This window comes from Streptomyces sp. NPDC050422 (assembly GCF_044458665.1).
In the GTDB taxonomy this organism is placed as follows: domain Bacteria; phylum Actinomycetota; class Actinomycetes; order Streptomycetales; family Streptomycetaceae; genus Streptomyces.
This window is the reverse complement of sequence record NZ_JBITIE010000019.1, coordinates 112,517-207,222: the sequence shown is the minus strand read 5'-3', so window position 1 is coordinate 207,222 and position 94,706 is coordinate 112,517. Positions and strand designations below refer to the sequence as shown.

The 94,706-nt window shown below is 70.9% G+C and carries 83 protein-coding genes and 1 pseudogene (1 of these 84 cut by a window edge); 42 read left to right on the top strand and 42 right to left on the bottom strand.

The genetic code is table 11. From position 1 onward, the window contains the following. Positions 1-242: 242 nt before the first annotated feature. Positions 243-1,634, bottom strand: coding sequence for a ricin-type beta-trefoil lectin domain protein (locus ACIBJG_RS28910; RefSeq protein WP_399311802.1), 1,392 nt, complete (start codon positions 1,632-1,634; stop codon positions 243-245). Positions 1,635-2,093: 459 nt separating this feature from the next. On the opposite strand from ACIBJG_RS28910, the gene ACIBJG_RS28905 reads away from it, so the two are divergent. Next, complete coding sequence (locus ACIBJG_RS28905; RefSeq protein WP_399311800.1) at positions 2,094-3,362, top strand: DUF6056 family protein; 1,269 nt, start codon at positions 2,094-2,096, stop codon at positions 3,360-3,362. Between the two features lie 197 nt (positions 3,363-3,559). Here the strand turns inward: ACIBJG_RS28905 and ACIBJG_RS28900 are convergent, their stop codons facing one another. The 5 genes from ACIBJG_RS28900 to ACIBJG_RS28880 all read right to left on the bottom strand — a co-directional run bounded on the left by ACIBJG_RS28900 (position 3,560) and on the right by ACIBJG_RS28880 (position 9,113). Next, positions 3,560-4,324: a response regulator transcription factor gene (locus ACIBJG_RS28900; RefSeq protein WP_399311799.1), complete on the bottom strand. Its 765-nt coding sequence runs from the start codon at positions 4,322-4,324 to the stop codon at positions 3,560-3,562. Positions 4,325-4,445: 121 nt separating this feature from the next. Further along, entirely contained in the window at positions 4,446-7,103 is a 2,658-nt protein-coding gene (locus ACIBJG_RS28895; protein ID WP_399311797.1) for an ABC transporter permease, read from the bottom strand. Further along, positions 7,100-7,813, bottom strand: coding sequence for an ABC transporter ATP-binding protein (locus ACIBJG_RS28890; protein WP_399311795.1), 714 nt, complete (start codon positions 7,811-7,813; stop codon positions 7,100-7,102). Before ACIBJG_RS28890 ends, ACIBJG_RS28895 begins: the two co-directional genes overlap by 4 nt. Beyond that, positions 7,810-8,508 carry an ABC transporter ATP-binding protein gene (locus ACIBJG_RS28885; RefSeq protein WP_399311792.1) on the bottom strand — a complete coding sequence of 233 codons (699 nt, stop codon included), beginning with the start codon at positions 8,506-8,508 and terminating at the stop codon, positions 7,810-7,812. The genes ACIBJG_RS28890 and ACIBJG_RS28885 overlap by 4 nt, the downstream gene beginning before the upstream one ends. Next, positions 8,508-9,113 carry a hypothetical protein gene (locus ACIBJG_RS28880; protein ID WP_399311790.1) on the bottom strand — a complete coding sequence of 202 codons (606 nt, stop codon included), beginning with the start codon at positions 9,111-9,113 and terminating at the stop codon, positions 8,508-8,510. Before ACIBJG_RS28880 ends, ACIBJG_RS28885 begins: the two co-directional genes overlap by 1 nt. Positions 9,114-9,271: 158 nt before the next feature. Between ACIBJG_RS28880 and ACIBJG_RS28875 the strand changes: the two genes are divergently transcribed. The 3 genes and pseudogenes from ACIBJG_RS28875 to ACIBJG_RS28865 all read left to right on the top strand — a co-directional run. Beyond that, on the top strand, positions 9,272-10,564 hold the full coding sequence (locus tag ACIBJG_RS28875; protein ID WP_399311789.1) for a histidine kinase dimerization/phospho-acceptor domain-containing protein: 1,293 nt from the start codon (positions 9,272-9,274) through the stop codon (positions 10,562-10,564). Between the two features lie 702 nt (positions 10,565-11,266). Beyond that, on the top strand, positions 11,267-12,931 hold the full coding sequence (locus ACIBJG_RS28870) for a hypothetical protein (protein ID WP_399311787.1): 1,665 nt from the start codon (positions 11,267-11,269) through the stop codon (positions 12,929-12,931). Positions 12,932-13,015: 84 nt separating this feature from the next. Continuing rightward, positions 13,016-13,254: pseudogene (locus tag ACIBJG_RS28865) on the top strand (phosphatidylglycerol lysyltransferase domain-containing protein); the annotation flags it as partial. An 876-nt stretch (positions 13,255-14,130) separates the two neighbouring features. Here the strand turns inward: ACIBJG_RS28865 and ACIBJG_RS28860 are convergent. Together ACIBJG_RS28860 and ACIBJG_RS28855 are read right to left on the bottom strand one after the other, a co-directional pair. Next, positions 14,131-14,892 carry a maleylpyruvate isomerase family mycothiol-dependent enzyme gene (locus ACIBJG_RS28860; RefSeq protein WP_399311786.1) on the bottom strand — a complete coding sequence of 254 codons (762 nt, stop codon included), beginning with the start codon at positions 14,890-14,892 and terminating at the stop codon, positions 14,131-14,133. Positions 14,893-15,373: 481 nt separating this feature from the next. Continuing rightward, positions 15,374-16,075: a 2-phosphosulfolactate phosphatase gene (locus ACIBJG_RS28855; protein WP_399311785.1), complete on the bottom strand. Its 702-nt coding sequence runs from the start codon at positions 16,073-16,075 to the stop codon at positions 15,374-15,376. A 138-nt stretch (positions 16,076-16,213) separates the two neighbouring features. Between ACIBJG_RS28855 and ACIBJG_RS28850 the strand changes: the two genes are divergently transcribed. Next, the gene (locus ACIBJG_RS28850) at positions 16,214-16,648 is read left to right on the top strand and encodes a VOC family protein (RefSeq protein WP_399311783.1); all 435 of its coding nucleotides are present in this window, start codon (positions 16,214-16,216) and stop codon (positions 16,646-16,648) included. A gap of 188 nt (positions 16,649-16,836) precedes the next feature. On the opposite strand, the gene ACIBJG_RS28845 is transcribed toward ACIBJG_RS28850, so the two are convergent. Beyond that, the gene (locus ACIBJG_RS28845; protein WP_399311782.1) at positions 16,837-17,880 is read right to left on the bottom strand and encodes a serine hydrolase domain-containing protein; all 1,044 of its coding nucleotides are present in this window, start codon (positions 17,878-17,880) and stop codon (positions 16,837-16,839) included. Further along, the gene (locus ACIBJG_RS28840; protein ID WP_399311780.1) at positions 17,877-18,797 is read right to left on the bottom strand and encodes an IclR family transcriptional regulator; all 921 of its coding nucleotides are present in this window, start codon (positions 18,795-18,797) and stop codon (positions 17,877-17,879) included. The genes ACIBJG_RS28845 and ACIBJG_RS28840 overlap by 4 nt, the downstream gene beginning before the upstream one ends. A 54-nt stretch (positions 18,798-18,851) precedes the next feature. On the opposite strand from ACIBJG_RS28840, the gene ACIBJG_RS28835 reads away from it, so the two are divergent. The 5 genes from ACIBJG_RS28835 to ACIBJG_RS28815 are packed head-to-tail and all read left to right on the top strand — an operon-like array spanning position 18,852 to position 23,950. Further along, positions 18,852-20,426 carry an ABC transporter substrate-binding protein gene (locus tag ACIBJG_RS28835; protein ID WP_399311778.1) on the top strand — a complete coding sequence of 525 codons (1,575 nt, stop codon included), beginning with the start codon at positions 18,852-18,854 and terminating at the stop codon, positions 20,424-20,426. Beyond that, on the top strand, positions 20,426-21,406 hold the full coding sequence (locus tag ACIBJG_RS28830; protein ID WP_399311776.1) for an ABC transporter permease: 981 nt from the start codon (positions 20,426-20,428) through the stop codon (positions 21,404-21,406). Before ACIBJG_RS28835 ends, ACIBJG_RS28830 begins: the two co-directional genes overlap by 1 nt. Further along, entirely contained in the window at positions 21,403-22,311 is a 909-nt protein-coding gene (locus ACIBJG_RS28825) for an ABC transporter permease (RefSeq protein ID WP_399311774.1), read from the top strand. Before ACIBJG_RS28830 ends, ACIBJG_RS28825 begins: the two co-directional genes overlap by 4 nt. Next, entirely contained in the window at positions 22,308-23,135 is an 828-nt protein-coding gene (locus ACIBJG_RS28820; RefSeq protein WP_399311773.1) for an ATP-binding cassette domain-containing protein, read from the top strand. The genes ACIBJG_RS28825 and ACIBJG_RS28820 overlap by 4 nt, the downstream gene beginning before the upstream one ends. Beyond that, on the top strand, positions 23,132-23,950 hold the full coding sequence (locus ACIBJG_RS28815) for an ATP-binding cassette domain-containing protein (protein WP_399311772.1): 819 nt from the start codon (positions 23,132-23,134) through the stop codon (positions 23,948-23,950). Before ACIBJG_RS28820 ends, ACIBJG_RS28815 begins: the two co-directional genes overlap by 4 nt. 14 nt (positions 23,951-23,964) lie before the next feature. Here the strand turns inward: ACIBJG_RS28815 and ACIBJG_RS28810 are convergent, their stop codons facing one another. Then, positions 23,965-24,927, bottom strand: a complete 963-nt coding sequence (locus ACIBJG_RS28810; protein WP_399311771.1) for an ROK family protein — start codon at positions 24,925-24,927, stop codon at positions 23,965-23,967. Positions 24,928-24,968: 41 nt separating this feature from the next. On the opposite strand from ACIBJG_RS28810, the gene ACIBJG_RS28805 reads away from it, so the two are divergent. Genes ACIBJG_RS28805 through ACIBJG_RS28795 form a run of 3 tightly spaced genes read left to right on the top strand, consistent with a single transcriptional unit; the run spans position 24,969 to position 27,339 of the window. Next, positions 24,969-25,778 carry a creatininase family protein gene (locus ACIBJG_RS28805; protein ID WP_399311769.1) on the top strand — a complete coding sequence of 270 codons (810 nt, stop codon included), beginning with the start codon at positions 24,969-24,971 and terminating at the stop codon, positions 25,776-25,778. A gap of 32 nt (positions 25,779-25,810) precedes the next feature. Then, positions 25,811-26,938: a mandelate racemase/muconate lactonizing enzyme family protein gene (locus tag ACIBJG_RS28800; RefSeq protein ID WP_399311767.1), complete on the top strand. Its 1,128-nt coding sequence runs from the start codon at positions 25,811-25,813 to the stop codon at positions 26,936-26,938. Beyond that, a complete protein-coding gene (locus ACIBJG_RS28795; RefSeq protein WP_399311766.1) occupies positions 26,935-27,339 on the top strand; it encodes a RidA family protein in 405 nt (134 codons plus the stop codon). Before ACIBJG_RS28800 ends, ACIBJG_RS28795 begins: the two co-directional genes overlap by 4 nt. 58 nt (positions 27,340-27,397) lie before the next feature. Here the strand turns inward: ACIBJG_RS28795 and ACIBJG_RS28790 are convergent, their stop codons facing one another. Both ACIBJG_RS28790 and ACIBJG_RS28785 read right to left on the bottom strand, forming a co-directional pair. Further along, positions 27,398-27,946 (bottom strand): LURP-one-related/scramblase family protein, encoded by a 549-nt coding sequence (locus ACIBJG_RS28790; RefSeq protein ID WP_399311763.1) that lies wholly within the window; start codon positions 27,944-27,946, stop codon positions 27,398-27,400. A gap of 124 nt (positions 27,947-28,070) precedes the next feature. After that, entirely contained in the window at positions 28,071-29,597 is a 1,527-nt protein-coding gene (locus tag ACIBJG_RS28785; protein WP_399311761.1) for an alpha/beta fold hydrolase, read from the bottom strand. A gap of 94 nt (positions 29,598-29,691) precedes the next feature. On the opposite strand from ACIBJG_RS28785, the gene ACIBJG_RS28780 reads away from it, so the two are divergent. Further along, positions 29,692-30,642: a MerR family transcriptional regulator gene (locus tag ACIBJG_RS28780; protein ID WP_399311759.1), complete on the top strand. Its 951-nt coding sequence runs from the start codon at positions 29,692-29,694 to the stop codon at positions 30,640-30,642. Between the two features lie 35 nt (positions 30,643-30,677). On the opposite strand, the gene ACIBJG_RS28775 is transcribed toward ACIBJG_RS28780, so the two are convergent. From ACIBJG_RS28775 to ACIBJG_RS28735, 9 genes are all read right to left on the bottom strand, one after another. Then, complete coding sequence (locus tag ACIBJG_RS28775; protein WP_399311757.1) at positions 30,678-31,235, bottom strand: GNAT family N-acetyltransferase; 558 nt, start codon at positions 31,233-31,235, stop codon at positions 30,678-30,680. A gap of 56 nt (positions 31,236-31,291) precedes the next feature. After that, positions 31,292-31,531 carry a DUF1049 domain-containing protein gene (locus ACIBJG_RS28770; protein WP_399311755.1) on the bottom strand — a complete coding sequence of 80 codons (240 nt, stop codon included), beginning with the start codon at positions 31,529-31,531 and terminating at the stop codon, positions 31,292-31,294. A 123-nt stretch (positions 31,532-31,654) separates the two neighbouring features. Continuing rightward, positions 31,655-33,430 (bottom strand): CocE/NonD family hydrolase, encoded by a 1,776-nt coding sequence (locus tag ACIBJG_RS28765; protein ID WP_399311813.1) that lies wholly within the window; start codon positions 33,428-33,430, stop codon positions 31,655-31,657. Between the two features lie 226 nt (positions 33,431-33,656). Next, positions 33,657-34,601, bottom strand: coding sequence for an LD-carboxypeptidase (locus tag ACIBJG_RS28760; RefSeq protein WP_399311753.1), 945 nt, complete (start codon positions 34,599-34,601; stop codon positions 33,657-33,659). Then, entirely contained in the window at positions 34,598-36,586 is a 1,989-nt protein-coding gene (locus tag ACIBJG_RS28755; protein WP_399311751.1) for a prolyl oligopeptidase family serine peptidase, read from the bottom strand. Before ACIBJG_RS28755 ends, ACIBJG_RS28760 begins: the two co-directional genes overlap by 4 nt. 20 nt (positions 36,587-36,606) lie before the next feature. After that, the gene (locus tag ACIBJG_RS28750; protein WP_399311749.1) at positions 36,607-37,950 is read right to left on the bottom strand and encodes a M20/M25/M40 family metallo-hydrolase; all 1,344 of its coding nucleotides are present in this window, start codon (positions 37,948-37,950) and stop codon (positions 36,607-36,609) included. Further along, complete coding sequence (locus tag ACIBJG_RS28745) at positions 37,943-38,776, bottom strand: M55 family metallopeptidase (RefSeq protein ID WP_399311747.1); 834 nt, start codon at positions 38,774-38,776, stop codon at positions 37,943-37,945. Before ACIBJG_RS28745 ends, ACIBJG_RS28750 begins: the two co-directional genes overlap by 8 nt. 107 nt (positions 38,777-38,883) lie before the next feature. After that, positions 38,884-39,810, bottom strand: a complete 927-nt coding sequence (locus ACIBJG_RS28740; RefSeq protein WP_399311745.1) for a ketopantoate reductase family protein — start codon at positions 39,808-39,810, stop codon at positions 38,884-38,886. 55 nt (positions 39,811-39,865) lie between these two features. Continuing rightward, positions 39,866-40,843 carry a zinc-binding alcohol dehydrogenase family protein gene (locus tag ACIBJG_RS28735; RefSeq protein WP_399311743.1) on the bottom strand — a complete coding sequence of 326 codons (978 nt, stop codon included), beginning with the start codon at positions 40,841-40,843 and terminating at the stop codon, positions 39,866-39,868. A 104-nt stretch (positions 40,844-40,947) separates the two neighbouring features. Here ACIBJG_RS28735 and ACIBJG_RS28730 point away from each other — a divergent pair, with 104 nt between their 5' ends. Further along, a complete protein-coding gene (locus ACIBJG_RS28730; RefSeq protein ID WP_399311741.1) occupies positions 40,948-41,289 on the top strand; it encodes an ArsR/SmtB family transcription factor in 342 nt (113 codons plus the stop codon). Between the two features lie 82 nt (positions 41,290-41,371). Here the strand turns inward: ACIBJG_RS28730 and ACIBJG_RS28725 are convergent, their stop codons facing one another. Next, positions 41,372-42,373 (bottom strand): aldo/keto reductase, encoded by a 1,002-nt coding sequence (locus tag ACIBJG_RS28725; RefSeq protein ID WP_399311739.1) that lies wholly within the window; start codon positions 42,371-42,373, stop codon positions 41,372-41,374. 138 nt (positions 42,374-42,511) lie between these two features. Here ACIBJG_RS28725 and ACIBJG_RS28720 point away from each other — a divergent pair, with 138 nt between their 5' ends. Continuing rightward, a complete protein-coding gene (locus tag ACIBJG_RS28720; protein WP_399311737.1) occupies positions 42,512-43,402 on the top strand; it encodes a LysR family transcriptional regulator in 891 nt (296 codons plus the stop codon). A gap of 10 nt (positions 43,403-43,412) precedes the next feature. Here ACIBJG_RS28720 and ACIBJG_RS28715 read toward each other — a convergent pair whose 3' ends face one another. Next, positions 43,413-44,429 (bottom strand): chitinase, encoded by a 1,017-nt coding sequence (locus tag ACIBJG_RS28715; protein WP_399311735.1) that lies wholly within the window; start codon positions 44,427-44,429, stop codon positions 43,413-43,415. 306 nt (positions 44,430-44,735) lie between these two features. Here ACIBJG_RS28715 and ACIBJG_RS28710 point away from each other — a divergent pair, with 306 nt between their 5' ends. Genes ACIBJG_RS28710 through ACIBJG_RS28700 form a run of 3 tightly spaced genes read left to right on the top strand, consistent with a single transcriptional unit; the run spans position 44,736 to position 48,363 of the window. Beyond that, positions 44,736-45,071 carry a hypothetical protein gene (locus tag ACIBJG_RS28710; protein WP_399311733.1) on the top strand — a complete coding sequence of 112 codons (336 nt, stop codon included), beginning with the start codon at positions 44,736-44,738 and terminating at the stop codon, positions 45,069-45,071. Next, positions 45,068-47,272, top strand: coding sequence for a bifunctional polysaccharide deacetylase/glycosyltransferase family 2 protein (locus tag ACIBJG_RS28705; RefSeq protein ID WP_399311732.1), 2,205 nt, complete (start codon positions 45,068-45,070; stop codon positions 47,270-47,272). Before ACIBJG_RS28710 ends, ACIBJG_RS28705 begins: the two co-directional genes overlap by 4 nt. Next, positions 47,272-48,363: an acyltransferase gene (locus tag ACIBJG_RS28700; protein WP_399311729.1), complete on the top strand. Its 1,092-nt coding sequence runs from the start codon at positions 47,272-47,274 to the stop codon at positions 48,361-48,363. The genes ACIBJG_RS28705 and ACIBJG_RS28700 overlap by 1 nt, the downstream gene beginning before the upstream one ends. Positions 48,364-48,418: 55 nt before the next feature. Here ACIBJG_RS28700 and ACIBJG_RS28695 read toward each other — a convergent pair whose 3' ends face one another. The 4 genes from ACIBJG_RS28695 to ACIBJG_RS28680 all read right to left on the bottom strand — a co-directional run bounded on the left by ACIBJG_RS28695 (position 48,419) and on the right by ACIBJG_RS28680 (position 54,930). Further along, positions 48,419-49,138, bottom strand: coding sequence for a class I SAM-dependent methyltransferase (locus tag ACIBJG_RS28695; protein WP_399311728.1), 720 nt, complete (start codon positions 49,136-49,138; stop codon positions 48,419-48,421). Between the two features lie 114 nt (positions 49,139-49,252). Beyond that, the gene (locus tag ACIBJG_RS28690) at positions 49,253-51,700 is read right to left on the bottom strand and encodes a SpoIIE family protein phosphatase (protein WP_399311726.1); all 2,448 of its coding nucleotides are present in this window, start codon (positions 51,698-51,700) and stop codon (positions 49,253-49,255) included. Positions 51,701-51,838: 138 nt separating this feature from the next. Beyond that, complete coding sequence (locus tag ACIBJG_RS28685; protein WP_399311724.1) at positions 51,839-54,298, bottom strand: MFS transporter; 2,460 nt, start codon at positions 54,296-54,298, stop codon at positions 51,839-51,841. Positions 54,299-54,486: 188 nt separating this feature from the next. Continuing rightward, on the bottom strand, positions 54,487-54,930 hold the full coding sequence (locus tag ACIBJG_RS28680; RefSeq protein ID WP_352121118.1) for an SRPBCC family protein: 444 nt from the start codon (positions 54,928-54,930) through the stop codon (positions 54,487-54,489). A gap of 149 nt (positions 54,931-55,079) precedes the next feature. Between ACIBJG_RS28680 and ACIBJG_RS28675 the strand changes: the two genes are divergently transcribed. The 3 genes from ACIBJG_RS28675 (at position 55,080) to ACIBJG_RS28665 (ending at position 58,456) form a co-directional block, all read left to right on the top strand. Next, positions 55,080-56,129, top strand: coding sequence for an Rv2578c family radical SAM protein (locus ACIBJG_RS28675; protein ID WP_399311722.1), 1,050 nt, complete (start codon positions 55,080-55,082; stop codon positions 56,127-56,129). A 124-nt stretch (positions 56,130-56,253) separates the two neighbouring features. Beyond that, a complete protein-coding gene (locus tag ACIBJG_RS28670) occupies positions 56,254-57,846 on the top strand; it encodes an alpha/beta hydrolase (protein ID WP_399311720.1) in 1,593 nt (530 codons plus the stop codon). Positions 57,847-57,892: 46 nt separating this feature from the next. Continuing rightward, positions 57,893-58,456: a GNAT family N-acetyltransferase gene (locus ACIBJG_RS28665; RefSeq protein ID WP_399311719.1), complete on the top strand. Its 564-nt coding sequence runs from the start codon at positions 57,893-57,895 to the stop codon at positions 58,454-58,456. On the opposite strand, the gene ACIBJG_RS28660 is transcribed toward ACIBJG_RS28665, so the two are convergent. Further along, positions 58,434-59,006 carry an adenylosuccinate lyase gene (locus ACIBJG_RS28660; RefSeq protein WP_399311717.1) on the bottom strand — a complete coding sequence of 191 codons (573 nt, stop codon included), beginning with the start codon at positions 59,004-59,006 and terminating at the stop codon, positions 58,434-58,436. The two genes, ACIBJG_RS28665 and ACIBJG_RS28660, sit on opposite strands and share 23 nt — an antisense overlap. Positions 59,007-59,376: 370 nt before the next feature. Here ACIBJG_RS28660 and ACIBJG_RS28655 point away from each other — a divergent pair, with 370 nt between their 5' ends. The 10 genes from ACIBJG_RS28655 to pssA all read left to right on the top strand — a co-directional run bounded on the left by ACIBJG_RS28655 (position 59,377) and on the right by pssA (position 71,253). Further along, entirely contained in the window at positions 59,377-61,158 is a 1,782-nt protein-coding gene (locus ACIBJG_RS28655; protein WP_399311715.1) for a 3-hydroxyacyl-CoA dehydrogenase family protein, read from the top strand. 262 nt (positions 61,159-61,420) lie between these two features. Continuing rightward, the gene (locus ACIBJG_RS28650) at positions 61,421-62,236 is read left to right on the top strand and encodes a TetR family transcriptional regulator (RefSeq protein ID WP_399311714.1); all 816 of its coding nucleotides are present in this window, start codon (positions 61,421-61,423) and stop codon (positions 62,234-62,236) included. Between the two features lie 55 nt (positions 62,237-62,291). After that, positions 62,292-63,101, top strand: coding sequence for a GNAT family N-acetyltransferase (locus tag ACIBJG_RS28645; protein ID WP_399311712.1), 810 nt, complete (start codon positions 62,292-62,294; stop codon positions 63,099-63,101). Positions 63,102-63,459: 358 nt separating this feature from the next. Next, positions 63,460-64,797, top strand: coding sequence for a crotonyl-CoA carboxylase/reductase (gene ccrA / locus ACIBJG_RS28640; RefSeq protein ID WP_399311709.1), 1,338 nt, complete (start codon positions 63,460-63,462; stop codon positions 64,795-64,797). A 1-nt stretch (position 64,798) separates the two neighbouring features. Then, positions 64,799-66,811 (top strand): protein meaA, encoded by a 2,013-nt coding sequence (locus tag ACIBJG_RS28635; protein WP_399311707.1) that lies wholly within the window; start codon positions 64,799-64,801, stop codon positions 66,809-66,811. Beyond that, positions 66,808-67,833: an HpcH/HpaI aldolase/citrate lyase family protein gene (locus tag ACIBJG_RS28630; protein ID WP_399311706.1), complete on the top strand. Its 1,026-nt coding sequence runs from the start codon at positions 66,808-66,810 to the stop codon at positions 67,831-67,833. Before ACIBJG_RS28635 ends, ACIBJG_RS28630 begins: the two co-directional genes overlap by 4 nt. 2 nt (positions 67,834-67,835) lie before the next feature. Next, positions 67,836-68,375, top strand: a complete 540-nt coding sequence (locus ACIBJG_RS28625; RefSeq protein ID WP_399311704.1) for a MaoC family dehydratase — start codon at positions 67,836-67,838, stop codon at positions 68,373-68,375. Positions 68,376-68,377: 2 nt separating this feature from the next. After that, the gene (locus ACIBJG_RS28620; protein ID WP_399311702.1) at positions 68,378-69,583 is read left to right on the top strand and encodes an acyl-CoA dehydrogenase family protein; all 1,206 of its coding nucleotides are present in this window, start codon (positions 68,378-68,380) and stop codon (positions 69,581-69,583) included. A 181-nt stretch (positions 69,584-69,764) separates the two neighbouring features. After that, positions 69,765-70,412 carry a phosphatidylserine decarboxylase gene (locus ACIBJG_RS28615; protein WP_399311700.1) on the top strand — a complete coding sequence of 216 codons (648 nt, stop codon included), beginning with the start codon at positions 69,765-69,767 and terminating at the stop codon, positions 70,410-70,412. Positions 70,413-70,434: 22 nt separating this feature from the next. Then, a complete protein-coding gene (pssA, locus tag ACIBJG_RS28610; protein WP_399311811.1) occupies positions 70,435-71,253 on the top strand; it encodes a CDP-diacylglycerol--serine O-phosphatidyltransferase in 819 nt (272 codons plus the stop codon). A 97-nt stretch (positions 71,254-71,350) separates the two neighbouring features. Here the strand turns inward: pssA and ACIBJG_RS28605 are convergent, their stop codons facing one another. After that, positions 71,351-72,757: a glycoside hydrolase family 5 protein gene (locus ACIBJG_RS28605; protein ID WP_399311698.1), complete on the bottom strand. Its 1,407-nt coding sequence runs from the start codon at positions 72,755-72,757 to the stop codon at positions 71,351-71,353. Between the two features lie 371 nt (positions 72,758-73,128). Between ACIBJG_RS28605 and ACIBJG_RS28600 the strand changes: the two genes are divergently transcribed. Then, entirely contained in the window at positions 73,129-75,513 is a 2,385-nt protein-coding gene (locus ACIBJG_RS28600; RefSeq protein WP_399311696.1) for a discoidin domain-containing protein, read from the top strand. Between the two features lie 66 nt (positions 75,514-75,579). Here the strand turns inward: ACIBJG_RS28600 and ACIBJG_RS28595 are convergent, their stop codons facing one another. From ACIBJG_RS28595 to ACIBJG_RS28575, 5 genes are read right to left on the bottom strand one after another with little or no spacing between them, the layout of a single operon-like run. After that, positions 75,580-76,830 (bottom strand): ABC transporter substrate-binding protein, encoded by a 1,251-nt coding sequence (locus ACIBJG_RS28595; protein WP_399311694.1) that lies wholly within the window; start codon positions 76,828-76,830, stop codon positions 75,580-75,582. Then, positions 76,827-77,948, bottom strand: coding sequence for a branched-chain amino acid ABC transporter permease (locus tag ACIBJG_RS28590; RefSeq protein ID WP_399311692.1), 1,122 nt, complete (start codon positions 77,946-77,948; stop codon positions 76,827-76,829). Before ACIBJG_RS28590 ends, ACIBJG_RS28595 begins: the two co-directional genes overlap by 4 nt. Then, positions 77,941-78,831 (bottom strand): branched-chain amino acid ABC transporter permease, encoded by an 891-nt coding sequence (locus ACIBJG_RS28585; protein WP_399311690.1) that lies wholly within the window; start codon positions 78,829-78,831, stop codon positions 77,941-77,943. The genes ACIBJG_RS28590 and ACIBJG_RS28585 overlap by 8 nt, the downstream gene beginning before the upstream one ends. Further along, positions 78,828-79,616, bottom strand: coding sequence for an ABC transporter ATP-binding protein (locus ACIBJG_RS28580; protein ID WP_399311689.1), 789 nt, complete (start codon positions 79,614-79,616; stop codon positions 78,828-78,830). The genes ACIBJG_RS28585 and ACIBJG_RS28580 overlap by 4 nt, the downstream gene beginning before the upstream one ends. Next, positions 79,613-80,410 carry an ABC transporter ATP-binding protein gene (locus ACIBJG_RS28575; RefSeq protein WP_399311687.1) on the bottom strand — a complete coding sequence of 266 codons (798 nt, stop codon included), beginning with the start codon at positions 80,408-80,410 and terminating at the stop codon, positions 79,613-79,615. Before ACIBJG_RS28575 ends, ACIBJG_RS28580 begins: the two co-directional genes overlap by 4 nt. Before the next feature lie 342 nt (positions 80,411-80,752). On the opposite strand from ACIBJG_RS28575, the gene ACIBJG_RS28570 reads away from it, so the two are divergent. After that, positions 80,753-81,478, top strand: coding sequence for a PucR family transcriptional regulator (locus tag ACIBJG_RS28570; RefSeq protein ID WP_399311685.1), 726 nt, complete (start codon positions 80,753-80,755; stop codon positions 81,476-81,478). Positions 81,479-81,535: 57 nt separating this feature from the next. Here ACIBJG_RS28570 and ACIBJG_RS28565 read toward each other — a convergent pair whose 3' ends face one another. Next, positions 81,536-82,651 carry a glycerate kinase gene (locus ACIBJG_RS28565; RefSeq protein ID WP_399311683.1) on the bottom strand — a complete coding sequence of 372 codons (1,116 nt, stop codon included), beginning with the start codon at positions 82,649-82,651 and terminating at the stop codon, positions 81,536-81,538. A gap of 130 nt (positions 82,652-82,781) precedes the next feature. On the opposite strand from ACIBJG_RS28565, the gene ACIBJG_RS28560 reads away from it, so the two are divergent. From ACIBJG_RS28560 to ACIBJG_RS28550, 3 genes are all read left to right on the top strand, one after another. After that, positions 82,782-83,273 (top strand): NUDIX domain-containing protein, encoded by a 492-nt coding sequence (locus ACIBJG_RS28560; RefSeq protein WP_399311681.1) that lies wholly within the window; start codon positions 82,782-82,784, stop codon positions 83,271-83,273. 292 nt (positions 83,274-83,565) lie between these two features. Next, positions 83,566-84,315, top strand: a complete 750-nt coding sequence (locus ACIBJG_RS28555; RefSeq protein WP_399311679.1) for an SIR2 family NAD-dependent protein deacylase — start codon at positions 83,566-83,568, stop codon at positions 84,313-84,315. A 329-nt stretch (positions 84,316-84,644) separates the two neighbouring features. After that, positions 84,645-85,229, top strand: a complete 585-nt coding sequence (locus tag ACIBJG_RS28550; RefSeq protein ID WP_399311677.1) for a TMEM165/GDT1 family protein — start codon at positions 84,645-84,647, stop codon at positions 85,227-85,229. A 60-nt stretch (positions 85,230-85,289) separates the two neighbouring features. On the opposite strand, the gene ACIBJG_RS28545 is transcribed toward ACIBJG_RS28550, so the two are convergent. Beyond that, positions 85,290-85,844, bottom strand: coding sequence for a methylated-DNA--[protein]-cysteine S-methyltransferase (locus ACIBJG_RS28545; protein ID WP_399311675.1), 555 nt, complete (start codon positions 85,842-85,844; stop codon positions 85,290-85,292). After that, a complete protein-coding gene (locus ACIBJG_RS28540) occupies positions 85,841-87,328 on the bottom strand; it encodes an AlkA N-terminal domain-containing protein (RefSeq protein WP_399311673.1) in 1,488 nt (495 codons plus the stop codon). The genes ACIBJG_RS28545 and ACIBJG_RS28540 overlap by 4 nt, the downstream gene beginning before the upstream one ends. A 229-nt stretch (positions 87,329-87,557) precedes the next feature. Between ACIBJG_RS28540 and ACIBJG_RS28535 the strand changes: the two genes are divergently transcribed. After that, positions 87,558-87,875 (top strand): UBP-type zinc finger domain-containing protein, encoded by a 318-nt coding sequence (locus ACIBJG_RS28535; RefSeq protein ID WP_399311672.1) that lies wholly within the window; start codon positions 87,558-87,560, stop codon positions 87,873-87,875. 63 nt (positions 87,876-87,938) lie between these two features. Here the strand turns inward: ACIBJG_RS28535 and ACIBJG_RS28530 are convergent, their stop codons facing one another. Beyond that, a complete protein-coding gene (locus ACIBJG_RS28530; RefSeq protein ID WP_399311670.1) occupies positions 87,939-88,901 on the bottom strand; it encodes a zinc-binding dehydrogenase in 963 nt (320 codons plus the stop codon). Positions 88,902-89,085: 184 nt separating this feature from the next. On the opposite strand from ACIBJG_RS28530, the gene ACIBJG_RS28525 reads away from it, so the two are divergent. Then, entirely contained in the window at positions 89,086-89,700 is a 615-nt protein-coding gene (locus ACIBJG_RS28525; RefSeq protein ID WP_399311668.1) for a TetR/AcrR family transcriptional regulator, read from the top strand. Between the two features lie 204 nt (positions 89,701-89,904). Here the strand turns inward: ACIBJG_RS28525 and ACIBJG_RS28520 are convergent, their stop codons facing one another. Both ACIBJG_RS28520 and ACIBJG_RS28515 read right to left on the bottom strand, forming a co-directional pair. Next, positions 89,905-90,444, bottom strand: a complete 540-nt coding sequence (locus ACIBJG_RS28520; protein WP_399311667.1) for an O-acetyl-ADP-ribose deacetylase — start codon at positions 90,442-90,444, stop codon at positions 89,905-89,907. A gap of 56 nt (positions 90,445-90,500) precedes the next feature. Then, on the bottom strand, positions 90,501-91,934 hold the full coding sequence (locus ACIBJG_RS28515) for a phytoene desaturase family protein (RefSeq protein WP_399311665.1): 1,434 nt from the start codon (positions 91,932-91,934) through the stop codon (positions 90,501-90,503). 186 nt (positions 91,935-92,120) lie between these two features. Here ACIBJG_RS28515 and ACIBJG_RS28510 point away from each other — a divergent pair, with 186 nt between their 5' ends. Further along, positions 92,121-92,900 (top strand): nucleotidyltransferase domain-containing protein, encoded by a 780-nt coding sequence (locus ACIBJG_RS28510; protein ID WP_399311809.1) that lies wholly within the window; start codon positions 92,121-92,123, stop codon positions 92,898-92,900. Between the two features lie 35 nt (positions 92,901-92,935). After that, positions 92,936-93,331 (top strand): VOC family protein, encoded by a 396-nt coding sequence (locus ACIBJG_RS28505; protein ID WP_399311664.1) that lies wholly within the window; start codon positions 92,936-92,938, stop codon positions 93,329-93,331. Positions 93,332-93,337: 6 nt separating this feature from the next. Here ACIBJG_RS28505 and ACIBJG_RS28500 read toward each other — a convergent pair whose 3' ends face one another. Then, a complete protein-coding gene (locus ACIBJG_RS28500) occupies positions 93,338-93,769 on the bottom strand; it encodes a MarR family winged helix-turn-helix transcriptional regulator (RefSeq protein WP_399311662.1) in 432 nt (143 codons plus the stop codon). Between the two features lie 90 nt (positions 93,770-93,859). Here ACIBJG_RS28500 and ACIBJG_RS28495 point away from each other — a divergent pair, with 90 nt between their 5' ends. Continuing rightward, positions 93,860-94,706, top strand: partial view of an SDR family NAD(P)-dependent oxidoreductase gene (locus ACIBJG_RS28495; protein ID WP_399311660.1) — the 5' portion only. 8 nt of this gene lie beyond the right edge of the window; 847 of the gene's 855 nt are visible here — the first part of the coding sequence; the start codon lies at positions 93,860-93,862; its stop codon lies off the right edge, out of view.

The window sequence follows — 94,706 nt, the reverse complement described above, 5'->3', positions numbered from 1 at the left end:
CAGGGGGCCGAAGTCCTGCCGTACGTACCGGCGTCAGTGGGGCACATGCGCGACCCCTTCGGCAACCACGGCCGCACGCTGTGGCCCGGCACCTGCGTGGCCGACTACTACCACCTGAAGCGGATCACCCAGGCGACGGGCTGAACCGGCTCCGCCCCAACGCCCCGTGCGGCCCGGTATTCCACCGGCCCGTGACTGCGACGGACAGCCGGCAGGTGTACGGGCTCGTACGGCCCACCGAGTTATACCGTCGTGTGCCAGATCAGCTCAGGTCGTAGAGGAGCACACGGCCGCAGGACCAGTCGCGGACTTCTGGCTGCCAAGTCGTCCTGGAACAGGCACTGTCCGCCGGATTCGATCCGCCCGGACTTGTCCATCCGCCACTTCTGCCGGGGGCTGCGGGAGCACGCCGAAAGGACGGCCCGTCGCACGGCAGCGGTCAGGCAGAGCCGGCCGGACGCTGATTCGATGGTTCCGGCGTGGATGTGCCAGTCCTGGCCGGATGTGCCGTCGCAGGCGGAGGTGCTCACGCCCGCCCTCTTGTGGGAGGCCGGCGAGCTCCCCGCCGAGCTCAGACAGCGTTCGTGGCGCCCTGCCTGATTCGCCAGCCCCATCGCCGACACGATCCGGCCGGGCTGCGCCACCCGGGGCTTGAGGGAGTACTCACGGCGCACCCATTGCTGGTACTTCCCGCTCATGTAGTGCCCGGCCGGGCACGGTCTGGACTCGCAGCCCGCACCCCTGCGATAGGACTGGAAGATCGCGTCCTTCTGGCGGCCCCGGATCGGGCCGAGGTTCTCGGGAAGACGGGACACGTCGTAACCGAGGTACCCCCGTACCTCCGTCGTGATACCGCCCGGCAAGCGGAACGCGACCCGTCGGAAGTACCGGCCGGCCACTCCGTGGTCGCTGTGGTCGGCGCCCTGCGTATACGTGTGTCCGAAGGCCGCGTTGTCGTAGTCCAGGGTGAGGATCCGCTTGATGCCGTCCTGTTCGGCGAGAACGGTGAGTGTGTCGATGAGTTGCTGCTCCGTGTAGCTGCGCGTGCCATCCACGGGCCGCATGGTGCGGATCTCGCCGCGGAAGAGCTTCAGCAGGCTCTGGTGGGAGTACGTCGCGGTTCCACTGCCGTCCGGAGTGCCGTCGGGGAGCCGGAGGAAGGAGAGCCGTACGCCGGTCTTCCCCTTCAGTGTGTAGGAGGCGATGGTGCGGCCACTCACCTGGAGGTCACTCCTCGTCCAGCGGTCCGGGACACCTGCCATTTCGGCGTACGCGGTTCGTACGCCTTCTTCCCTGCTCTGTACGTAGTCGCCCCCGTTGTACCGCCGGCCGGCATCCCCGGCGGTCAGGTAGACCGTGCTGAACGCGCACCGGGGGCCCACGGCTTGCTGGATCTCCGGATTGATGAACAGCAGATCGTCGTCCTCATGTGCCACGCCGACCATCGTGGGCTCACAGACGCGGGCGCTGCCCCGGCCCTCCGGGCCGTCGAGCAGCGCTGCGGCACGGTCATGGGACACCCCGGCCGGACGGTAGAACAGAGGGAGGAGGAGAAGGCCCACCGCCAGGGACGGTGCGCCCCAGCGCAGCAGACCCGAACGACTCCGGACGTTCTTCGCACGTGGCACGCGCATTCCGGCCCTCCATAGCCTTGCCCGCCGGCACTCCATAGCGGTCATACGCACCGCCACGTGTTCGATGATCCATACCTGTTCGCCTTTCGATCAGGCGCCGGGCCGAGCCGTCACCCGCCTGCTCGGTAAGTGTGCCGTTCGCGTTGTTGTGAACGCTGAGTTGAGCGTGTGCGAAGTACTCGATCCGGACTTTTGGGGTAAAGCGGACGCGAAGGCATCACGTGGTGCCGTGGGCATCGGAACGCCGATGACCGATCGAGGATGGATTGGGTAGTGGGAGAAGCAGAGCAGCCGGCCCTTTCAAAGGCCCCCGGCCCCTGGACGGTGCCGTGGGTATACGCATGGTGCGTCCTCCCGCTGGGCCTCCTCGCACTCGCCGCGTCGTACGCTCGCTGGGTGCGGCCGAGCGGCGATGAATGGTGCTTCCTGCCAGTCATCCGTGAACACGGGCTTCCCGGCATGGTCGACAGGTTCTACGTTCACGACAACGGCCGGGTCATGAACGGTGTTCTGGTCTGGCTCTACGGGAGATTCGGCGTAGCGGGGCACCAATGGTTCGCTCCTCTCAGCACCGTGTTCGTCGGGGGAATCCTGTGGGCCGTGACCGCGCTGGCCCTGCGCAGAGCAGCCATGACTGTGCCGCGCGGGGTTCCGCTTCTTGTGGCGTCCATGGTGACGGTGCTCTTCCTGCTGGGGTCGCCCAACACGTACAAGACCCTTTACTGGCCCGCCGCGTCCGTCTCGCACACGCTGCCCCCGGTCCTTGCCTGCGGTGCGGTGATTCCGTTCCTTCTCGCCCGTTCACGACGCGGCAGGGCTTTCGCCCTGGCCGTCGGCCTGGTGATCGGACTCTGCATCGGCACGATGTCTGAGCAGACCACGGTCGTTGTGCTGGTAGTCCTGCTCGCCTGTCTCGCCCTGACCTTCCGGACATCCGGCAGTCCGGCGCGCCGCAGACTGCGCCTGTGGTTCGCCGTGGGCCTGGCAGGAACACTCGCCGGCGCGCTGGTCCTTCTCACGTCGCCGGGCTCGCGACAGCGACGAGCTCGCTTCGGCGCCGGTGAGGGCACCTCGCTGATCTCCACGGAATCGCTGTCCGGGGCCGCGCGCGGCTTCGCGCACATCATGATCGACACACTCTCCACATGGCAGTACCTGGGCGGGATCGCAGCCGGAGTCCTGCTGGGCCTCGTGATGAAGGGCCCCGGCGGGTCCCCTGCGAGCCCACCGCGGCGCCCGGTCCTGCTGGTGTGCGCGGGCGTCGTCACCTTCCTCGTCAGCGGCTATCTCGCCACGCTTGTCGCCTACCCGGTCTTCCATACAGGTGTGGTCGCCTCCACCCGGCTGTGGAACGACTTCCTGTTCCTGTACGTCGTTCTGCTGACCGGCCTCGGGATGCTTCTCGGGCAGTCCCTCCAAGAGGTTTCTGCTCACCGGGCCGTCATGGGATGGGCCGCCGGAGTGATGTGCGCCGTCACATGTATCGGCCTGACACCGCCACTGGTCCACCTGGGGAGCCAGATGCGCGTGAGGGCGCACGACTGGGAGCGGCAGGACGCGTGGATCCGCGCCGAGGTGGCGCAAGGCGCGCGGGTCGTCCCCTACACGCCGACTCCGATCGCGGTGATGACCGAGCCGTTCAACAACGGGAAGCGAAGCTGGGTGACGACTTGCGTAGCCCGCTACTACGACGTGAAGCGCGTGGACTACTCACCCGTGCTGCCGTGACCGGTCGGTCGCAGGGGCCGCGAGGTGGCACCTTCGGCGCGACGCGGTCAGTGGGCCGCCCCGTTGCGGATCCCGGTAGGTTCGGGAGCGGCAGGGGCTGTTGTCTCAGGTGCCCCAGCTCGGTGTCGTGCGGTTGCGCCGCACTTCGAGACCTCTGCGTTGTGAAGTGACCAGCTGAACCGTGCCCCGCACGTCCGTCACCTGTCCGGGTCTGCCTGGGATGCCTGCCGGGGCGTGGCCGATTCGAGCCGGTAGCCGTGGCCACGCAGTGTGGTGATCGCGGGCAGGTCCAGGGGCCGGGGCGCGGCGTCGGCGGCCTCGCCCAGTCGGCGGCGCAGCGAGGCCAGGGTGACGTCGAGGGTTTTCGTGGACCCGAACCAGTTCTCGTCCCAGACCTGAGCCATCAAGGCTTCGCGGGAGACGGCGGTTCCAGCTTGGCGGGAGAGTACGGCGAGTAGCTCGAATTCCTTGGGCCGCAGCGTGACTTCGTCGTTTGCGACAAGGCAGCGGCGAGCCGAGGTGTCAACCGTCAGGTCACCGATGTGAATCGGTCCTTCCTCTCGTCTTGAGGCGGGTGGGCGGCGACGCAGTTGAGCGCGGAGCCGGGCCAGCAGCACGGTCAGGGTGAACGGCTTGACGAGATAGTCGTCGGCTCCGGCGTCGAGGCCGGCGACGATGTCGATCTCGTCGCTGCGGGCTGTGAGGATGACGATGAGCAGGTCAGGGAGTTCAGCGCGCAAGGTACGTGCGATGTCGATGCCGTCGACATCGGGCAGGCCGAGGTCGAGCAGCACGACGTTCTGGGGGGTGGCACGGGCTTCGGCCAGTGCGTTCGCCCCCGTACGGCACCAGGTCGTGTGGTAGCCGTGGCCGCGCAGTCCGGCATCCAGGTGCCGTCCAATCGTGTTGTCGTCCTCGACGATCAGGACGTGGGTCACCTCGGGCGTCGCGGGCACTCGCATGTACCGAAGCGTAGGGGCTGCCGGCGGTGGGGGTGGGGGGCACGCCTGGTCGTGGACGGGAGAGACCGGGGCGGGCGTCTCCGGCGGACAGCCACGCCCGCCCCGGCCGTTGGGGTGGTCCTCACAGTTCGCGCAGCTCCTCGACAGCCGGGCGGGAGGAGCCACGGGCGGCGTTCACGGCCGCTGCGGCGATCGCCGTAACAGCGGTTCCGAGAGTGAGGGCGAGGTAGGCCCAAGGGACGGCGATCACGGACGGGGGTGGATCGAAGACGCCGGTGAGGACCTTGATCAGCATCAGGGACAGGGACCAGCCGATGAGCGCGCCGCCGGCCAGGCCGCCGAATGTCATGACCATCGCTTCGCTGAGGACCAGTCCGCGCAGCTGGCGTCGGGTGGCCCCGAGGACGGTGGCGATGGCGAAGGTCCGCCGGCGTTCGGCAAGTCCCAGGGCCAGGACGATGCCGCCGGAGGCGGCGGCCAGCAGGACCGCGAAGCCCAGCTCGATGCGGGTGAGTCCGGCCAGGTCGACCGAGGTGAGGCTGGAGCCGACCGTGGAGCGGGTCTGGGTGACATCGGTGACGGTCGCGGAGGTACCCACCTGCCGGCGCAACTGGGTGGCAACGCTCTTTTGATGGGAGCCGCCGGTGTCGACGAGGAACGCACCCACCGCGTTGCTGCCGGTGGTCTTGGCGACGTAGCCGGCGTTGGCGACGAAGAAACTGTCCTTGGGTGCGGTGGGGAACTCCTTGACGATGCCCGCGTAGTGGAAGGGCACGGTGCGCAGCGCCTTGGTGCGTGTGTCCTGCAGGCGCAGGTTCACCGTGTCGCCCAGGGTGAGCTGGAAGTCCTTGACCGTCTCTTCGCTGACCAGGAGGGAGTCGGGTCGGGCCGCGAGCTTGTTCATGAGGCTCTTGGCGGTGCCGCCGGCGAAGTAGGCGTCCTGCAGCGAGGTGGCGGAGGTGATGGTGGAGGGCTGGACCCCGTACAGGTCCTGCAGGTCGGCGCCGACGTAGGCGAAGCGGTGCTGGAGGGGCTCGACGTGCTTGACGCCGGCCACCTTCAGAGCGGAGCCGGCGCCCGGGCCGACGCTGACGCCCGGAGACTGGGTGACGGTGACGTCGGCACCGTTGCTCAGCTTTGCGTCGACCTCGGCCTGCTGCTTGTAGGTGGCGTTGAAGGTGGCGGTGGAGGCGGCGAAGGAGAGGGCAAGCGCAAGGAGCACGATCGCACGAGCCAGCGGGCGGCGCTGGCGGGACATGCTCGCCGCCGTGGTGCCGGCCAGGGTGCCGGTCAGGGGTCGGGCAAGACGAGCCAGCGGCCTGCGTCCGTGGGCCAGGACCAGGATGGCCAGGCGCCACAGCAGCAGAGCGGCCCCGATCCAGAGCAGCGCCGGCCCGAGGAAGGCCCAGTACGACACCGAGATACTCGCCACGCCCTCCGGAGCCAGCACGAGGGCGTACTGGTTGCCGCTGGAGGCCCGGAAAACCAGGAGAGATACAGCGAGCAGGATGAAGTCCACGCCGAAGCGCATCCACCACGGGGAGCGGGCGCGCCCGACGACCTTGCGGGCAGCGGCGACGGTGCCGGTGCGCAGGTCGCGCAGCGCCGGCACCAGAACTGCGGCGGCGGCCACGGCCAGCCCCAGGATCAGGGCGAGGGCGAACCAGACCACCGCTGAGCTGGTGCTCGCGCCGAACGAGGCGGTACCGAACGCGGCTCGCCCGGCGAGAGCGGCGATGCCCACTCCGAGCAGGCCGCCAGCCACACCGACCACGCCCGCCTCCGCGCTGGCCATGGTGGCGACCTGGCGGGGCCGCAGCCCGCGGGTGCGCAACAGGGCCTGCTCACGGCGCCGCCGGTCGGCACCTGCACCGGCCACGGCTACGGTCAGCAGTGCGGCGAGAACTGCGCCGGGTACGCCCAGGAACAGGAACAGGATCTGTGCGTACAGGGCGTCCTTGCGGGCGGCGTCCAGTGCGGCGCCGAGGTTGTCGCCGACGACCGCTCCACCGGAGGTGCGAGCCTCCAGGTTGCGTGCGGCGGCGGTGACAGAGGTGAAGGCGGCAGCAGGGTCGGCGGGCAGGGGGGCGTTGCGGGCGATGTGGATCTGGGTGGTGACGGCGGCCGGATCAATTTTCCTGACCGGCGCGGTCAGCGTGCTGAACGTGGCCGCAGGCAGCAGGATGACGTTGTCCGGCGGGGCCGCCGGCTGGGACTGAGGCGGGGCACCGACCTTTTGGAACAGCGAGTCGGCCTGTGGCAGGTCGACCACTCCGGCCACCTTCACCTTCACCGGCTTCGTGCCTGGCAGAGTGACAGTAACTGTGTCACCTTCGGCGACGTGCAGGTTCGCCGCGGTCTGCTGGGCGATCAGGACCCCTGAGGTGGCACCGGTCAGCTGACGGATCTCTCTGGGGAACGTCGTCCGGTAGGTGTCGGGCAGTCCAAGGACGACACCGGGGCCGGTGCTCTGGGTGCTGCCCGCGCTGGTGGCCTGGAAGCCGGTGCTGGAGGCGAACCCGACGCTCTGGGCGCTCTGGACGCCGGGCGCGGTTCTTACGGTGTTCTGGACCGTACTGGGGTCTGCGCCGGGCTGGATCTGCACCTGCCAGTCCACCGATACGGAGTTCACCGCGCGGGCGGTCATGGTCGATTTCGACGCGGTCAGGAAGGAGCCGAGGGACGCTACGAGGGCGACAGCGAGGGCGATGCCGAACGCGGTGGCGATCAGCCGTCCGGTGCGCCGACGGAGCAGTCCGCTGATCCAGGTGATGATCATGACGGGTCTCCCTGGGGTGGTGCATCCGCCGATGGCCGGTGTGGCTCGGTTGCGGGGTGCAGGCGGCCCTCGTGCATAACCCACCGCTCGTTCAGGCGCTGGGCGACGGTCGGATCGTGGGTGGTGACCACCAAGGCGGCGCCGATCTCGTCGGCGGTCGCCAGGAGCACGTCGATGATGTGCTGGCCGGTGGCGCGGTCCAGTTGTCCGGTGGGTTCATCCGCCAGGACCAGGCGTGGGCGCAGGGCCAGCACGCGGGCGATAGCTACGCGTTGGGCCTGGCCACCTGACAGCTCCTCGGGCAGCTTGCCGGCCAGGTCGTCGGCTGCGACCAGGATCAGGGAGTCCAGGGACCGGCGGTGGGCCTGTTCCTCCGGGATGCCGGCCAGGACCAGGGGCAGCGCGGCGTTCTCCGCCACAGTCAGGGCCGGGATCAGACTGGGCCCCTGGAAGACGACGCCCACCTGCCCCGCTATCGGGCCTTCGGACAGACCGGGCCAGGTCACCTCGCCGGCGGTGGGCTTTTCGAGGGCAGCCATCAGGTGCAGCAGAGTGGACTTGCCGGAGCCGGAGGGCCCGGTGATCGCGATCCGGTCACCGACGCGGACCTGGCAGGTCGCACCGTGCACCGCGACGACCGCGGCCGGCCCCCGGCCGTACGTGCGGGCGGCGTCCTGACAACGGACGAGCACCTCTGGCTGAGTAATCAAGACCCGATCCTCCCGTCACGCAAAGTGACAACACGGTCGGCGATCTTGACGGCTTCGGGGCTGTGGGTGACGAGCAGCACCCCACCGCCTGCCTGCGCACGATCGCGGAGCAGGGCCAGAATGCGCTGCTCGGTGATGCCGTCCAGTTCCCCGGTCGGCTCATCCGCGAGGAGGATGTCAGGGTCGTTGGCCAGCGCGACGGCCAGCCCCGCGCGGGCGAGTTCACCACCGGCCAGCTCCTGGGGCAGGGCGTGTGCACGGTGCCCGAGTCCGACCTGCTCCAGCAGCTCCGCGATGGACTGCGCGCTTGCACGGGGGGCGGCGGTGCGCGCGAGGCGGATGTTGGCGGTGATGTCGAGGTGGGCGATGAGGTTCCCGGTCTGCAGCAGGACGCCGATCCGGTGAGCTCGGATCCGGGCCCGTTCGGCCTCCGGCCGATGGCTGATCCGCTCCCCGGCGACGCGGACGGTGCCGCCGTCGGGTTCGTCCAGCCCGGCCAGGCAGGCCAGCAGGGTGGATTTACCTGACCCGGACGGTCCGATGACCGCGACGCTCTCGCCGCGCCGCACCTCAAGGGCGACTCCGCGCAGCGCCAGGGTTTCCTCCTCGCCGGCCCGGTAGAACCGGTAGAGGTCTCGCGCCATGAGCGCGTCCGCGTCCGTGGACGGCTGGGCGTGTGTGCTGGCGGTGGACATCATTGCCACCGGAAGGAGTCGGTGACGGTGCGCCAGGGGTCCACGTTGTCGGCGCCCACCGGCCCGGACAGCGTCAGGTCGACCTGCTGGCCGCTCTTGAAGAAGGAGTACCGCTCGAAGGCGCTGGGCGCGACCTTGCCGGTGACCGGATCGGGGGTGCTGTTGCCCCGGTAAGTAAGCAGGACGGCCTGCCCGCCGGGGCGAGAGACGACGGTGACCTTCCCCATCTGGAACTTGGGCAGCTGTCGCTGCAGAACGGGCACCACGGCGGACTTCACCGACTGGGGCGTGGGCTTGGTGGCGGCCTTGCCGGAGGTGATCTCGATCCGGTTCAGCTTGTCCGTGAAGGTGACCGTGCTGCCCTTGGTAGTGCGGGCCCAGCCTTCGGGCACCTTGACAGTGAATCCACCCCCGGCCGGTTGGTAGGCGACATACGCCTGGTTGTCCGGGATATCCCCGGCGGGATTGGACTCCGTCGGCGCCGCCTGGATGGTCGCGCTGCCGCTGGGCGGCGCGGAACCGCTGCCGCTGCCGCTGCCGCATCCTGTCACCACCCCGCCGGTCAGGACGAGGGCGGTAAGGGAAAGGACGAGTGTGCGTCGCATGAGCATGGTGCCCTTCACATGTGAGCGGACGGCTTTGCCTGCGACGTTAGGCAACAACCGGTTAACGTTCTGCCCGAGCACGGTTAGACGACGGCAAAAGCACACGTTCGAGATCTGCCGGAGCCCTCCAGTAGGCCCAACGCCCTCATGCTGAGCGCATGAGACAGCGTGTGGTCCGCGTAGCCCTGGTGGCCGCCTCGGTGGCCCTTGTCCTGTTGGCCGTTCCGCTCGCCGTGGTGATCCGGGCATCCTTCCTCGCCGATGAACGCGGTGAACTGGAGCGTGACGCCATGGCCACCGCCATCCGTGTGAGCCCCGACTTCACCGCCGGCGACCCCGTCGAACTGCCCCCGGGGCAATCCGAAGGACGAATCGGCCTCTACGACACGGCCCTGCGACTGCGTGCGGGCACAGGCCCGGGCACGGCCGATGCCGCCACCCGCCGCGCGTTTGCCGGAACCGTGGTGCTGCAGAGCGCCGGCGGCGAGCTCGTCTCTGCCGTTCCCGTCTCGCAAAATGAGCGCGTCATCGGCGTGGTCCGCGCGGCCGTCCCCACCCGCAGCGTGTGGAACCGGACCCTGGCGGCCTGGGCTGCTCTGCTGGCCACGGCCCTGATCGCACTCGGCGCCGCCATCCTCGTCGCCCGCCGCCAGGCCCGCGCCCTCACTGCCCCTCTGGAAGCCCTCTCCCACACGTCGCGGGCCGTCGCTGCTGGAGACCTGAGTGCCCGAGCAGCGACCTGCGCGATCCCCGAGATCGATCAAGTAGCCACCGCGCACAACCTGATGGTCCACCAGCTGACCCAGATACTGCAGCACGAGCGCGACTTCACGGCCAATGCCTCCCATCAGCTGCGCACCCCCCTGACCGGGCTGCAACTGGGACTGGACGCAGCCCTGACCACCCCCGGTACGGACCTGCGAGCCGCCGTCGAAGAAGCCCTCGATCACACGCGGCACCTGAACAACACCATCGACGAGATCCTCCAACTGGCCCGAGCCGAACCGGTCAACAAGGCGCGTGCCTCATCCTGGCCTGTCGGCGAAGTCCTGCAACGCGCCGAGCGACGCTGGCACGGGCCCCTCGCCAAGGGCGGCCGCCGTCTCACCATCGCCTTCGATCCGGCAGTGGCCGCCCTGTCCGTCCCCGGACGCACCACCGACCAGATCCTTGACATCCTGCTCGACAACGCCAACCGACACGGCAACGGAACCGTCACGGTGAGCCTGCGCGACCTCGGTTCCGCGCTGGCACTCGACGTCGCCGACGAGGGCACGCCCACCCTCGACGCGAAGGCCGTCTTCGCACGCGGCGCGACCACCGGCCCCGGCTCGGGCATCGGGCTCGCTCTGGCGCGGGAGCTGGCAGTGGCTGCCGGGGCTCGCATCACGCTGAGCGGGACCGCGCCAACCCGGTTCACACTGCTGCTCCCGCAGTCCGGGAACGCGTGACACGGTTGGGCACAAGCTTCTGGAGGCCGCCCCAGCCTTTCAGCGACGCTGCGCCGTCCATGCAGTTGCCTCCACCCTCAACCCAGCAGCCTGGACCAACGACCACCGCCTCCTGACCCAACTGCTTTATGTCGACCGCGCCAACCTGTCCAATCAGTTGCAAGACGGCCATCTCCTTTTGGACCTGCACCGGGTCGGCGTCACCCCGATGCCCGGATCACCTGCCCGCATCCTGCAACAGCTCAAAGGCCGCCTGCCTCTCCACGGAGACCACCCAACAGATCCACCTTGACAGCTATTCAGCTGTCGTCGGCGGTGTCAGCCTGTCGAGCGCAGGTAGGACCGGCATCTCTGGTCCCGGCGCAACGTGAAGAAGCAGGAACCCACCGAGACGGCCGCCCGGGCCGTGGCAGGAATCCCCCGCCCTCCTCCAGAGCGGGGAGCGGAAGAGCAAAGGTCCCGACCGCACCGAGAATTGCCAGATCGGTGCCTATGCCACCCCGCGTTCTCGCTCTGATCGACCGTGAGCACTCAGGCCGTCTTCAACATGTTCCCCGACGCGACCGTGGCGCCGACGCACGCCCCGGCTTCGCCACTAGCCTCGTGTCGGTGCACATCAGAAGCAAGGCGTCAGGACGCGAACCGGCGCTCGATCACAGGCTCGAGTCAGGTTCCGGGCGCCCTCCAGGCACCAGCCCCACGGTGGAGAACGCTACCGCCGAGTACGGGAGTGGAAGGGCCGGCAGCGAGGCCGACCACCTGGGCGAGCCCCGCAACCCGGCCGCGCCCGATCCCTCCATCTCCAAATGGCGCGTCCCTCTCGCCGCAACCGCGGTCGCAACCCCCCTCTACGTTCTATGGGCGGCGCTTCTCGCTACTGGAGGAGGCGATCTCGCGGCTCAACTTGCGTGGGCCGGGTTCATGGCGCGCCACCCGGGATCCGCTTACAACCTGTCGTGGCACGGCGGCATGCACATCTTCAACTACAGCGTCCTCGCCCCGGTGGCCATGGCGACGTTCGGTGTCAGGACAGTGTCCGTGGCCGCCGGGCTCGCCGGGACGTGGACTCTAGCAACCCTTCTGGTCCGGGCGAAGGTCCGAGGCACGCTATGGTCCGCGCTACTGGCAGCGCTGGCTGTGTGGTGCAACGTGGCCTCCGGACGGACCACGTTCGCGCTGGGCGCGGCCTTCGGGCTGCTGGCGCTTCTCGCACTCCACATCCCGCACAGACGTGTGGCCACTGTGACGTGCGCGGTGCTGGCCGCTCTCAGCACATGTACAAGTCCGGTCGCCGGAGCCTTCCTCGCTGTGGCCGGTGCTGCGTATCTGCTGGACCGGCAGTGGGCGAAGGCGGCCTCACTCATCGCTCCACCGATCCTGCTGACCGGCGCGGTCACACTTCTGTTCCCTTTCTATGGCGAACAACCCATGCCCAGGGACAAGCTGTGGATTCCACTGACCCTCTGCGCTGCCCTGTGGTGGGCCGCGCCTCGCGGCTGGCGCCTCGTGCGCTACAGCGCCGTCGCCTACGCCGTCGCCGTCCTTGTGACGTACTCCCTCGCGTCACCGATGGGCGCGAACGTGGACCGGCTGGCCATACTCACAGGACCCCCTGTTCTACTTGCGACGTTGCTGGCCCGCCTCCCGGTCCGTGCACCGCGTCACGCCCTCCCCCACGCCGTACTGGCGGCCGTGCTGGCCACCTGCACAGGCTGGATGATCAGCAACACATACGACGATGTGGCTGCCTCCCGCCCCTTGCCGTCATGGGCCACACACACCGACGGTGTGATCGCCGCGCTCGACCAACTGCACGCGGACCGCTTTCGCGTCGAGGTCGTCCCCGCCCATAACCATCGCGAGGCATACCTTCTCGCCCCGCACGTCAATCTGGCACGCGGCTGGAACCGTCAGCTCGACGTCGAGCGTGGCCACCTCTTCTACGACGGCACATTCAGCGCCGCAAGGTACCGCGCATGGCTGGATCGTTGGGCGGTGGGTCTGATCGTCCTGCCTGCCGGCCACCCCGACGGCGCCGGCCTCGAAGAAGCCAACCTCGTCAAGAAGCCACCCGGCTGGCTCAAGCCCGTATGGCGAGACGACGGCTGGGCCATCTACCGCCTGCAGAAACCCGAACCACTAGTGTCCGCCCCGGCGACTGTCCTCCGTACAGACGAAGCGAGCCTGGTCGTACACATGCCCTCACCAGGGTCGACAATCGTAAAAATCGCCTACTCTCCTTGGCTCAACGCACCAGGGGCATGTATCGAACGCGTTGGTGCCTGGACTCGGCTCACGGTCCCCGAACCAGGGGACTATCGACTCGGCTCGGCCTATCGCCTCCCGAGATGGAACGGCTGCAGCTGAACATGGGGGCGGTGCGAACGCTCCGGGGCCCGACAACCAAGGCCCCTCCGACAACTTGGAGTCGTACCGCGAACGGCCTACTGAGTGGTCAGCGGGGTCTCGCTGCTTCCGGCAATCCGACCGGCGGCCCCAGAGGCATGGCCGGGAGCGATCGACCGCTGGCCGGCCCGCGCACACGACGGGACACCCTCCGTAATCGGGGCGGCTGAAGAAGGTGGCACCGTCTACGCCCCCACGGCCTCAACGCCCTGGAGTTGGGCGACGAGGCAATCGTCGACACTGACCGGCCTCGATCTGATCTCCCGGCAGGGCGAGCGATGCGAATCTCCCGGCCGGTGTCGTGACGGCGCCACCCCGGGAGATTCGGCGTGCTGTCGCCAAACGGGGTCGGCCCGGACGCAGCCGTTCCAGCTTCTCCCGCGGGGTGCCAATGCGACAGTGACGCGCGGCCACCTGGACGCACATCACCTGATCAGCGATCATCGGCGGGGCTTCGGACGACTGCCAGCGGACCGGTGGAACGGTGCCACAGTGTCACCAGGCAGACAGGCTGACCCTGCGGCTGCCGTATCTCGGCAGCCTCATCCCTGCGGGTCAAGAACCAGCGCCTGGCTTCCGTCGGCTACGTGTGTGCGTTCTCCGCATTGACCGCCTCATCCGGCGCCAAGGCCCACTATGACCGGCGACGCAACGACGGAGACCGCCACACCCCGCCCAGCACAACCTCTTCAACCGCATGATCGGCTGCCTCCACCACTGCCTCACCCAACGCATCCACTACGACGAAGCGACCGCCTTCCCCGCATCAGCGAACCAACAACTCCCCGCACACTTCATGCCCGGAGCCGGGCGACGGGGTCGCAGCCATGGATTCGCGGCTCGACCAAGACCACGGTCAGTAAAGTCCCTGAGAAGTCCCTGGCGATACCCGGCATACCCGATCTTCTCGCTGAACAGCAGGTCAGAGCCCTGGCTGCCCGTCGCTGTCTGATGTAGATCAACTTCATGGGGCGGCGGGGGCCGGGGGCTGAGTGACTGCGGGGCCAACGCTGCCGCAGAGGCGTTGACCAGGGATTTTTCATCGTTGAAGTCCCTGCGATGTCGCAGACCGCGAGTCTCCTGAATCTCTGTCTTCCTTGTCTCTTCACACAGACGATGCAGGACACATCCGGTCAGAGCCACTGGGCGGTATTGACTGGCTACTCCTCGGGCTCCCAGGCGATCAGCTGCTCGAGCACCTGCTGGTCGCCCTGGATCTTCAGGTCGCTCAGCGTGAGGCGGCCCCAGACGAAGAGGAGCAGCTGCTCGGCCGTGCCCGTCGCCGAAGCGGAGGCGGGTGCGGCGTCGTCCGTGAGGGGCGCGGGCCAGGCGCCGGTACCGTCCAGCGCGAGGAGCCAGGAGTGTCCCTCGGTGGCGTGGTAGTGGATGGTGGCGGCCTCGTGCGGCCAGGCCTCCGGGGTGGAGTTGCAGGTGTCGAGGAACTCGGCCACGCCGTCGATCGCGACGTCCGCCGGCATCGGCTGCACGGTGCCTGCGGCGAGCTGGGCGTCGTAGGTGTGCACCAGCAGCTCGTGCACCCGGCGCCGGGCAACGCCCCGGGCATTCGCCGGCGACACGCCGGCGCTCCACCACGTCCAGCACTCGCGCTCCGGGCCGGCCTCGCGCAGCGCACTCAGCAGCAGCTCGTTCGCCTCGGCGTACCAGGCCAGCAGCGCCTCGTGCTCGCGCGGCACCTCCGCGGCACCCTTGGCCGGGGGAGCCTCGGCCGGGCCCGCGGCGACGATCGCGGCCCACCAGCGCTGGCCCGTACCCAGGTGCTGCACCAGATCGAACAACGTCCACTCGGGGCAGGATGGCACCGGCGCGTCAAGGCTGGGCGCGGCGGCAACCGCACTCCGGAACGCGGCCGACCGCTCGTCCATCAGTTGCAGCAGGGCGGAATACTCAAGACTCTCTGTCATATCGCTTGCCTATCACCCCAGCTCAGCCGACTGCACCGTGTTTTCCAGGCCGTCAGCTGCGGGAGTTGAGGCACCGAGATCCTCGAGGACTCCGGCGTCATCGCAGTTGCGCTGCCTGAGTACGCCAACGACGCGCAGGCGTCCGATGGTGTTCGGCCCCGGAGGGCCGGGCGACTCCGGCGTGGACGCCGTGGTCACCGGGATCAGCCGGTTCAGTCCCGAAATCCGCCGCAGGTTCGACATCGTCAGCTTCGACCCTCGTGGCGTGGGCCGAAGCAACCCGGTGACCTGCTCCGGCGATCTGCTCGCCCGGCGTCCCTCACCACTCCTCAGGACTGCACGTCCGGACAACTCGTGCCGCGTGGTGGCACTGCCAGGCCCGTCAGGTAGCCGTTGACGGCGCGCTCCATGCAGGGGCCGCGGGTGGCCGGCCTCCGGACGACGCCGACAGCAGCCCCGACGGAGTACGGACTCGCCCTCGTCAGACCGGGGCCTCGCCCGTCGGTGAAGGCCACACATGTGGCCGCAGGACCATGAGCGAGCCCTCCGAGGTCGCCACCATGGCAAAGGGGAACCGGTCGAGCTCGACACAGAGGGCCACGTCATCAGGGTGGACTCCTTGACGCACACCCTCCGCCAGCTCGGTCGCGGCGCGCGACGTGGCAGCGCGGCGGAGGGAGTCAGCAGCATCGGTCACGGTTCCGGCGGCCCTCCCGGCGATGTACTGAGCGCACGCCAGGTCCTCATCGGCCCGACCGTCCTCGCCCGTGACGACGAACGTCACGCTGTCACTGCCGCGTGCCCGCAGGAGCCGAGCCGTTGCCTCCGCGACCACGAAGCCGGCGCACAGCACCAGGTGCGCGTCCTTCACCGCGAGCGCGCCGACCGTCCCTGCCGTGGTCTTCTGCACAACGGTCCGGCCGCCGAGGTCCATGGTCCGCAGCAGGCCCGGCGAGTTGACGGCGTCGAACCCGGGCGCGGGCGGACCGTCCTTGATCGCCACCCAGTCCGGGTGGCGTTCCTTGAGCGCCAGGGCCTCGTCGAGCGATTCGGCGAGAACGATTCGCTCCGCACCCTGGGCGAAGGCCCAGGCAGCGACGGTGAACGCGCGCATGACGTCCACCACCACCGCCACGGGAGGGACTTCGGCCAGATCGGCGATGCCGAGGAAACGAGTATTCATTCCGGTCATGATCGCGCACGACCGCCCGGGGACGCCCGGCGCGTGACGCGCATCACGCGATGAGTCGCGGCCGGCCATGCCTCCGGCCCGGGTGCGTGGCCGTGGAGTCGACGGAAGTCCCGCCGCTATGGTGGGCCGATGACGTCGATCAAGCAGTTCCAAGTCACCTTCGACTGCGCCGAACCTGAGCGCGTCGCCCGCTTCTGGTGCGAGGTGCTGGGGTATGTCGTATCGCCGCCGCCGGAGGGGTTCGACACGTGGGAGGCCTACAAGGACTCCCTGCCGCCCGGTCAGCAGCTGACAGGGTTCGCCTGCGCCGATCCCACGGGTGTGGGCCCGCGCATGTACTTCCAGCGCGTCCCCGAGGGCAAGGTCGTCAAGAACCGGGTGCACCTCGACGTACGGGTCGGCACCGGGCTCGTGGGCGAGGAGCGCCTCGCCGCACTGGAGTCCGAGTGCGCACGGCTGCTCCCGCTCGGCGCGGTACGCGGGCAACTGCTGCTTGCCGACGACGAGAACGAGTCGTGCCTCAACATGCAGGACGTCGAGGGCAACGAGTTCTGTCTCGACTGACCGGCAGGACCACCCGCCGCCCGGACCGGGTCAACCGGCGCGAGCAGCAGGTCTTGTGACGCTTCGTCAGGCAACGGCGGTTCCCTCGAGCTGGACCATCCGGCCGGGGATCGCCAGTCGCTTCACCCCTAGCCTCGTGGGCGCTCAGCACAGCAAGCGTCTCGGCAGCGAAATCGCGGGTGGCCCGCTCAGGCCCCGATCGTGTGGAAGTCCCGCCGCAGCTCAGCGAATCCGCGTTCCTCGCGGCTGGGATGGACGCGGTTCGTGAGCAGGATCGCGTAGCGGCCGGCCTCCGGGTCGATCCACAGGCTCGTGCCGGTGAAGCCCGTGTGCCCGTACGACGCCGGACCGAAGCTGTCGCCCACCGGCGAACCGGCCGGGTCCTGCCCCTGCCAGGCCAGTGCGCGGCGCAGGTTGAGGTGGTCCGTGCGCGGAGCGGTCATGACGGTCAGGGTGCCCGGCCTCAGAAGCGGCGGGCCACCGCCGAGCAGGCTGCACGCAAGCCGTTCCAGGTCCGCGAGGGTGGCGAAGAGGCCCGCGTGCCCGGCGACGCCGCCGAGCACCACCGCGTTCTCGTCGTGCACCTCGCCGACGACGGTCCGGCCGCGCCAGGGGCAGGCTTCGGTGGCCACCGCGCGGGCGCGGCCCGCGGGCCCCGGCCGGAAACCGGTGTCGGTCAGGCCGAGGGGGGCGCTGACGAGGTCGTTCATCAGGTCGTCCAGGCCCTGGCCGGTGGCCTGTTCGGCGATGAGGCCGAGCAGGATGAAGCCCTGGGAGGAGTACGTGACCTGGGTTCCGGGCTCGGCATTGCGCGGCAGTGGACCGAGCGCCGTGAGCAGCGACTCGCGGGTGGGGTGGTCACGGTAGAGCGGGACACCGCCCGGCAGTCCGGAGGTGTGGTCGAGGAGTTGGGCGACCGTACGACCGGCATGCGGGCTGTCGGAGTAGCGAGCCAGGTGGTGCCCGACGGTGTCGTCGAGGCGGAGGACGCCCCGGTCGACGAGGGCCATGACGACCAGGCCGACGATCGGCTTGGTCACGGATGCGAGGTCCCAGAGGTCCTGGCCGTCAAGAGCCGGTCCGTCGAGCGCGCGGGTACCGGTCCAGCCGCGATCGTACGGCCCAGCGGCGTCGCCCAGCGACCAGGCGGCGCCCGAGTAGAGGCCCCGCGCCCGGCCGTCGTCCAGGAGCCCGCGGCGGGCGGCGGCGGGGGATCCGTCGTCGGCGCTCACCGCGTCTCCCTCGCCTCTTCGCGTCCGTTCACAGGCATCCTGGCGCCGTTGTCGCCGCCCGCGGGGCGCTCCGGGACCAGCCCCAGCCGTACGCCGGGCTGCGCGGCCAGGCTCGCCGACACCGCGGCGGCGGCGGAGTGCACCATCGGCCCGTACAGCCGCGCGGCCGCTTCGTCGAGCGTGAAGGCGAGCCCGGTCAGCACCAGGGCACCGACCGCGCGGCCCGTCGCGTCGCGCACCGGGGCGGCGAGCGCGCGCCGGTCGAACCAGGCGTCGCTGCCGTCGAAGGCGTAGCCGTCACTGGTCGCCGAGGCCAGGGCCTCACGGGTCGTGTCGTCGGCGGGTGCTCCGTCGGGGCCGGCCGACAGGAGTTCGCACTCCTCGGCCGGCAGAGCGGCCAGCAGGGCGAGGCCCGCCGCTCCTGCGGTCACGTGTTCGCGGGAGCCGGGGGGCAGGGCGAGCCCGAGTCCTTGCGCCGGCGCGCGCACGTCGAGATGAATGACGGTGCGGTCGTCACGCACCGCGTACGAGGCGAACAGGCCGGTGCGTACGCGGAGTTCGTCCAGAACCGGGCCGACCCGGCGCAGCACGGCGTCGTCGGCGAGCGCGCCCGCAGCGAGCCCGAGGAGCCGAGGCCCCGGCCGGTAGCTGCCGCCGGTGGCCGCTTCGGCGTAACCCGACGCGGCAAGGGCGCGCAGCAGGCGGTGCACGGTGGGTTTGGCGAGTCCCGTCCGGCGGGCGAGGTCCGCAAGGCGGTGCGGCGCACCCGGGCCGGCGAGGGCCGCCAGCACTTCCATCGCTTTGTCGACCGGGCCGGGCGCGGGCGGAGCAGCGTCCGGACTCGGGCCTTCGGACACGGCGGCTGACGCGGCGGCGGGAGGCCGCTGCTGCGGACGACTGTTGACCGGTTTCCCCATGTGGCCTACCTTACCCGAACTGCATTCCATTCACCGGAACGAGCGTGTTGTCCAATGGAACGAATATGTGAAGGGGGAGGCGGCCCGCGCGTCGGGTACTCCCGCCGTTCGGCGCTGCGCCTGAGCGGTCTCGCGGTGCCCGCCCTCGTCGCCCCGGCCCTGCTCGCCGGATGCGGAGCGCCGTCCGCGGCCTCCGCCGGCAACGTGCTGCGGGTCTCCCAGACCGGGGACCCCAAGACGATGGACCCGCACAAACAGGGCGACATGACGTCGATGAACGCCCTGATCAACATGTTCGACACGCTCACCACGCGGGGCCGCGACAACTCCCTCCAGCCACGGATCGCCGTCTCCTGGAAGGCCGTCGGGCCGAAGGTGTGGCGGTTCGAGCTGCGCCGCGGCGTCACCTTCCACAACGGCGAGCCGTGCGACGCGGAGGCGGTCCGGTTCAGCATCGAGCGGCTGCTCGACCCTGCCACCAAGTCACCCATCGTGGAGCTGCGTTACGTCGAGCGCGTCACCGTGGCCGACCGGTACACGGTGGATGTGCACACCTCGGTGCACGATCCGATCCTGCCCGCCAAACTCTCCCTGTTCGGCGGCGTCGTCGTACCCCCGCGCTACCTGGCGAAGGTCGGCGACGAGGGCTTCGCCGCACACCCTGTGGGTACCGGCCCGTTCACGTTCCGGCGCTGGCAGCGCGACCACGAACTGCGCCTCGCCGCCTACGACCACCACTGGCAGGGCCGCCCGCACGTCGACGAGCTCGTCTTCGTGCCCGCCCCCAACTCGTCGTCCGCACTGGCCGCACTGCAGAGCGGCGGCGTCGACATCGTGGCGGGCATGACCCCGGACGCCGCCCAGCAGCTGGCCGGATACCCGGGCGTGCGGATCGACCATCACACCGGCATCCGTACCTCGTACCTGTCGCTCGACACCCTGGCCGAGGGGCCGTTGCGCGACCGGCGCGTGCGGCAGGCGCTCAACCACGCAGTCGACGTGCCCCTGCTCATCAAGGCGGTGCTCGGCGGCAACGCCACCGAGGTCCCGGCGATGATCCCGCGCGGCGCGTTCGGCTTCGACACGTCCGTGAAGCCGTACGAGCGTTCGCTCGCGAAGGCCCGCGCGCTGCTCGCCGAGGCCGGACATCCCGACGGCATCAGCACCTCGATCACCGCCTCCAACCTGGACGCGAACGTCGCCGAGGCCATCTCGGGCCTGCTGGCCCGCGCCGGTATCCGCGCCAAGGTGAACCTGCTCGACCCGGGCACGTACTCCCAGCGCCTGACCTCCTCCAACCACGGCGCTCTCGGCCCGATGTACCTGGCCGCGTCCACCGTCTGGACCATGGATGGCGAGAGCATGCTCCAGTCGAACGTGCGCAGCGACCGGCGGCAGAGCCGCTGGCACAACAAGCGCGCCGACCAACTCGTGGACCGCGAGGAGCTGTCCGTGGATCCGGCCGTGCGCCGCCGCGCCTTCTCCGAACTTCAGCAACTGATCAAGGACGAGGCGCCGTTCGTGCCCCTCTACCAGATCGACAACATCTATGTGCACAACACCCGGCCGAGCTGGACGCCCGGCGCCGCAGGGGTGCTGGACATGGCGAGCGCGAAGGTGGCCGTGTGATGAGCCAGACCCTGACCGCGCCCGGTGTGCGGGTCACCGGGCCCAGTCGCGCGTGGACCGTGCTGCGGCCCGCCGTCTCCCGCCTGGGCACCGCGCTGCTGGTGCTGCTGTGCACCGCGACCGTCGCGTTCTTCCTGGTGCGCCTGTCCGGCGACCCGGTGAAGGTGATGCTGCCGCCCGACGCCACCGCCCAGCAGGAGAACGTGCTCCGGCACAGCCTCGGCCTGGACCGGCCGCTCGTCACGCAGTATCTGGACTATCTGTGGGGCCTCCCGCGCTTCGACTTCGGCAACTCCCTCTTCTACAACCAGCCGGTCCGCGCGGTTCTCGCCGACCGCATCCCGGCCACCCTGCTCCTCGCGGCGGGCGCCCTCGTGGTGACGCTGGTGATCGCTCTGCCCGCCGGCACCATCGCGGCGATGCGGCGCGGCAAGGCCGCGGACCGCGGTGTCATCACGGCCGTCCTGATCGGCCAGTCGACTCCCGCGTTCTGGGTGGGCATCCTGCTCATCCTCGTGTTCGCGGTCGGTCTGCACGCGCTCCCCGCCTCCGGATACGGCACGTTCGCGCATCTGGTGCTGCCGTCGATCACGCTGGCCGTCTACTCGGTCGCCGTCGTCGCGCGGCTGCTGCGCTCCTCGCTGATCGACGTGCTCGGCTCCGACCACATCCGTACGGCCCGCGCCCGCGGCCTCGGCCCGGTGCGCACGGTGCTGCGGCACGGGCTGCGCAACGCGTCGCTGCCCGTGGTGACCGTCGTCGGCCTGGAGGTCGGCAGCCTGCTCGGCGGCGCGATCCTCACCGAGCAGGTCTTCTCCTGGCCGGGTGTCGGCCAGCTGACCGTGCAGGCCATCGCCAACCGCGATTTCCCCCTGGTACAGGGCACCGTGCTGCTGTTCGCCGCCACGTTCGTCGTGGTGAACCTGCTCGTGGACCTGTCCTACGGCCTCCTCGACCCGAGGGTGAGGAACTCCCGATGACCACCACCACCGCCCCCGCGGCCACCGCCGCAGCCCCGGCTCCTGCCTCGGCCGCGCCGTCCGTGCTGCGCTCGCTGCTGCGCAACCGGCTCGCCGCCGTCGCGCTCCTCTTCCTCCTCCTGATCGTCGTGTGCGCCCTCTTCGCGCCCCTGATCGCTCCCGCCGACCCGGGCGCCCAGAACCTGCTGGGCCGGCTCCGGCCCCCCGCCTGGCAGTCCGGCGGCAGCGCGGACCACCTCCTCGGCACCGATCAGCTCGGCCGCGACCTGCTCGCCAGGGTCATCTACGGCACCCGGGTCTCGCTGCTCGTCGGGGCCGGAGCGGCCCTGCTGGCCGGGGTCATCGGGACCGTCGCGGGCCTCGCCTCCGGCTACCTCGGCGGCTGGACCGACCGCGTCGTCATGCGCGTCGCGGACGTCCAGCTGGCTTTCCCCGCGATCCTGCTGGCGCTCGCCGTCGTCGGCTTCGTCGGCTCGGGCCTCGGCTACGTCATCCTGGTGATCGGCATCACCGGCTGGGTGTCGTACGCCCGCGTGGTGCGCTCCGAAGTGCTGTCGCTGCGCACCCGCGACTTCATCACCGAGGCCCGCGCGATCGGCGTCGGCGACCGGGCGATCATGCGCCGGCACCTGCTGCCCAACGTCATGGCACCGCTGGCCACGATCGGCACCCTGCACATCGCGTCGGCCATCGTCGCCGAGGCCTCGCTGAGCTACCTGGGCCTCGGCGTTCCGAAGGAGACGGTGACCTGGGGCGGGATGCTCTCGGACGGGCAGCTCTACCTCGGCACGTCCTGGTGGATCGCCGTCTTCCCCGGCATCGCGCTCATGTTCACCTCGCTGTCCATCAACATCCTGGGCGACGCGCTGCGCGACGTCGCGGACCCGAAGGCGTACCGCCGATGACCGACTCCGCACAGACCCCGCCGACCACACCCGTCCTCGAATTCCGGGACCTGCGCGTCGACTTCGCGCTCGCCTCCTCGACCGTGCACGCGGTACGCGGGGTGAGCTTCGCGGTGAACGCCGGCGAGACCCTCGCCGTCGTCGGCGAGTCCGGCAGCGGCAAGTCGGCCACCGCACTGTCCGCACTGCGTCTCAACCCCGAACCGCCGTGCGTGTACGCCGGAGGGCAGGTGCTGCTCGACGGCAAGGACGTACTCGCCCTGCGCGAGAAGGAGTTGCGCAAAGTCCGCGGGGCACGGATCTCCATGGTCTTCCAGGACCCGATGACCAGCCTCGACCCCTTGCAGCGGGTGGGCGACCAGGTGTCCGAGGTGCTGCGGCTGCACGGCGACCACACCCGCGCCGAGGCCCGCCGGGCGGCGCTGACCGCACTGGACGAGGTCGGCATCCCCGACCCTGAACGGCGCTACGGCCAGTACCCGCACGAACTCTCCGGCGGTCTGCGCCAGCGCGTCATGATCGCCTCCGCGCTCGTGGCCCGCCCCAGCGTCCTCATCGCCGACGAGCCCACCACGGCGCTCGACGTGACCGTGCAGCGGCAGATCCTGGAGCTGCTCGTGAGCCTCCAGCGACGCCACGGCATGGCCGTCCTGCTGATCACCCACGACCTGGGCGTCGTCGCCGAGACCGCCGACCGGGTCGTCGTCATGCGGCACGGCGAGGTCGTCGAGACCGGCGACGTGCAGCAGGTGTTCACCCGCCCCACCGCTCCGTACACCCGCGATCTGCTGGCCGCCACTCCCCGACTGGAGCCCGTCGCATGACCACGAACCCGCTGCTGGAATTCGACGGACTGCGCAAGGAGTTCCCCGGCCGCCCGCCGAGCGTCGCCGTCGACGACGTCTCCCTCACCGTCCGGGAGGGCGAGACCTTCGCCCTGGTCGGCGAGTCCGGCTGCGGCAAGACCACGCTGACGCGGCTGCTGCTGCGGCTGCTCGAACCCACCGCGGGCAGCGTGCGGTTCGACGGCACGGACCTGCTGGCGCTGAACGGCGCCGCGCTGAAGCCGCTGCGCCGGCAGATGCAGGTCGTGCTCCAGGACCCGTACTCCAGCATGAATCCGCGGATGCGGATCGCCGACATCGTCGGGGAGCCGCTCGTCACCCACGAGGAGTGGGCGCGTGGGCGGCGCGGCCGGGCCAGGGTGCGCGACCGGGCCGGCGAGCTCCTGGACTCCGTCGGCCTGGACGCGAGCATCCTGGACCGGTATCCGCACGAATTCTCCGGCGGTCAGCGCCAGCGCATCTCCATCGCGCGGGCTCTGGCGCTGGAACCGCGGCTGGTCGTGCTCGACGAGCCGACGAGCGCGCTCGACGTGTCCGTGCAGGCCCGCGTCCTCGACCTGCTCGCCGAACTCCAGGACCGCCTCGGGCTGACCTACTTCTTCATCTCGCACAACCTGGCGGTCGTCCGCCAGATCGCCGACCGGGTGGCCGTGATGCGCCAGGGCCGCATCGTCGAGTCCGGCACCGCCGACCAGGTGTTCACCGCGCCCGAGGACGCGTACACCCGGCGGCTCCTGGACGCCGTACCGGTCCCCGACCCCGGGCGCCGGATCCTGGGGAGCGTTCCGGCATGAGCTCCGGAAAAGCTCTAGGACCGGGGCCCCGACAGGACCAGGCCCGCCGCCCCGAGCAGGGCGCCGGTGTCCGCGGCCTCGCCGAGCACCACGGTGGGGACCTCACCCCCGCCGAGCACATCGGCGCGCAGCCGGGACTCGACCAGGGCCCGGAACGGCTCACCGCCGTCGAGCGCCTCGCCGTGCAGCACGAACAGTCCGCAGGCGAAGAGCTGCTGGACGGTGGCCAGGCCGAGCACCAGGTTCTCCGCGTACCGCGCGACGAGATCCGCGGCGGCCGGGGCGCCGGACGCCGTCAGGGCCGCCAGGGTGCCCGCCCCGGGAGCGAACCCCTGCTCGGCGGCGCGCTCGCACAGCCAGCGGGTCGTCGCCACGGTCTTCCAGCAGCCGCGCCGTCCGCAGGTGCAGAGCTCACCGCTCGCGGTGACCGTCATATGGGCGCCGCTGCGGCCGCCGGCGGGGGCCAGCACCTCGCCCTCGTACTGGATGCCGACGCCGAGGACCTCACCGGTCGCGACGGAGGCGAACGAGCGCCGGCCGCGCCCCGCGCCGAACCAGCGGTCGCCGAGCACCTGAACCCGTGCCCGGTGCTCGATCCGCACCGGAACGCCGGTCAGCTCCGCGAGCCGGCACGCCACCGGGTAGCCGCGCAGCGCCGGGGCGTCGTTCACCTCGATGATCCGGCCCGCCGCCGGGTCCACCACACCGGCGGCGGCCACGCCCACGCCGAGCAGGTCCTGCCCCGCGAACACGGCGGCCGCCTCCCGCAGCGCCGCGTCGACGACGGCCGGGTCCGCGCTGCCCGCGTCGAAGCGGGCCTCCGTCCGCTCGCGGACGGCTCCGGCGCGGGTGAGCAGCGCGGTGCGCACGAGCCCGGGCAGCACTTCGGCGGCGCCCAGCACACCGACGTCCCGACCGGCCGGCTCCTCCGGCTGCGGATCGGGCACCAACCGCAAAGGAATACGTTCATGCGCCATGCGCCGACTCTGTCATGCCTCCGGACCGGGGAGACAGTGGCATGACCCACCGCAATCTGACCGAGGCCACCTGGCGCGAGACGCGGGCGGCGGGGGCCGACTCGATCGCCGTCCTGCCGATCGGTTCGCAGGAGCAGCACGCCGAGCACCTGCCCATGGGCACGGACACGATGCTCGCCGACGCCATCGTCTCCCGGGCTCTGGCCCTGCTCGACGAGCGGGCCGCCGCGGGAGAGGACGTGCCCGGTCTCGTACGCCTGCCGACGCTGCCGTACGGGCACAGCCCGCACCATCTGTTCGCGGCGGCGCTGACCCTGTCCGCGCCGGTCCTCGGCCTGGTCCTGGACGAGCTCCTCGACTCGTTGGCCGCCTGCGGCTACCGCCGGGTGCTCGTCGTCAACGGACACGGCGGCAACGACGAGATCATGCGCCTCGCGGTCAAGCGGTTCGCGCTGCGCGCCGACGTGACGGCTGCCGCCTGCTCGTACTGGACGCTGACGGACACCGGTGAGCCCGAGGCGGACGCGGATACCCCGGACGAACAGCACGCCGAGCTGGTGCCCGGGCACGCCGGCTGGTTCGAGACGTCGCTGATGCTGGCCGCGCATCCGGCGCTGGTACGGACCGAGCGGGCCCGGCACGCGCCGGTCGAGCCGCCTCCCCTGTTCGACAAGCCGCCCTACCCCGGGCTGACCGTGGAGCGGCACGGCGAGTGGGAGCGGGTGGGCGGCGCCACCGACGACGCGGCCGGGGCCGACGCCGCGCACGGCGAGCGCCTGCTCGACCGGCGCGCCCGCGGCCTGGCCCGCGCGGTCCTCGCCTTCGACGCCGCGTCGCGCCCCCTCGCCTGATCCTGCCGCCCCTCACACGTAAGGAACCGTCCATGAAGATCACCGAGGTCGACGTCCACGTCGTCAATCTGCCCCTGGTCAACCCGTTCACCAGCTCGTTCGAGACGAAGACCGGAGAGACGCGCACCGTCGTGCGCATCAGGACGGACACGGGCGTGGAGGGCTGGGGCGAGACGATGTGGGGCCGCCCGGTCGCCGCGATCGTCCGCGACCTCGCCGAGGACCTGATCGGCACCAGCCCGTTCGCCCTGGAGTCCTTCCACCGCCGCCACCACATGGTGCCGTTCTTCTACGGCTACCTGGGTTACGCCGCGCTGGCCGCGATCGACGTGGCCTGCTGGGACGCCATGGGCAAGGCCACCGGGCAGTCGGTGACCGACCTGCTGGGCGGACCGGTCCGCGGCGAGGTGCCGCTGACCGCGCTGATCACCCGGGCCGACGCACCCGGCGCCGCCGCGGGCGACCTGCCGCGGGCACTGGCCGAGCACACCGAGCGGGTGGTGGCCGAGGGCGGGTTCACGGCCGTGAAACTCAAGGGAACCAAGGACGTCCAGGGCGATGTCGCGATCCTGCAGGCGGTACGCGCCGCACTGCCCGAGGTGAACCTGCGCGTCGACCCGAACGCCGCCTGGTCGGTGCCGGACTCGATCCGGGCAGGCATCGCGCTGGAGGAGCTGGACCTGGAGTACCTGGAGGACCCGTGCGTCGGGATCGAGGGGATGAGCCAGGTCCGTCAGAAGGTGCGCATCCCGCTGTGCACCAACATGTGCGTGGTCCGCTTCGAGGACTTCGCGCCCGCGATGCGCCTCAACGCGGTCGACGTGATCCACGGTGACGTCTACAAGTGGGGCGGCATCGCTCCGACGAAGGCACTGGCCGCACACTGCGAGACGTTCGGCCTCGGCATGAACCTGCACAGCGGCGGCGAACTGGGCATCGCGACGGCCGCACATCTCGCGGTCGTCGCCAGCACCCCGGTGCTGTCGCGCGCCATCGACTCCATGTACTACCTGCACGCGGACGACATCATAGAGCCGCTCACGCTGGAGAACGGCAGCCTGCGGGTGCCGGACGGTCCGGGGCTAGGCGTCACCGTCGACGAGGCGAAGCTCCGCCACTACGCCGAGGTCAACGCACGCGAGGGAGACCTGACCAAGTGACGACCGACAGCCTCCGCACCGGCCGCCGGGCCGTCACCACGGCCGGTGCCCCCGCCCCGATCGGCGGGTACAGCCAGGGCATCGCGGCGGGCCCGTACCTGTTCACCTCCGGGTTCGGCCCGCAGGACCCGGTCACGGGCTCGCTGGGCGACACCATCGAGGAACAGACCCGCCAGGTCCTCGCGAACGTGAGCGCCCTCCTCGCCACGGACGGGCTGACGCTCGACGACGTGGTGAAGGCGACCGTCCATCTCCAGGACGTGCACCGTGACTTCGCCGGCTTCGACCGGATCTACCGGGAACACTTCGGCGACCCGCGTCCGGCACGCACCACGGTCGGCTCCGAACTGATGGGCATCCTCGTGGAGATCGACGTCGTGGCCCTGCGCCGGAACCCCTGATCCGGGACACGCGCGTGCGGGCCGGACCGTCGTCGGACGGTCCGGCCCGCAGCGCCCGTCAGTCCCCGGGGTGGGCCATCGCGTCGATGGCGACCGCCGCCGCCAGGACGGTGGCGGGGTCGGCACCCGGCCCGACGTCGAGGCCGTAGGTGTCCCGGAGGCGGAACCACTTCTTCGACACCTCGGCCACCTTGTAGCCGTCGCGCTCGATCGTGTATTCGTGGTCGAGGATGTTCCCGACCACGCGCAGGTCCTCGCCTTCCTCCTGCTTGATCCGCCACCGGTCGCGCAGCGGTCCGATGATGGCCTTCTTGACGATGGCCACCCGCTGACCTTCGGCGTCCTCGATCGCCATCGAGTCCTTGATCCTCAGCGGCCGGCTCTGCACCGTCGCGACGCGCCGCCCGTCGCGGTCCTCGATGTGGTAGGTCCGGCGGGCCCGCAGTGCCTTGCCGTTGACCTTGTACTGATGGTCGCCGGACTCGTCGTCGATCCAGTAGTCGTCGCCGATGGAGATCATCTTCTGCTTCATCCGGAAACGGGTCACGCCCTCGCCGTGGTCGAACGCGCGATTGGCGTGACGGCGGTCCTTGCGCTCCTGGAACATCGCACGTCCTTCCCGCCGTCTGTCGAGGGGAGCGGGCCGGGTTCCGTGACGGCAGTCCCACCTTTCCTATCCCGCTCGCGGCGGGCCCGCACCTTCTGGGAAGCGCCTCGGGCCGACCGGTGTCTCAGGCCGACAGGTGCTCCAGCACCGAGCGCATCGCCCGGCGCACCGCCTCGCGCGACTCCTCCGTCAGGTCGAGGGTCTCGAAGGCGTGGCGGCCGTTCGGTACGTCGACCACCTCGACGTCCGCCCCGCACTTCGCGGACGCCTCCAGGAACTCCTCGACGGTGGCGGCGATCCCCGGCGACTCGCGCCCCACCCGTGTGATCACGACGGGCAGCGTGCCCGCGCCCGCCACCGCGTCCGCCGGACGGTACCGGCCGTCCACCGGTCCCCAGGCGGGGAGCGGGACCAGGACCGGATAGGAGGCCGCCAGGCAGCGCAACCAGGCCGGCGGCTGCCTCAGCCAGTCCGCCGCCATCAGGCCGCCGCCCGAGAAGAACCACAGCGCGATCCGGTCCGCGTCCACCCGCGGATCGGCCCGGACCAGCTCCACGGCGGCTGCCACGTCGGCTGCGGCGCGTGGATAGTCGGCCATGTCGTGCAGCCGGTGGTCGAGGGTCACACCGACCACCCCTTCCGCGGCCGCGTACCGCGCGTATCCCTGCGGGGTCGGCCAGTCACGCGGCGTCGGCAGCACGCCGTCGGGCACCGGCCCGCCGTGCACGACCACCAGCGCCGGGAGGGGGCCCTCGGCGTCCGGAACGTAGAGATCCACGTTTCCGTTCCGTTCGCGCGGGAGTTCCGGCACGTCCAGCAGGAACGGCCGCAGGTGCGCGGGCGGCTCCGCCGAACCGGGAGCCACCAGGTGGTGTCCTTCGTCCGCGGCGGCCCGCAGCAGGACATCGGCCAGTTCGGCCGGGAGGGACAGCATCGGCCAGTGCCCGGTGGGAAGTTCGAAGAACGACACCCGGGGATCGGCCAGCGGCAGGAGAACGGGGTCGCCGAAGTCCACCCGCTGCTGGACCAACTCGATACTGGAGCCGTTGGCTTGGCACAGCACCCCGGTGACGGGCAGCCCGGCCGCCTCGCCGGTCAGCCGCAGCGGCTGGAGCAGGGTGCGCACCGGCTGGGGCGAGGCAAGGGCGGTGAGCCGGTCCAGCGCCGCTTCGGGGATGCCGGCGGTGCTGCCCCAGCGCTGCCACTCGTCGCGGCCAGGCGGGGCCAGGCCCGGGTCGGCGCCCTCCGCACCGGCACGCTCGATCACCTCCGCGCGCGCGGACGGGTCCGCGACTGCGGCCAGGGCGGGCATCCCGTCCTGGCCCGGCCCCGTGTCCAGGCAGACGATCCGGCCGATGCGCCCGGCGCGGCGGTCGGCGGCGCCCAGCACCGGGTAGGTGCCGTAGTCGTGGCCGACCAGGACGATCTCCTGGTCCGGGCCGGCCTGCGCGCTCACCGAGTCGACCAGCGCGAGCACGTCCTCGATGTGCGTCTCCAGGTCGATCCCGTCCGTCACGGCGCCTCGCGGCCCGCCGAGACCGGTGAGGGCCGCCGTGTGCACCCCGGCACCCGCCGTGGCCAGGCAGGCAGCGGTGTCCTCCCATACGTGCGCGCCGGTGAACATGCCCGGCACCAGGATGAACTCGGTCATGGTCCTCTCCTCCGTGATCGTTGTCGACGGACCGGACACGATCGCCCGGCCGCCCTCGCCGGTACCGTAGAAGCTCCCTCAGAGGGAGGTTCAAGTGTTCACCTCGCACGACGGCCTGTGCAGCATCGGCGAGCTCGCCGAGAGCGCGGGCGTCACCGTCAAGGCCGTCCGCTTCTACTCCGACAACGGTCTGCTGCCGGAGGCGTCCCGCAGCGTGGGCGGGCATCGCCGTTACGGCCCCGACGCCGTCGGCCGGCTGCGGCTGCTCCGCTCCCTGCGCACCCTCGGGCTGCCGGTGCGCGAGGTGCGCCGCGTACTCGGCGAGGAGGAGGACGCGGCGGGCAGCGTGCTGGAGGGCGCCGTCGCAGGTCAGTTGCGCGAGCTCGGCTCGCAGCTCACCGCGCTGCGGTGGCGGGAGGCGGGGTTGCGGCTGGTGCTGGAGTGCCCGCCCGAGGAGCGGGCCGACCGGTTGCGCCTGGTCGGGGCGGTAGCCACCCCGCCGAACACCGGTGCACTGGCGCGGTTCTGGCGTGCCTGGCTGCCGCCGCGGATGCCGGCCCGGGCGACGGCCGCGTTCCTGGAGGTGGCGGTACCCCAGCCTCCCGACGACCCCGAGCCGGCCCAGGTGCTCGCCTTCGCGCGGCTGTACGCCCTCGTGACCCGCCCGTGCACGGGTGCCGAGCGGCCCCAGCCCGAGGCCCACCATGGCTCGGGGGCCCGTGCGTCCGCCGCTCTGTACGCGGGGCTCGCGCAGGCGTACGAGCTGGCCGGGACACAGCTGCGCCGGGGCGCCGGGCCGCGCCCCGGCGAGGAGCTGGACAGCTTCGTGGACGCGTACGCGAGCGCGTACGGCAGTCGGGACACCCCGGCGTTCCGCCGCCTGCTCGCCGGTCAGCTCGCCGCCGACCCGCGGATCGACCGCTACTGGGAACTGACGGCCGACGTGATCACCGCACCGGGCAGCCCTCTGGAGCCGACCCCCGGGTCCGCGCACGACTGGCTGTTCACCGCGCTGGACGAGCAGACCGCCGCGGCAACGGGCTGAGGCGTGCGGCGGCGCCACGGCACCGGCGCCCGGCGTCAGCGCGTCTGTGCCGTGATCGCCCACCGCTCGTGGTCGCGCCAGGCTCCGTCGATGAACAGGAAGTCGGGCGAAAAGCCCTCCAGCCGGAATCCCGCTCTGCGCACCAGGGCGATCGAGCCCGTGTTGCCGGGCTGGATGTTGGCCTCCAGGCGGTGCAGACCGAGCGGTCCGAAGGCGTGCCCGAGGACGAGGCCGAGCCCCTCGCTCATCAGGCCGCGTCCGGTCGCGTGGGCGAAGCCGCCGTAGCCGATCGCGCCGCAGCGGAATCCGCCCATGACGATGTTGTTGATGTTGATGAACCCGGCGATCGCACCGTCGGCCGGGCTCCCGGCCTCGCCGTGCCGCTCGCACACCAGGAACCCGGACCTCGTCGGGTCCTCGATGAGCGCCCCCGCGTAAGCGGCGTACGCGTCCGGCTCGGCGGGCGGGAACAGCCAGGGCCGGTGCTGCTCCCGGCTCTCCCGGGCACGGGCGGTGAACTCGTCCGCGTCGGCGTGCGTGAAGGGGCGGATCGCCGTGCGCGGACCCTGGGCCAGGTAGGTGGTGTCGGACATCGGGCCAGCGTAGATCGTCGCCGCCCGGCCCGTCGGGGCCGGGCGGCGAAGAGCGCCTACTTCGTGCGCCTGCGGAAGACGTAGGCCCCGCAGGCCATACCGGCCAGGAACATCACGATCAGCCACACGTACAGCGGCATGGTCACCAGCGGGACGATGAGGCGGACCTGGACCTCTTCGGTGTTCTCCGCGATGAACACGATTGACAGGACCGCGATGATGATGACGAGGATGCGGGCCGGTGTGAACGCGCCCGTGCTGCCTTTGCTGCCGCTCGACACATCCTTCGGACTCATGAAGCGGCCCCTTCCTGGGTCTGATGCGCCACCGCCCCCGGAGCACCAGGATGGCTCCATCCGGGTGCCGGGGGGCGGTGCTGTACGGCCATTCGAGTGACGGCCGTGACCCCTGCTACCGCATCACTTCCCCGTGCCGCCGACCACGGGCAGCTCCAGCACTCCGGTGTCCCCGGGCGCGCTGACGACCGTGACGGGCTTGATGCCGCGGTTCCCGAAGTACGCGCTGTCGCTGCCCGCGATCACGAATTCCAGCCGGTGCCCGGCCTCGTACCGATGCACGATCCCCGGCAACTGAACGGTGAAGGGGCGGGTCACGTCGGGCACCCGGACCGGCGAGACGAGCCGGTTGACCAGCGTCCTGGTGCCGTCCGGCGCCACGTCGTACACCTTGGCGAACAGGACGAGCTTGTCGGAGGCGTCCCCGCTGTTCTGTACGCGCTCCGTCTTCGGCGAGACGACCTTCAGTGTGGCCTTCGGGGCCCCGACCACGTCGACCGCGGAGGCGAGCGGGGCGCTGGTCCAGCCGAGGTAGGTGCCCTTGGTGTCGTACGGCTTCGGGTCGGGCAGGCCGACGAGGCCGGCGAGCGAGCTCTCCGAGTGGCTGGTGGGGATCAGCCAGTTGGTGTACTGGCGGCTGCCGCGTGCGACCTTGGAGCGGTTGTCGACGAGCTTGCCGTCGCCGGAGAGGTACATCGTTCGCGTGAGACCGGGGACGGTGTCCGCGGTGCCGTACCCACTCTGCCAGTCGCGGTAGTAGGCGAACTCCGGTCCGGTGTCCGTCGTCTGCTCTTGGCGGAGGTAGCGGTCGAACCAGGCGAGGATGCGCCCGCCGACATAGCTGCTCTCCAGATTGCCCTGGCCCAGGTCGAGTTCGCCGTCCACCTGGCCGCCGCTGTGGCCCCAGGCCTGCCAGATCATCTTGGCCGTGGTGCCCTGCGCCTTGAGCGTCCGGTACGTGGCCGTGGCTTCGTTGAGGTTGAACAGGCTGTCGGCCTGCCCCTGGATCAGGAGGGTGGGCGCCTTGACGCGGTTCAGGTACGAGACCGGCGAGACGCTGCGCGCGTAGTCGAGCATGGCGGCGGTCCTGTCGGCCGGGTAGCGGCCGGAGTTGAGCAGCCGGATGGTGTCGCAGGCCTGCGCGGCGAAGTGGAGACAGTTCAGGCTGTTGAAGCGGGACGGGTCGAGGCCGGGGCTGAGGATCGTCTGCCCCTCCCCCATCAGGTAGAAGCCGTTGGTCCACTGCCATTTGAAGACGCCGACGGTGTCGGAGGAGACGCCCCCGGCCGCGCCGGTGTTGTTGGGCGCGAGCGCGTAGCCGAGGTCGTTCCAGGTGATGAGCGGGACGAGGGCGTCGACGCGGGGGTCGACAGCCGCGGTGGCCATCTGGACGGCTCCGCCGTACGAGCCGCCGATCATGCCGACCGTGGGGTCTCCGGGTCCGTCCTGGGTGACGAAGTCGGCCTCGGTGCCGTCGTCGGCGGCGCGTGTTCCGCCGAGGAAGTCGACGAGCGCGGCCGCCGCCCTGCCGTCCGTCTCCGGGTCGTCGAGCGTGATGAGGCAGCCGGACTTGCCGAAGCCCAGGCCGGAGTAGACGAGTCCGGCGTAGCCGCGCGAGGCGAACGCCTTGCCGATGCCGTCGGTCGAGCCGTCCGACTTGCTGCCGCCGAAGCCGTTGGTGGCGAGGACGGCGGGCACCGGGTGCTGGGCGTCGGCCCCGGCCGGACGGTAGAGGTCGGCGTCCACGGTGCAGGAGCGGCCGCCCGCGGACACGGTGAACTTCAGTGGGGTGACGGTGTATTCGGGCACGGCGGCCGTTCCCGCCTGCGCGGTACCGGCGAGCGCGAGGGGGGCGGCGAGCGCGGCCCCGGCGACGAACGCGAGTGGTTTACGGGACAGAGACTTCGACGACTTCGACGACTTCGACCGGGACCGGAAGCGGGAACCGGAGACAGCACGCGACACGAGGACCTCCACACCGAGGACACCTTACCGACCGGTAAGTTTTGGGCCGCGCCCATGCTGTGACACAGGTCACAGCCCTGTCAACGCCCAGGACGGCGATTCCTGAAGGTTGTTCAGCTTCTTCGCACAACGGCCCCGTTCGGGGCAGCCGCCCGCGCCCTCAGACCAGCGCGGGCACCTCGACCGTGAGCGTGGCCGGACCACCGTCCGCCGGGGCGTCCAGCACGGCCGGGACCCCGAGGGGAATCGTCAGCCCGGTGGGGCCGTGCCCGAAGCCGAGCTCCTCCACGACCGGGACGCCCAGCGGGCCGAGCCGGTCGGCGAGCACCGCCCGGACCTTCTCGTACGGTCCGCAGCCCGCCCAGGAACCGCAGACCACCCCAGCCAGCCCGTCGAGCGCCCCGGCCCTCAGCAGATGGGTGAGGATGCGGTCGATGCTGTACGGGTCCTCGGTGGTGTCCTCGATGACCAGCAGTCCGCCGCGGGCCGAGGTACGGGCGTACGGGGTGGCGAGGTCGGCGGCGAGCAGGCTCACACAGCCGCCGTACGTGATGCCCCGGGCCCGTCCCGGCACCAGAGCCCGCGCGTCGTCGAGCCCCAGCGTCATCACCGTCTCGGGCTCGAACAGGGTGGCACGCAGCGACTCCTGGGTCCGCGGGTCCTTCAGGAAGGCCTCCGTGCCCACCATCGGGCCGTGCAGGGTGGCGAGCCCCGCCCGCAGGGCGAACGCCTCGTGGAGCACGGTGATGTCGCTGTAGCCGACGAAGACCTTCGGCCCGGCGGCCCGCATGGCCGCCCAGTCCACCGGATCGACCATGCGGTGGACCCCGTACCCGCCGCGCGCGCAGATCACCGCGTCGACGGACGGATCGCACCACGCGTCCTGGAGGTCCCGGGCCCTCATCTCGTCCGTACCGGCGAGGTACTCCAACTCCGGGTGCACGTCCAGCACGTGCGGCATCACCACCGGGTCGAGCCCCCAGCCGCGCAGGACGTCGAGGCCGGGCTCCAGCCGGTCGACGGGCACCGGGCCGCTCGGGGAGACGACGGCGACCCTGGCGCCCGCGCGCAGCCGGGCGGGGCGGGTCAGGGGGGCGAGGGTCACTTCTTCAGCTCCAGGCGGGGTACGTCGGTCCGGTCGATGCCGAAGGTCTGGGCGTACAGGGAGAGTTCGGCCTCCAGGGCGCTGATCATGGTCTCGGCGCGCCGGAATCCGTGCCCCTCGCCCGGGTAGGTGAGGTAGGCGTGCGGGATGCCGCGCCCCTGGACCGCCGCCAGGAAGCGCTCGCACTGCACGGGCGGGCAGATCGGGTCGTCCTCCCCCTGGAGGAGCAGGAAGGGGGTGGTGAGGCCGTCGGTGCGGCTGATCGGGGACCGTTCGCGGTAGCGGTCGGGGACCTCGGCGAGCGGACCGACCAGCGACTCCAGGTACTGCGACTCGAAGTCGTGGGTCTCGTCGGTGCCCCAGCCGGTCAGGTCCAGGATGGGGTAGATGATCGTGCCGCAGGCGTAGACGTCGGTCCCGGTCAGCGAGGCGGCGGTGGTCCATCCGCCGGCGCTGCCGCCGCGGACGGCGAGCCGGCGGGGGTCGGCCGTCCCCTCGGCGGCGAGCGCCCCGGCGACGGCGGCGCAGTCCTCCACGTCGACGATGCCCCACTGCTCCCGCAGCCGGTTGCGGTAGGCCCGGCCGTAGCCGGTGGAGCCGCCGTAGTTGACCTCGGCGACACCGATGCCGCGCGAGGTGAAGTAGGCGATCTCCAGGTCGAGCACGAGGGCCGCGTGGCCGGTCGGGCCACCGTGCGCCCACACCACGTAGGGCGGCAGCTCGTCGGCCGGGCCCGTCCGGTCGGGGCTGTGCGGCGGGTAGACCTGGGCGTGGATCTCCCGGCCGCCGGGGCCGGTGAACGTGCGGACGACGGGCACGGGGTAGTACGACGGGTCGACCGCGTCCTCGTGCGGTGCGCCGATGATCCGGGTGTGCCCGGTCGCCGTGTCCAGCTCCACGATCTCGTACGCGCTGCGCGGGCTCGCCGCGATGCCGATGACGCGGCTGCCCTGCACGGCCAGGGTCTCGGCCCATTCGGTCCAGGGCCCCGCGATGTCGACGAGGTCGCCCGTCTCCGGGTCGAGGATGCCGAGCGTCGTGGATCCCCTGCCGTGGAGCGCGGCGATCAGTCCGTTGCCCAGCGGGCAGAACCAGTTGAGCCCGAGCTTCCACAGCGGCCCGGCGAACTCCTCCTCGCGGGGGCAGAGCGCGTCGACGGCGCCACTGTCGGGATCGCCGCGGTAGAGGTTCCACCACCCGCTGCGGTCGCTGGCGAACAGCAGCTGTCCGCCGGCCGTCCACCGGATCTGCGGAACGGATTCCTCCGGGCCGCCCACGAAACTCCGGACGTCGTGGAACGTGCCGTCCTCGCCGATGCCGGCGTGCATCACCTCGGTCCCGTCCCACGGCATCCGCGGGTGGTCCCAGGCGATCCAGGCCGCGCGCCGACCGTCGGCCGAGACCTCGGGGGCGGTGACGAACCGGTGGCGGCCGTCGGAGAGTTCGCGCACCGCGGACCGGTCACCGGCTGCCGAGCCGTCCAGCGGCACGGCGGCGATCACGCGGCGCAGCTCGGTGGGCGCCTCGCCGGTGAACTCCTCCAGGACGCACCAGACCTCGCCCGCCGCGCCCCGGTCCGTGTGCAGTCGCGGATCGGCCCAGCGCAGTCCTCCGCCGATCACGGAGACGGGCGTCAGGGGCCACGGATCGCGGGGCCCGTCGGGGGCGTAGGCGTACAGCCGCTGGTCGTCGAAGTGGACGAAGACGATCAGCGGGCCGCCCTCGGCGCGTTCGGTGCCGGCCCAGGGCCTTCCGCCGTACTCGATGACGCGGCTGCGGACGTTCCACGGCGCGGGCAGTTCCGCGGTGGTGCCGTCCGCCGACCGGCGGATCAGCGCGCGCCGGCCGGCCTGGGCAGGGCGCGGCTCCGTCCACCACAACTCGTCGCCGACCGCTCCGACGTATTCGGGGCGGCCGTCGTGGGAGGCGGCCAGTGCGGCGTCGATCGGTGACGGCCAGTTTCCGTAGGCCTGCGTGGATACCATGATCAATTCCCCCGAGTGGTTCAGGCGGTGCGCAGATAGTGGTCCAGGACCCGGACGCCGAAGTGCAGTGCCTCGACGGGGACGCGCTCGTCCACGCCGTGGAAGAGGGCCTGGTAGTCGAAGCCGACGGGCAGTTTCAGCGGCGAGAAGCCGTAGCCGGTGATGCCGAGCCGGGAGAACTGCTTGGCGTCGGTGCCGCCGGACATGCTGTACGGCACGGCGTGGCCGTCCGGGTCGAACTGCTCGACGGCCGCGCGGAGTTTGGCGAACGTGGGCGAGTCGACGGGCGCCTGGAGCGGCACCTCGCGGTGGTGGAACTCCCAGTCGACCGAGGGGCCGGTAAGCCGGTCCAGCGTGGCGCGGAACTCGTCCTCACCGCCGGGGACCATCCGGCCGTCGATGTAGGCGGTGGCGTGGCCCGGGATCACGTTGACCTTGTAACCGGCTTCCAGCATCGTCGGGTTGGAGCTGTTGCGGACGGTGGGCGCGACGAGGTCGGCGGCCGGGCCGATCTTGCCGAGGAGTTCGTCCACGTCGAAGCCGGGGGCGTCGAGGTCGGGGTGGATGCCGTGCAGGGCGGCGATCTCGGTGAGTGCGGCCCGGACCGTGGGAGTGAGCCGCACCGGCCATTCGTGGTCGCCGATCCGGGCGACGGCGGCGGCGAGCGTGCTGACGGCGTTGGCGTGGTTGACCTTGGAGCCGTGCCCCGCCTTGCCGTGGGCGGTGAGCTTGAGCCATCCGGTGCCGCGTTCGCCCGCGGCGATGGGGTAGAGCGGCAGGTTCGGCCCGGCGTGGAAGGTGAAGGCGCCGGACTCGCTGATGCCTTCCGTACACCCCTCGAAGAGTGCGGCGTGCTGGTCGGCGAGGAAGCCGGAGCCGTCGTCGGCGCTGGCCTCCTCGTCCGCGGTGTACGCGATCACGATGTCGCGGCGGGGGCGGATGCCGGCCCTCGCCCAGTACCGGACGACGGCGAGGACCATCGCGTCCATGTTCTTCATGTCGATGGCGCCGCGGCCCCAGACGACTCCGTCGCGCACCTCGCCGGAGAAGGGGTGCACGGTCCAGTCGTCGGCCTCCGCGGGCACCACGTCCAGGTGACCGTGGACCAGGAGCGCATCCGCGGACGGGTCGGTGCCCGGGATCCGCGCGACCACGTTGGTGCGGCCGGGGGTGCGCTCCAGCATCGCCGGTTCGAGTCCGGCGGCGGCCAGCCGCTCGGCGACGTACTCGGCGGCAGGGCGTTCGTGGCAGTCGCCGCCGCCCCGGTTGGTGGTGTCGATGCGGATCAGTTCGGAGGTGAACGTCACCGATTCGTCGAGCGCGAGGGCGTCGACGCTGTCCTTGGGGGTGCTCGCCTCAGCCATACTGTTCCTCCACGGCGGACGACACGATGGTCGTCACCGCCTTGAACGTGCGGATTCCTTCGTACATCGTCGCGCTCGTGTAGGCGACACGCCTCTCGCCGGAGGGCGCCACGCCGGGCACGACGGTGGCCGCGGCGGCCAGGTGCTCTGCGTCGAACTCCAGCTCCACGGTGAACGGCCCGCCGTCCACCGGCGTGTACCGCCCGGCGAGCGCGGCCGCCTCCTTGGCCGCCGCACGGATGTCGGCGGCGGTACGGGCGGGGGTGCGGCAGACCGCGGCGTAGCGCGACACGTAGTCCTTGACGGCTACCGTCCGGGCGTCGGGGGCGTACCCCTCGGCGTCCACGCAGGTCAGGTCGTCGCCGGTGACGAGGACGACGGGGACGCCGTACTCCGCGGCCACATGGGCGTTGAGCAGCCCTTCGCTGGCCCTGACCCCGTTCACCCACACGCCGGTGATGGAGTTGGCCAGGTAGGTGTGGGCCAGGACACCCTCCGTACCGGCGCCCGTGTGGTAGCCGATGAAGGCCACGGCGTCGACGTCACCGTGCTGGATGCCCTCCACCATGCTCAGCGACTTGTGCCTGCCGGTGAGCATCTGGACCCGGTCGTCGAGCTGCTCCAGCAGCAGGTTGCGCATGGTCCAGTGGGCCTCGTTGACGAGCACCTCGTCGGCGCCCCCGTCGTAGAAACCGAGGGCGGCCGCGTTGACGTCCGAGGTGAAAAGGGAGCGGCACCGCTCCCACTGCGGTGTGCCGGGCAGCACATCGGCCGGCCAGGTCACGCCGGTGGCGCCTTCCATGTCGGCGCTGACGAGGATCTTCATGCGGCCACACGGTACGCGCCGATGAACGCGCAGGCCAGGGCCGCCGGGACCTCCAGAGGTCCATGCCATTGAAGGCCGCCGGCCCTGGTGCGCAGGTCGGGAGATTTTCAGCCGGCGGAAGCGGTGCGGTGTTCGTGGACGCGCAGGTTCAGCGTGACGAGGTCGAGCAGCGGCGTGTCGACGGACAGGGTGCGGGCCCGGTCCACGAGGTCACCGAAGACCTGCTCGGCCTCGGTCGGGGCACCCTGGGCCACGTCGCGGTACAACGAGGCGGTGAGCGGCGATCCGTCCGTGGTGAGCATCGCCGCCACCGCGTCGAGCTCCTTCTCCCGCACGGGGTGGCCGGCGGCGGCCGCGACGGCGGCGCACTCGGCCAGGAGGGCGGTCACGAAGCCCTGCCCGCCGGGAACGGCGCGGACGTCGCCGACCGTGCCGCGCATCAGGCAGGTCAGCCCTGCCAGGGTGCTGATGAACACCCACTTGCTCCACATCGCGGCGACGATGTCGCGGGACCGGTGCGTGTCGATGCCCGCGTCGGTGAGGAGGGCGGCGATCGCCTCCACCCGCTCGGACGTGCCGTCGTGCTGCTCGCCGATCGTCAGGCTGGCGACCGGGGCGAGACGTACGATGTCGCCTTCGGCGTTCAGTGTCGTGATGATCCTGGCGACACCTCCCAGCACCGCCTTCTCCCCGAAGCGGTCGTTGAGCCGTGCCAGGTGCGCCATTCCGTTGAGCAGGGGCACGATGGCGGTCTCCGGTCCGACGGCCGGCGCGATGTCGTCGAGCGCCCCGTCCAGGGCGGTCGCCTTCACCGAGAGCAGCACCACGTCGTACGGCCCGGACAGTCGGTCCTCGGTGACGAGCCGGGGCGTGACCGTCTCCTCCTCCCCCAGCCCGGTGATGCGCAGCCCCCGCTCACGGAGGACCGCGGCGCGGCGCGGACGGACCAGGAAGGTGACGTCCTTGCCCGCCTGCGCGAGCCGGGCGCCGAAGTAGCCACCGGTGGCTCCTGCCCCTACGACGAGAATCTTCATGTACGTGTACCTTCCGGGGTCCGTGATCAAGGTTCGGCGGGGAGGACGGGACCGCTCAAGCGTCGATACGCAGGACCAGCTTGCCGGTCGACGTACGCCCCTCCATCAGCAGGTGCGCGTCGGCGGCGTCCGCCAGCGCGAACTCGGCCGTCACCGGAAGGTCGACGTGCCCGTCGGTCACGGTACGGAAGGCACGCTCCGCGACGGTACGCAGGGTGGCGGGGTCGTTCGCGGCCAGCTCCAGGATGGAGAAGCCGGCCACCGACCTGCTGCCCGGGTAGAGCTCGTTCTGCCCGACGCTCCAGGGCTGTGCGCCGCTCGCGTTGCCGAAGGAGACCAGGCGCCCGAAGACGGCGAGCGCGTCGATGCCGCGGCGCAGCGTGTCCCCGCCGACGGGGTCGAGCACCAGGTCGACGCCCCGGCCGCCGGTGGCGCGGCGGACCTCGTCGGGGAAGGTGTCGCCGACGAACACCTCGTCGTAGCCGTGAGCGAGGGCGTACGCGGCCTTGGCGGTCGAGGACACCACGCCGTACACGGCCCCGGCGCCCGCGGCCCTGGCCAGTTGTCCGGCCACCGTGCCGATTCCTCCGGCCGCGCCCTGCACCAGCACGCTCTCTCCGGCCCGCAGTCGGCCGACCTCGTGCAGCAGGGCGTGGGCGGTCGGCAGCACGGTGGGCAGGGTGGCGCCGGTGCGCAGATCGACGCCGTCGGGGAGCGGGAAGACGGTCGCGGCCGGCGCCGCCACCACGTCGGCGTATCCGCCGCCGTCGAGGAACGCGGCGACCTCCTGCCCGGGGCTCAGCCCCTCGGTCCCCTCACCGACGGCCCGCACCCGGCCCGAGACCTCCAGGCCCGGCACGAAGGGCAGTTCGGGTACCCGGTACCCGACGGACCTGGCCTTGAGGTCGGCGAAGTTGACGCCCGCGTAGGCGACGTCGATGGTGACCTGACCGGCGCCGGGCTCGGGGGTGTCCGTCTCGACAACGGTCAGCACCTCGGGCCCGCCGTACTCCTTGAACTCGATCGCACGCATGACGGACCGCCCCCTGCGAGAAGTGTTCAACGAAAAGCGACCACTCGGAGTGTAAGATATTCATCGAACACTCAGCAAGGGGCCACGGACACGGGGAGCGCACCATGCCCAACCAGCCTGCGGGCAGCGGACATCGCGCCGCTCCGGTCCACACGGACCCCGCGGAGGTCTCCATGCTCGGAGCCCTGTCCGCACTGGCCGATCCGGTCCGCCTCCAGCTGGTGCGCGACCTGGCGGGCTCCGAGGACTGGACGCGCAGCTGCGGCAGCTTCGACGTACCCGTCGGCAAGGCCGCACTCAGCCATCACTTCGCGGTGCTGCGGGGCGCAGGCCTGGTGGAACAGCGCGACATGGGGCCGAAACGGCTCAACCGCCTGCGCCGCGAGGAGTTCGGGGCCCGCTTCCCTGGCCTGCTGGATCTGCTGCTGCGGGCGGACACCGTCTGAGACGGACCTCGCCGACAGAACCATCGACACACACGAAAGAGGCCGGCGCCCCCCGCAACGAGGGGCGCCGGCCGTCCTTCGTTCAGCGGCGCTTCGCGCCCTTCAGCAGCTTCTCGATCCTGGCGAGTTCCTTGTCGCTGAAATCAAGGTTACGGATCGCCTCGACGCTGTTCTCCAGCTGGGCGACGCTGCTCGCACCGACCACCGCCGAGGTGACCCGGCCGCCGCGCAGCACCCAGGCCAGCGCCATCTGGGCCAGCGACTGGCCGCGGTCGGAGGCCAGTTGGTCCAGCTCGCGGAGCCGGCCGACGAGTTCCGGGGTGACCGAGTCGGCCGACAGGAACGGGCTGCTGCCCGCCGCGCGTGAGCCCTCCGGGATGCCGCGGAGGTAGCGGTCCGAGAGGATGCCCTGTTCCAGCGGCGAGTACGCGATGGAGCCGACGCCCAGCTCGTCCAGGACCGTGAGCAGACCGTCCTCGACCCAGCGGTCCAGCATCGAGTAGCGCGGCTGGTGGATGAGCAACGGGGTGCCGAGGTCCTTCAGGATCCGGGCGGCCTCCCGCGTCTGCTCAGCCGAGTAGTTGGAGACGCCCACGTACAGCGCCTTGCCCTGCTGCACCGCCGAGTGGAGGGCGCCCATCGTCTCTTCGAGCGGGGTCTGAGGGTCCGGCCGGTGGGAGTAGAAGATGTCGACGTAGTCGAGGCCGAGGCGAGTGAGGCTCTGGTCCAGCGAGGAGAGGAGGTTCTTGCGCGAGCCCCACTCCCCGTACGGGCCGTCCCACATCAGGTAGCCCGCCTTGGTGGACACGATGATCTCGTCCCGGTGCCGGGCGAAGTCCGTCGCCAGCGCGCGGCCCATCGCCGTCTCGGCGGAGCCGGGCGGCGGGCCGTAGTTGTTGGCCAGGTCGAAGTGGGTGATGCCGAGGTCGAACGCCCGGCGGAGGATCTGCCCCTGGGACTCCGGCGTCCGGTCACCGCCGAAGTTGTGCCACAGACCGAGCGAGAGGGCGGGCAGCTTCAGGCCGCTGCGCCCGGTGCGCCGATAGGGCATGTCCTGGTAGCGGTCGGCGGACGGGATGTACATGCGGGCTCCACGGGAGAGATCGGTCGTTCCGGTTCACGACGAGGTACGGGTACGACGTGTGGGGTCCAGGCTCGCTCACAACGATCCAGCAGTCCAACAGGAGATTCCGCTGGGATTCAGCGCCTATATTTCTCAATCATGGAGTTGCGTCAGCTGGAACACTTCGTCGCCGTCGCGCAGGAGCAGCATTTCACCCGGGCCGCCGAGCGCGTCGCCGTGTCGCAGTCCGGCCTGTCCGCCTCCGTCCGGGCCCTGGAGCAGGAACTGCGGACCCCTCTGTTCAGCCGGACCACCCGCAGTGTGCGGCTGACCGAGGCCGGGCGCGCGCTGCTGGTGGAGGCCGAACGCACCCTGGCGGGCGCGCGGGCGGCGAAGGACGCCGTCGACGCCGTACGGGGGCTGCTGCGCGGGACCCTGTCGGTGGGCGTGGAGCAGTGCGTGGCCGGGCTGAACCTGCCGCGGCTGCTCGCCGCCTTCCACCGCGAGCACCCGCACATGGAGATCCGGCTCCGCCAGGAGGGAACGACGAACCTGGTCGACGGGGTGGCCGGCGGGCGGCTCGACATCGCCTTCGCCGCGACGGTCTCCCCCGTGGAATGGCGCGGCGAGCTGGTCCCGCTGGCCCGCGAGCCCATGGTCCTGCTGTGCGCACCCGGCCACCGGCTGGCCGCGGCGGACCGGGTCGGGTGGGACGAGCTGGCCGGTGAGGCGTTCATCGACTTCCATCCGGACTTCGGGCCGCGCCGCGCCGCCGACGAGGGGTTCGCGGCCGCACGGGTGCGCCGCACGGTGGCGCTGGAGGTCAACGACGTACACAGCCTGCTGGAGCTGGTGCGCGAGGGGCTCGGCATCGCGGTGGTGCCGCACCACTTCTCCCGCAAGCCCGAGGCGCGGTGCCTGGTGGCGGTGGAGCTCGACGGGACGGACCAGCCCTCCTACGAGAGCGTCGTGGTGCTCCCGGCAGCACGGGCGATGAGCCCGGGGGCGCGGGCGCTGATGGCGCTCGTACGGGAGGGGACCGCGCACTGAGGTATGGCGGTCAGCCGCTCAGCGCCTCGGCGAACGCCCCGGCCTCCTGCGCGACCCCACTGCAGCTGTCGCTCGCCTTCGACGTGTCCTCGTCCGTGCACGGCCGGTCCCGGAACGCCGCCCACATCGAGAGGGCGCCCACCCCCTGGCGCCTGGCGAAGGAGTGCAGGGACACCGCGTCGGCCAGGGTGAGGGTCTCCCCGGCCACGTCGTTGACGCCGATCATCACCGTGATGTGCAGCGCCCGCCAGGCCTCCGCGTCGGACAGCCCGAGGAGATCCGCGACCTGGTCATGGGCCGCCGAGGCCGCCTGCTCCGCGTAGTCGCCCATGTCGCCGTCGTCGGACGAGCTGTAGTTCATCGCCATGACGTTCACCGCGGAGACGTCGACGCCCTCGGCCACGGCGTCGTCGAGGACGGCCGTCCCGCTCGCCTCCAGGCCGTCGGGCATGACGGGCAGCGTGTACGTGACGTCCAGGTCCCGCTCCTGCTGGAGCAGGTGCAGGGCCTCGTTGCGCCGGGTGACGGACGCGTTGTCGGTGAGCGCGTCGCCTTCGATGTCGAAGTCCGCCTTGGCCGCGCCGACCGCGTCGAGCACCTCCCCGTACGCGCCGGCGAGTTCCTGTGCACTGTCGCAGGCGAGGGCCGGCTCGGTACCCGCGGCGCCGCCGAAGGAGACCCGGACGTCCGCACCGGACGCGGTGAGTGCCGCGACGCGCGCGACGACCGCAGAGTCGGTGGCCGCCGCGCTGCCGCCCCAGAGCGGGGTGCAGGCATCCCCGTCGGCGACCACGAAGGCGAGGTTGTACGTGTCGGGGGAACCTGCCGCGTCCGTGTCGGAGGCGGTGGTGGCGCTGACGTACGGGGTGTACGCCGTGGCTGTGCCGGCGGAGGCGGTGGTGGCCGGGCGGGGGGCCGACGCCGCGCCCTGGTCCGCCGCGGTGCCGGTCGCACAGCCGGCACAGGCCACCGCGAGCGCGGCGAGTCCGGCAAGGGAAGCGGTCACCCGGGACGGAGGCGTACGCATGATGTTTGCACCTGCTCTCGGTGAAAGATGTCCCGAAACCGGGGCACAGAGGGGCGGGAACACCCAGAACCTCTCACACGAATCCGTCCACCCATACACAGGAAACTCATGGCCGGAACAGGTGGAAGCGTGCGTGCGTCTGGGCAACCACCTTGAGAACCTGGCATGTTGGGTGAATCATCGAGTCCACTCCGCACGCTTCGGAGCCGCCGTTCTCAAAGCCCATCGACAGCCGGCACGCGTATCCACAGCGCCCACCCAGCAAAGCGCCAGACTTCGCACATAGCCGTTGGCCAACATACGCAAATGCACTCCGATACCCCTGTCGACACAGAACCGGCCGTACGTGGCCGACGCCGCAAACACGCGCGCAGCTCCCGGAACGGGGCACAGGACGGACCCGTCTTCGTGGACAGCTCCGGCCGTCGCGCACGGCTGCTGCGCCGGGCCGGTGCCGCACTGGGTGTCGCCTGCGTCGGATACACGGCTGTGCTGGCCCTCGCCTTCATGGGTGGCATCTCCCTGTCGCCCTCGACGCTGCTCCCCTTCGACGGCGCGACCGACGCCCAGGGCGGTCCCGGCGGCGGGCCCCCCGGAGGCGGCACCACGTACGCTCCGCCGAACACGGGCACCGCCCGATGAGCCGCACCGGACGCGGCCGACGCCAGGCGATACCGGGGCCCCGGGTGGTCATCGCCCTGCTGTTGCTCCTGGGCCTCGTCTCCGTGATGCTGCTCGACGGATATCTGCGGGCCGAGGTGGGCGACGACCAGCGCATCCGCTCCGGCGCGAGTGCGAGCGACGTGCCGGACCAGGTCCTGGACGGCGGCCCGCTGCTCAGCTTCCGGGGCGGCACCGCACGCACCCAGTCGGTGCCCGACAAGACGATCGTGCTGACCTTCGACGACGGGCCGGACCCCGAGTGGACCGGCAAGGTGCTCGACATCCTGGACGACAACGACGTCCCGGGAACGTTCTTCCTGGTGGGCTCCATGATCTCGCGCTACCCGGACGTCGTGCGCGAGATGGTCGACGACGGCAACGAGGTGGGCGTCCACACGTTCACGCACATCGACCTCTCGTACCAGAGCGCGTCCCGCGTCACGCGGGAGATCGCCCAGACGCAGTTGGCCCTGGCCGGGGCCGCCGGCATCACGACGACGCTCTTCCGCGCCCCGTACTCGTCGGCCAACGACGCCATCGACAACTACAGCTGGCCCGTCTACCAGAAGCTCGGCGCGCTGGGCTACACCAGCGTCTTCATCGACACCGACAGCGAGGACTGGCAGCAGCCGGGCGTCGACAAGATCGTCGACCTGGCGACCCCGAAGAGCGGCAAGGGTGCCTCGGTGCTCTTCCACGACTCGGGCGGCAACCGCGCGCAGACCCTCGCGGCGCTGCCCCGGTACATCAAGCAGATGAAGGCGAAGGGCTACACCTTCACCACGGTCAGCGGCGCCCAGCAGCAGGACGACGAGGCGCAGTCCGGGCAGGGCGGCGGTCCGCCGGCGACGGCATCGACGGCCGGCTCCGACCCCGAGCAGGCCGCGCACCGCAAGGCCGGCACCACCACCCTCTGGGAGGGCCGGGCCCTCGTCGCCGCCGTCGCGGTCGCCGAGTGGACCGTGCCCGGCCTCGCCGCGGCACTGACGGTCGTCGGCGTCGCCGTGCTGGGACGTTTCGGGCTGATGCTGCTCCTGGCCCGCCGCCACTACCGGCAGCGCAACAGACGCCGGTTCGTCTGGGGGCCCGCGGTCACCGGTCCGGTGAGCGTGATCGTGCCCGCGTACAACGAGAAGGAGTGCATCGCCCACACGCTCAACTCCCTGGCGTCCAGCACTCATCCGATCGAGATCGTCGTTGTCGACGACGGGTCCACCGACGGGACGGCGGAGATCGCCGAGTCGCTGGGCCTGCCCAATGTCCGGGTCGTCCGCCAGGAGAACGCCGGCAAGTCCGCCGCGCTGAACAGCGGGGTGCGGCAGGCCCGTTACGACATCGTCGTGATGATGGACGGCGACACCGTCTTCGAACCCGACACCGTGCACCGCCTCGTGCAGCCCTTCGGGGACCCGGAGGTCGGTGCGGTCGCCGGTAACGCCAAGGTCGGCAACCGCAACACGATCATCGGCGCATGGCAGCACATCGAGTACGTGATGGGCTTCAACCTCGACCGCAGGATGTACGACCTGCTGCGCTGCATGCCCACCATCCCCGGTGCGATCGGCGCCTTCCGCCGTGAGGCGGTGCTGGAGGTCGGCGGCATGAGCGAGGACACGCTCGCCGAGGACACCGACATCACGATCGCCCTGCACCGGTCCGGCCGACGCGTCGTGTACGCCGAGCACGCCCGTGCGTGGACCGAGGCCCCCGCGTCGCTCGGGCAGTTGTGGCGGCAGCGCTACCGCTGGAGCTACGGCACCATGCAGGCCCTGTGGAAGCACCGGAGGTCCGTGACGGACCGGGGGCCGTCGGGCCGCTTCGGCCGGGTCGGGATGCCCCTGGTGGTCCTCTTCCAGATCGTCACGCCTCTCTTCGCCCCACTGATCGACGTGTTCACGCTCTACGCGATGCTGTTCGTCGACTTCAAGGCGTCACTGCTGGCCTGGCTGGCGGTCCTGCTGGTTCAACTGGTGTGTGCGGCCTATGCGTTCCGCCTCGACCGGGAGAAGTACCGGTACCTGTTGATGCTGCCGCTCCAGCAACTGGCGTACCGGCAGCTGATGTACCTGGTACTCATCCACTCGTGCGTCACCGCGGCGACCGGCGGCCGGCTCCGCTGGCAGAAGCTGAAGCGCACCGGCGTGGTCGGCTCCCCCATGTCCGGTAAGGAGAACCGCTGATGGGGGGAGCGCACCGGCGCGGGGCCACCGTGTCGGACGCCTCCGCAGGGCCCGCCCCCCGGGCCGCCGGCGCCAGGGGGCGTGACCGCTGGTTCGACGTGTTGCGGGCCTTTGCCCTGGTCCGCGTCGTCACGTACCACACCTTCGAATGGCCGTGGCTGGGCCTCGTGTTCCCGTCCATGGGCGTGATGTTCGCGCTCGCCGGTTCGCTCATGGCGCGTTCGCTGGAGCGGCCGGCTCCGCAGGTGATCCGGGGGCGGCTGCGCCGCCTCCTGATCCCGCTCTGGGTGTTCGGTCTGATCCTCGGTGCGGCGATGCTGCTGCACGGCTGGGTGCCGGGCGCCGACGTCCTGTACTGGGTGCTTCCGGTCGGCGATCCGCCGGGGGACGCCTGGGGCGAACAGGCCTGGGCGGTGCTGTGGTACCTGCGGACATACCTCTGGTTCGTCCTGCTGTCCCCGGCCCTGCTGCGGCTCCTCCGGCTTGCGCCGGTGCCGGTGCTGGCCCTTTCCCTCGTCCCCGTCCTGGCACTCACCACGCTGGGCGGCGGACCGGACGGGCGCCTGGGCAGTGCGCTGAGCGATCTGTCGGTCTTCCTGTTCTGCTGGCTGCTGGGGTTCGCCCACCGCGACGGTGTCCTCGACGGGATGCGTCCCGGCCGGGTCGTCGCCGTGGCCCCGGTCCTGCTGGCGGCCGGTGGCTGGTGGGCGCTGCGCCACCGGGTCGACGGTTCGTACGACCTCGACGACATCCCGCTCGCCCAGGCCCTGTGGTCGGCGGGCTTCGTCCTGCTGCTCCTGCGGTTCCGGCCCGTCTGCGCCTGGCTCGGCCGCCGCCCCGTGGCGGCGCGGGTGGTGAGGGTCTTCAACGCCCGTGCCGTCACCGTCTATCTGTGGCACGAGGTCGCGCTGATGGTGAGCGTGCCGCTGATCGACCTGATGTGGAACGTGCCCGCCCTCGAACAGCATCTGCCGCTCGACAGCACCTGGCTCCAGTTCGGTGTCGCCTGGGTCCTGATCGCCGCGGCCGTGGTGCTCCTCGGCTGGGTCGAGGACGTCGCGGCGAGACGGAGGCCGCAGTTGCTGCCCTGACCCGACGCCACCGGCCCCGGGCGGACTCCTCGCCCGGGGCCGGGGCGCTCCCGGATCAGCGGGCGGCCAGGACGAACCACCTCGCCGGCAGGTCGATCCGGGTTCCGTCGGGCAGGTACTCGGTCTGCGGCAGTGCCGTGTCACCGCTGTCCAGGGTGGTCAGTCCGGCCGCCCGCAGCACCTGGGGCACCTCCTCCTCGGTGGCGCTCGCCGGTTTCAGCCCGTGCTCGAAGACCCGCCGCAGCTTCTCGGGCGGGCCGCCCGGCATCTGTGCGGCGTGCTGCAGCACGACCTTTGATGCCGGAGTCAGCTCGGCGACGAACGCCCGGCCCCGCTTCCCCAGCAGCGTCGCCACGGCCGCGGCGACCGCCGGCCTGGCTGCGGGTTCGCTCTGGTGGATGACCGCCCGCATGTAGACGTTCGTGTCACCGGTCCGCTCGTGCAGAGCACGCACCGCGTCGCCGTCGACAAGGTCCAGCTGGATGAACTCGGCGACGCCTTCCGGATCCGCCCGCCGGGCGTGCCCGATCGCCGCGTGCGAGAGGTCCACGCCGATCGCACGGGCGAACCGGGTGGCGAGATAGCGGGTCTGGGTGCCGTTTCCGCAGCCGAGGTCGACGACGGGCAGCGAGGCGTCCGCGTACGGCAGGAGAAGTTCGCTGTGCGGGACGGCGCTCAGCGAGGGCTCGGCGTCCCAGATCGCCTCGCCCGGTGCGTCCGAGGTGGTCGCCCAGAAGCCTTCCCACGCCTCGCGGTACTTCTGTGACACATCCATGCGCGCTCCCAAGTCCGGCCGTCCCGAGGCTTTTTGCTCAGCACCGGACTACCGCCCCTCGCCGCCCGGGGCAAGGGTGCGCACAGCATCAACTCCCTGGTGAACGCCCCTCCCTCACCAGGCGTTCGACCGGGGGCGTGGAAGGCGGGAGAGTGCCAGCTCGAACCAGACGGTCTTGCCGTGCCCCGTGGTGCTCGTGCCCCATTCCCGGGCGAGGCTGCTCACCAGGACGAGACCGCGGCCGAACTCGTCGTCCGCATCGGCGCCCAGGAGCGTGGCGGGGGCGGGCTCGTCATCGCTGACCTCGCACAGCAGGGCCCCGGTACGCACCAGGCGGAGCCCGATGTGGTGGGTACGGCCGTGCTTCACGGCGTTGGTGACGAGTTCGCTGACCATCAGCTCGGCCGCCTCCACCGCGTCCGGCAGCTCCCAGTCGAGGAGCTGGCCCCGGACGAGCCGGCGGGCCCGGGCCACCTCGCGCGGGTCCAGGGCCAGTTGCCACTCGGAGACGTCGTCGTCCGGGATGCCGTTGAGCCGGGCCATCAGCAGGGCCACGTCGTCCTTGCGGCCGCCGCTGGGGTTCAGTGCCCGGATGATCGTGTCGCAGGCGTCGTCCATCGACGCGGCAGGGTGCGCGGCGGAGGCGCAGAGCGCGGCCAGACCGGCTCCGATGTCCTGGCCGCGCACCTCGACCAGCCCGTCGGTGCAGAGCACCAGCCGGTCACCGGGCCGCACCCGCACGGTGGCGGTCTCGAAGGCGACCCCGCCGACGCCGATCGGGGCTCCGGTCGGCAGGTCGAGCAGTTCGGCCCGGCCGTCCTCGGCCCGGACCAGCACGGGCGGGATGTGCCCGGCGTTGGCGATCTGGAGCTCGGAGCGGATCGGGTCGTAGACCGCGTAGAGGCAGGTCGCGAGGTACTGCTCACCGAGCCGCTGCGCCAGGTCGTCGAGATTGCGCAGCAGTCGGGCGGGCGGCATCTCCATCGTCGCCATGGTCAGCACGGCGGTCCGCAACTGGCCCATCATCGCCGCAGAGTTGAGGCCGTGACCCATGACGTCACCGACGACGAGCGCGGTCCGGGAGCCAGGAAGCTTCACCGAGTCGAACCAGTCGCCGCCGACCCTGCCGAGCCGGGCGCCGGGCAGATAGCGGGTGGCGATGTCGCAGCCCGCCATGCGCGGTTCGATCTGCGGCAGCATGCTGTCCTGGAGCGTCTCCGCGACGTTCTCCTGGTACGTGTACATGCGGGCGTTGTCGAGGACCAGCCCGGCCCGGGCGGCGAGTTCGGCGCCGGTGGTGCGGTCCATGTCGTCGAACGGTTCGCGGCCGGGGCGGCGCATCAGCACCATGAAGCCGAGCACCACGTCACGGGCCTTGAGCGGAACGATGAGCAGGGAGCGGTGCGTGATCAGGGGGCGCAGGTCGCGCTTCTCGAACTCGCCCGAGATCCGGTTGCTCAACTCCTCGCTGACGTACGGCACGATGACCGGTTCGCCGGTGACCATGCACTGGAAGAACGGGGTGTGCTCGGGGAAGGCGATGGATTCACCGACGGGCACCGTGTCGTCCCAGCGCCCCGGTTCGTCGTTGTGCTCGACCCAGACGCGGTGCCAGATCGTCGTGACGTCCGGAGGGCCGTCCGGGAAGCCCTCACCGGCCAGGACCGCGGCGCGCAGATGCGTACCGGCGAAGTCGGTGAAACGGGGGACGGCGGCGCTGGTGACCTCGCGGATGGTCCGTTCCAGGTCGAGCGAGGTACCGATGCGTCCGCTGACCTCGTTGAGGAATTCCAGCCGCTCGCGGACGGCCGCGTATTCGAGGTCCAGCTCGGGGCGGGGGGCGGCGTGCGGGGCAGACGCGTCCCCGGGGGCGCCCTGCGGGCCGTCTGCCGCACGTCGGCCGGCGCGTCGGGGCACGCCCCAGTCGGGCGTCAGCGGAATCCGGTCGTGATGGCTGAACTCCAGTACGGGGTAGCCCAGTTCCAGCACCTGGGCAACGATCCGGGTGGCTTCCTGGACGCTCATGCTGGGCAGGATCTCGGGCAGCCGCGAGGAGAGCTCCCGGTATGCGGGGAAGTCGGTGTGCAGGGCGAACCCGGGGGCGATCGTCTCGTTGTCCCGGCCCTCGCCCGCCGCTTCGCCCTGCAGCGGTGCGGAGTCCGCGGCGAGCACCAGCAGCCGCTCGGGGCCCGGGCCGACCAGCGGATAGGCCCACCACAGCACGTCGATGCGGCCGCGGTCCGGTTCGCCGACGCGGGCCCGGCCCGCCGCCGGGTAGGCGACGGTCCCGCTGAGGGAACCATCCAGTTCGTTGCCGAACTCGGCGTACACCGTGTCCGGCAACGGGTCACCGCGCGGCCGTAACGCCCCGGTAACCGGCAGGAGTTCACCCGCGGGGCAGCCGACGGCATCGTCCCGGGAGACGCCGAAGAGTCTCCTCGCACCGGTCGACCAGTGCGAGACGAGTCCGTCCGCGTCGACGACGACCACGGCGAGCGGCACGCGGCCCGCCGCGGCGTCACGCGGCTGTGGTGTCCTCTGCGGCGGCACACCGAGGTCCATGGGTGGAAGGCTCCTTCCTCACCGCAAGGTTCTGCGGTGCGTGCGACCACGTTACGGCCCCGGGTGCGGCGTCGCGGGTCATCGGGGGAATCACCCCCAGGGGGGTGGTGCGCCGCGCGGCGGCCGGGGCGCGGATCCTCAGTCCTCGTGCCCCAGCTGGAGATCCCGTTCGGTGCGCCCGCCGCCCGCGACCTGGAGCACGGTGGCGACCGGCGGATACCCGGCGGCGATCACTGTGTACTCCCCCGTGGAGAGGTCGACGAACCGGAACGAGCCGTCGGGGCCGGTGGTCAGCGTGTCGACCACGTTCCCGGCCGCGTCCAGGAGCGTCACCCGGGCGTCCTCGACGGGCCGCCCGCCACTGGCCCGGACGATCCCGCGCAGTACGGCGCCGCCGGCCAGTTCGATGTCCTGCCGGGTCTCCCTGGCGGCCTGGACGCTGACCGGCAGCGCGGCGGGCCGGAAGGCGGGTGCGGAGGCGGCGAGGGTGTACTCCCCGGCGACCAGCTCCGTGATCACGTACCCTCCCTCGCGCCCGCTGCGGGTGGAGGAGACCACTTCGCCGCGTACGTCGGTCAGGGTGACGGCCGCGTCCCGTACGGGGACACCGTCCGCGGTCACGACGGTCCCGGCGAGCCGGCCGGCGCCGCCGAGCACCACGTCGAGTTCCACGGGCCGTTCGCCCACCGTGACGCTGACGGCCTGCGGCTGGTGGCCCCCCGCGGCGGCGATGAGGACGTACGAACCGGCCCCGGGCACGCTCAGCGCGTACCGTCCCTCGTCCCCGCTGGCGCCCCTGCCGACCTGCTGGCCCTGGACGTCGATGAGGGTGAGGGCGGCGCGCGGGACCTTCGTTCCGTCGGGGTGCTGGACGCTGCCGCAGACCGGCACCCCGGAGAGGTACCCGGTGGACGGGGCGGCGGGGTCGGTGCGGGCGGAGGGGATGGTCGCGGGCTCGGCTGCGGTTTCGGGGCTGTGGTGGGACACCAGCGGTTTCTCCTTGAGGAAGAAGGCGAAGAACAGGCCGAGCACGAGGACCGGCACGAGGTAGAGGAAGATCCGGGGCATCGCGTCGGCGTACGCCTGGATGTAGGCGTCCCGCAGCGCGGGCTCCATCGCGTGGACAAGTTGGGGCGTGATCGACTCCGGGTCGGGCAGACCGGTCCCGGAGGGCAGCCGCACGGCGAGCGCGTCGGCCAGCCGTCCGGCGAAGAGCGTGCCGAACACGGCAGCGCCCACGCTGCCGCCGATCTGCCGGAAGTAGTTGTTGGCACTGGTCGCGGTGCCGAGGTCGGCGGGGCGCACGGAGTTCTGCACGGCGAGGACCAGCACCGGCATGATCAGCCCGATGCCGAGGCCGAGGACCGCCTGCGCGATGCTGTACTCGAACCGCGGGGTGTCGGTTTCCAGCCGGGACAGCAGCCACATGCCCACCGCCGAGATCGCGCTGCCCGCGATCGGGTAGACGCGGTAGCGGCCGGTACGGGAGATCAGCTGGCCTGAGATGACGGAGGCACCGACGATGCCGCCCATCATCGGGAGCATCAGCAGCCCGGACTCGGTGGCGGTGGCCCCGTCGACCATCTGCAGGAACGTCGGCAGGTAGCTGGCGGCGCCGAACAGCGCCACCCCGACGACCGCGCCGACCAGGGCGGTGACGTTGAAGATCGAGTCGCGGAACAGTCGCAGCGGGATGATCGGTTCGGGTGCGCGGTGCTCGACGGCGAGGAACAGCAGAGTCGTTCCGGCAGCTCCGGCGGCCAGCCCCAGGATGGTGCGTGACCCCCAGGCGTACTCCGTACCGCCCCAACTCGTCAGCAGGACGAGGCAGGTGGAGGCGGCGGCCAGCAGCACGGCGCCGAGGATGTCGAGACGCGGCCGGACCGTGGGCTTGGGCAGCTTCAGTACGACGGTGATGACGACGAAGGTCACCAGGCCGAACGGGACGTTGATGTAGAAGCACCAGCGCCAGGAGGCGTGGTCGGTGAAGAATCCGCCGAGCAACGGGCCGGCCACGGAGGCGAGTCCGTAGGCCGCGCCGATGAGCCCCATGAACCGGCCGCGCTCCCGGGGCGGTACGACGTCCGCGATGATGGCCTGGACGCCGATCATCAGGCCGCCGCCGCCGATGCCCTGAAGGGCCCGGAAGGCGATCAGTTCGTCCATGGTGCGCGACCAGCCGGCCAGCGCGGAACCGACGACGAAGACGACGATCGCGAACTGGAAGACGCTCTTGCGGCCGAAGAGGTCGCCGAGCTTCCCGTAGATCGGGAGACCGATGGTCGAGGCGAGCAGATAGGCGGTGACCGCCCAGGACATCTTCTCCAGGCCGTGCAGCTCGCCGACGATCTTCGGGAGAGCGGTGGCGACGATCATCTGGTCGAGCGCCGCGAGCAGGAGCGTGAGCATCAGCCCGACGAAGACGAGCCGGATGCGGCGGGGGTCAACGGCCCCGTCACCGGCGGCGGCCGGGGCGGCGGGCTCCGTCGCAGCGGGCGGTGGAGGCGGCGGAGGCGGCAGCGGCACAGCCGTGGGAACGGTCTCGGCGCCCCCCGTACCGCCGGGCTCGTCCTTCACCAGAGTGATCCCACCCACCACGTGCCGCTCCCCTCGTCGCACTGCCGCCGCCCATTTCTCGCATTGCGCGACAAGCGAGGGCAAACGCGACGAGGGGGCGCTGACGGCGCACTCAGGGGGCTTATCCCCCGGTGGGAGGCACTACGGCGCACAACCGACGGGCCGAAAAAACCACCCGAACCGGTGAGGCCGGGCAGCTCGCCCGGAGACTACTTCTCCACCTCGGCGGCGAGGTTCTGCAGCAGTTCGTCGTAGATGCGGCCAAGTCCCTTGGGCGCAAAGGTCTTCTCGAAGAATCCGCCGATGCCGCCGGCGCCGTTCCACACGGTGGAGACGACGGCCTTGGACTTCCCCTCACCGGCCGGGGTGACGGTCCAGGTCGTGACCATCGAGGAGTTGCGGTCCTTCTCCACGAGCTGCCCGTCGGTCGGCTCGGTGACCTCCAGCAGGCAGTCGCGCACCCGCTTGCTGGTTGCCTGGAGCTTCCAGTGGACGAGGGTGCCTTCTCCGTCGCCGCCCTCCCGCACCTCGTACTCGCTGAAGTGACCCGGCAGCACCTTGCCGCGGACGTCCTTATAGTCGGCCAGCGCGTCGAACACCGTCTCCGCGTCCGCCGCGATGATCCGCTCTGTCGTGGCCTCGACCTGCGCCATGGCTGTTCCTCCAGCACTCGGTTGTTCGGGGGTGTGCTGAGCCAACCACCTCGGCAGCCCCGCTCAAAATCCGGTCCCGGACGAAGGGGAGAAAACGATCAAGGGAACAAGTGTTCTATTCTCGGACCAGTGCTACCGAGGAGGCGTCCATGCGCTGGGACAATCTGGCTGATAACCCTGCCAACACCACCACAACGGGTAACGGCGCGCTCTTCGCCGCGGACGCGGTGACGACGCGCACCTTCGACACCCCGGAGTTCCGAGGCATCACCTTCCACGAGATACGGGCCCGCTCGATCGTGAACCGGGTTCCCGGTGCCTCCCGGATGCCGTTCGAATGGACCGTCAATCCCTACCGAGGCTGCACCCACGCCTGCGTCTACTGTTTCGCCCGCAAGACCCACAGTTATCTGGACCTCGACACCGGGCTCGGATTCGACTCGCAGATCGTGGTGAAGATCAACGCCCCGGAGCTGGTACGCCGGGAGCTCGCCTCTCCGCGCTGGCACGGCGCGCACATCGCGATGGGCACCAACGTCGACTGCTACCAGCGGGCCGAGGGCCGCTACCGGCTCATGCCCGGCATCCTCACCGCCCTGCGCGACCAGGCGAACCCCTTCTCCATCCTCACGAAGGGGACGCTGATCCTGCGCGACCTGGAGGTGCTGCGCCAGGCCGCCGAGGTCACCGAGGTCGGCGTCTCGGTCTCCGTGGGCTTCACCGACCCCGAACTGTGGCGGACCGTGGAGCCCGGCACCCCCTCCCCGGAACGACGCCTCGACGTCCTGCGCACACTCAGCGAGCACGGCATCGACTGCGGGGTACTGATGGCGCCCGTCATCCCGTACCTCGGCGACCGGCCGGACCAGCTGCGGGCGACGGTCCGCGCGATCGCCGCCGCCGGCGCGACATCGGTCACCCCCCTCGTCCTCCATCTGCGCCCGGGCGCCCGGGAATGGTTCATGGAGTGGCTCGGCCGGCACCACCCGCACCTGGTCCGGCGTTACGAGCGGCTGTACGCGGACGGTGCGTACGCGCCCACGTGGTACCAGCGCCGCATCACCCGGCTCGTGCACGAGCTGGCGACGGAATACGGCATCGGCCCCTCGCACCGCGGGGCCCCGCGCGCCTTCCCCGAGCGCGGCGAGCCACCGACCCCGCCGCCCGGTTCCGGGCCCACCCAGCTCACCCTGCTCTGACCGGCGCCCCTGACGGCAAACGGGTCATCTCTCACCGGAACAGGTCCTCCCGGCCCCGAATACGGGGAGCATCCGGCGGGGGCTGCGCCGCGCGCAGCCGTGTTCCCCCACCACGGGAGGCCATATGACGAACCGTTCAGGGATTCTGTTCGCCGTCGGGGCGACGGTCGCCGGTCTGGTGACCGCCGCGCCCGCACCGGCGAGCGCCGACAGCGGCGCGCAGCGCGCCGCGTCACTCAAGTGGACCGACTGCGCCACCCAGTCGTCCCCGACGCTCCAGTGCGCGACGGTGCGCTCCCCGCTCGACCATGACGACCCGTCGGGCCGCAAGGTCACCCTCGCCCTGACCCGGGTTCCGCACACGGCGAAGACGTTCCAGGGGCCGCTGCTGGTCAATCCGGGCGGCCCCGGCGGCAGCGGTCTGTCCATGGCCGGTTTCGTCGCCGCCTCACTGCCGAAGGCGGTGGCCGCCCAGTACGACGTGATCGGGTTCGATCCGCGCGGGGTCGGTAGGAGCCGGCCGGCCTTGGACTGCGTACCGAAGTACTTCGACCCGGTACGGCCCGACCCGGTGCCGCACTCCGTCCGGGACGAACAGGTCAACCGCGACCGCGCCCGCGACTTCGCGGCCTCCTGCGGGAAGAAGTACCCGGACCTGCTCCCGTACATGGACACGGTGAGCGCGGCCAAGGACCTCGATGTGATCCGTGCCGCGACCGGCTCACGGCAGCTCAACTACCTCGGCTACTCCTACGGCACCTACCTGGGCTCGGTGTACGCCAAGCTGTTCCCGGACCGCGTCCGGCGCCTGGTCCTCGATTCCAACGTGGACCCGGACGGGGTCTGGTACGACGACAACATCAGCCAGGACTACGCGTTCGACACCCGCCACAAGGCGTTCGCCGCCTGGGTGGCGAAGTACGACACCACGTACAAGCTCGGCAGTGACCCGGCGAAGGTCGAGGCGGCCTGGCACCGGATGCGGGACGCGGTCAGGAAGCACCCCGCGGGCAAGAAGGTCGGAGCGGGCGAGCTGGACGACACGTTCCTGCCGGGCGGCTACTACAACGGCTACTGGCCGGCGCTGGCCGGGGCGTTCGCCGCCTATGTGAACGGCAAGGACGAGAAGGCCCTGGTCAAGGCGTACGAGCGCTTCGCCGCGGTCGACTCGGAGGGCGACAACGGGTACTCGGTCTACTCGGCCGTGCAGTGCCGCGACGCGCAGTGGCCGGACGACTGGAACGTCTGGCGCAGCGACAGCCGACGGGTCCACGCCAAGGCGCCGTTCATGACCTGGGGCAACACCTGGTACAACGCCCCGTGCGCCGACTGGCCGGTGGAGCCGCTGAATCCGGTACGGGTCTCCAACCGCGAGCTGCCGCCGGTGCTGCTCTTCCAGGCGACGGACGACGCGGCCACACCGTACGAGGGCGGCGTCACCCTGCACCGCAAGCTGAAGGGCTCCAGCCTGGTCGTCGAGGAGGGCGGCGGCAACCACGGCGTCACGCTGAGCGGCAACGCCTGCCTGGACCGGTACCTGGCGGACTATCTGGCCAAGGGCACGGTGCCGCGCGGGAAGGGCGGCGACGTGGACGCGGTCTGCGCGAAGACTCCCGATCCGAAGCCGGCGGCCGCCAAGTCCGCCCGCCCGGCATCCCGTACGGACGCGAACGACCGGGGCAGCACGCTGCACGGGCTGCTCGGGTTCCGGGGCTGACAGAAGGGCGTTGCCGCAGTTCGGGGGCGTACGCGAGAATGGCCGGATGACGTCTCGGCCCGTACCCGCGCACGCCCCCGCACCACTGATCCGGGACATGACCGTCGACGACTGCGAAGCCGTCGCGAGGGTCCGGGTGCAGGGCTGGCAGAGCGCCTACGCCGGGCTGATGCCCCAGGCGCATCTGGACGCGATGGACATCGCCGAGGACGCGGAGCGCCGCCGCGGCTTCTTCACCGAGGCCGGCGCCGTCGTCAACGTGGTCGCCGAACGGACCGGCTCCGGGGTCGTGGGCTGGGCCGCGTACGGGCCGTACCGCGAGGACGGAAAGCGGCTCGCGCGCGGCGAGTTGTACGCGATCTACGTGCTGCCGGAGCAGACCGGGACCGGGGTGGGCCGGGCTCTGATGGCGGAGGTGCTCGCGCGCGCCGCCGCGGCCGGTCACCCCTGCCTCGCGCTCTGGGTGCTGAAGGACAACGCACCGGCCCGGCGCTTCTACGAACGTGCGGGCTTTCGCGCCGACGGCGCCGAGGAACCCTTCGACGTGGACGGTGTCGCGGTGGCCGAGGTGCGCTACGTACGCCCCCTCAGCCCGCCGGAAGCCGGCTGAGCGCGTCCTCGGCCGCCGGGCCGAGACGAGGGTGCGGCAGGGCCGCCTCCAGGACCGGGCGGGCCTGCGCGTCGCCGAGCTGCCCGAGGCCCTCGACGCAGGCCAGCGCCACCCGCCAGTGCGGTTCGTCGGGCCCCAGCAGCCGGGACAGGGTGCTCATCAGCGCGGGCGCGGACTCGGGTGCCCGCAGTTCGGTGAGCAGCCGGACCGGGTGGAGGGCGTAGGCGGTGCGCAGGGTGTTGGTGGCGAGCGCGGCGGCCGCGCGGGGGGTGCGGGGGTCGCCGAGGCGGGCCAGGGCGTGGGCCGCGCCGACGCAGCGCTCCGGGTCGCGGTGGTTGAGCAGTAGCACCAGCGTCTCGAAGGCCCGGCGGTCGCCGCCGCAGCCGAGCCGGAACGCGGCGATCTCGCGTGCCCAGAGCGGGCGTTCGCGCGCGATGAGCACCTCGGCCAGTTCCTCGTCGTCATCGGTGGCCAGCAGCCTGCGGTAGGCCGCCGACTCCCCCGCCTCGTCCGCCAGCCGGTGCGTCAGTGACCGGAACTCCTCGTCCATGACGTTCAGCGTATCGGTGGGCACACAGCGTGGCGGCGGGGGCGGCGGATGTGAGGGGGGCCACAACGAACGAGGGCTGGCGCGCTCATTACCCGTCGGTTAACCTCATGTGAGCGGGACACCCCCGTCGGCTCCGGTGGCCTGGTGACGCAGCCACCTGGAGTGTTTGTCGGTTCGGCAGCGTTTGCGCGACGTGACTCGGGACAGAGTCCGTCACCCCTTCCCGTCCCGGCGTGCGGTTCGCGCCCGGGACCTGAGCACCACGACAGGCAATTCCCGCACGCCATGCGCCGGTCGGGCCCTTCGGCCCCTCTCATCGGCCGCGCGCTCCGTGCGTCCCTCAGTCGTCACTCATCCCTGGAGTCCCGTGATGGACATCCCGTTCAGCACCATTGCCGTCGTCGGCCTCGGCACCATGGGCACCGGCATCGCCGAGGTCCTGGCCCGCGCCGGCCGCGAGGTCATCGGTATCGACGTCGACGACGCGGCAGCCCGCCAGGCCGTCGCCTCCCTGGAGACCTCCACCGCCCGCGCCGTGCAGCGCGAGCGGATCACGGAGCAGGAGCGGCGCGACGCCCTCGCCCGGTTCCGCACCTTCTCCGACCTCCAGGCCGCGGCCGAGGCGGAGCTGGTCATCGAGGTCGTGCCGGAGACGTACGAGATCAAGCAGCAGCTCTTCCGCGAGCTCGACGCGATCGTCTCGCCCACCGCGATCCTCGCGACGGGCACGAACGCCCTGTCCGTGACCCGCCTCGCCGCGGAGTCGCAGCACCCGGAGCGCGTCCTCGGCCTGCACTTCTTCAATCCCGCTCCGGTGATGAAGCTGGTCGAGGTGGTCTCCTCGGTGCTGACCGCGCCGCCGGCCGTCGAGGCCGTCACCGCGCTCGCCCGGGAACTGGGCAAGGAGCCGGTCGCGGTCGGCGACCGGCCGGGGTTCGTCGCCGACGGCCTGCTGTTCGGCTACCTCAACCAGGCCGCCGCCATGTACGAGGCGAACTACGCCTCCCGCGAGGACATCGACGCGGCGATGAAGCTGGGCTGCGGTCTGCCGATGGGCCCGCTCGCGCTGCTGGACCTGATCGGCATCGACACCGCCCGTACCGTCCTGGAGGCGATGTACTCCGCCTCGCACGACCGGCTGCACGCCCCGGCGCCCGTCCTCGGCCAGCTCGGTGCGGCCGGGCTGACCGGCCGCAAGTCGGGCCGCGGCTTCTACACGTACGCGGAGCCCGGCAGCCAGACCGTGGTGCCGGACGCGCTGACGCCGGCCGCGGACGCCGGGGCGGGTGCGGGCCGCCCGGTGCGTTCGGTGGGGGTCGCGGGCTCCGGGACGATGGCTTCGGGCATCGTGGAGGTCTTCGCGAAGGCCGGTTACGACGTGGTGCTCGCCGCGCGCAGCCAGGAGAAGGCGGACATCGCCAAGGGCCGGATCGCGAAATCGCTCGAGCGGTCGGTCGCCAAGGGGCGGCTGACGGCCGGGGCGCGGGACGAGACGCTCGCCCGGATCACCGCGGCGGGGTCGCTGGACTCCTTCGAAGGGGTGGACCTGGCCGTCGAGGCCGTCGCCGAGGACCTGCTGGTCAAGCAGCAGCTTTTCGCCACGCTGGACAAGGTGTGCAGGCCGGGTGCGGTGCTCGCCACCACCACCTCGTCGCTGCCCGTCGTGTCGATCGCCCGGGCCACCTCGCGGCCGGAGGACGTCATCGGGATGCACTTCTTCAACCCGGCGCCCGCGATGAAGCTGGTCGAGGTCGTCCGTACGGTGCTCACCGCCGACGATGTGCACGCCACGGTCCGTGAGGTCTGCGGGAAGGTGCGCAAGCACCCGGTGGACTGCGGGGACCGGGCCGGGTTCATCGTCAACGCGCTGCTGTTCCCCTACCTCAACAACGCGATCAAGATGGTCGAGGAGCACTACGCGACCCTCGACGACATCGACGCCGCGATGAAGCTGGGCGGCGGCTACCCGATGGGGCCCTTCGAGCTTCTGGACGTCGTCGGACTCGATGTCTCGCTCGCCATCGAGAAGGTGCTGCACGGCGAGTTCCGCGACCCGGGCCTCGCGCCGGCTCCGCTCCTGGAGCACCTGGTGGCCGCCGGCTGCCTCGGCCGCAAGACGGGGCGCGGCTTCCGCGAATATGCCCGCCGCTGAGCCGTCCGGGCCGGGCGCCCGCTGGGGCGGGCTGCTGGGGCCCGTCTGGAGTTCCAGCGCGGGAGAGGGAGCGGCATCCGGTGCCGTCGAATCCACGGCGGAGGAGGGAGTGATGGCGGAGTCATCGCGACCGACGACAACGCCGGAGGCGGCGGTACCGGACGCCGCGACGCCGCGGGGGAGCTCCAGACGGGCCCCAGGCCCTTCGGGCGGCCCGCCCCCACGGGCGCACTCTCCTGCACCGATGCAGTACGTTCACACCATGTCCCAGCCCGCCAGGTCCCCCCGTGTGTCCGCCGCGCCCGACGTCCCGGAGAGTGCCGCAGGCACCCGCGCCGCCGCCCAACGGCTCAAAATGCGCCGCGAACTGGCCGCGGCGGCGATGGAACTCTTCGCCACGAAGGGATACGAGGCGACGACCGTCGACGAGATCGCCGGTGCGGCGGGCGTCGCCCGGCGGACGTTCTTCCGGCACTTCCGGTCCAAGGAAGAGGCCATCTTCCCGGACCACGACGACACCCTCGTACGGGCCGAGGCGGTCCTCAACGCCGCCCCCGCCCACGAGCACCCGCTCGACACGGTCTGCCGCGGCATCAAGGAAGTCATGCGGATGTACGCGGCGAAGCCCGCGGTCTCCGTGGCCCGGTACAAGCTGACCCGGGAGGTGCCCACCCTGCGGCAGGCCGAGATCGCCTCGGTGGCCCGCTACGAGCGGCTGTTCACGCGCTATCTGCTGGGCCACTTCGACGAGCGCGACCACCAGGCCGGCAACGACGATCCACTGCTGGCGGAGGTCGCTGCCTCCGCCGTGGTCACCGCGCACAACCATGTGCTGCGCCGCTGGCTGCGCGCGGACGGCCAGGGCGACGTGGAGGCGCAGCTGGACCTCGCGTTCGCCATCGTCCGTGACACGTTCGGGACGGGGATCGGCGCCGGCCGGACCGCCGGGACCGAACCCGCGAAGCCGCCGGCCGCCTCGGTGAGCACGGAGGGCGAGGTCCTGGTGGCGGTGGCCCGTACCGACGCACCGCTGGACGAAGTGATGCGCACGATCCAGCAGGCGCTCAAGGTGCGCTGAGCGGGCACGCGGAAACCCGGTTGCCGGGGCGGTGCCCCGGTGCTGTGGTGTGCGGATGAATGATCAGACAACTGCGCACCACGAAGAACTGCTGGCCGCCTTCGACCGCGAGATGCGCGAGCACGCCCGCCCCGACGGCCCCGGTGTCCGCGTCGAGCGCACCGACGGCCTCGTACGCCAGGTAGGCGCGCCCCACGACTGGAACGGGGTCGTCTGGTCGTCGCCGGATCTGGACGCCGTACGGGCGGACGCGGCGATCGCCGCGCAGGTGGCCCACTTCACGGAGCTCGGGTACGACGAGTTCGAGTGGAAGCTGTACGCACACGACCGGCCGGCCGACCTCGGTACCCGGCTGCTGGCGGCCGGCTTCGAGCCGGAGGAGGCGGAGACCCTGCTCGTCGCGCCGGTGGCGGACCAGCCCATGACTGTACGGCTCCCGGAGGGCGTCGAACTGCGGACGGTGCGTGACGAGGCCGATGTGGACCTGATGGCGCGGGCCCATGAGCAGGCGTTCGGCTCGGACTGGTCCCGGCTGCGCCATCAGGTGCTGGCCCGGTTGAAGGACGACCCGGACCACTTCGTCGGGGTCCTGGCCATGGCGGGCGACGAGCCGGTGAGCTCGGCCCGGATGGAGCTGTACCCGGGCACGGGCTTCGCCGGGCTGTGGGGCGGCGGCACGGTCGAGGCGTGGCGCGGCAAGGGCATCTACCGGGCGCTGATCGCCTTCCGGGCGGGGATCGCGGCCGAGCGGGGCTACCGGTACCTCCAGGTCGACGCCACCGAGGACAGCCGCCCGATCCTCCAGCGCCTCGGGTTCACGGCGCTCGGCACGACGACGCCGTACGTCTACCGCCCCACCTCCTGACCACCCACGGTGGGGCACATGGCGGCAATTCGCCCGCCGTGTTGCTCATGCGTGGCACCCGGATGACAATTGAGGGAAATTACTGGCACCCAGTGCCTTGTCAGCTGTCACGGAGTGCCATACGTTGAAGTCGTCCGGGCGGCCGGCGTGCAGAGACCTCACGTACGCCGGCTGTCCCCGCAAGCCAGGTGCCTGCGCGCCCGGACGCCTGCGTCACAGGCAAACCCTTCTGCTCCACAGAGCAAGCAGCAAAAGCACCACCCGCCGAACCGACGGCACACCTCCACGCAACACCGCTCCCCCTGCACCGCAGGACCCTCAAGCGTTCCCTCAAACGCCGCACCGCCGGAGGCACACCGTGAAGGAAATCCTGGACGCGATCCAATCGCAGGACAGTACCGCCGCAGACTTCGCGGCCCTGTCCGTCCCCGAGTCGTACCGCGCGGTGACCGTACACAAGGACGAGGCCGAGATGTTCGCCGGCGTCGCCAGCCGCGACAAGGACCCGCGCAAGTCGCTCCACGTCGAGGACGTCCCGGTGCCGGAGCTCGGCCCGGGCGAGGCCCTCGTGGCGGTCATGGCCAGCTCGGTCAACTACAACTCCGTGTGGACGTCGATCTTCGAGCCGGTCTCGACCTTCGGCTTCCTGGAGCGGTACGGCAGGCTCAGCGACCTCAGCAAGCGCCACGACCTCCCGTACCACGTCATCGGCTCCGACCTGGCGGGCGTCGTCCTGCGCACCGGCCCCGGCGTCAACGCCTGGAAGCCCGGCGACGAGGTCGTCGCACACTGCCTCTCGGTCGAGCTGGAGTCCTCGGACGGCCACAACGACACGATGCTCGACCCCGAGCAGCGCATCTGGGGCTTCGAGACCAACTTCGGCGGCCTGGCGGAGATCGCACTGGTCAAGTCCAACCAGCTGATGCCGAAGCCGGACCACCTCAGCTGGGAGGAGGCGGCGGCTCCCGGGCTGGTCAACTCCACGGCGTACCGCCAGCTCGTCTCCCGTAACGGTGCCGGCATGAAGCAGGGCGACAACGTCCTCATCTGGGGCGCGAGCGGCGGACTCGGCTCCTACGCCACGCAGTTCGCCCTGGCCGGCGGCGCCAACCCGATCTGTGTCGTCTCCAGCGACCAGAAGGCGGAGATCTGCCGGAAGATGGGCGCCGAGGCGATCATCGACCGCAACGCCGAGGGCTACAAGTTCTGGAAGGACGAGCACAACCAGGACCCGCGTGAGTGGAAGCGGTTCGGCAAGCGCATCCGTGAACTGACCGGCGGCGAGGACGTGGACATCGTCTTCGAGCACCCGGGCCGCGAGACGTTCGGCGCGAGTGTGTACGTGACCCGCAAGGGCGGCACGATCGTCACCTGTGCCTCGACCTCGGGCTACAACCACGAGTACGACAACCGCTACCTGTGGATGTCGCTCAAGAAGATCGTGGGCTCGCACTTCGCCAACTACCGCGAGGCGTGGGAGGCCAACCGCCTCGTCGCGAAGGGGAAGATCCACCCGACGCTGTCGAAGGTCTACTCCCTGGAGGACACCGGCCAGGCCGCGTACGACGTGCACCGCAACCTCCACCAGGGCAAGGTCGGCGTCCTGGCGCTGGCGCCCACCGAGGGCCTGGGTGTGCGCAACGGGGAGCTGCGCGAGCAGCACATCGACGCCATCAACCGATTCCGGAACGTCTGACATGAGCGGCCGTCAGAAGGACCGCCCGTGGCTCATGCGGACGTACGCCGGTCACTCGACCGCCGAGGCGTCCAACGAGCTCTACCGGCGCAACCTCGCCAAGGGCCAGACCGGTCTGTCGGTCGCCTTCGACCTGCCGACGCAGACCGGTTACGACCCCGACCACATCCTCGCCCGCGGCGAGGTCGGGCGGGTCGGCGTGCCCGTCTCGCACCTCGGCGACATGCGCCGGCTGTTCCAGGACATCCCCCTGGAACAGATGAACACCTCGATGACGATCAACGCCACCGCGATGTGGCTGCTGGCGCTCTACCAGGTCGTCGCCGAGGAGCAGGGCGCCGACCCGGACAAACTCCAGGGCACCACGCAGAACGACATCGTCAAGGAGTACCTCTCGCGGGGGACGCACGTCTTCCCGCCGGGCCCGTCGCTGCGGCTGACCACCGACATGATCACGTACACGGTCAACCGGATCCCGAAGTGGAACCCGATCAACATCTGCAGCTACCACCTGCAGGAGGCCGGGGCCACCCCGGTCCAGGAGATCGCGTACGCCATGTCCACGGCGATCGCCGTGCTCGACGCGGTCCGCGACTCCGGGCAGGTGCCCGAGGAGAAGTTCGGCGACGTGGTCGCCCGGATCTCCTTCTTCGTGAACGCGGGCGTCCGCTTCATCGAGGAGATGTGCAAGATGCGCGCTTTCGGCCGCATCTGGGACCGCGTCACCCGCGAGCGCTACGGCATCTCCGACGCCAAGCAGCGCCGCTTCCGCTACGGCGTCCAGGTCAACTCGCTCGGCCTGACCGAGGCCCAGCCGGAGAACAACGTCCAGCGCATCGTGCTGGAGATGCTGGCCGTCACCCTCTCCAAGGACGCCCGCGCCCGCGCCGTGCAGTTGCCCGCCTGGAACGAGGCCCTGGGGCTCCCCCGGCCCTGGGACCAGCAGTGGTCGCTGCGCATCCAGCAGGTGCTCGCCCATGAGAGCGATCTGCTGGAGTACGAGGACATCTTCGCCGGTTCGCATGTCATCGAGGCCAAGGTGGACGAGCTGGTCACCGACTCGCTCGCCGAGATGGACCGGATCGAGCAGATGGGCGGCGCGATGGCCGCCGTCGAGTCCGGCTATCTGAAGTCCGAGCTGGTCTCCTCGCACGCCGCCCGGCGCGCCCGGATCGAGGGCGGCGAGGAGAAGATCGTCGGCGTCAACATCTACGGGACGACCGAGCCCAACCCGCTCACCGCCGACCTCGACGCCGCGATCATGACGGTCGACCCGGCCAACGAGGCCAAGGTCGTCGCCGCGCTCCACGAGTGGCGCGACAACCGCGACGAGCCGCGCGCCACCGAGGCGCTGGCCGCCCTGAAGAAGGCCGCCGCGGGGACCGAGAACATGATGGAGGCGACCGTCGAGTGCGCCCGTGCGGGCGTCACCACCGGCGAGTGGTCCTGGGCCCTGCGCGACGTCTTCGGCGAGTTCCGCGCACCGACCGGGGTGTCCTCGGCCCCGGTCGCGGTGACGGCGGAGGCGGGCACCCCCCTCGCTCTCGTACGCGAGAAGGTCGCCCGGACCGCCGAGGACCTGGGCGCGGGCCGGCTGCGGCTGCTCGTCGGCAAGCCGGGCCTCGACGGGCACTCCAACGGGGCCGAGCAGATCGCCGTACGCGCCCGTGACGCCGGTTTCGAGGTCGTCTACCAGGGCATCCGCCTCACGCCCGAACAGATCGTCTCGGCGGCCGTCGCCGAGGACGTGCACTGCGTCGGCCTGTCGATCCTGTCCGGCTCGCACGCCGAGCTGGTGCCGGACGTACTGAACCGGCTGCGCCGCACCGGCGCCGGCGACATCCCGGTGATCGCGGGCGGGATCATTCCCCCGGCCGACGCCGAGGCCCTGATCAAGGCCGGTGTCGCCGCCGTATTCACCCCGAAGGACTTCGGCATCACGGAGATCATCGGCCGTATCGTCGACGAGATCCGGAAAGCGAACAAGCTCGACCCTCTGGAGGTCCCCGCATGACCACGCCCAGCCCGTCGCCCGCCACCACCCCGATTTCGGGCGGCTCCGCCGCGCACTCCTCGTCTCCCGTGAACCGGCTGCGCCCGCGTCGCTCCTGTCTGGCAGTGCCCGGCTCGAACCCGCGGTTCCTGGAGAAGGCCCAGGGCCTCCCGGCCGACCAGGTCTTCCTCGACCTGGAGGACGCCTGCGCTCCGCTCGCCAAGGAGGGCGCCCGGCACCACATCGTCGACGCGCTGAACAACGGCGACTGGAATGGCAAGACCCGGGTCGTGCGGGTCAACGACTGGACGACTCACTGGACGTACCGCGACGTCATCACGGTCGTCGAGGGCGCGGGCCCGAACCTCGACTGCATCATGCTGCCGAAGGTCCAGGACGCCCAGCAGGTCGTCGCGCTGGATCTGCTGCTCACCCAGATCGAGAAGACGATGGGCTTCGAGGTCGGGAGGATCGGCATCGAGGCGCAGATCGAGAACGCCAAGGGCCTCGTCAACATCGACGACATCGCCGCCGCCTCGCCCCGCCTGGAGACCCTAATCTTCGGCCCGGCCGACTTCATGGCGTCGATCAACATGAAGACCCTGGTCGTCGGTCAGCAGCCGCCCGGCTACGGCGCGGACGCGTACCACTACATCCTGATGCGCATCCTGATGGCCGCCCGCACGCACGACCTCCAGGCGATCGACGGCCCGTTCCTCCAGATCCGCGACGTGGACGCCTACCGCGAGGTCGCCGGCCGTGCCGCGGCGCTCGGCTTCGACGGCAAGTGGGTGCTGCACCCCGGCCAGGTCGACGCGGCCAACGAGGTGTTCTCCCCCTCGCAGGAGGACTACGACCACGCCGAACTCATCCTGGACGCCTACGACTGGTGCACCTCCGAGGAGGGCGGCAAGAAGGGCTCCGCGATGCTCGGCGACGAGATGATCGACGAGGCCAGCCGCAAGATGGCCCTGGTCATCGCGGGCAAGGGCCGCGCGGCCGGCATGCAGCGCACCTCCAAGTTCGAAGCTCCGGAGGCCTGATCATGCAGTTCGGACGCACGTACGAGGAATTCGAGGTCGGTGCGGTCTACAAGCACTGGCCCGGAAAGACCGTCACCGAATACGACGACCACCTCTTCTGCCTGCTGACCATGAATCACCACCCGCTGCACATGGACAGCAACTACGCGGAGAGGACGACCGACTTCGGCAAGAACGTTGTCGTGGGCAACTACATCTACTCGCTGTTGCTCGGTATGTCGGTCCCGGACGTCTCCGGAAAGGCGATCGCCAACCTGGAGGTCGAGTCGCTGAAGCACGTGGCGCCGACCTTCCACGGCGACACGCTCTACGGCGAGACCACCGTTCTGGACAAGACCCCCTCAAGGTCCAAGAGCGACCGCGGAATCGTTTATGTGGAAACCAAGGGCTACAAGCAGGACGGCACGCTCGTCTGCGTGTTCCGCCGCAAGGTCATGGTCCCCACCGAGACGTACATCAAGGAGCGGGGCGGCGAGCAGCCCGGCCGCCCGGAACTGAAACAGCCTTCGCCTTCGCCTTCGCAGAAGAACGTGGAGAAGTAACCATGACTCGACTCGCCCAGACGGCCGGTCTCAACGACGTGCAGCAGGAAATCCTCTTCACGGTCCGGGATTTCGTCGACAAGGAGATCCTTCCGGTCGCGACCCAGCTGGAACACCGTGACGAGTACCCGACCGAGATCGTCGAGGGGCTCAAGGAGCTCGGCCTCTTCGGGCTGATGATTCCCGAGGAGTACGGGGGTCTGGGTGAGTCGCTTCTCACGTACGCGCTGTGCGTGGAGGAAATCGCCCGCGGCTGGATGAGCGTGTCGGGCATCATCAACACGCACTTCATCGTGGCGTACATGCTCAAGCAGCACGGCACGCAGGAGCAGAAGGACACGTTCCTGCCCCGGATGGCACTGGGCGAGGTCCGCGGCGCCTTCTCGATGTCCGAGCCGGCACTGGGCTCCGACGTCTCGGCGATCAGCTCCAAGGGCGTCAAGGACGGCGAGGAGTACGTCCTCAACGGTCAGAAGATGTGGCTGACGAACGGCGGCACGTCCTCGCTCGTGGCGGTCCTGTGCCGGAGTGACGAAGGCCACCCCGAGGGCACGCCGCCGCACAAGTCGATGACGACCTTCCTGGTGGAGAAGGAGCCCGGATTCGGCGAGGTCCGGCCCGGCCTCACCATCCCGGGAAAGATCGACAAGATGGGCTACAAGGGCGTCGACACCACCGAACTCATCATGGACGGGCTACGCATTCCGGCCAATCGCGTGCTGGGCGGCACCACCGGCCGAGGGTTTTACCAAATGATGGACGGCGTGGAGGTGGGCCGGGTAAATGTGGCTGCCCGTGGCTGTGGCGTCGCACAGCGTGCATTCGAACTGGGCGTTTCCTACGCGCAGCAGCGTCACACCTTCGGAAAACCGATCGCCCAGCACCAGGCGATCCAGTTCAAGCTGGCCGAAATGGCCACCAAGGTCGAGGCCGCGCATGCGATGATGGTAAATGCAGCGCGCAAAAAGGACTCCGGGGAGCGAAACGACCTGGAGGCAGGGATGGCGAAGTACCTCGCCTCCGAGTACTGCAAGGAAGTCGTCGAGGACGCCTTCCGTATCCACGGCGGTTACGGCTTCTCCAAGGAGTACGAGATCGAGCGCCTCTACCGCGAGGCCCCGATGCTGCTGATCGGTGAAGGTACCGCCGAGATCCAGAAAATGATCATCGGGCGCCGACTCCTCGAGGAGTACCGTTTCCAGGGTTGATTGTCCCTTTCGAGGTGATTTAACCGCGAAGAAGATCACACCCTGTCATCCTCATCCGGTGCCTTCCAGACGTCCGACTCGGCTGCTGGCTTGCCCAGTTGCGGTCCGCAACCGATAACATCGCCGGAAAAGCCGCCGTCCCCCGTTGCCAGCGCGGCATCATCCGCTACGAAGGTCATCCATGCCCGACAGCCATACCTCTGCACCACGCGGCGGGGTCCGCCTTGCACGCGGAGCTTCGCCGTGGCTCCTGCCGACCGTCGCCACCGCCGCACTCAGCCTGTCCCGGGCCCGCAGGTCCGGGCGCTGGGCGGCGGTGGCCGTGCCCACCACCGCGCTCGCGGCGGGCATGCTGTGGTTCTTCCGCGACCCCGAGCGCGAGATCACCCAGGGGCGCGTCATCTCACCGGCCGACGGCGTGGTGCAGAGCATCATGCCGTGGAAGGACGGGCGCACCCGCGTCGCGATCTTCATGAGCCCGCTGAATGTGCACGTCAACCGCGCGCCCCTGGCCGGCACGGTGACATCGGTCGAGCACATCCCCGGTGGGTTCGTCCCGGCGTTCAACAAGGAGAGCGAGAACAACGAGCGCGTTGTCTGGCACTTCGACACCGAGCTCGGTGACATCGAGATGGTGCAGATCGCGGGTGCGGTCGCCCGCCGCATCGTCCCCTACCTCCCTCAGGGCACGAAGGTGGAGCAGGGCGAGCGCATCGGCCTGATCCGCTTCGGCTCCCGGGTCGACATCTACCTTCCGGAAGGTATCGATGTCGCGGTCGAGGTCGGCCAGGCCACCACCGCGGGGGTGACTCGCATTGACCGTGATTGATCCCGACACACAGGCCGGCTGGGTGCCGGAGGCCGAGGCCGAGGACGACGCCGAGGACATGCCGCTCTCGATGCGGCTGTCGATAGCGGACACCCTCACTCTCGGTAACGCCACGTGCGGCTTCATGGCGGTGTACTTCACCACCACGGGGATCCTCATCCCGCACCTCACGGGCAGCGACGAGAGCGGCATGGCGCGGCATTCCGCGGCCACCGCCGTGATCCTCATGCTCATGGCCGCCATCTTCGACCTGTTCGACGGACTCGTGGCCCGCAAGCTGCGTTCGTCGCCGATGGGTGCCGAGCTGGACAACCTCTCGGACCTGGTCAGCTTCGGGCTCGCTCCGGCGTACTTCGTCCTCGTGTACGGCATGGTCGCGGACGACGCACACCAGCGGGTCTCGGCGCTCGCGGCGATCGTGGTGCTGCTGGCGGTGGTGCTCAGGCTTGCGAGATTCTCCTGCGTGACCTTGAAGGACGGCATGTTCCAGGGCATGCCGAGCCCCTTCGGAGCGCTCACGGTCATCTCGATCGTGCTCCTGGAGCTGCCCTTCGTGCCGACGCTGCTCGCGATCATCGGAGTGGCGTGGCTGATGGTCAGCCGGGTCGAGTACCCGAAACCGCGGGGTGTGCTCGCGGTGGCGATGCTCGGCTGGATCGTGGCCGCGATGGGGCTGCTGGCCGCATGGGCGTTCGATGCCCCGGGCGGTCAGCTCCTGCTCCAGACCGGCTGCGCGCTCCAGGTGGTCCTGGGGGCGGTCATCCCGCTCTTCGCGACCGCCCGCCGGGTGAACACCTTCCGTGACAACCGGCGCGAGGCACGAGCGGCTCAGCTGCCGTAGTCCGCACCGCACAGCAAGGACGAGGGCCCGGATGCTCCCCAGCATCCGGGCCCTCGTGCGTGACCGCGCCACGGGCGCGCACCCGGGGCCCCGCATCTCAGCCGGAGCCGTACAGGTCCGTGAGACTGATGCCGGTGGTGCTGCCCGCGCCGCCGAGCGGAGTCTGGTGGTCCAGGCTCACGAAGGCGCCGCCCTCCTGCCACAGGGCCGGCTCCAGCAGGGCGTACTTCGCCTCGTCCCAGGTGGCCCAGTCGTAGCCGAGCAGGCCGCCGGTGTCGCCCGAATTCGGGTTGAGGCACCAGAACGTCTGGCTGATCCGGTTCTCCACGCTGACGTCACGCAGCGCGGTCATCCACTTCTCGTTGGGCCCGTCGTCCAGGTAGCCGCCCCACTCGCCGATCAGCAGGGGCGCCGCGCCGCTCTTGTGGAGGTAGAGCCAGTTCGGGTCCCAGACGTCCCGCTCCAGCGTCGTACGGCTCCACTCGCCCTGGAACCAGGGCTGAGCGAAGACGAGCAGTCCGTAGTCGTGCGGGGAGTAGACGAGCTGGTCCTGCTGGGCCCCGAGGTCGACGGGGTGCTCCGCCGCGCCGCGCAGATTGCCGCCCCACCAGTCGTTGTAGTAGTCCGCCGGGTCGGTGGAGGACCAGTCCGTTCCGTCCCGCGGGTAGACCTCGATCCCCTCGCAGAGGATCAGTACGTGCGGGTTGATCGCGAGAATTCGCTTGCCCGCCGTCTCGCAGGCGTACTTGAAATTGTCCTGGTCGGTGGAGCCGTCCCACTTCGCGCGGGGGCTGTCACCCTGCTTGCCGTGCGGCTCGTTCTTGATGTCCATCGCCACCAGCGTGTCGTCGGACTTGTAGCGGTCGGTCACCCACTCCCATGCCGTGTAGAACTGCTCGGTGGTGATCGATCCCTTCCACCAGACGGGGTGGATGTGTCCGGCATTGTCCGCCTCGGCGCTGTGTACGTCGAGCATGACCTTGATGCCGTACTTCTTCGCCACATCGAGAAAGGCGTCGAATACCTGAAGGCTCGTCTTGTCCTTCAGCTCCGGATTCGCCCAGGAATTGACCGCACTGGGGACGGTCGCCTGTCCGTTCTTCCATTCCAGGAGGAGCTGGGTGGAGATCGGCACCCGGACGATATTGATGCCCCGTTCCGCCATCTGACGCGTGAGGGTGTCCAGATTGGCCGACCAGAGGCCGTGGAAGACCCGCTCGGTGGCATTGAATCCGAACCAGTTGACGCCGGTCAGCCAGACGTCGTGACCGTTCTCGTCGACGATCCGATTGCCGTCGGTGTGCAGCCAGTCCGTGCCGGTCGCAGCTTCGGTACGGGATTCCGCCCGGGGTTCCGTTTGCGCCCCCGCCCCGGCTTGTGCGGACACCCTGCCGGCAGGATGTACCGGCTGCGCGGCGGCCGTTCCCGATAAGGCGAACAGCATGACGGCGGCCAGCCCCGCGGCCGCCCATGTTCCCTTTCGCCCACGTCTGAAGGACTTCATTCGTTTTCACCTTTCGGGTGAAGAGCAAGAAATTGTGGGAGCGCTCCCAAGCATGAAGCCAGCACACCGGCGCACTGTCAATGGGTCACGGCGACATCCACGGCGATCCGGCGGGCGGGAGACCCCGGTCCTTCATGCCGGGGACGCCTTCCGCACCCCCGCCGGCTCACGGCAGGCGGGCGGCGCCCACGATCCCACCGGCGGCACCGGCCCCACCAACCCGCCCAGAACACCAGATTCCCACAGTGTTTCGTCGCAATTTTGAGTACTCAAGACAGAATCTTGCGCAGCAGCGTGGACTTCCTTGCGTCGCTCCTCCTAGCCTGTGGGGCGTCCGAAGAGCCCCCACGAGCCGCAAGGACGACTGAGACGTGACCTCACCACCCCGAAGCCAGTTGCTCAGACGATCCATATCCGCCTCTCTCTCGCTGGCGATCGCCGCGTTCACCGCCGCTGCCGCCGTAGTCCTGTCCAGCGCGCCGCCCGCCCAGGCAGCGGGGGTCCCCGCCCCCTCCCCACTGGCGGTCCCCGGTCGCGGCGCGACCGTTCCGTTCAAGGAGCAGGAAGCCGAGTACGCCGCCACCAACGGCACCCTGATCGGCCCGAACCGCCTGTACGGCACGCTTCCCTCCGAAGCGTCGGGCCGGCAGGCCGTGACCCTGGACGCGGTCGGTGAGTACGTGGAGTTCACGCTCACCGCACCCGCGAACGCCATGTCCTTCCGGTACTCGCTGCCGGACAACGCCGCCGGATCGGGCCGGGACGCCTCGATCGACGTGACGGTGAACGGCGCCTCGCCCAAGGCGGTGCCTGTCACCTCGAAGTACGGCTGGTACTACGGCGGCTACCCGTTCAACAACAATCCGGGCGACACCAACCCGCACCACTTCTACGACGAGGCCCGGACCATGTTCGGATCGACCCTCGCGGCCGGTACGAAGGTCCGGTTGCAGGTCACGTCCACCGCCGCCTCACCGTCGTTCACCATCGACCTGGCGGACTTCGAGCAGGTGGCCGCGCCGACCGTCAAGCCCTCGGGCGCCCTTGACGTCGTCGCCGACTTCGGCGCCGACCCGACCGGGGCCGCCGACTCGACCGCCAAGATCCAGGCGGCCGTGAACGCGGGCAAGGCGCAGGGCAAGGAGGTCTACATCCCGCAGGGCACCTTCCAGGTCCGCGACCACATCGTCGTGGACAAGGTGACGCTGCGCGGCGCCGGTCCCTGGTACTCCGTCCTGACCGGGCGGGACCCCTCGAACCGGAGCAAGGGCGTCGGCGTCTACGGCAAGTACGCCGGGGAGGGCGGCAGCAGCAACGTCACACTCAAGGACTTCGCCATCATCGGCGACATCCGTGAGCGCGAGGACAACGACCAGGTCAACGCCATCGGCGGGGCGCTGTCCGACTCGACCGTCGACAACGTCTGGATGCAGCACACCAAGTGCGGCGCCTGGATGGACGGCCCGATGGACAACTTCACCATCAAGAACAGCCGCATCCTGGACCAGACCGCGGACGGCGTGAACTTCCACTACGGCGTCACGAACTCCACGGTCACCAACACCTTCGTCCGCAACACCGGTGACGACGGTCTGGCGATGTGGGCGGAGAACGTCCCGAACGTGAAGAACAAGTTCACGTTCAACACCGTGATCCTGCCGATCCTCGCCAACAACATCGTCACGTACGGCGGCAAGGACATCACCATCTCCGACAACGTCATGTCGGACACCATCACCAACGGCGGCGGCCTGCACATCGCCAACCGCTACCCCGGTGTCAACTCCGGTCAGGGCACAGCCGTCTCCGGTACGACCACGGCAGCGCGCAACACCCTGATCCGTACCGGGAACAACGACTACAACTGGCAGTTCGGCGTCGGCGCGATCTGGTTCAGCGGGCTCAACGAGCCGATCAACGCCACGGTCAACATCTCCGACACCGAGATCCTGGACAGCTCCTACGCCGCGATCCACCTCATCGAAGGTGCGACGAACGGGCTGCACTTCGACCACATCAGGATCGACGGCGCCGGCACCTACGCCCTCCAGATCCAGGCACCGGGCACGGCCACCTTCACCGATGTCGTTGCCACGCACATCGCCCAGTCCAACCCCATCCACAACTGCGTGGGCAGCGGCTTCCAGATCACCCGGGGCGCCGGCAACTCCGGCTGGTACGCCGATCCGCCGGCCTGCACCGGCACCTGGCCTGCCCCGGTGTGGACCAACGGCGGGGTGCCGGGCGGCGGCAGCGGCCCGACGGACCCGCCCACCGACCCGCCGACCGACCCGACCGACCCGCCCACGGACCCTCCCACCGATCCGCCGGCCGAGACGGGGAACCTCGCCCAGGGCCGTAACGTCACCGAGTCCGGCCACGCGGACGTGTACGGCGCGTCCAACGCCGTGGACGGCAACGCGAACACCTACTGGGAGAGCACCAACCACGCCTTCCCGCAGACCATCACCGTGGACCTCGGCGCGGCCAAGGCGGTCAAGCGCCTGGTCCTGAAGCTTCCCCCGGCGGCCGCCTGGTCCACCCGCACACAGACGCTGAGCGTGTCCGGCAGCGCCGACAACAGCAACTTCAACTCGCTCAAGGCCTCGGCGGGTTACACCTTCGATCCGTCGAGCGGGAATCAGGCGACCGTCACCCTGCCCGGCACCTCGTCCCGCTATCTGCGGCTGACGTTCACCGGCAACACCGGCTGGCCGGCTGCACAGCTCTCGGAACTGGAGGCCTATTCCAGCTGATCCGGACACACTCGCGGGGCGGCACGCATCACGCGTGCCGCCCCGCGGGCCTTGTGCCGCTGCCGTCTACTTCAGCGTGAAGGACTTCGCCGCCGCTGCCGCCTGCGCGGGCCTGACGACCTTGAGGCCGCCGGGGGTCTTGGCGTCCGGCTTCATGATCACGCTCTCCCGGGTGGAGGGCGCCGCCGGGTCGGAGAAGTTGTGCGGCATCCCGAAGTCGCTGCCGAAGTCCGTGATGGTGAGCAGCGCCTTGTCGATGCCCTCACGGGTGAGGTCCTTCGAGGCGCAGGCCTTCTTCAGCGCCTCGCCGAACAGGCTCGCCGCGTTGTAGCCCGCGATGACGCCGTTGTCGAGTCCGTCCTTCGGGTACTCGGCGCCGTACTCCTTGGCGAGCTTCGCCGGCCCGGCTCCGGGGTCGCCGATCGGCAGGGTGGACGCGGCGACGTAGTAGTCGGCCTCCAGGGCCGGACCCGCCTGGGTCTTCAGCAACTGGGGGGCGAACGCCGAGTTGTTGCCGACGACCGGGACCTTGAAGCCGGTGGCTGCGGCGACGCCGACCAGTGAGGCCGCCTGACGCGGGCCGGCGCTGACGATGACGGCCTTGACGCCGGCCTGTTTGAGCGCGGAGACCTGGGCGGTCATGTCGTTGTCGGTGGGCTTGATCTTCTGCTCGACGACGGTGAGGCCCGCCTCCTTCGCCGCGTACTTCGAGCCGGCCAGGGCGTTCTCGCCGTAGTCGCCCTCGAAGTAGACGTGACCGATCTTGTCGCCCTTGGCGATGCGCTTCTCGGCGAGCAGGTAGTCGATCAGGTTGATCGTCTCGACGTCGTACGTGGCGCCGATGACGCGGACGTACTTGCTGCCGAGCAGATTGGCCGACCATGCCTGCGGCAGGACGAGTCCCTTGTCCTGGCCGTCGATGCGCTGCTCGACGGCGGCCACGAACGGCGAACCGATGAACTGGGTGAAGCCCAGCACCTTCGGCTCCAGTTCGGTGTATCCCGCGATGGCCTTCTGCGGGTCGTATCCGTGGTCGCGCACGGTCAGTTCGACCTTGCGCTCGCAGATGCCGCCGGCGGCGTTGGTCTGCTTGACCCAGAGCTGCTGGGCCTGGGTGACGCTCTTGCCGAGCGAGGCGTAGACCCCGGTCATGTCGGTGAGCGCGCCCAGTGAGATCGTCGAGTCGGTGACGCCCTCGCCGGTCTTCACACCGCCCTTGTCCTGAGTTCCCCCGTCGGAGGACTTGGCCTTCTCGCTGCAGCCCACGAGGGTGAGGGTGAGGGCCGCGCACACGGCCCCGAGCACACGCAGTTTCATTTCTTCTCTCCCGAGTTCTTCATCAGACGTGTCAGGCCGCCAGGCAGGAACAGAACAGCCGCGACCACCGCGGCGCCGTACAGGTAGCGCGATGCCTCGCCCGGAGCCAGACCGCCCGTACCGGGGGCGGAGACCAGGGGCAGGGAATCGCTGTAGTGGGTGAGCAGCTGCGGCAGCAGCGAGACGAACGCGGCCCCGACGACCGCTCCCGCCACGGTGCCGAGCCCGCCGATGACGATCATGGCGAGGTATTCGAGGGACAGGACCATGCCGAAGTACTCGGGCACGGTCCGCTGGAAGACCAGCGCGAGCAGGACACCCGCCAGTCCGGCGTACATCGAGGACAGGACGAAGACACCCGCCCGGTAGCGGGCGACGGGCACGCCCATCACTCCTGCCGCGATGCGGTGGTCGCGGATGGCGTTGAGCGCCCTGCCCGGCCGGCCGCGCAGCACACCGCGGGCGAACAGGCCGCTCAGGAGCAGGGCGAGCAGCGCCGCGTACCAGAGCTTCTCGGAGGACTGGAACGGCACTGCGGCCACCATGACCTCGGTGTCGTCGAAGTCGAAGCCGAAGAGCGAGAGCGGCGGCACGGCACGGCCGTTGAAGCCGCCGGTGAGGGAGCCCGCGTTGAACAGCACGTGCTGGCCGATGAAGATCAGCGCCAGGGTCGCGATGCCGAGATAGGCGCCGCGCAGCCGGCTCGCGATGGGGCTGAACAGTCCGCCGGCGACTCCGGCGAGGAGCACGGCGAGCACGGCGGCGAGCCAGCTGGGCAGGCCGAGTCCGGAGAGCTCGTGCCCGTTCTCCGTGCTGCTCTCCCCCGCCAGGACGCAGTAGCCGTACGCGCCCACGGCGAGGAAGAAGGCGTGCCCCATGGAGAGCTGGCCGGTGGCGCCGGTGAGGAGGTTGAGCCCGATGGCGCCGATGGCGGCGGCCATGGCGAAGAGTCCGGCCTGCAGCCAGAAGCGGTCCAGGTAGAACGGGAACGCGAGCAGCAGTACCGAGCCGACGGCCCAGAGGTAGGTACGCGGGTGGCGCAGCCGGGCGGCGAGGGCCTCGGACGGGGTGGTGAGCCGGGCTCCCGCGGCGGTTTCGGTGGTCGTGGTCTCAGACACGGGCGAGCTCCTTCGTACCGAAGAGTCCCGCGGGCCGCAGGAGCAGCACGAGCACCATCACCAGGTAGGGGGCGAGGTCGCCGATGCCGCGGCCCAGGAAGGAGAGGTCGCTCTGGTAGCCGGTGGCGAGCGATTCGGTGACGCCGACGATGAGTCCCCCGGCGAGGGCCCCGGTCGTCGAGTCGAGTCCGCCGAGGATCGCGGCGGGGAAGGCCTTGAGTGCGGCCAGGGAGGTCGCCCGTTCCAGTCCCGGTGTGGGGAAGACGGTGAGGAAGAGCGCGGCCACCGCGGCGAGTGCTCCCGCCACCGCCCAGGCGGCGAGGGAGACCCGGCCGAGCTTGATGCCCATCAGGGCCGCGGTCTGCGGGTTCTCGGCGGCCGCCCGCATCGACACGCCCCAGGAGGTGAAGCGGAAGGCGAGCAGGAACACCGTGATGAGCAGACCGGCGGCGAGGAACGCGGCGATCCGGGTCTCGGCGAGAGTGACGCCGCCGATGGTGACGACGTCGTCGCCCCACGGGTCGCCGAGCGCGAGCACCTCCGTGCCCATGCGCCGGGTCAGTTCGGTGGTGAGGAGGATGTCGACGCCGATGGTGACGATCGCCAGGACGCTGTGGTCGCTGCCCCGGTAGCGGCGCATCACCAGGAACTCGACGGCCGCTCCGACGACGGCCGCGCCCGCTATGCCGACGGCGAGCGCGGGCCAGAAGCCGATGTCGTCGTGGAGGACGGCGGTCACGTAGCCGCCCGCGAGCAGCAGAGAGGCGTGGGCGAAGTTGACGACCTCGGTGGCCTTGAAGATGACGACGAAGCCGAGCGCGATCAATGCGTAGACGGAGCCGATGGAGAGGCCACCGAGGAGGAGTTCGATGAAGGTGGTCATTCCTGTGCCCCCAAGTAGGCCTGGACGACGGCCGGATCGTTCTGGACCTCGGCGGGGGTGCCGCCGGAGATCCTGCGCCCGAAGTCGAGTACGGTCACGGCGTCCGCGAGCCGCATCACCACTCCCATGTCGTGTTCGACGAGCACGATCGAGATGCCGAGGCTGTCGCGCACCCCGGCGACGACCGCGGCGGTGCGCCGCCGCTCGTCGGCGGTCATCCCGGCGACCGGTTCGTCCAGAAGGAGGACCTGCGGCTCCATGCAGAGCGCGCGGCCGAGCTCGACGAGCTTCTGCTGCCCGTACGGGAGCGCCCCGGCCGGCCGGTCCAACTCCTTCTCCAGCCCGATGAATTCGGCGATCTCGCGGACCCGGTCCAGATGGCGGCGGGCCTCGCGGGCGGCGGACGGCAGGCGCAGTCCGCTGGCGAGGAACCCGGCGCGGGTGAGCCGGTGCCGGCCGAGGAGCAGGCTGTCGGTGACAGTGGCGTGCGGGGGCAGCGCCAGGTTCTGGAAGGTACGGGCGACGCCGAGCGCGGCGATCCTGTGCGGGGCGAGCCCGGTGAGTTCCGTCGTGCCGAGGTGGACGCTGCCGGAGGTCGCCCGGTACACCCCGGACAGCACGTTGAAGGTGGTCGACTTCCCTGCCCCGTTGGGCCCGATGACGGCGTGTACGCTGCCGGGCTCCACGGTGAAGGAGACGCCGTCGAGGGCGGTGAGCCCGGCGAAGCGGACGGTGACGTCGCGGACGGCGAGTGCGGCCGGAGCCGTTTCCTGGACAACGGTCACGCGGACCACCTGCTCAGCGTGCGTACGGCCCCGGAGGCCCGGCCCGCGTCCTCGGCGGCCGTCTCGTCGACGACGCCCAGGTAGCGGCGGCGCACCTCGTCGGAGGCGGCGAGTTCGTCGGCCGGCCCCTCCAGAGTGACCTCGCCGACCTCCAGGACGTAGGCCGTGGAGGCGAGCCGCAGGGCGATCGCGGCGTTCTGCTCGACGAGCAGGACGGAGGTGCCCGACGCGTTGATCTCCTGCACCGTCTCGGCGATGCGCTGCGCCATCAACGGGGCCAGTCCCAGGGAGGGTTCGTCGAGCAGCAGCAGCCGGGGCCGGGCCATCAGGGCCCGCCCCATCGCCAGCATCTGCTGTTCGCCGCCCGACAGCAGGCCGGCGCGCTGGTGCGCGCGCTGGGCCAGTACCGGGAACAGTTCGTGTACGCGGGTCAGTGCGGCCGCCGACGCCTTGCGGCCGCCGCGGGCCCCGAGGGCGCCCGCCCGCAGGTTGTCTGCCACCGTCATGCGGGCGAACACCTGTCGTCCCTCGGGCACCTGGACCACTCCGGCGGCCACCACCTGGGCGGCGCGCAGCCCGTCCAGGGGGCGGCCGTCGAAGCGGACGGTGCCCGTACCCGTCCCGCGGTGGAAGCCGAGGGTCCGCGAGATGGCCCGCAGCAGCGTGGTCTTCCCGGCCCCGTTGCCGCCGAGTACGGCGGTGATCGCGCCGGCCGGCACATCGAGGGAGACGTCGCGCAGGGATCGTACGGGGCCGTAGCCCACGGACAGTGCGCGGATCTCGAGCGTTGCCATGCGTCCTCCTCCTTCCGCCTTGTCTTGGAATCGACGCGTCGATTCGCGTGGTGCGCAGGGGTCGCGGCCCGGCCGTGGCCGGCGCTTTACGCCTGTGCCTGCCGGTGCCTGCTCGTGCCTGCCCCTGTGTCTCTGTGGGGCCACAGACCAGCAGCGGACGGCCCGCGCGTCCACGGTCACCGGCCGAAACGCTGCGGGTGCCCCGTGCGGAGGGCCGCCGGTTGTGCACGCGCACAGAGGCGGGGTGTGCCCTGTCGCCCCGGACCCGGACCGGTGCCATCCTCACGACGGCGGTCCGGTGGAGCGGGCGGCTCCCAGAGGCGTGCGGAGAACGGAGCGGGCATGCGGCAGCGCGGGGACGAGCGGGGGTGGGCGCTGCTCGACGCGCTGCTGGACGACGAGAGCGGGCATGACCTCGCGGCGCTCGCCGGTGCGGTGCTGGGGCTGCCGGAGCGGGGTCGCTACGCGGTGGCGGTGGTCCCGGCGCGTGGGGGCATCCCGCACCGCCCGGCCGGCGCGCACGGGATGCGGTTCCTGTGGCGGTCTCGGCCGGACCGGGAGATCGCGGTGGTGGCGCTGGGGGATGCGGAACCGGCGGCCGTCGCCGCGCTGTTGTCGGAGGGGGGTCCTGGCCCCGGTGGGGTCAGTCCGGTGGTGGACGGCCTGTCCGCCCTGGGCGCGGCCCGCAGGCTGGCCGATGCGGCGCTGCTGACGTGCGGGCCGGGCGGCGAGCGTGTCGTCTGCCTGGACGGCCGGGTCCCCGGGGCCCTCGTGGCGGGCCAGCCGGCCCTCGCGGCCCACCTGGCCACGGATGTCTTCGGCGCGCTCCTGGCCCGGGACCCGGCGGACCGGGCCCTGCTGGTGTCGACGCTGGACGCGTGGCTGGAGTGCGGGGGGTCGGCGGGGCGTACGGCGGTGCGGCTGTGCTGCCACCGGAACACGGTGCTGAACCGTTTGCGGCGGCTGGAGGCGCTGACGTCACGCTCACTGTCGCGGCCGCGCGAGCTGGTGGAACTGATGCTGGCCCTGGAGGCGGTCCGGCTGAGTGCGAGCCCCTCCGGCGATTGAGGAGCGGGGGTACGGGGGCGGAGCCCCCGGAAAGGCCCCCGCCCCCGTCACCTCACCTCAGCGCAGGAAGTCCCGTGCGATGGACTCCGCCACCCGCTCCAGGAGCGGACCGGCCTCGGCCATGCAGACCGCCGGGTCCGGCTCCAGCTCCGTGAGCGCGTACGCGCGGCGGATGCCCGCACCGCCCAGGGCCTCCGGGGTCAGCGCCAGACGGCCGCAGACCGCGACGACCTCGATGCCCGCCGCGCGCGCCGCCGCGGCGACGCCGGCCGGGGCCTTGCCGTGCAGGGTCTGTGCGTCGAGGGAGCCCTCGCCGGTGACGACCAGCGTCGCCCGGGCCAGCGCGGGAGCGAAGCCGAGGACGTCGAGCATCACCTCGATCCCGGGCCGGAACCGCGCACCGAGCCCGACGAGCGCCCCGTACCCGATACCGCCCGCCGCACCGGCACCCGGCAGCTGTGCCTGCTCCGGCCCCAGCACGGAGGCGTAGTGGGCGAGTGCCGCGTCGAGCACCGCGACGTCGTCCTCGGTCGCGCCCTTCTGTCGGCCGTACACCTCCGGCGCGCCGGTGGGCCCGGTGAGCGGATTGTCGACGTCGCTCGCGAGGATCAGGTCGACCTCGCCGAGCCGTGGGTCTAGCCCGGACAGGTCGGCCGCGGCCAGATCGGCGAGGCCACCGCCCCCGGGGCCGACGGGCTTGCCGTCCGCGTCCAGGAACCGTGCGCCGAGCGCGGCCAGCATGCCCGCCCCACCGTCCGTGGTCGCGCTGCCTCCGACGCCGAACACGATGGTCCGCGCGCCCGCTTCGAGCGCGGCGAGCAGCAGCTCACCCGAGCCGTACGTGGTGGCCGTGAGCGGGGCGAACACGCCCGCAGGCAGATGCTGGAGGCCCGAGGCCTCGGCCATCTCGACCACCGCGGTGGTCTCGCGCACCGCGTAGGCGGCAGTCACTGGGTCGCCCAGCGGCCCGGTCACCCGCGCCTCGCGGCGTTCGAATCCGGCGGCCACCGCGGCCGCCACCGTGCCGTCGCCGCCGTCCGCCACGGGCAGGGTCTCGACCTGCACCCCGGGGACGACGCGCCGCAGTCCGGCCGTCACCCGCTCCGCGACCTGTACCGCCGTGAGCGAGCCCTTGAACTTGTCCGCCGCGACGAGCACGCGTGCGGTCTTCATCACTGCTCCGTCCGTCACCTTGATTCCCTTTGCTTTCGAACAGGCAGTCGCGCCGCCCCGACCCTATCCGCCGCACCCCCTCCCTGCCCATGGGTGTCCGTGCCCTGGACCCGGCCACTACGCTGCCGTCGTGACCACGAATGATTACGCCGCGTACATCGCCGGTCTCCCGAAGGTCCTGGCCGGTGCGGCCTGCATCTTCCGTGACGGCCAGGGGCGGGTGCTGCTCGTCGAACCGAACTACCGGGAGGGCTGGACGCTCCCGGGCGGCACCATCGAGTCGGCGGACGGCGAGTCCCCGCGGCAGGGGGCGCGGCGCGAGTCGGCGGAGGAGATCGGCCTCGATCTGGAGCCCGGCCGGCTGCTCGCGGTGGATTGGACGCGTGGCACCGCGCGGCCGCCGATCGTGGCCTATGTGTACGACGGCGGGGTGCTGGACGAGGAGCAGCTGAAGGCGGTCCGGCTCCAGGAGGAGGAGCTCCTGTCGTGGAGGCTCGTCGAGACCGCGGAGATCGACGGGTACCTGCTCGGGGCGCTGCGCGGGCGTGTGCGTGCGGCGCTGGACGCGCTGGAGTCCGGCCTGGGCCCCGTAGAGCTGGAGGACGGCAGCCCCGTCGGCTGACGGGCCGGCTCCGGGCCGCCGGTCAGCCCTGCCGGTCCTGCGGTGCCTGATTCCGTCCTCGTGCTCGGTCTCCTCGCGCGCTGCCGCCCGCGCCTCGGGGCGGTGGCCGCGCGCGATGTGGTCACGTACGACGCGTTCGATCGCGTCCTGGGGGCTGCCGACGCCGGCCGGCACCGTCACCTCGACCACGAGTGTCGCGTCCGGACCGACCGATACCATCGCCGTGGCGGGGACGTCAGCAGCCCTGGATATCGCCTCGCGAGGTGCGGCGGACGGTGCGTACGCTCCCCGCATGACACTCGTGGCGATCCTCAGTGGCGCCGGCATCTCCACGGACTCCGGCATCCCCGACTACCGCGGGCCGAACGGCCTCTGGCGCAAGGACCCGGAGGCCGAGAAGCTCGTCCGGTACGACCTGTACATGGCCGATCCGGAGATCCGCCGCCGCTCCTGGCAGATGCGGCTCACGACCGCGGCGTGGAACGCCGAGCCGAACGCGGCCCACCGGGCGGTGGCCGGCCTGGAGCGGTCCGGTATCGCCGTACGGGTGATCACGCAGAACGTGGACGGTCTGCACCAGGCGGCCGGTCTCTCCGCGCGCAAGGTCCTCGAACTGCACGGCACCGCACGCCAGGTGGTGTGCACCCGTTGTCACGCCCGATCGACGATGGCCGAGGCCCTGGCCAGGGTCCAGGGCGGGGAGCCTGATCCGCCGTGCGCCACGTGCGGCGGGATCCTCAAGGCGGCCACGGTCATGTTCGGCGAACGGCTCGACCCGGTGGTGCTGGGCAACGCGATGGTGGTCGCGAAGGGCTGCGAGGTGTTCATCGCGGTCGGTACGACGCTCCAGGTGCACCCCGCCGCCTCGCTGGCCGGTATCGCGGCGGAGCACGGGGCGCGGCTGATCGTGATGAACGCGGAGCCGACGCCGTACGACGCGCAGGCGCAGGAGACGATCCGGGAGCCGATCGGCACGGCGCTGCCCGCCCTGCTCAAGCGGTTGACGGACGAGGCGGGTTCGGGAGCGGGCGCCGGGACGTGATGTCGGTGGCGCCTGGACGGTCCGGTGCATGACTGCCGCTGCCTCCCTCGGCACCACGCGGGCCTCGTACGACACCGTCGGGGCGTGCGGTAACGTTGACGGCTGCGAAGGGGAGTAGCCCTGCAAACCGGTCGTCGACATACTGGAGCCTCCGGGTTCCCGGTGGCCGGGCTCGTGGATCATGGCGGGCGGGCGAGACCTTCGGTCAGGTATGACACGCCCACGCCCCGTGGGCGGTGCCGTCATGCCGGGCCGAGTGGTCCTCCGAAAAGCCCGAGCGGCACTTCGCGGAAGATCCGGGGCCCGGCTCCTACAGAAAGCCACCCGGAATGCATCTCGACCCCCTGGCGATCATCACCGCTTTCGGGCTGATCTTCCTCGCGGAACTTCCCGACAAGACGATGTTCGCGTCGCTGGCCATGGGCACGCGCATGCGCCCGCTCTACGTCTGGTTCGGCACGTCGTCCGCGTTCATCGTGCATGTCGCCATCGCGGTCGGGGCGGGCGGCCTGCTCGGCCTGCTGCCCGACTGGATCGTCAAGCTCGTCTCGGCCTGCCTCTTCGCCTTCGGCGCGTTCATGCTGCTGCGGGCCGACGCGGGCGACGACGACGAGGAGGGCGGCCCGAAGACGGTCACCGGCTTCTGGCCGGTGTACTCCACCGCCTTCATGGCGGTCTTCATCAGCGAGTGGGGCGACCTCACCCAGATCACCACGGCCAACCTGGCCGCGAGCAACGGCACCTGGTCCACCGCGATCGGATCCGCCGCGGCCCTGATGTCCGTATCGGCGCTGGCGCTGCTCGCGGGGCGGTTCATCGCGAAGCGCGTACCGCTGAAGACCGTCCAGCGCATCGGCGGAGTGTGCATGCTGGGGCTGGCGATCTGGACGGTTGTGGAGATCTTCACCGGCTGACCGGGCCGGTACGGCAGCAGGGCTCCGCGTGTCCGCGCGGAGCCCTGCTGCGTACCGCCCCTAGAAGAGCACGGGAGCGCTGTCGTGCGTACCGTTCTCGAAGGCCAGCAGGCGCTCCTTGCGGTCGAGGCCGCCGCCGTATCCGGTGAGGCTCCCCGAGGCGCCGATCACCCGGTGGCAGGGCACGATGATGCCGACCGGGTTCTTGCCGTTGGCCAGCCCCACAGCGCGCGAGGCGCCGGGCTTGTGGAGGTTCTCGGCCAGTTCCCCGTACGTACGGGTCTCGCCGTACGGGATCCGCTGGAGTTCGGCCCAGACGGAGCGCTGGAACGGGGTGCCCGCGAGACGCAGCGGGAGGTCGAACTCCCGCAGTTCACCGGCGAAGTAGGCGTCCAGTTGCTCGACGGCCTCGTCGAAGGGGCCGGGGTCGGGCTCGCCGAAGGTCTCCTCGGGCGGGCGGTGGCGCTGGTCGGTCATGTAGAGGCCGGCGAGGACCCGGTCGGTGGCGACGAGGGTCAGCGGGCCGTAGGGGCTGTCGATCACGGTGTGCTGCCGGGTCGCGGCAGCGATGTGCGTCCGGGGCGCGGCAGCGGCAGCGATGTGCGTCGTGGTCACGAGGAACTTCCTTGCGCGGGAAGGTGGTTGATGGGGTGGTCGTCGACGGTCCACAGATACTGCACGGCGTAGGCCCGCCAGGGCCGCCAGGCCGCCGCGCACGCGGTGAGCGCCGCCGGGGTCGAAGGCAGGCCGAGTTGCTCGGCGGCCCGGCGGATACCGAGGTCCGTGGGCAGGAAGGCGTCCGGGTCGCCGAGCGCCCGCATGGCGATGACCTCGACGGTCCAGGGGCCGAATCCGGGCAGCGCGTCCAGTTCGGCCCGTGCCTTCTCCCAGTCGCTGTCGGTGCCCAGGCGCAGCGAGCCGTCCGCCAGGGCGCCGACGAGCGTGGTGAGGGTGCGGCGGCGGCTGCGGGGCAGGGCGAGCTGTTCGGGGTCGAGTCCGGCCAGTGCCCGAGGCGTCGGGAAGAGATGGGTGAGGCCGCCCTCCGGGTCGTCCACGGGTGTGCCGTGGGCGGTGACCAGCCGGGCCGCGTGCGTCCGGGCGGCCGCGGTGGACACCTGCTGGCCGAGCACGGCCCGGACGGCGAACTCCGCACCGTCGACGGTCCTCGGCACCCGTCGGCCCGGCCCCTTGTCGACCAGCGGGGCCAGCAGCGGATCGGAGCGCAGTTGCTCGTCGACGGCGACCGGGTCGGCGTCCAGGTCCAGCAGCCAGCGGCACCGGCTGATGGCCAGGGTGAGATCGCGAGGGTCGGTGAGCGAGAGCCGGCAGGCGATGTGGTCGGGGTGCGGGGTGAGGGCGACGATGCCGTGCCCGTGGGGCAGGTCGAGGGTGCGGCGGTAGGCACCGTCGCGCCATTCCTCGACGCCCGGGACGGCCGTCGCGGCGAGGTGGCCGAAGAGGTTGCTGGGGTTGAGCGGGGCGCGGTACGGAAGCCGCAGCGCTATCACACCGGGTGTGGCCGGGGGCCGCGCCGAGCGGGCCGCTCGGCTGCGCAGCTCCCCCGGTGCGAGGGCGAAGACCTCGCGGACGGTGTCGTTGAAGGTGCGGATCGAGGCGAACCCGGCGGCGAACGCCACCTCGGCCATGGGCAGCCCGGTCGTCTCGATGAGCACCCGCGCGGTCTGCGCCCGCTGCGCCCGGGCCAGCGCGAGGGGCCCGGCGCCCAGCTCGGCGAGCAGCTGCCGTTCGATCTGCCGGGCCGAGTAGCCGAGCCGGGTGGCGAGCCCCGGGACGCCCTCCCGGTCGACGACCCCGTCCCGGATGAGGCGCATCGCGCGGGCCACGGAGTCGGCGCGCGCGTTCCACTCGGGCGATCCGGGGCTGGTGTCGGGGCGGCACCGCTTGCAGGCCCGGAACCCGGCCTGCTGGCAGGCTGCGGCACTCGGGTAGAAGGTCATGTTCTCGACCTTGGGCGGCACGACGGGGCAGCTGGGGCGGCAGTAGATCCGGGTGGTCAGGACCGCGGTGAAGAACCAGCCGTCGAACCGGGCGTCCTTGGACTGGACGGCCCGCACGCAGCGCTCGGTGTCGGTGTGCATGGTTCAAGCATGGGCCACCGGCAGGGGCGGGGCTGGCGAGAATCCGACATCAGCCTTGAGCTGCCAGGACCTCCTCGGCCTCCGTCCCGGCAGGCCCCGGGTTGACAGCCGGCGCCCCGGTGAGAGGGTTGAGGAAGCTCCGACGCCCCATGGGCGGGCCCGATGCCCGTCGGCCCGCGTGGACCCGCTGTCCGGCCCGCGCAGCGCGGAACCCAAGGGAGAGCCCGTTATGACGGACACGGCCCCGCAGATCTGTTCGCACCTGGACCAGGTCCGGCGCGTCACGCCTGACAGCCCGGACTCCTGTCCCCAGTGCGTCGCGCAGGGCGATACCTGGGTCCATCTGCGGGAGTGCCAGAGCTGCGGGCATGTCGGGTGCTGCGACTCCTCCCGCAACAAACACGCCACCGCCCACCGCGAGGCCTCGGGCCACCCCCTGATCCGCTCCTACGAGCCGGGCGAGACGTGGTGGTGGTGTTACGAGGACCAGGTCACCTTTGACGTCGACGGTGTCGGACCCGCCCGGCCGCTCGGCGATTCCCAGTGAGCGGCCGCGGAGCGGACCGGACTCTTCAGGGCCGTCATCGGTACGGGCGCGGACACACCTCCGCTACGGAGTAAGCACGATCCTTCCGAAGACTTCGCCCGCGGCCATCTTCCGGTGCGCCAGCGCGGCCTCGTCCAGTGGCAGCACCTCGTGCACCACCGTTTCGATCTCGCCGCGGCCGGCTGCGGCGAACTGCTCGCTGCGCACGGCACACAGGTCGGCTCGGGCGACGGTGGCGGCGCTGAAAGCGGCGAAGGACATCGACTTCTGGAACGCCGCCATGATCTTCGTTCCGAAGTCCGCGGGCGGCGGGCCTGCGACAGCGCCCACGGCCACCATGCGGCCGTTCGGATTGAGCCGGTCGAAGAACGACGGCATGTCCTTCCCTGCGGCCACGTCGAAGATGACGTCATAGCCTGCGGGAGCGTCTCCCCCTCCCTCGCCGGTGCGCCCCAGCACATGGGTCGCACCGAGGCGGCGCAGACGTTCGCCACGCTCGGCCGAGGAGGTGGTGACCGCCACCGCGGTGGCGCCGCCACGAGCCGCGAGCTGTACCGCCATGATCCCGATGCTTCCGGCCGCGCCGCGCACCAGGACCGTCTCCCCGGCAGCGAAGCGGGCGTGGCGAAGCCCGAAGTGGGCCACGGCTCCGGCGCTGCCCAGCGTCACCGCGTCGACGGCGGGCAGGCTGCCCGGCAGGGCGAGAACCTGGTCGACCGGCGCGACGGCCTGTTCGACGTAACCTCCGCCGGTGCCGGTGAACGCCCACACGCGGCGGCCGATCCACGACGTGTCGACGCCGTCACCGACCGCGGTCACGGTGCCCGCCACCTCACCACCCGGGATGTGGCCCTCCTTGAAGCCGTACTCGGCCAGGGACCCGCTTCTGATCACGGTGTCGACACCACCGACACCCACCGCCTCCGTGGCGATCAGGACCTGCCCCGCAGCAGGGGTGGGTACCGGCAGGTCGACTACGGCCAGGCCCTCAGGGCCTCCGAACGTCCGGATCACGATTGCCTTCAATGTCGTCTCCACGTTCCGGACCGCTCACGCACGATCCTGTTCCCTGCCCGCCACCGGCCGCTGCCCGGCGGGGGCTTCACACCACGGCCGACGTCCGGTTCCGGGGCTGTGCGCCCCGGTCTCGGCGGACTTCCATGTCCCGGACCGTAACGGACGCCGCCGTCCGTTTACGTAAAGTGAGAGAGTGACCGAACAACTGCCTCATAAGCTGCGCTCCGACGCGATGGACAACCGCGAACGCATCCTCGACGCAGCCCGAGCGCTGCTCTCCGCCGACGGCCTGGAGGTGCCGATGCGGGAGATCGCGCGCCGGGCCGGGGTGGGGCCCGCCACCCTGTACCGGCACTTCCCGACCAAGCAGGTGCTCGTCGCCGAAGCCTTCGCCGGCCAACTGGACGCATGCCGCACCATCGTCGACGCGGGATGCGCAGATCCTGATCCGTGGCGCGGCCTCTGCCGGGTGATCGAGGAAATCTGCGAGCTGCACGCACGCGACCGGGGGTTCACCGAAGCCTTCCTGTCGACCCTGCCGGGGGCACCGGATGTCGCAGGTCGTGCGTACACGGTGAAAGCAGTCGCCGGACTGGCCCAGCGAGCCAAAGACGCAGGGCGCCTCAGGTCCGACTTCGTCCTGGACGATCTCATCCTCGTCCTCATGGCCAACAAGGGGATCCACGCCACGTCCACCACCACCCAGGTCATGGCTTCCCGACGCTTCGCAGCGCTGGCGATCCAGGCGTTCGAGGCCTGTCCTCACCACGCCCCGCTGCCCGGCGGCCCGGCCACGCGCGTGCCGTGATCCGTCACGCCGGTGAAGCCCTTCGGTGCGGCCCACCCGTTCGCCGAGGGTCTGGTCATGGGCGATGGCTGAACCGACCGCCCCGACACGGCAGGCGGATCGGTCGGGAAGCGGCCGGCCGAGGGTTCCGGCCGCGGCGCACGCGGTTTCGGCGGTGGCTGCCCGGCCCGCCTGAGCGCGGACCGCCGGGCGATCCCGGGCGCCTCAGGCCTGCGCCGCCGCCAGGGCCTCCTCGAACTCCACGTACGCGTGCGCGTCGAAGAGCACGAACCGCACCTCCTCGATGGGCGCGGCGGCCTCCGCCAGCACGGTGCGGACGGCGATGCGGGCGCCGTCGTCCATCGGCCAGCCGTAGATGCCGGTGGAGATGGCCGGGAAGGCGATGGTCATCGCCCCCAACTCCGCCGCCACGCGCAGGGCTTCGCGGTAACAGGACTCCAGCAGGGCCGAGCGGTCCTCGGCGCTGCTCCAGACCGGGCCGACCGTGTGCACCACCCAGCGGGCGTCGAGCTTCCCGGCCGTGGTGGCGACCGCCCGGCCGGTGCGCAGCCCCTTCCCGTACGTCGAGGCGCGCAACTCCCGGCAGGCGGCCAGGATTTCGGGGCCGCCCCTGCGGTGGATCGCACCGTCCACCCCGCCGCCACCGAGCAGGGAGGAGTTCGCGGCGTTGACGACGGCATCGACGGACTGCTGGGTGATGTCGCCCCGTACGAGGGTGACGGTGACGGCGGAAGGTGTGCGCATGCGGCCATCATGCCGTGACACGTGCGCCCGTGGCGGCCGACAGCACGCAGTGGAGGTCAGCGCCGGCCGGAGGGCCCCGCTTCCCGCAGCCGCCGCCATACCGCTTTCGCCGCGTGGTGTCCGGACATGCCGTGCACGCCTGGGCCGGGCGGGGTCGCCGACGAGCAGATGTAGACCGACGGGTGCGCGGTCGCGTACGGCACCCGGGCGAGCCTGGGGCGGATCACCGTCTGCAGCCCGGAGAAGGCACCGCAGGCGATGTCGCCGTCGACGTAGTTCGCGTTGCGCACGGCCAGTTGGGGCGGGCCGGTCACCGCGCGGGCGAGCACGATGTCGCGGAAGCCGGGGGCGAAGCGCTCCAGTTGGCGTTCGATGACGTCGGTGGCGTCGCCCTCCCAGCCCGCCGGGACGTGTCCGTACACCCAGAAGACCTGCTTGCCCTCGGGTGCCCGGGACGGGTCGGTGAGGCTGGGCTGCGCGGTGATCAGGAACGGCACGCTCGGGTCGCGGCCGGTCACGGCGGCGCGCAGTGCGGTGTCGATCTCGCCGGCCGTGGGGCCGATGTGGACCGTGCCCGCCCGGCGGGCCTCCTTCGCGGTCCAGGGGACGGGGCCCGACAGCGCGTAGTCGATCTTGAAGCAGGAGGCGCCGTAGCGGTAGCCACGGTAGGCGTTGCCCAGTCCGGCGATCCGGGCCAGCGCGGTCGGCGAGGTGTCGAAGACGTAGGCGCGGGCCGGTGGCAGTTCGTCCAGCCGCTTGACCTCCGTACCCGTACGGATGACGCCGCCCTGCTCCCGCAGGTACGAGGCGAGGGCGTCGGAGATGCTCTGCGAACCGCCACGCGGCACCGGCCAGCCCTTCTCGTGCGCGGCGAGCGCGAAGAGCAGGGCGATGCCGCCGGTGGCGAGACCGCTGGTGGGGGCTATGGCGTGGGCGGCGAGTCCGGCGAAGAGGCCGCGGGCCTTCTCACCGCGGAAGCGGCGGGACAGCAGCGTGGCGGGCTGGAGCGCGTCGAGCCCGAAGCGCACCCAGCGGTACGGATCACGCGGCAGCCCGTCCCAGGGGGTGCGCAGGAAGTCCTGGGCAAGGGTGTCCCAGTGCCCGAGGAAGGGTGCGAGGAGCCTCCGGTACGCCCCCGCGTCCTGCGGTCCGAGCGCCATGGCCGTCTCCCCCACCGAGGTGGCCAGCACGGCGGCGGTACCGTCCGGGAAGGGGTGGGCCAGGGCGAGCTGTGGCTGCAGCCACTCCAGGCCGTGCCGGTCCAGCGGCATCGCGCCGAAGGCGGGCGAGCCGATGCCCAGCGGGTGGACCGCCGAGCACGGGTCGTGCCGGAAGCCAGGGAGCGTGAGTTCTTCGGTTCGGGCTCCGCCGCCGACGGCCTCCGCGGCTTCGAAGACCTCCACGGCGAAGCCACGGCGGGCCAGTTCGGCTGCGGCGGTCAGTCCGTTGGGGCCTGCCCCAACGACGACGGCATCGAGCATCGACGGCACCTTCGGACTCCTTTGTCAGCCGACGGTCTGAACGCCCAGGATATTCGCAGGCGCCGGCGGTTCGGGCGCGGGTATCGTCCCTGTCCGATGAATACTCCGAACCCCGCGCAGCAGCCGCACCCGGAACCGCTTCCCGCCGCTCCTCCGGGAGCTGCGGATTCCGCACTGCGCCGGCGGATCGGCGACATGGCGGAGCGGCTGACCGCCGTGCCCGGTGTCCGCGCCGTCGTCCTCGGCGGCAGCAGGGCCCGGGGTACCCACCGTCCGGACTCGGACTGGGATCTGGGCCTCTACTACCGGGGCGCACCGGACCTCGCCGGGCTGACCGCGCTGGCGTCCGCGTTCCAGGGCTCCCCGGTCGAGGTGGCCGGGCCGGGCGGCTGGGGTCCGTGGGTGAACGGCGGGGCGTGGCTCCGGGTGGACGGCGTTCCGGTCGACTGGATCCTGCGCGATCTGGACCGGGTCGAGGCAGTCTGGTCCGACTGCCGAGAGGGCCGTTACGAGGTGGGGGTCCAGCCCGGGCATCCGCTCGGCTTCTGGTCCCCGTCCTATCCGGGCGAGGTCGCCCTCGGACGCGTAATCGCCGATCCGCACGGGGAGCTGACGGCCCTTCAGCAGGCGGTGTCCGGCTATCCGGAGCTGCTGCGCAAGGCCCTTGCCGATGCGGCCTGGGAGGCGGAGTTCTCGGTCGAGGCGGCCCGTAAGTCGGCACCGGCCGGTGACCGGCTGCACGTCTCGCTCTGCCTGTCGCGGGCGTTCGGCATCCTCGTCCAGTCGCTGCACGCCCACCACCGCACCTGGTGCCTCAACGAGAAGGGCGCACTGACAGCCGCCGCGGCTCTGCCGGAGACGCCTGCGGACTTCGCGGCGCGGGTGGGCGAGGCGCTGGAGGGGCTGGACGCCGGGGCGGTGGAGACGGCCGCGGCCGTCGTGCGGGACGTACGCGAGGTTCTGTGCGCAGTCTGATCCAGCGGGAAGGCCACAGAGCATACGATCCCGCCATGGTCACCGAACTGCAGTGCGTGGTACTCGACTGCCCCGATCCATTGCGTCTCGCCGAGTTCTACCACTCGTTGCTCGGCGGGCGTGTGAACCAGGTGGACCGCCGGTGGGCGACCGGTGAGGACTGGGCCACGTTGCACACGGCGGCCGGTTCCGTGCTCGCGTTCCAGCGCGTGGCGGACCACCGGCCGCCGCGGTGGCCCGATCCCGAGCACCCTCAACAGTTCCACCTGGACTTCGGCGTGCCCGATCTGGTCACGGCCGAGCGGGAGGTGGTGGCGGCCGGCGCGGCCGTACTGGGCGACGGGGGCGGGACCGACCGGCCGTGGCGCGTGTACGCGGATCCGGCCGGGCATCCGTTCTGCCTGGTCAAGCACGGCCCCAGCCCTTCCTGAAGGGACTCAGTCCCGCTGAATCGCCGTGACGCAGCGGGCGAGCAGCTCGCGCAGGGTGTCGCGTTCCTGCGGGGTGAACTCGTCCGCGATGCGGCGTTCGATGCGTACCGCCTGCTCGTCGGCGAGCCGCAGTGTCTCGACCCCGGCCTCGGTCAGGCGCGTCTCCAGCATCTTCTGGTGCCAGGGATGGACGGACCTGACGATCAGCTCGCGTTCCTCCAGGTGCTTGAGCACGGCCGCCATCGCCTGCGGCGTCACCAGGCAGACCCGGGCCAGCGCCGCGCCCGACATGCCCGGGTGGTCGGCGAGGGCGAACAGCGCCGCGTACTGCGCGACAGTCAGGTCGGCGCCCTTCAGCGCGGCGCTCTTGGCTGCCATGAGGGCTTGCTCTGCACGTTTGATGTCCGCGCCGAGGCGGTCGCCGGCGGTCATTCCCATGGTCGCGAGCGTACAGCCATAGGCATACAACAAGGATCGGACACATGACAAGCATGGGAGTTATATCAATGTCTTGATATAACTCAACCCATGGATACTCAAGCAGTGCCCAGCCATGCGCCTGCCGCCTTCGACGGGACCGTCCTCATCACCGGCGCCACCCAGGGCCTCGGCCTCCACCTCGCCCGCGATCTCGCCGGCCGCGGCACGACCCTGCTCCTGCACGGCCGGAACGAGGAGCGGCTGGACCGGGCCGCCGCAGAGGTCCGGGCGATCTCGGCCGGCCGCGCGGACGTCCGCACCTATCTCGCCGATCTCTCCGACCTGGACCAGGTCCGCTCCCTGGCCGCAGCCGTCCGGGCGGCCGAGCCCAGGCTGGACGTACTGGTCAACAACGCGGTGGCAGGCGGCGGCGCCGAGCCGCTGCGCCGCGAGGTGAGCGCGCAGGGTCATGAACTCCGGTTCGCCGTCAACCATCTGACGCCCTATCTCCTGATCAGGGAACTGCTTCCGCTGCTCACCGCTTCGGCGCCGGCGCGCGTGGTCCAGGTGGCGTCGATGGGGCAGTCACCCGTCGACTTCGACGACGTCATGATGGAACGCGACTACGAGGGCCTTGAGGCCTACTGCCGGAGCAAACTCGCGATGATCATGTCGACGTTCGACCTGGCCGCCGCCGAGACGGCCGGCAGCGGGGTCACGTTCAACGCCCTGCACCCCGCCCACCTGATGGACACCGAGGGGGTGCGGGCGTACGGACTGACTCCGGCGGTCCCCGTCGAGGAGGGCGTCCGCCCGACGGTGCGGTTGATCACCGACCCGGCCCTGGTGGAGGTCAGCGGCCGCTACTTCGACCGGTTCACGGACACGGCCGCCCATGACCAGGCGTACGACCCCCGGGCGCGCCGACGCCTCGCCGAGCTGACCCGCACCCTGC

What these genes read in the sequence shown, in the direction of transcription:
- ACIBJG_RS28730 (WP_399311741.1), top strand. Translation starts at nt 40,948, where the DNA reads ATGCCCAACCAGCCTGCGGGCAGCGGACATCGCGCCGCTCCGGTCCAC.
- ACIBJG_RS28565 (WP_399311683.1), bottom strand. Translation starts at nt 82,651, where the DNA reads ATGAAGACCGCACGCGTGCTCGTCGCGGCGGACAAGTTCAAGGGCTCG.
- ACIBJG_RS28690 (WP_399311726.1), bottom strand. Translation starts at nt 51,700, where the DNA reads ATGGACCTCGGTGTGCCGCCGCAGAGGACACCACAGCCGCGTGACGCC.
- ACIBJG_RS28850 (WP_399311783.1), top strand. Translation starts at nt 16,214, where the DNA reads ATGACGTCGATCAAGCAGTTCCAAGTCACCTTCGACTGCGCCGAACCT.
- ACIBJG_RS28745 (WP_399311747.1), bottom strand. Translation starts at nt 38,776, where the DNA reads ATGAAGATCCTCGTCAGCGCCGACATGGAAGGCGCCACCGGCGTGACC.
- ACIBJG_RS28815 (WP_399311772.1), top strand. Translation starts at nt 23,132, where the DNA reads ATGACCACGAACCCGCTGCTGGAATTCGACGGACTGCGCAAGGAGTTC.
- ACIBJG_RS28885 (WP_399311792.1), bottom strand. Translation starts at nt 8,508, where the DNA reads ATGTCCACCGCCAGCACACACGCCCAGCCGTCCACGGACGCGGACGCG.
- ACIBJG_RS28705 (WP_399311732.1), top strand. Translation starts at nt 45,068, where the DNA reads ATGAGCCGCACCGGACGCGGCCGACGCCAGGCGATACCGGGGCCCCGG.
- ACIBJG_RS28755 (WP_399311751.1), bottom strand. Translation starts at nt 36,586, where the DNA reads ATGGTATCCACGCAGGCCTACGGAAACTGGCCGTCACCGATCGACGCC.
- ACIBJG_RS28655 (WP_399311715.1), top strand. Translation starts at nt 59,377, where the DNA reads ATGGACATCCCGTTCAGCACCATTGCCGTCGTCGGCCTCGGCACCATG.
- ACIBJG_RS28635 (WP_399311707.1), top strand. Translation starts at nt 64,799, where the DNA reads ATGAGCGGCCGTCAGAAGGACCGCCCGTGGCTCATGCGGACGTACGCC.
- ACIBJG_RS28695 (WP_399311728.1), bottom strand. Translation starts at nt 49,138, where the DNA reads ATGGATGTGTCACAGAAGTACCGCGAGGCGTGGGAAGGCTTCTGGGCG.
- ACIBJG_RS28805 (WP_399311769.1), top strand. Translation starts at nt 24,969, where the DNA reads ATGACCCACCGCAATCTGACCGAGGCCACCTGGCGCGAGACGCGGGCG.
- ACIBJG_RS28825 (WP_399311774.1), top strand. Translation starts at nt 21,403, where the DNA reads ATGACCACCACCACCGCCCCCGCGGCCACCGCCGCAGCCCCGGCTCCT.
- ACIBJG_RS28710 (WP_399311733.1), top strand. Translation starts at nt 44,736, where the DNA reads ATGCACTCCGATACCCCTGTCGACACAGAACCGGCCGTACGTGGCCGA.
- ACIBJG_RS28750 (WP_399311749.1), bottom strand. Translation starts at nt 37,950, where the DNA reads ATGGCTGAGGCGAGCACCCCCAAGGACAGCGTCGACGCCCTCGCGCTC.
- ACIBJG_RS28605 (WP_399311698.1), bottom strand. Translation starts at nt 72,757, where the DNA reads ATGAAGTCCTTCAGACGTGGGCGAAAGGGAACATGGGCGGCCGCGGGG.
- ACIBJG_RS28665 (WP_399311719.1), top strand. Translation starts at nt 57,893, where the DNA reads ATGACGTCTCGGCCCGTACCCGCGCACGCCCCCGCACCACTGATCCGG.
- ACIBJG_RS28720 (WP_399311737.1), top strand. Translation starts at nt 42,512, where the DNA reads ATGGAGTTGCGTCAGCTGGAACACTTCGTCGCCGTCGCGCAGGAGCAG.
- ACIBJG_RS28860 (WP_399311786.1), bottom strand. Translation starts at nt 14,892, where the DNA reads ATGACAGAGAGTCTTGAGTATTCCGCCCTGCTGCAACTGATGGACGAG.
- ACIBJG_RS28645 (WP_399311712.1), top strand. Translation starts at nt 62,292, where the DNA reads ATGAATGATCAGACAACTGCGCACCACGAAGAACTGCTGGCCGCCTTC.
- ACIBJG_RS28505 (WP_399311664.1), top strand. Translation starts at nt 92,936, where the DNA reads ATGGTCACCGAACTGCAGTGCGTGGTACTCGACTGCCCCGATCCATTG.
- ACIBJG_RS28540 (WP_399311673.1), bottom strand. Translation starts at nt 87,328, where the DNA reads ATGCACACCGACACCGAGCGCTGCGTGCGGGCCGTCCAGTCCAAGGAC.
- ACIBJG_RS28895 (WP_399311797.1), bottom strand. Translation starts at nt 7,103, where the DNA reads ATGATCATCACCTGGATCAGCGGACTGCTCCGTCGGCGCACCGGACGG.
- ACIBJG_RS28900 (WP_399311799.1), bottom strand. Translation starts at nt 4,324, where the DNA reads ATGCGAGTGCCCGCGACGCCCGAGGTGACCCACGTCCTGATCGTCGAG.
- ACIBJG_RS28830 (WP_399311776.1), top strand. Translation starts at nt 20,426, where the DNA reads ATGAGCCAGACCCTGACCGCGCCCGGTGTGCGGGTCACCGGGCCCAGT.
- ACIBJG_RS28735 (WP_399311743.1), bottom strand. Translation starts at nt 40,843, where the DNA reads ATGCGTGCGATCGAGTTCAAGGAGTACGGCGGGCCCGAGGTGCTGACC.
- ACIBJG_RS28630 (WP_399311706.1), top strand. Translation starts at nt 66,808, where the DNA reads ATGACCACGCCCAGCCCGTCGCCCGCCACCACCCCGATTTCGGGCGGC.
- ACIBJG_RS28820 (WP_399311773.1), top strand. Translation starts at nt 22,308, where the DNA reads ATGACCGACTCCGCACAGACCCCGCCGACCACACCCGTCCTCGAATTC.
- ACIBJG_RS28810 (WP_399311771.1), bottom strand. Translation starts at nt 24,927, where the DNA reads ATGGCGCATGAACGTATTCCTTTGCGGTTGGTGCCCGATCCGCAGCCG.
- ACIBJG_RS28650 (WP_399311714.1), top strand. Translation starts at nt 61,421, where the DNA reads ATGTCCCAGCCCGCCAGGTCCCCCCGTGTGTCCGCCGCGCCCGACGTC.
- ACIBJG_RS28625 (WP_399311704.1), top strand. Translation starts at nt 67,836, where the DNA reads ATGCAGTTCGGACGCACGTACGAGGAATTCGAGGTCGGTGCGGTCTAC.
- ACIBJG_RS28575 (WP_399311687.1), bottom strand. Translation starts at nt 80,410, where the DNA reads ATGGCAACGCTCGAGATCCGCGCACTGTCCGTGGGCTACGGCCCCGTA.
- ACIBJG_RS28615 (WP_399311700.1), top strand. Translation starts at nt 69,765, where the DNA reads ATGCCCGACAGCCATACCTCTGCACCACGCGGCGGGGTCCGCCTTGCA.
- ACIBJG_RS28740 (WP_399311745.1), bottom strand. Translation starts at nt 39,810, where the DNA reads ATGAAGATTCTCGTCGTAGGGGCAGGAGCCACCGGTGGCTACTTCGGC.
- ACIBJG_RS28570 (WP_399311685.1), top strand. Translation starts at nt 80,753, where the DNA reads ATGCGGCAGCGCGGGGACGAGCGGGGGTGGGCGCTGCTCGACGCGCTG.
- ACIBJG_RS28855 (WP_399311785.1), bottom strand. Translation starts at nt 16,075, where the DNA reads ATGAATACTCGTTTCCTCGGCATCGCCGATCTGGCCGAAGTCCCTCCC.
- ACIBJG_RS28670 (WP_399311720.1), top strand. Translation starts at nt 56,254, where the DNA reads ATGACGAACCGTTCAGGGATTCTGTTCGCCGTCGGGGCGACGGTCGCC.
- ACIBJG_RS28790 (WP_399311763.1), bottom strand. Translation starts at nt 27,946, where the DNA reads ATGTTCCAGGAGCGCAAGGACCGCCGTCACGCCAATCGCGCGTTCGAC.
- ACIBJG_RS28910 (WP_399311802.1), bottom strand. Translation starts at nt 1,634, where the DNA reads ATGCGCGTGCCACGTGCGAAGAACGTCCGGAGTCGTTCGGGTCTGCTG.
- ACIBJG_RS28785 (WP_399311761.1), bottom strand. Translation starts at nt 29,597, where the DNA reads ATGACCGAGTTCATCCTGGTGCCGGGCATGTTCACCGGCGCGCACGTA.
- ACIBJG_RS28550 (WP_399311677.1), top strand. Translation starts at nt 84,645, where the DNA reads ATGCATCTCGACCCCCTGGCGATCATCACCGCTTTCGGGCTGATCTTC.
- ACIBJG_RS28700 (WP_399311729.1), top strand. Translation starts at nt 47,272, where the DNA reads ATGGGGGGAGCGCACCGGCGCGGGGCCACCGTGTCGGACGCCTCCGCA.
- ACIBJG_RS28520 (WP_399311667.1), bottom strand. Translation starts at nt 90,444, where the DNA reads ATGCGCACACCTTCCGCCGTCACCGTCACCCTCGTACGGGGCGACATC.
- ACIBJG_RS28905 (WP_399311800.1), top strand. Translation starts at nt 2,094, where the DNA reads ATGGTCGACAGGTTCTACGTTCACGACAACGGCCGGGTCATGAACGGT.
- ACIBJG_RS28775 (WP_399311757.1), bottom strand. Translation starts at nt 31,235, where the DNA reads ATGTCCGACACCACCTACCTGGCCCAGGGTCCGCGCACGGCGATCCGC.
- ACIBJG_RS28510 (WP_399311809.1), top strand. Translation starts at nt 92,121, where the DNA reads ATGGCGGAGCGGCTGACCGCCGTGCCCGGTGTCCGCGCCGTCGTCCTC.
- ACIBJG_RS28535 (WP_399311672.1), top strand. Translation starts at nt 87,558, where the DNA reads ATGACGGACACGGCCCCGCAGATCTGTTCGCACCTGGACCAGGTCCGG.
- ACIBJG_RS28875 (WP_399311789.1), top strand. Translation starts at nt 9,272, where the DNA reads ATGAGACAGCGTGTGGTCCGCGTAGCCCTGGTGGCCGCCTCGGTGGCC.
- ACIBJG_RS28585 (WP_399311690.1), bottom strand. Translation starts at nt 78,831, where the DNA reads ATGACCACCTTCATCGAACTCCTCCTCGGTGGCCTCTCCATCGGCTCC.
- ACIBJG_RS28840 (WP_399311780.1), bottom strand. Translation starts at nt 18,797, where the DNA reads ATGGGGAAACCGGTCAACAGTCGTCCGCAGCAGCGGCCTCCCGCCGCC.
- ACIBJG_RS28800 (WP_399311767.1), top strand. Translation starts at nt 25,811, where the DNA reads ATGAAGATCACCGAGGTCGACGTCCACGTCGTCAATCTGCCCCTGGTC.
- ACIBJG_RS28620 (WP_399311702.1), top strand. Translation starts at nt 68,378, where the DNA reads ATGACTCGACTCGCCCAGACGGCCGGTCTCAACGACGTGCAGCAGGAA.
- ACIBJG_RS28715 (WP_399311735.1), bottom strand. Translation starts at nt 44,429, where the DNA reads ATGCGTACGCCTCCGTCCCGGGTGACCGCTTCCCTTGCCGGACTCGCC.
- ACIBJG_RS28725 (WP_399311739.1), bottom strand. Translation starts at nt 42,373, where the DNA reads ATGTACATCCCGTCCGCCGACCGCTACCAGGACATGCCCTATCGGCGC.
- ACIBJG_RS28555 (WP_399311679.1), top strand. Translation starts at nt 83,566, where the DNA reads ATGACACTCGTGGCGATCCTCAGTGGCGCCGGCATCTCCACGGACTCC.
- ACIBJG_RS28835 (WP_399311778.1), top strand. Translation starts at nt 18,852, where the DNA reads ATGGAACGAATATGTGAAGGGGGAGGCGGCCCGCGCGTCGGGTACTCC.
- ACIBJG_RS28770 (WP_399311755.1), bottom strand. Translation starts at nt 31,531, where the DNA reads ATGAGTCCGAAGGATGTGTCGAGCGGCAGCAAAGGCAGCACGGGCGCG.
- ACIBJG_RS28675 (WP_399311722.1), top strand. Translation starts at nt 55,080, where the DNA reads ATGCGCTGGGACAATCTGGCTGATAACCCTGCCAACACCACCACAACG.
- ACIBJG_RS28880 (WP_399311790.1), bottom strand. Translation starts at nt 9,113, where the DNA reads ATGCGACGCACACTCGTCCTTTCCCTTACCGCCCTCGTCCTGACCGGC.
- ACIBJG_RS28660 (WP_399311717.1), bottom strand. Translation starts at nt 59,006, where the DNA reads ATGGACGAGGAGTTCCGGTCACTGACGCACCGGCTGGCGGACGAGGCG.
- ACIBJG_RS28500 (WP_399311662.1), bottom strand. Translation starts at nt 93,769, where the DNA reads ATGGGAATGACCGCCGGCGACCGCCTCGGCGCGGACATCAAACGTGCA.
- ACIBJG_RS28595 (WP_399311694.1), bottom strand. Translation starts at nt 76,830, where the DNA reads ATGAAACTGCGTGTGCTCGGGGCCGTGTGCGCGGCCCTCACCCTCACC.
- ACIBJG_RS28680 (WP_352121118.1), bottom strand. Translation starts at nt 54,930, where the DNA reads ATGGCGCAGGTCGAGGCCACGACAGAGCGGATCATCGCGGCGGACGCG.